The organism is Halomonas sp. SCS19 (genome assembly GCF_040147015.1).
GTDB lineage: Bacteria > Pseudomonadota > Gammaproteobacteria > Pseudomonadales > Halomonadaceae > Halomonas > Halomonas litopenaei.
Genome location: NZ_JAMSHN010000001.1, coordinates 230687 through 344824 on the forward strand (window position 1 = coordinate 230687; position 114138 = coordinate 344824).

General features: G+C 64.1%; 105 protein-coding genes and 1 other RNA gene (2 of these 106 only partly in view). 35 read left to right on the top strand and 71 right to left on the bottom strand.

Annotation, left to right across the window (positions count from 1 at the left end; genetic code table 11):
- The 7 genes from murA to NFH97_RS00990 form a co-directional block, all read right to left on the bottom strand.
- Positions 1-795, bottom strand: partial view of a UDP-N-acetylglucosamine 1-carboxyvinyltransferase gene (gene murA / locus NFH97_RS00960; protein ID WP_108132653.1) — the 5' portion only. It extends 468 nt beyond the left edge of the window; the window shows 795 of its 1263 coding nt (coding positions 1-795); the start codon lies at positions 793-795; its stop codon lies beyond the left edge, outside the window.
- Positions 796-808: 13 nt separating this feature from the next.
- Positions 809-1063 carry a BolA family protein gene (locus NFH97_RS00965; protein ID WP_045993263.1) on the bottom strand — a complete coding sequence of 85 codons (255 nt, stop codon included), beginning with the start codon at positions 1061-1063 and terminating at the stop codon, positions 809-811.
- A gap of 283 nt (positions 1064-1346) precedes the next feature.
- Positions 1347-1682, bottom strand: coding sequence for an STAS domain-containing protein (locus NFH97_RS00970; RefSeq protein WP_045993262.1), 336 nt, complete (start codon positions 1680-1682; stop codon positions 1347-1349).
- Positions 1679-2329: an MlaC/ttg2D family ABC transporter substrate-binding protein gene (locus tag NFH97_RS00975; protein WP_045993261.1), complete on the bottom strand. Its 651-nt coding sequence runs from the start codon at positions 2327-2329 to the stop codon at positions 1679-1681. The genes NFH97_RS00970 and NFH97_RS00975 overlap by 4 nt, the downstream gene beginning before the upstream one ends.
- A gap of 34 nt (positions 2330-2363) precedes the next feature.
- Complete coding sequence (gene mlaD, locus NFH97_RS00980) at positions 2364-2828, bottom strand: outer membrane lipid asymmetry maintenance protein MlaD (RefSeq protein WP_045993260.1); 465 nt, start codon at positions 2826-2828, stop codon at positions 2364-2366.
- 17 nt (positions 2829-2845) lie between these two features.
- On the bottom strand, positions 2846-3628 hold the full coding sequence (mlaE, locus tag NFH97_RS00985) for a lipid asymmetry maintenance ABC transporter permease subunit MlaE (protein ID WP_045993259.1): 783 nt from the start codon (positions 3626-3628) through the stop codon (positions 2846-2848).
- Positions 3625-4437 carry an ATP-binding cassette domain-containing protein gene (locus NFH97_RS00990; RefSeq protein WP_045993258.1) on the bottom strand — a complete coding sequence of 271 codons (813 nt, stop codon included), beginning with the start codon at positions 4435-4437 and terminating at the stop codon, positions 3625-3627. Before NFH97_RS00990 ends, mlaE begins: the two co-directional genes overlap by 4 nt.
- 249 nt (positions 4438-4686) lie before the next feature.
- Here NFH97_RS00990 and NFH97_RS00995 point away from each other — a divergent pair, with 249 nt between their 5' ends.
- From NFH97_RS00995 to bioA, 13 genes are all read left to right on the top strand, one after another.
- Positions 4687-5637, top strand: a complete 951-nt coding sequence (locus tag NFH97_RS00995) for a calcium/sodium antiporter (protein ID WP_222516954.1) — start codon at positions 4687-4689, stop codon at positions 5635-5637.
- A 30-nt stretch (positions 5638-5667) separates the two neighbouring features.
- Entirely contained in the window at positions 5668-6666 is a 999-nt protein-coding gene (locus NFH97_RS01000) for a KpsF/GutQ family sugar-phosphate isomerase (RefSeq protein WP_108447960.1), read from the top strand.
- A 32-nt stretch (positions 6667-6698) separates the two neighbouring features.
- Positions 6699-7265: a KdsC family phosphatase gene (locus NFH97_RS01005; RefSeq protein ID WP_108132652.1), complete on the top strand. Its 567-nt coding sequence runs from the start codon at positions 6699-6701 to the stop codon at positions 7263-7265.
- Positions 7262-7837, top strand: coding sequence for an LPS export ABC transporter periplasmic protein LptC (gene lptC / locus NFH97_RS01010; RefSeq protein ID WP_108132651.1), 576 nt, complete (start codon positions 7262-7264; stop codon positions 7835-7837). Before NFH97_RS01005 ends, lptC begins: the two co-directional genes overlap by 4 nt.
- A 12-nt stretch (positions 7838-7849) precedes the next feature.
- Positions 7850-8380: a lipopolysaccharide transport periplasmic protein LptA gene (gene lptA / locus NFH97_RS01015; protein ID WP_083970449.1), complete on the top strand. Its 531-nt coding sequence runs from the start codon at positions 7850-7852 to the stop codon at positions 8378-8380.
- Positions 8380-9105 carry an LPS export ABC transporter ATP-binding protein gene (gene lptB, locus NFH97_RS01020; protein ID WP_045993254.1) on the top strand — a complete coding sequence of 242 codons (726 nt, stop codon included), beginning with the start codon at positions 8380-8382 and terminating at the stop codon, positions 9103-9105. The genes lptA and lptB overlap by 1 nt, the downstream gene beginning before the upstream one ends.
- A gap of 270 nt (positions 9106-9375) precedes the next feature.
- On the top strand, positions 9376-10788 hold the full coding sequence (locus NFH97_RS01025; RefSeq protein WP_213228699.1) for an RNA polymerase factor sigma-54: 1413 nt from the start codon (positions 9376-9378) through the stop codon (positions 10786-10788).
- A gap of 159 nt (positions 10789-10947) precedes the next feature.
- The gene (gene hpf / locus NFH97_RS01030) at positions 10948-11256 is read left to right on the top strand and encodes a ribosome hibernation-promoting factor, HPF/YfiA family (RefSeq protein ID WP_045993252.1); all 309 of its coding nucleotides are present in this window, start codon (positions 10948-10950) and stop codon (positions 11254-11256) included.
- Positions 11257-11261: 5 nt separating this feature from the next.
- Positions 11262-11747, top strand: coding sequence for a PTS IIA-like nitrogen regulatory protein PtsN (gene ptsN, locus NFH97_RS01035; protein WP_045993251.1), 486 nt, complete (start codon positions 11262-11264; stop codon positions 11745-11747).
- A gap of 53 nt (positions 11748-11800) precedes the next feature.
- A complete protein-coding gene (gene rapZ, locus NFH97_RS01040; protein WP_045993250.1) occupies positions 11801-12682 on the top strand; it encodes an RNase adapter RapZ in 882 nt (293 codons plus the stop codon).
- 2 nt (positions 12683-12684) lie between these two features.
- Positions 12685-12954, top strand: coding sequence for an HPr family phosphocarrier protein (locus tag NFH97_RS01045; protein ID WP_045993249.1), 270 nt, complete (start codon positions 12685-12687; stop codon positions 12952-12954).
- A gap of 51 nt (positions 12955-13005) precedes the next feature.
- Positions 13006-13530, top strand: a complete 525-nt coding sequence (locus NFH97_RS01050; protein ID WP_348827887.1) for a BUD32 family EKC/KEOPS complex subunit — start codon at positions 13006-13008, stop codon at positions 13528-13530.
- Between the two features lie 194 nt (positions 13531-13724).
- A complete protein-coding gene (bioA, locus tag NFH97_RS01055; RefSeq protein ID WP_349624239.1) occupies positions 13725-14999 on the top strand; it encodes an adenosylmethionine--8-amino-7-oxononanoate transaminase in 1275 nt (424 codons plus the stop codon).
- A gap of 192 nt (positions 15000-15191) precedes the next feature.
- On the opposite strand, the gene NFH97_RS01060 is transcribed toward bioA, so the two are convergent.
- From NFH97_RS01060 to NFH97_RS01075, 4 genes are all read right to left on the bottom strand, one after another.
- Positions 15192-16607 carry a 4Fe-4S binding protein gene (locus NFH97_RS01060; protein ID WP_348827885.1) on the bottom strand — a complete coding sequence of 472 codons (1416 nt, stop codon included), beginning with the start codon at positions 16605-16607 and terminating at the stop codon, positions 15192-15194.
- 107 nt (positions 16608-16714) lie between these two features.
- Positions 16715-17557, bottom strand: a complete 843-nt coding sequence (locus tag NFH97_RS01065) for an FTR1 family iron permease (RefSeq protein ID WP_287164835.1) — start codon at positions 17555-17557, stop codon at positions 16715-16717.
- A complete protein-coding gene (locus NFH97_RS01070; RefSeq protein ID WP_231498632.1) occupies positions 17554-17952 on the bottom strand; it encodes a cupredoxin domain-containing protein in 399 nt (132 codons plus the stop codon). The genes NFH97_RS01065 and NFH97_RS01070 overlap by 4 nt, the downstream gene beginning before the upstream one ends.
- 12 nt (positions 17953-17964) lie before the next feature.
- Entirely contained in the window at positions 17965-18510 is a 546-nt protein-coding gene (locus tag NFH97_RS01075; RefSeq protein ID WP_108447658.1) for an iron transporter, read from the bottom strand.
- Positions 18511-18733: 223 nt separating this feature from the next.
- Between NFH97_RS01075 and NFH97_RS01080 the strand changes: the two genes are divergently transcribed.
- Positions 18734-19051 carry a winged helix-turn-helix domain-containing protein gene (locus NFH97_RS01080; RefSeq protein ID WP_045993245.1) on the top strand — a complete coding sequence of 106 codons (318 nt, stop codon included), beginning with the start codon at positions 18734-18736 and terminating at the stop codon, positions 19049-19051.
- 50 nt (positions 19052-19101) lie between these two features.
- On the opposite strand, the gene NFH97_RS01085 is transcribed toward NFH97_RS01080, so the two are convergent.
- Positions 19102-19452, bottom strand: coding sequence for a hypothetical protein (locus NFH97_RS01085; protein WP_348827883.1), 351 nt, complete (start codon positions 19450-19452; stop codon positions 19102-19104).
- Between the two features lie 110 nt (positions 19453-19562).
- On the opposite strand from NFH97_RS01085, the gene NFH97_RS01090 reads away from it, so the two are divergent.
- A complete protein-coding gene (locus tag NFH97_RS01090) occupies positions 19563-20468 on the top strand; it encodes a cation diffusion facilitator family transporter (RefSeq protein ID WP_349624241.1) in 906 nt (301 codons plus the stop codon).
- Between the two features lie 11 nt (positions 20469-20479).
- On the opposite strand, the gene NFH97_RS01095 is transcribed toward NFH97_RS01090, so the two are convergent.
- The 9 genes from NFH97_RS01095 to NFH97_RS01135 all read right to left on the bottom strand — a co-directional run bounded on the left by NFH97_RS01095 (position 20480) and on the right by NFH97_RS01135 (position 30536).
- Complete coding sequence (locus NFH97_RS01095) at positions 20480-21019, bottom strand: GNAT family N-acetyltransferase (protein WP_348827882.1); 540 nt, start codon at positions 21017-21019, stop codon at positions 20480-20482.
- 85 nt (positions 21020-21104) lie between these two features.
- The gene (locus tag NFH97_RS01100; RefSeq protein ID WP_045993241.1) at positions 21105-21890 is read right to left on the bottom strand and encodes a diguanylate cyclase; all 786 of its coding nucleotides are present in this window, start codon (positions 21888-21890) and stop codon (positions 21105-21107) included.
- Positions 21887-22279 (bottom strand): biofilm regulation phosphoprotein SiaC, encoded by a 393-nt coding sequence (gene siaC / locus NFH97_RS01105; protein ID WP_275041601.1) that lies wholly within the window; start codon positions 22277-22279, stop codon positions 21887-21889. Before siaC ends, NFH97_RS01100 begins: the two co-directional genes overlap by 4 nt.
- A 15-nt stretch (positions 22280-22294) precedes the next feature.
- A complete protein-coding gene (gene siaB / locus NFH97_RS01110; protein ID WP_045993240.1) occupies positions 22295-22825 on the bottom strand; it encodes a biofilm regulation protein kinase SiaB in 531 nt (176 codons plus the stop codon).
- Positions 22813-24882, bottom strand: coding sequence for a biofilm regulation protein phosphatase SiaA (gene siaA / locus NFH97_RS01115; RefSeq protein WP_185696416.1), 2070 nt, complete (start codon positions 24880-24882; stop codon positions 22813-22815). The genes siaB and siaA overlap by 13 nt, the downstream gene beginning before the upstream one ends.
- Before the next feature lie 260 nt (positions 24883-25142).
- Positions 25143-26954, bottom strand: a complete 1812-nt coding sequence (locus NFH97_RS01120) for an acyl-CoA dehydrogenase C-terminal domain-containing protein (protein WP_108447654.1) — start codon at positions 26952-26954, stop codon at positions 25143-25145.
- A gap of 121 nt (positions 26955-27075) precedes the next feature.
- Positions 27076-27837 carry an SDR family NAD(P)-dependent oxidoreductase gene (locus NFH97_RS01125; RefSeq protein WP_045993237.1) on the bottom strand — a complete coding sequence of 254 codons (762 nt, stop codon included), beginning with the start codon at positions 27835-27837 and terminating at the stop codon, positions 27076-27078.
- Between the two features lie 106 nt (positions 27838-27943).
- Positions 27944-29596, bottom strand: coding sequence for an AMP-binding protein (locus NFH97_RS01130; RefSeq protein ID WP_348827878.1), 1653 nt, complete (start codon positions 29594-29596; stop codon positions 27944-27946).
- 373 nt (positions 29597-29969) lie between these two features.
- Positions 29970-30536 carry a TetR/AcrR family transcriptional regulator gene (locus NFH97_RS01135; RefSeq protein WP_045993235.1) on the bottom strand — a complete coding sequence of 189 codons (567 nt, stop codon included), beginning with the start codon at positions 30534-30536 and terminating at the stop codon, positions 29970-29972.
- A 231-nt stretch (positions 30537-30767) separates the two neighbouring features.
- On the opposite strand from NFH97_RS01135, the gene NFH97_RS01140 reads away from it, so the two are divergent.
- Positions 30768-31952, top strand: a complete 1185-nt coding sequence (locus NFH97_RS01140; RefSeq protein WP_348827877.1) for an acetyl-CoA C-acyltransferase — start codon at positions 30768-30770, stop codon at positions 31950-31952.
- Positions 31953-32146: 194 nt separating this feature from the next.
- Positions 32147-33337 carry an MFS transporter gene (locus NFH97_RS01145; protein ID WP_287164824.1) on the top strand — a complete coding sequence of 397 codons (1191 nt, stop codon included), beginning with the start codon at positions 32147-32149 and terminating at the stop codon, positions 33335-33337.
- A 182-nt stretch (positions 33338-33519) separates the two neighbouring features.
- On the opposite strand, the gene pstB is transcribed toward NFH97_RS01145, so the two are convergent.
- The 6 genes from pstB to NFH97_RS01175 form a co-directional block, all read right to left on the bottom strand.
- Positions 33520-34329 (bottom strand): phosphate ABC transporter ATP-binding protein PstB, encoded by an 810-nt coding sequence (gene pstB, locus NFH97_RS01150; protein ID WP_045993272.1) that lies wholly within the window; start codon positions 34327-34329, stop codon positions 33520-33522.
- Positions 34330-34392: 63 nt separating this feature from the next.
- Positions 34393-35559, bottom strand: coding sequence for a phosphate ABC transporter permease PstA (gene pstA, locus NFH97_RS01155; RefSeq protein ID WP_045993232.1), 1167 nt, complete (start codon positions 35557-35559; stop codon positions 34393-34395).
- An 18-nt stretch (positions 35560-35577) separates the two neighbouring features.
- The gene (gene pstC, locus NFH97_RS01160; protein WP_213228718.1) at positions 35578-36834 is read right to left on the bottom strand and encodes a phosphate ABC transporter permease subunit PstC; all 1257 of its coding nucleotides are present in this window, start codon (positions 36832-36834) and stop codon (positions 35578-35580) included.
- Positions 36835-36940: 106 nt separating this feature from the next.
- Positions 36941-37954, bottom strand: a complete 1014-nt coding sequence (locus NFH97_RS01165) for a substrate-binding domain-containing protein (RefSeq protein WP_108132630.1) — start codon at positions 37952-37954, stop codon at positions 36941-36943.
- Positions 37955-38272: 318 nt separating this feature from the next.
- On the bottom strand, positions 38273-39043 hold the full coding sequence (locus tag NFH97_RS01170; protein ID WP_308812435.1) for a TSUP family transporter: 771 nt from the start codon (positions 39041-39043) through the stop codon (positions 38273-38275).
- Entirely contained in the window at positions 39040-40239 is a 1200-nt protein-coding gene (locus NFH97_RS01175) for a Bcr/CflA family multidrug efflux MFS transporter (protein ID WP_349624242.1), read from the bottom strand. Before NFH97_RS01175 ends, NFH97_RS01170 begins: the two co-directional genes overlap by 4 nt.
- 132 nt (positions 40240-40371) lie before the next feature.
- On the opposite strand from NFH97_RS01175, the gene tal reads away from it, so the two are divergent.
- Positions 40372-41310: a transaldolase gene (gene tal, locus NFH97_RS01180; RefSeq protein WP_108447650.1), complete on the top strand. Its 939-nt coding sequence runs from the start codon at positions 40372-40374 to the stop codon at positions 41308-41310.
- A gap of 203 nt (positions 41311-41513) precedes the next feature.
- Here tal and NFH97_RS01185 read toward each other — a convergent pair whose 3' ends face one another.
- The 9 genes from NFH97_RS01185 to NFH97_RS01225 all read right to left on the bottom strand — a co-directional run bounded on the left by NFH97_RS01185 (position 41514) and on the right by NFH97_RS01225 (position 54585).
- Positions 41514-42023 carry an STAS domain-containing protein gene (locus tag NFH97_RS01185; protein WP_045993227.1) on the bottom strand — a complete coding sequence of 170 codons (510 nt, stop codon included), beginning with the start codon at positions 42021-42023 and terminating at the stop codon, positions 41514-41516.
- Positions 42010-43203 (bottom strand): PP2C family protein-serine/threonine phosphatase, encoded by a 1194-nt coding sequence (locus NFH97_RS01190; RefSeq protein ID WP_045993226.1) that lies wholly within the window; start codon positions 43201-43203, stop codon positions 42010-42012. Before NFH97_RS01190 ends, NFH97_RS01185 begins: the two co-directional genes overlap by 14 nt.
- A 12-nt stretch (positions 43204-43215) precedes the next feature.
- Positions 43216-43986: an MlaA family lipoprotein gene (locus tag NFH97_RS01195; protein WP_240184119.1), complete on the bottom strand. Its 771-nt coding sequence runs from the start codon at positions 43984-43986 to the stop codon at positions 43216-43218.
- 160 nt (positions 43987-44146) lie between these two features.
- Positions 44147-45274 carry a beta-ketoacyl-ACP synthase III gene (locus NFH97_RS01200; RefSeq protein ID WP_349624243.1) on the bottom strand — a complete coding sequence of 376 codons (1128 nt, stop codon included), beginning with the start codon at positions 45272-45274 and terminating at the stop codon, positions 44147-44149.
- A gap of 92 nt (positions 45275-45366) precedes the next feature.
- Positions 45367-49305 carry an ATP-dependent RNA helicase HrpA gene (gene hrpA, locus NFH97_RS01205; RefSeq protein ID WP_249742858.1) on the bottom strand — a complete coding sequence of 1313 codons (3939 nt, stop codon included), beginning with the start codon at positions 49303-49305 and terminating at the stop codon, positions 45367-45369.
- 240 nt (positions 49306-49545) lie between these two features.
- On the bottom strand, positions 49546-51234 hold the full coding sequence (locus NFH97_RS01210; RefSeq protein ID WP_108132629.1) for an AMP-binding protein: 1689 nt from the start codon (positions 51232-51234) through the stop codon (positions 49546-49548).
- A 125-nt stretch (positions 51235-51359) separates the two neighbouring features.
- Positions 51360-52145: a class II glutamine amidotransferase gene (locus NFH97_RS01215; protein WP_349624244.1), complete on the bottom strand. Its 786-nt coding sequence runs from the start codon at positions 52143-52145 to the stop codon at positions 51360-51362.
- Positions 52138-53952: a vWA domain-containing protein gene (locus NFH97_RS01220; protein ID WP_222516939.1), complete on the bottom strand. Its 1815-nt coding sequence runs from the start codon at positions 53950-53952 to the stop codon at positions 52138-52140. The genes NFH97_RS01215 and NFH97_RS01220 overlap by 8 nt, the downstream gene beginning before the upstream one ends.
- Positions 53953-54132: 180 nt before the next feature.
- Complete coding sequence (locus tag NFH97_RS01225; RefSeq protein ID WP_045993220.1) at positions 54133-54585, bottom strand: hypothetical protein; 453 nt, start codon at positions 54583-54585, stop codon at positions 54133-54135.
- Between the two features lie 70 nt (positions 54586-54655).
- On the opposite strand from NFH97_RS01225, the gene NFH97_RS01230 reads away from it, so the two are divergent.
- Complete coding sequence (locus NFH97_RS01230; RefSeq protein WP_348827874.1) at positions 54656-56839, top strand: S9 family peptidase; 2184 nt, start codon at positions 54656-54658, stop codon at positions 56837-56839.
- 57 nt (positions 56840-56896) lie between these two features.
- Positions 56897-57775, top strand: a complete 879-nt coding sequence (locus NFH97_RS01235) for a COG3650 family protein (protein WP_349624245.1) — start codon at positions 56897-56899, stop codon at positions 57773-57775.
- A gap of 97 nt (positions 57776-57872) precedes the next feature.
- On the opposite strand, the gene NFH97_RS01240 is transcribed toward NFH97_RS01235, so the two are convergent.
- The 6 genes from NFH97_RS01240 to NFH97_RS01265 all read right to left on the bottom strand — a co-directional run bounded on the left by NFH97_RS01240 (position 57873) and on the right by NFH97_RS01265 (position 63801).
- The gene (locus NFH97_RS01240) at positions 57873-59207 is read right to left on the bottom strand and encodes a purine-cytosine permease family protein (RefSeq protein WP_349624246.1); all 1335 of its coding nucleotides are present in this window, start codon (positions 59205-59207) and stop codon (positions 57873-57875) included.
- A 209-nt stretch (positions 59208-59416) separates the two neighbouring features.
- Complete coding sequence (locus NFH97_RS01245) at positions 59417-60421, bottom strand: 5-oxoprolinase subunit C family protein (RefSeq protein ID WP_349624248.1); 1005 nt, start codon at positions 60419-60421, stop codon at positions 59417-59419.
- Positions 60411-61325, bottom strand: a complete 915-nt coding sequence (locus NFH97_RS01250; RefSeq protein ID WP_349624250.1) for a 5-oxoprolinase subunit B family protein — start codon at positions 61323-61325, stop codon at positions 60411-60413. The genes NFH97_RS01245 and NFH97_RS01250 overlap by 11 nt, the downstream gene beginning before the upstream one ends.
- Positions 61322-62710: an acetyl-CoA carboxylase biotin carboxylase subunit gene (locus tag NFH97_RS01255; RefSeq protein ID WP_349624251.1), complete on the bottom strand. Its 1389-nt coding sequence runs from the start codon at positions 62708-62710 to the stop codon at positions 61322-61324. The genes NFH97_RS01250 and NFH97_RS01255 overlap by 4 nt, the downstream gene beginning before the upstream one ends.
- Positions 62707-62964 (bottom strand): acetyl-CoA carboxylase, encoded by a 258-nt coding sequence (locus tag NFH97_RS01260; RefSeq protein WP_222516932.1) that lies wholly within the window; start codon positions 62962-62964, stop codon positions 62707-62709. Before NFH97_RS01260 ends, NFH97_RS01255 begins: the two co-directional genes overlap by 4 nt.
- Before the next feature lie 81 nt (positions 62965-63045).
- Positions 63046-63801, bottom strand: a complete 756-nt coding sequence (locus tag NFH97_RS01265; protein WP_222516931.1) for a 5-oxoprolinase subunit PxpA — start codon at positions 63799-63801, stop codon at positions 63046-63048.
- A gap of 132 nt (positions 63802-63933) precedes the next feature.
- Between NFH97_RS01265 and NFH97_RS01270 the strand changes: the two genes are divergently transcribed.
- Entirely contained in the window at positions 63934-64842 is a 909-nt protein-coding gene (locus NFH97_RS01270; protein ID WP_045993213.1) for a LysR substrate-binding domain-containing protein, read from the top strand.
- Positions 64843-64937: 95 nt separating this feature from the next.
- Here the strand turns inward: NFH97_RS01270 and NFH97_RS01275 are convergent, their stop codons facing one another.
- The 6 genes from NFH97_RS01275 to dnaX all read right to left on the bottom strand — a co-directional run bounded on the left by NFH97_RS01275 (position 64938) and on the right by dnaX (position 70457).
- A complete protein-coding gene (locus tag NFH97_RS01275; protein ID WP_045993212.1) occupies positions 64938-65396 on the bottom strand; it encodes a YcgN family cysteine cluster protein in 459 nt (152 codons plus the stop codon).
- Between the two features lie 4 nt (positions 65397-65400).
- Entirely contained in the window at positions 65401-65703 is a 303-nt protein-coding gene (locus NFH97_RS01280; RefSeq protein WP_083970450.1) for a YcgL domain-containing protein, read from the bottom strand.
- Positions 65704-65820: 117 nt separating this feature from the next.
- Positions 65821-66954, bottom strand: coding sequence for a ribonuclease D (gene rnd, locus NFH97_RS01285; protein WP_045993211.1), 1134 nt, complete (start codon positions 66952-66954; stop codon positions 65821-65823).
- A 36-nt stretch (positions 66955-66990) separates the two neighbouring features.
- On the bottom strand, positions 66991-67596 hold the full coding sequence (gene recR, locus NFH97_RS01290; RefSeq protein ID WP_045993210.1) for a recombination mediator RecR: 606 nt from the start codon (positions 67594-67596) through the stop codon (positions 66991-66993).
- Positions 67597-67688: 92 nt separating this feature from the next.
- The gene (locus NFH97_RS01295; RefSeq protein ID WP_045993209.1) at positions 67689-68015 is read right to left on the bottom strand and encodes a YbaB/EbfC family nucleoid-associated protein; all 327 of its coding nucleotides are present in this window, start codon (positions 68013-68015) and stop codon (positions 67689-67691) included.
- A gap of 39 nt (positions 68016-68054) precedes the next feature.
- The gene (dnaX, locus tag NFH97_RS01300) at positions 68055-70457 is read right to left on the bottom strand and encodes a DNA polymerase III subunit gamma/tau (RefSeq protein WP_349624252.1); all 2403 of its coding nucleotides are present in this window, start codon (positions 70455-70457) and stop codon (positions 68055-68057) included.
- A gap of 281 nt (positions 70458-70738) precedes the next feature.
- Between dnaX and NFH97_RS01305 the strand changes: the two genes are divergently transcribed.
- A complete protein-coding gene (locus tag NFH97_RS01305; RefSeq protein ID WP_349624253.1) occupies positions 70739-72016 on the top strand; it encodes a hypothetical protein in 1278 nt (425 codons plus the stop codon).
- An 18-nt stretch (positions 72017-72034) separates the two neighbouring features.
- Here NFH97_RS01305 and NFH97_RS01310 read toward each other — a convergent pair whose 3' ends face one another.
- The 4 genes from NFH97_RS01310 to NFH97_RS01325 all read right to left on the bottom strand — a co-directional run bounded on the left by NFH97_RS01310 (position 72035) and on the right by NFH97_RS01325 (position 76817).
- Positions 72035-73066, bottom strand: a complete 1032-nt coding sequence (locus NFH97_RS01310) for a histone deacetylase family protein (RefSeq protein ID WP_045993206.1) — start codon at positions 73064-73066, stop codon at positions 72035-72037.
- Between the two features lie 205 nt (positions 73067-73271).
- Positions 73272-74000, bottom strand: coding sequence for a tellurite resistance TerB family protein (locus tag NFH97_RS01315; RefSeq protein ID WP_349624254.1), 729 nt, complete (start codon positions 73998-74000; stop codon positions 73272-73274).
- Between the two features lie 249 nt (positions 74001-74249).
- Complete coding sequence (locus NFH97_RS01320; RefSeq protein WP_222516928.1) at positions 74250-75620, bottom strand: NAD-dependent succinate-semialdehyde dehydrogenase; 1371 nt, start codon at positions 75618-75620, stop codon at positions 74250-74252.
- A 171-nt stretch (positions 75621-75791) separates the two neighbouring features.
- On the bottom strand, positions 75792-76817 hold the full coding sequence (locus tag NFH97_RS01325; RefSeq protein WP_349624255.1) for an aldo/keto reductase: 1026 nt from the start codon (positions 76815-76817) through the stop codon (positions 75792-75794).
- On the opposite strand from NFH97_RS01325, the gene NFH97_RS01330 reads away from it, so the two are divergent.
- Together NFH97_RS01330 and NFH97_RS01335 are read left to right on the top strand one after the other, a co-directional pair.
- Positions 76816-77007 (top strand): hypothetical protein, encoded by a 192-nt coding sequence (locus NFH97_RS01330; protein ID WP_124804320.1) that lies wholly within the window; start codon positions 76816-76818, stop codon positions 77005-77007. The genes NFH97_RS01325 and NFH97_RS01330 overlap by 2 nt on opposite strands.
- A 30-nt stretch (positions 77008-77037) precedes the next feature.
- The gene (locus NFH97_RS01335) at positions 77038-78000 is read left to right on the top strand and encodes a hypothetical protein (protein WP_045993201.1); all 963 of its coding nucleotides are present in this window, start codon (positions 77038-77040) and stop codon (positions 77998-78000) included.
- A 305-nt stretch (positions 78001-78305) separates the two neighbouring features.
- Here the strand turns inward: NFH97_RS01335 and ffs are convergent.
- Positions 78306-78402, bottom strand: an RNA gene (ffs, locus tag NFH97_RS01340) — signal recognition particle sRNA small type.
- A gap of 324 nt (positions 78403-78726) precedes the next feature.
- Here ffs and NFH97_RS01345 point away from each other — a divergent pair.
- Together NFH97_RS01345 and NFH97_RS01350 are read left to right on the top strand one after the other, a co-directional pair.
- A complete protein-coding gene (locus NFH97_RS01345; protein ID WP_045993197.1) occupies positions 78727-79950 on the top strand; it encodes an ATP-grasp domain-containing protein in 1224 nt (407 codons plus the stop codon).
- Positions 79951-80124: 174 nt separating this feature from the next.
- Positions 80125-82146, top strand: a complete 2022-nt coding sequence (locus NFH97_RS01350; protein ID WP_349624256.1) for a hypothetical protein — start codon at positions 80125-80127, stop codon at positions 82144-82146.
- A 253-nt stretch (positions 82147-82399) separates the two neighbouring features.
- Here NFH97_RS01350 and NFH97_RS01355 read toward each other — a convergent pair whose 3' ends face one another.
- The 7 genes from NFH97_RS01355 to NFH97_RS01385 all read right to left on the bottom strand — a co-directional run bounded on the left by NFH97_RS01355 (position 82400) and on the right by NFH97_RS01385 (position 87543).
- A complete protein-coding gene (locus tag NFH97_RS01355; RefSeq protein ID WP_349624257.1) occupies positions 82400-82963 on the bottom strand; it encodes a GNAT family N-acetyltransferase in 564 nt (187 codons plus the stop codon).
- A gap of 82 nt (positions 82964-83045) precedes the next feature.
- Entirely contained in the window at positions 83046-83429 is a 384-nt protein-coding gene (locus tag NFH97_RS01360; RefSeq protein WP_315900852.1) for a VOC family protein, read from the bottom strand.
- 641 nt (positions 83430-84070) lie between these two features.
- Positions 84071-84481 carry a VOC family protein gene (locus NFH97_RS01365; protein ID WP_348815770.1) on the bottom strand — a complete coding sequence of 137 codons (411 nt, stop codon included), beginning with the start codon at positions 84479-84481 and terminating at the stop codon, positions 84071-84073.
- Between the two features lie 166 nt (positions 84482-84647).
- Positions 84648-85040, bottom strand: a complete 393-nt coding sequence (locus tag NFH97_RS01370) for a GFA family protein (protein WP_349624258.1) — start codon at positions 85038-85040, stop codon at positions 84648-84650.
- 100 nt (positions 85041-85140) lie between these two features.
- Positions 85141-85929, bottom strand: coding sequence for an LEM-3-like GIY-YIG domain-containing protein (locus NFH97_RS01375; RefSeq protein ID WP_052704539.1), 789 nt, complete (start codon positions 85927-85929; stop codon positions 85141-85143).
- Positions 85930-86039: 110 nt separating this feature from the next.
- Entirely contained in the window at positions 86040-86984 is a 945-nt protein-coding gene (locus NFH97_RS01380; RefSeq protein WP_213227148.1) for a DUF4365 domain-containing protein, read from the bottom strand.
- A 46-nt stretch (positions 86985-87030) separates the two neighbouring features.
- Positions 87031-87543 carry a GNAT family N-acetyltransferase gene (locus NFH97_RS01385; protein ID WP_349624260.1) on the bottom strand — a complete coding sequence of 171 codons (513 nt, stop codon included), beginning with the start codon at positions 87541-87543 and terminating at the stop codon, positions 87031-87033.
- Between the two features lie 984 nt (positions 87544-88527).
- Here NFH97_RS01385 and NFH97_RS01390 point away from each other — a divergent pair.
- Positions 88528-89286 (top strand): TlyA family RNA methyltransferase, encoded by a 759-nt coding sequence (locus NFH97_RS01390; protein WP_349624261.1) that lies wholly within the window; start codon positions 88528-88530, stop codon positions 89284-89286.
- Positions 89287-89391: 105 nt separating this feature from the next.
- Here the strand turns inward: NFH97_RS01390 and mscK are convergent, their stop codons facing one another.
- Positions 89392-92826, bottom strand: a complete 3435-nt coding sequence (gene mscK / locus NFH97_RS01395; RefSeq protein ID WP_349624262.1) for a mechanosensitive channel MscK — start codon at positions 92824-92826, stop codon at positions 89392-89394.
- Positions 92827-92977: 151 nt separating this feature from the next.
- Here mscK and NFH97_RS01400 point away from each other — a divergent pair, with 151 nt between their 5' ends.
- The 5 genes from NFH97_RS01400 (at position 92978) to NFH97_RS01420 (ending at position 96337) form a co-directional block, all read left to right on the top strand.
- Positions 92978-94102, top strand: a complete 1125-nt coding sequence (locus NFH97_RS01400) for a phospholipase A (RefSeq protein ID WP_108132605.1) — start codon at positions 92978-92980, stop codon at positions 94100-94102.
- A 136-nt stretch (positions 94103-94238) separates the two neighbouring features.
- Complete coding sequence (locus NFH97_RS01405) at positions 94239-94628, top strand: ElaB/YgaM/YqjD family protein (protein WP_045993309.1); 390 nt, start codon at positions 94239-94241, stop codon at positions 94626-94628.
- Positions 94628-95044, top strand: coding sequence for a phage holin family protein (locus NFH97_RS01410; protein ID WP_045993310.1), 417 nt, complete (start codon positions 94628-94630; stop codon positions 95042-95044). Before NFH97_RS01405 ends, NFH97_RS01410 begins: the two co-directional genes overlap by 1 nt.
- A 38-nt stretch (positions 95045-95082) precedes the next feature.
- Positions 95083-95382 (top strand): YqjK-like family protein, encoded by a 300-nt coding sequence (locus tag NFH97_RS01415; protein WP_045993311.1) that lies wholly within the window; start codon positions 95083-95085, stop codon positions 95380-95382.
- A gap of 220 nt (positions 95383-95602) precedes the next feature.
- The gene (locus tag NFH97_RS01420) at positions 95603-96337 is read left to right on the top strand and encodes a ParA family protein (protein ID WP_124804312.1); all 735 of its coding nucleotides are present in this window, start codon (positions 95603-95605) and stop codon (positions 96335-96337) included.
- A 62-nt stretch (positions 96338-96399) separates the two neighbouring features.
- Here NFH97_RS01420 and NFH97_RS01425 read toward each other — a convergent pair whose 3' ends face one another.
- The 6 genes from NFH97_RS01425 to NFH97_RS01450 form a co-directional block, all read right to left on the bottom strand.
- Positions 96400-97434 (bottom strand): CHAD domain-containing protein, encoded by a 1035-nt coding sequence (locus tag NFH97_RS01425; RefSeq protein WP_124804310.1) that lies wholly within the window; start codon positions 97432-97434, stop codon positions 96400-96402.
- A gap of 53 nt (positions 97435-97487) precedes the next feature.
- Positions 97488-99644, bottom strand: coding sequence for a vWA domain-containing protein (locus tag NFH97_RS01430; protein WP_349624263.1), 2157 nt, complete (start codon positions 99642-99644; stop codon positions 97488-97490).
- On the bottom strand, positions 99641-100204 hold the full coding sequence (locus tag NFH97_RS01435; RefSeq protein WP_197037111.1) for an RNA polymerase sigma factor: 564 nt from the start codon (positions 100202-100204) through the stop codon (positions 99641-99643). The genes NFH97_RS01430 and NFH97_RS01435 overlap by 4 nt, the downstream gene beginning before the upstream one ends.
- A 277-nt stretch (positions 100205-100481) precedes the next feature.
- Positions 100482-102668: a TRAP transporter permease gene (locus NFH97_RS01440; RefSeq protein ID WP_045993314.1), complete on the bottom strand. Its 2187-nt coding sequence runs from the start codon at positions 102666-102668 to the stop codon at positions 100482-100484.
- Positions 102669-102765: 97 nt separating this feature from the next.
- Entirely contained in the window at positions 102766-103743 is a 978-nt protein-coding gene (locus NFH97_RS01445; protein WP_287164769.1) for a TAXI family TRAP transporter solute-binding subunit, read from the bottom strand.
- A 188-nt stretch (positions 103744-103931) separates the two neighbouring features.
- A complete protein-coding gene (locus NFH97_RS01450) occupies positions 103932-104996 on the bottom strand; it encodes a tartrate dehydrogenase (protein ID WP_045993316.1) in 1065 nt (354 codons plus the stop codon).
- 124 nt (positions 104997-105120) lie between these two features.
- Between NFH97_RS01450 and NFH97_RS01455 the strand changes: the two genes are divergently transcribed.
- Positions 105121-106023: a LysR family transcriptional regulator gene (locus NFH97_RS01455; RefSeq protein WP_349624264.1), complete on the top strand. Its 903-nt coding sequence runs from the start codon at positions 105121-105123 to the stop codon at positions 106021-106023.
- A 19-nt stretch (positions 106024-106042) separates the two neighbouring features.
- Here the strand turns inward: NFH97_RS01455 and NFH97_RS01460 are convergent, their stop codons facing one another.
- The gene (locus NFH97_RS01460) at positions 106043-107218 is read right to left on the bottom strand and encodes a BaiN/RdsA family NAD(P)/FAD-dependent oxidoreductase (protein ID WP_222516917.1); all 1176 of its coding nucleotides are present in this window, start codon (positions 107216-107218) and stop codon (positions 106043-106045) included.
- A 435-nt stretch (positions 107219-107653) separates the two neighbouring features.
- On the opposite strand from NFH97_RS01460, the gene NFH97_RS01465 reads away from it, so the two are divergent.
- Positions 107654-108778 carry an efflux RND transporter periplasmic adaptor subunit gene (locus NFH97_RS01465; protein WP_045993319.1) on the top strand — a complete coding sequence of 375 codons (1125 nt, stop codon included), beginning with the start codon at positions 107654-107656 and terminating at the stop codon, positions 108776-108778.
- Positions 108778-111891, top strand: a complete 3114-nt coding sequence (locus NFH97_RS01470) for an efflux RND transporter permease subunit (protein ID WP_348827859.1) — start codon at positions 108778-108780, stop codon at positions 111889-111891. Before NFH97_RS01465 ends, NFH97_RS01470 begins: the two co-directional genes overlap by 1 nt.
- A gap of 24 nt (positions 111892-111915) precedes the next feature.
- Here NFH97_RS01470 and NFH97_RS01475 read toward each other — a convergent pair whose 3' ends face one another.
- From NFH97_RS01475 to NFH97_RS01485, 3 genes are all read right to left on the bottom strand, one after another.
- A complete protein-coding gene (locus NFH97_RS01475) occupies positions 111916-112923 on the bottom strand; it encodes an ArsA family ATPase (protein WP_349624265.1) in 1008 nt (335 codons plus the stop codon).
- A gap of 135 nt (positions 112924-113058) precedes the next feature.
- Entirely contained in the window at positions 113059-113325 is a 267-nt protein-coding gene (locus tag NFH97_RS01480) for a cory-CC-star protein (RefSeq protein ID WP_045993347.1), read from the bottom strand.
- 17 nt (positions 113326-113342) lie between these two features.
- Positions 113343-114138, bottom strand: the 3' end of a protein-coding gene (locus NFH97_RS01485; RefSeq protein ID WP_349624266.1) for a carbon starvation CstA family protein. 878 nt of this gene lie beyond the right edge of the window; only the last 796 of its 1674 coding nucleotides appear in the window; the start codon falls outside the window, past its right edge; its stop codon occupies positions 113343-113345.

Genomic DNA, 114138 nt, shown 5'->3' on the forward strand with positions numbered 1-114138 from the left:
CAGCACCGCCTCGAGAATGTCGGCACGGGTACGACGCACCCGAACGCGGCCACGGCTGAGCGCCGCTGCGACCAGGAAGGTGCCGGTCTCGATACGGTCCGGCATGACGTCATGGCGAGCCCCGTGGAGCCGCTCCACCCCTTCGATGGTGATGGTGTCGGTACCGTGACCACGGATATCGGCACCCATCTTGATCAGGCACTCGGCCAGATCCACGATTTCGGGTTCCTTGGCGGCGTTCTCGAGCACCGTGGTGCCGTCGGCCAGGGTCGCGGCCATCAGCAGGTTCTCGGTACCGGTCACGGTCACGGTATCGAAGAAGATGGTCGCCCCCTTGAGGCGGCCCGGCGTGGTAGCACGGATGTAGCCACCCTCGACCCGGATATCGGCACCCATGGCCTCGAGGCCACGAATATGCAGGTCCACCGGACGCGAGCCGATGGCGCACCCGCCCGGCAGCGACACGTCGGCCTTGCCGAAGTGGGCGAGCAGCGGTCCCAGCACCAGGATCGAGGCGCGCATCTTCTTGACCAGCTCATAGGGCGCGTGGCAATCGCTGACCTGGGCTCCGTTGAGCTGAATGCACATCTTTTCGCCCATCACCGCCTGCACGCCCATGTGGCCGAGCAGTTCCAGGGTGGTGGTGATGTCCTGCAGATGGGGAAGATTGCCGATGGTGACCGGCTCTTCGGACAGCAGGGTGGCGCACAGGATGGGCAGCGCTGCATTCTTGGCGCCACTGGCCCAGACGTCGCCCTCGGCGGGTCCGTTGCCGGTAATGATCAATTTGTCCATGAAGGCGGTACCATCAGGCTCCGGTGTTTTCGGCGGCAGCCTGCCACTGTGCGGGGGTATAGGTCTTGATGCTGACCGCATGAAGGGCGCCGGAGGCGATTTCCTCGGACAGCGCACCATAGATGACCTGCTGACGCTTGACCGGTGACAGCTCGGCGAAGCGTTCGCCCACCGCAATCACCTGAAAGTTGCAGCCTTCACCCTGGATATGAAATTCACAGCCGTCGACACGGCTCTCGAGCAGCGCTTTGACGTCGCTGGGTTGCATGCACCTGCTCCTTGACCAGACCAATGACGGGAGACGCCCACGGCCTCGCCGTGACGTCCCGAAAAAACTCAAAGGGCATATGGTAAAGAAAAGCGGCGCGCTTGGCGATGACGCAGCGAGGTTTCCATCTATACGTCCGTCACAAAAAAGACACCCCCGGCCACCTTGCGGTGGTCGGGGGTGCCGGAAGGGCTAGCGGCGAGGGCGAGCAGCCCGGATCAAGGCGCTGGCTTCAGACGTCGAACCGGGCGCATCGCGGACACCAGCAGCCAGACAACCGCCGCTAGGCGGTAACGGTGCTGGAAGGCAACAGATCATCCAGACCGGCCAGCTCGGTCAACTGCCTGAGCTGCGCCGACAACTTGATGCTGTTGAGCGACAGCCCGATCCGGCGAATGGTACGCGCCCACTCGAGCATCATGGTCAGCGCCGCGCTGGAGACGTGCTCCACCTCGCTCAGGTCGAGGCACACCGAGGTGCCCGATGCCCGACTCTGGAGCCACTCACGACCTGCCTCGGCCATGTCCGCGGCCCCGTCGAAGTCGACCTTGCCACACACCCGGAGTGTACTTCCGTCCTCGAGCAGGCGGGCCGACGCCACTTCCATCAACACGCTCACGCACCGCGCTCCAGTTCGTCGACGCCGACATCCGGCGACCAGTTGTTGATCACGGCGTCGTAGTCACGATTGTGGTCACGCATGGCCTGATCGAACTGGTTGCGGAAGGTCAGACCGAGATTGATGCCATTGACGATGACATTGACCACCCGCCACTGGCCGTTGGACTTGCGCAGGGTGTAGTTGACCGGGTAGATGGTGCCGTCGGTGGCCACCACTTCCATCTCGACGCTGTCCTGATCGTCATAGCGTGAGGCGGACTGGTTATCGAGCACGCGAACTTCCTTGTACTCGAAGGTCACCAGGCCCTTGGCATAGGTGTCGAGCAGGGTCTGCTTGAACACCTCGACGAAGCGCGAACGCTGCTCCGGCGTGGCATTGTTGAAGTAGCGGCCCATCACACTGGCGCCGATGTAGCGAAAGTCGGCGACGCCACGCAGACTCTCGTCGACCATCTGCTTGAGCTCGTCGGGACGGTCCATGAAGTAGGCCTCTCGGCCGCCGATCATCCCCATCAGATCATTGACGCTGTCGCGAATCAGTTGCTCGGGGGATTGTTGGGCCATGGCCGGCAGACTGGCCAGCACCATCATCAGCGCCATCAACCAGCGGCGCAGGTGAACCATTGCGGGCAAAGAACGGGTCATGGGTTGCCTCCTTGTATCTCCGGAAACTGCCGGATCAGTCTTTCGTCAGATTGGACACGAACTGCTGGATCAGTTCCTCGAGCACCAGCGCGGACTGGGTATCACGAATCGCCTCACCCTCGGCGATCATCTCCGGTGACCCCCCGACCGACAGCCCGATGTACTGCTCGCCAAGCAGGCCCGAGGTAAGGATCGCCGCGGTGCTGTCATCCGGCAGCTTGCCGGCCAGGGAGCTGTCCAGCGACATCACCACCACGGCATCGTAGAACTCGGTATCCAGCTCGATGCTCTCTACCCGTCCCACGGTCACCCCGGCCATCGTCACTCGTGCCCGCGGCTTGAGCCCACCGATATTCGCGAAGTTGGCCCGGAGCTCGTAGGTGTCGTCGGCACGTTGCAGGTCCAGGCCGCTGACCTTGAGCCCCAAGAATACCAGCCCCAGGATACCGGCCAGCATGAACAGGCCCACACCAAACTCCATCGTCTTGCTGCGCTTCATGGACAGTCTCCGCAGAATCAGGAAAGCCCGCCGAACATCACGGCGGTAAGAACGAAATCCAAGCCCAGCACGGCCAGGGAGGAATACACCACGGTACGGGTGGTGGCCCGCGAAATACCTTCCGAGGTCGGCACCAGATCATACCCCTGGAACACGGCAATCCAGGTGACCACTATGGCGAACACGATGCTCTTGACCACGCCGTTGCCGATATCAGTAAAGAAGCCGACGCTGGCCTGCATGTTGCCCCAGTACGAGCCTTCGAACACCCCGAGCCACTCGACCCCGACCAGGTAGCCGCCGTACACGCCGACCACGCTGAAGCCGATGGTCAGCAGCGGCAGCGAGACGAACCCCGCCCACAGGCGTGGCGCCACGATACGACGCAGCGGATCGACACCGATCATCTCCATGCTGGTCAGCTGCTCGGTGGCCTTCATCAGGCCAATCTCGGCGGTCAATGCCGAGCCCGCGCGCCCGGCGAACAACAGCGCCGCCACCACCGGCGCCAGTTCACGCAACAGGGCCAACGACACCATCTGGCCGAGCGCGTCCTCGGCACCGAACCCGACCAGGATGGTGTAACCCTGAAGCGCCAGCACCATGCCGATGAACAGCCCCGACACCAGCACGATGGCCAACGACAGCACACCGACCGCATAGACCTGGGCCACCCACAGGCTGAACCCTTCTGCCGAGGGGCGCCCCAGCATGGACTGGCCGAGAAAGATGCTGGCCCGGCCGACGGCCTCCAGCAGGTCGCAGCCGCGCCGTCCCATATGGGTGATTCGTTCGATCATGGACGGCTCCCCTGGCCCAGAATGTCATCGTGGAAATCGTTGGCCGGGTAGTGAAACGGCACAGGGCCGTCCGGCTCACCATGCACGAACTGACTGACTCGGGCGTCCTGTTCCACGTCCAGCGATGCCGGCGTGCCGTGGGCCATGACCCGCCCGTCGGCGACCACGTAGACGTAGTCGGCGATGGACAGGGTCTCCTTGATATCGTGGGAGACCACCACCGCCGTCAAGCCCAGCGCCTGATTCAGCCGCCGAATCAACTGGACCAGCACACCCATGGAGATCGGATCCTGGCCGACGAAGGGCTCGTCGTAGAGAATCAATTCAGGATCCAGCGCCACCGCCCGCGCCAGCGCCACACGCCGTGTCATGCCGCCGGACAGCTCTGCTGGCATCAAGTCTCTGGCCCCACGCAGCCCCACCGCCTCGAGCTTCATCAGCACCACGTCACGCACCATGCTTTCCGGCAGATCGGTGTGCACCCGCAGCGGAAATGCCACGTTCTCGTAGACACTGAGATCGGAAAACAGCGCGCCACTCTGGAACAGCATGCCCATGCGCCGACGCATCTGGAACAGATCCTTGCGCGACAGGCGATGGACGTCCTGACCATCGATCAGGACGCGTCCGCCACTGGGGTTGAGCTGCCCCCCGATCAGTTTCAGCAGGGTAGTCTTCCCGGTGCCACTTGGCCCCATGATGGCCGTGATCTTGCCGCGGGGTATGGAGAGATCCACGCCGCGAAAGATATCCCTGTCGCCGCGCGTGAAATGCAGATTCTCCACCTCCACCAAGGAGGAAGCCGTCATCGCAGTCCCTATAGAGTCAGTATCACCGTGAACCGGCGGTTCAGACCGGACGCCCGCCCCGAATCCTCGGATTCGACGCCTGGCCAGACCTGAGCCCGAACCTTGAGAATAGAGCGCCTTGAGCCGCGCTCGGTTTTCGAACATCGTATCTTAACTCAAATGCAGCATGCCAGTGCCCCGGTTGCGCGCTTGCGCGCAGGTTTATCTAAGGGTTCAATGGGCGCCCTTTCTGCAACCAAGTCGTTCTCCATGCTGTTACCGTCTGTCGTCGTCGCCCTGGGCCTGGTGGGCCTGCTCTGGAGCGCGGATCGCTTTGTCGGCGCCGCCGCCGCCACCGCCTACCGCGCCGGCATGAGCATCATGCTGGTCGGCATGACCATCGTCTCCATCGGCACCTCTGCCCCGGAAATCGTGGTCTCGGTGATGGCCTCGCTGGATGGCGCCCCCGACCTGGCCACCGGCAATGCGCTGGGCTCCAATATCGCCAACATCGCGCTGGTACTGGGCGTGACTGCACTGGTGGTGCCGATCCCGGTGCGCTTCACCATCGTGCGCCGCGAGCTGCCACTGCTGTTGGGCGCCACCGGCCTCGCCGGCTACGCCCTGGCAGATGGCAGCCTCGAACGCCTCGACGCGGCCCTGCTGATCGCGCTGCTGGTATTCAGTCTGTGGTGGCTGTTTCGCGCCGACGAGGCCGAACAGGAGATGGCCGACGACATTCCCGGCATGGCACTGGGCAAGGCCATCGGCTGGCTGGTGCTGACCCTGGCGGTGATGATCGCCAGCTCCCGCGCCCTGGTCTGGGGCGCCACTGAGCTGGCACGCACCTTTGGCGTAAGCGAGCTGGTGATCGGTCTGACCGTCGTCGCCATCGGCACCAGCCTGCCGGAACTCGCCGCCTGCGTGGCCAGCGCGCTGAAGCGCCACCACGATCTGGCCATCGGCAACGTCATCGGCTCCAACCTGTTCAATATGCTGGCGGTACTGCCGGTACCGGCGCTGCTGGCGCCGGGAGCCACCGATCCCGCAGCCGCCGGCCGCGACTTTCCGGTAATGCTTGGCCTGACGCTGCTGCTGGCGGCGCTGCTGCTGTGGCAACGCCGAGGGCGCCTGGGGCGCTGGATCGGCGCGCTGCTGGCCTGCACCTATGCGCTTTATCTGACCTGGCTCGGCCTTTCGGTCGCGGCAGGCCCCTTGTGACAACGGCAGTAAACGGCAACAATCATGGCCATGAGCAAACACCCCTCCTCGGCGCAGACGCCGACCCTGAGCGTCCGCGATATCGCACGACGCACCCTGGAGCTGGAACGTGACGCCATCGACGCCCTGATCGGGCGTCTCGACGGCGACTTCGACCGTGCCTGCCAACTGCTGCTGGCCTGCCGCGGCCGGGTTGTCGTCACCGGCATGGGCAAGTCGGGACATGTCGGCGGCAAGATCGCCGCCACCCTGGCAAGCACCGGCACGCCGGCCTTTTTTGTCCATCCCGGTGAAGCCAGTCATGGTGACCTGGGCATGATCACGCCCGGCGACGTCGTCCTGGCACTGTCCAACTCCGGCGAAACCGCCGAGGTCACCGCCCTGCTGCCGCTGCTAAAGCGCATGGGCATTCCACTGATCAGCATGACCGGCCGAGCACAGTCGACACTGGCCCGCCACGCTGAGGCCCATCTATACGCCGGGGTCGAGCGCGAGGCCTGCCCGCTGGACCTGGCCCCGACCTCTTCGACCACTGCAGCGCTGGCGCTGGGCGACGCCCTGGCGGTGGCGCTGCTCGAGACCCGCGGCTTCACCGCCGAGGATTTCGCCCTGTCCCACCCGGGCGGCAGCCTGGGCAAGCGACTGCTGTTGACCGTGGCCGACCTGATGCATACCGGCGACCGGCTGCCCTCGGTGCCGTCGGGCTCGCCGCTGCGCGATGCCCTGCTCGAGATCACCCGTCAAGGACTCGGCTTTACCTGCGTGGTATCCCCCGACGGCACCCTGGCCGGGGTCTATACCGACGGCGACCTGCGCCGCACCCTGGATCGTCATCAGGACTTCAGCTCGCTTACCGTGGATGACGTGATGACCACCCCCGGGCGACGCATCGGCCCCGCCACCCTGGCGGCGGAGGCGGTCAAGCTGATGGAGGAAGGCCGGATCACCGCCCTGGCGGTGGTCGATGACGAGCAGCGCCCAGTCGGTGCACTGCATATGCACGACCTGCTGGCCGCCGGTGTCATCTGAGCCTCATTTATCCCTTTACAAGGAACGCCGTCATGTCTCACGAGCTTCTCGCCTCCCTCGCGCCGGAACTGGTGGAGCGCCTGCGCCACATCAAGCTACTGGCGCTGGACGTGGACGGCGTACTGACCGATGGTCGACTGTACTTCCACGCCGACGGCTCCGAGTTGAAGGCGTTCAACACCCTGGATGGCCACGGCCTCAAGCTGGCCAAGCGCGCCGGCATCCAGGTAGCCCTGATCACCGGGCGCAGCTCCCCCATGGTCACCCAGAGAGCCAGAGCACTCGGCATCGAGCACGTACAGCAAGGGGTCGAGCGCAAGCTGCCCGCCCTTGAATCGCTGTGCGATTCGCTGGGCCTGACCCTCGACCAGGTCGCCTACTGCGGCGATGACCTGCCGGATCTGCCCTGCATCCATCGCAGTGCGGTCGGCATCACCGTGCCAGGCGCCCCCTGCTACCTTCGTCAGCACGCCGACTGGGTCACCCAGGTTGCCGGCGGACATGGCGCGGTGCGCGAGATCACCGACACCCTGCTGATGGCCCAGGGCCGCCTCGACGATATCATCGACAGCTACCTGAGCAACGGACCGCTGACATGAAACTGAGCGCACTGCGTCCGGGCTTTCGCTTCTGGCTGGTCATCCTGCTGCTGGTACTCGGTGGCGGCCTGACGTTGCTCGACCCCCGCGAGAGCAACGTCCCCGACCTGGTACCCAATGACAAGGCCGGCGAGCCCGACTACTACCTGGTGGATGCCCGCCTGACCCGCTTCGATGCCCAGGGCACCCCCCATCAGCGCATCGATACGCCACGCCTTGTGCACACACCGCTCGACGACGTCACCCGGGTGGACCAGCCGGACCTTGCGCTGATCGACGACAGCGGCCGAGAGTGGATCGCCGACGCCGACAACGGTGAACTGGGTCCGGACGGCAACCCCCTGACCCTGTCGGGCGACGCCCATCTCGAGGCCCCCGCAGAGCGTTGGCAGCTTGATACAGAGGTATTGGTCTACGACAGCGACAGTGGCCATGTCTGGAGCGAAACGCCAGCCGTCCTACGCCAACCCCCTCAACAGATGCAAGGGGAGCGCTTCGACGCCTGGATCCATGACAATACCGCTCGCCTGACCGACAATGTCACCGGTCATCATCCGCCAGAGCCTCAATAAGGAGCCCCTTCCATGATGCGTCCAAGTCCCGCCCTCCTGCTTGCCCTGGCCCTTGGCCTGGCCGCCGGCGCCACCGGCAGCAGTGTCCTGGCGCTGGAAAGTGATCGCAGCGCACCGATTCAGGTGGAGGCCGACCAGCTGGATCTCGATGATCGCGCCGGTACCGCGGTCTATACCGGCGACGTGCGCATTGTGCAAGGCAGCATGATCCTCACCGGCGAACGCGTCGAGATCCAGCGCAACGACCAAGGACAACTGTCACTGGCGACCGCGACCGGCTCACGTGCCTACCTCGAGCAGAAGCCATCCCCGGAAGAACCGGTGGTCAAGGGCTGGGGCCGCAAGGTGATCTACCACGTGGCCGAACGCCGCATGGAGCTGATCGACCAGGCTGAGCTGCACAAGGCCAATGACACCTTCGACGGTGCCTATCTGGAGTACTTCCTCGATCGCCGCGTGGTCCAGGCCCGCTCCAGCGCCCAGGGCGTCCAGGGCGAGCAGCGCATTCGCATGACCCTCGAGCCGGAAAGCCAAGGAAACTGATGAAGACTCTCCACGCTCGCCATCTGGCCAAGAGCTACAAGAAGCGTCGCGTCGTCCAGGACATCAGCCTGTCGATCGAGCAGGGCAGCATCGTCGGTCTGCTGGGCCCCAACGGGGCCGGCAAGACCACCTCCTTCTACATGATCGTCGGCCTGGTCAGAGCCGACGCCGGCAGCATCAGCATCGATGATCGGGACCTGAGCCGCGCGGCCATGCATCAGCGCGCGCTGGCCGGTATCGGCTACCTGCCTCAGGAGGCTTCGATCTTTCGCAAGCTGTCGGTGGCCGACAACATCATGGCGATCCTCGAGACCCGCAAGGACCTCGACCGCGAGGGCCGAGAAGCACGTCTCGAGCAACTCCTCGAGGACTTCCACGTCAGCCATATTCGCGACAACCCCGGCATGAGCCTGTCCGGCGGGGAGCGGCGCCGGGTCGAGATCGCCCGCGCCCTGGCCACCGAGCCGGCCTTTATCCTGCTCGATGAACCCTTCGCCGGGGTCGACCCGATCTCGGTGGGCGAGATCAAGTCCATCATTCGTCAACTCAAGGCCCGCGATATCGGCGTCCTGATCACCGATCACAACGTGCGCGAGACCCTCGATATCTGCGATCGTGCCTACATCGTCGGCGACGGCCAGATCATCGCCGAGGGCAGCGCCGAGTCCATCCTCGCCAACCAGCGCGTCAAGGAGGTCTACCTGGGCGAGAACTTCCGCCTTTAGACCGCAGGGCCGCCCGACAGCCGCAGTCGCATCAAGCGGCCGCAACACTTGCCAGCATCAGCATCCAACCGCCGGCCCCGAAAGGGTCGGCCTCACCTTGCACACAGGGCCTCCCTCGAAAGAAGCACCTCCCCCCCTACCAAGTTGTTCCACATCGACCTTTTCACTCCCTCCCACAGGTCAAAAAACACCAACTTGGCAAGATGCTTGCATGTCTGATGACTCGTCGTTAGGGTAAAGCCTTTCGACAACACTGGTGGATCCCGACCCATGGCCCTCAAGGCGTCACTGCAGCTGCGCATCGGTACCCAGCTGACCATGACCCCGCAACTGCAACAGGCGATCGGCCTGCTGCAGCTTTCGACCCTGGACCTGCGCCAGGAGGTCCAGCAGGCGCTGGAGGCCAACCCCATGCTCGAACTCGAGGACGAGTTCGGCGAACAGCAGACCAGGGAAGCCGTGGAAGATGACTGGGCGGATCAGATCCCCTCGGAGCTCAGTGTGGACAGCGACTGGTCCGACACCTACCAGGACCTGGGCACCACCCCCGCCGGTAGTGGCGAGGCGCCGGATTTCGAGCGCCAGGCAAGCTCCCAGTCACTGCACAGCCACCTGAGCTGGCAACTGGCGATGCTCGACGTCAGCGACCAGGAGCGCCTGATCGCCGAGAGCCTGCTCGACGCGGTCAACGCCGACGGCTATCTCGAGCAGACACTGGATGACATCGCCCAGGGGCTCGAGCAAGACGGTCGTCGCCCCCCTCCCCTCGCCGAGGTGGAGGCGGTGCTGGTTCGGCTGCAACAGTTCGAACCGACCGGAGTGTTCGCCCGCGACCTGCGCGAGTGTTTGATGCTGCAACTGGATAGTCTGCCTCGCGATACCGTCCTGCTGCCCCAGGCCGGACGACTGGTAAGACAGTTTCTCGAGGCGCTGGCCAGCGGCGACCGACGTCTGCTGAAGCGCCGGCTAGGACTCGATGACGACCAACTCGACAGCGTCATCGAGCTGATCCGAAGCCTCGACCCACGTCCCGGCAGCCAGTTCGGTGACAGCGATAACGACTACGTCATTCCCGACCTGGTGGTACGCCACACCGAAGAGGGCTGGCGCGTTGAACTCAATCCGGATGCAATGCCCCGACTGCGCATCCAGCCCGACTACGCTGCGCTGATTCGGCGCGCGGACAAGAGCCAGGACAACCAGTTCCTCAAGGACCACCTGCAGGAGGCGCGCTGGCTGATCAAGAGTCTGTCCAGCCGCAACGACACCTTGCTGAAGGTCGGCCGGGAAATCATGGTGCGTCAGATCGACTTCCTCGAGCAGGGAGAAGCGGCCATGAAACCGTTGGTGCTGGCCGATATCGCAGACAAGGTGGAGATGCACGAGTCCACCATCTCCCGCGTGACCACCCAGAAGTTCGTGCACACGCCTCGCGGCGTGTTCGAGTTGAAGTATTTTTTCTCGAGCCAGGTCGGCCAGGATGGCGACGCCCATTCCAGTACCGCCATTCGCGCCATGATCAAATCGTTGATTCAAAAGGAACCTGCCCGCAAACCTCTGTCGGACAGCAAACTGGTGGAATTGCTGGCGGAAGACGGCGTCAATGTCGCCAGACGCACCGTGGCAAAGTACCGGGAAGCCATGAATATTCCGTCTTCCAGCGAGCGCAAGCGACTGCGCTGAGGCCTTGCGCTGCGGCGTCGCTAGCCTAGTTATCGGGAAAGCGCAAGCACTTGAAATTTCGCATGACATCTGCGTCTTTCTGCGTAGCGTCGAGGGGGTTTGCAGGATCGGAAAAAGGGTTACAATCAAGCCACCACCCGAAAGAGCAAGGAGCCTGTCATGCAAGTCAACATCACCGGCCACCACGTCGAATTGACCGATCCCCTGCGTGACTACGTACAAGAGAAGCTCGCCCGTGTGGAGCGCCACTACGACAACATCACCAACGTCCAGGTGACCCTCTCGGTGGAAAAGGAACGCCAGCTGGCCGCCTGCACCCTTCACGCCGCCGGTGCCGACCTGCATGCCGAAGCGCAGGACGGCGACATGTATGCTGCTATCGACGCCCTTGCCGACAAGCTGGACCGCCAGCTGGTCAAGCACAAGGAAAAATCCCAAGCCCGCGCCCAAGGCGCCGGAATTCGCTGACTCTCATGACATTGGAAGCCATTCTCCCTCCCGAGCGCACATTGTTCGATGTCCCGGGAGGCAGCAAGAAGAGGGTGCTGGAGTTTTTCAGCACCTTCATTGCGCAGAACACCCCGAGCCTGGACAGCCAGGAGGTCTTCAGTCGGCTGATCGGACGTGAGCGCCTGGGCAGTACCGGCATCGGCAATGGCGTCGCCATTCCCCATGCCCGCAACCCCCACTGCAAGGCGCCCATCTCCGGCTTCCTCAAACTCGCGGAACCTGTCGACTTCGATGCCATCGATGGTGAGCCCGTCGATCTGGTGTTCGTGCTGCTGGTGCCGGAAGAGGCCGACGACGCCCATCTTGCCCTGCTCGGCCAGGTCGCTGGCGTCATGAACGACGCCGACACACGTCACCGTCTGCGCCACGCCAGCTCCCAGCGCGAGCTTCACGAGCGCCTGCAGGAAGCCATCCGCCAACAGGCGCCAGGGGACGACACTCCCTCCTGATCGCGGCCTTGCCTAGGCCATCAGCAATGGACGCCTGCCCAAGGAGACAGGACATGCAGCTCGTGATCATCAGTGGTCGCTCCGGCTCGGGAAAGTCCGTGGCCCTTCAGGCCCTGGAGGACCTGGGGTTCTACGCCATCGACAACCTTCCCGCGACCTTGCTGGGCGCCTTGGTGGACGAGCTGGAAAACGGTCATTCCCGCCGTATCGCCGTCAGCGTCGACGCCCGCAACCTGCCTGAGGCGCTGGAACGCTTCCCCGCCCAGCTGGCGTCCCTCAAGCAGAGTCCGATCGACTGCCAGGTGGTCTACCTGACCAGTGATGCGCGAATTCTGCTCGAGCGTTATTCCCACACGCGGCGCCGTCACCCGCTGACCCGTGATAGCGACATGACCCTGGCGGAAGCCATCGAGTCCGAACAGAAGGCCCTTTCGGGCATTCGAGACCTGGCCGATCTGGTCATCGACAGCTCTCGCCTGTCGGTACACGAACTGCGTTCGCGCATCGCCGAACAGGTCGCCGACCACCGCAGCGGCCAGTTGAGCCTGACCGTGGAGTCCTTCGGCTTCAAGCGTGGCGTGCCGCCGGATGCAGACATCGTGTTCGATGCCCGCTGTCTGCCCAACCCCTACTGGGAACCATCGCTGCGTGATGCCAATGGCTGCGATCCCAGCGTCATCGACTTCCTCGAACGCTATCAGGACGTCGCCGACATGAAACGCGACATTCTCGCCTGGGTGCGCACCTGGCTACCGCGCTATCAGCAAAGCCAGCGCAGCTACCTCACCGTGGCGGTGGGCTGCACCGGAGGACAGCATCGTTCGGTCTACCTGGCCGAGGGAATCGCCTCGGCCCTGGCCGACCAGCATCCCCGCGTCCGTCTACGCCACCGCGAACTCGGCCAGCAACGCCGACTGGACAGCGGAGGACTCTAGGCGTGGCCCGACGCACCCTGACCCTGACCAATCGTCGCGGCCTGCATGCACGCGCCGCGACTCGCCTGGTCACCTGCTGCCAACCCTTTGACGCCACCGTCACCGTCCACCATGGCAGCCGCTCGGGTGACGCCGCCAACATCATGTCGCTGCTGATGCTGGCCGCCCCCTGCGGTACGGAGCTGACCCTGGAGGCCGAAGGCAAGGACGCGGACGCGGTGCTGGACGCTCTGGAGGCACTGTTCGACGCACGCTTCGACGAAGACGCCTGACGTCTTACCTCTCCTTGTTTTGACCGCCACCCCCTGCCTGCCAAGGACGCCATGCAACTAATCCAGACCGGCAAGTACACCGAGGTCCACTACGACGCGGACCAGGACGCCTTCATCAAGACCTTCACGCCCAAGACCAGCGATCGCTGGCGCTACCGCCTGGGCATCCGGCGCTACCCCGGCCACAATTTTCGCTATGTCGCCGGCCGACTGGAGCGACTGGGTATCGCCACACCGAAAATCCTGTCGGCAGAGCGCTATCGTCTGGTCACCGCCAACGTGCACGGCATCGCGCTTAAAAAGCTGGTCCTCGACTCTCCGGAACTGCAGAACCGCTACCTGGACATTCTCGAAGCCTTGTACCGTGACCGTATCCACTGTCGTGGCCTGCACACAGAGAACTTCCTGGTCGTCGACGGAGAGGTGATCGCCATCGATCTGGATGCCTACAAGGCGCCGCGGGTCTTCACCTATCCGCGCCGAGAGTTCATCGACTGCCTGAGTCGCTCGCTGAAAAACGACGAGGCGTTTCTGTTCGAGCGCTTTCTCGAACGTGTCGACGCCCAGCATCCCTGAGCCCAGCATCCCTGAGCCCAGCATCCCAGAGCCCAGCATCCCTTAGAAAGCACCGCTCCGCCTTGTACCCTCGCCTGCCCCGCTCTACCCCGGTTTTCCGGGTACGAGCGCTGGCATTGGCGACGGCAGCAGCAGCGGTGGTAAACTTTTAGCTCGTCACTCAGTTTACCACCAAGCGTCCCTCAGGAGCCGACATGACCTCTCCGGTGTGGCATCCCTACGCCCATCTCAAGACCCAGGCCCCTACCCCCCGGGTAGTCGGCGGCCAGGGCACCCGCTTTACCCTGGACAGCGGCGAATCATTGCTCGACGCGACCTGCTCCTGGTGGTGCATGATCCACGGCTACGGACATCCACGGCTGGTCAAGGCGATTCAGGAGCAGGCTGCCACGCTGTGTCACGTGATGCTTGGAGGACTGACCCACGATCCCGCCGACCAGCTCGCGCGGGAACTGGTTCGCGTCACGCCAGAGGGCCTCAACCACGTGTTCTTCTCAGACAGCGGCTCGGTGGGCATGGAGGTGGCGATGAAGATGGCGGTGCAGTACCACCATCTGCGCGGCCGCCCCAACAAGCACCGCATGCTGTCGTTGATGAAGGCCTACCACGGTGATACCGCCGGCTGCATGGCGGTGTGTGACCCCGAAGAGGGCATGCATTCGCTGTTTTCCGGCTTTCTTCCGAAACACCATTTCGCCCCGGCGCCGACGGCCCCCTATGCGGCCACGCCGGAGCAGGTCGCCGCCGACCTCGACGCCCTGCGAGCGGTGCTGGAAGCCCACCACCACGAGATCGCCGCGCTGCTGATGGAACCCCTGCTGCAGGCCGCCGGAGGTCTCAACATGACCTCACCGGACTATCTGAAGGGTGCTCGCGCCTTGTGCGACGAGTTCGACGTGCTGTTAGTGTTCGACGAAGTGGCCACCGGCTTTGGACGCACCGGGCGCATGTTCGCCGCCGACCATGCCGGTGTCAGTCCGGACATCATGGTGCTGTCCAAGGGGCTGACCGGTGGCTACCTTGGCCACGCGGCGACCCTGGCCAACGACCGTGTCCATGACACCTTTATCGGCGACAGCGAGCTTCACGCCTTTATGCACGGCCCGACCTTCATGGGCAATCCGCTGGCTTGTCGCGTGGCACTGGAAAGCCTCAGGGTCTTCGAGGAGGACGACTATCTGGGCCGTATCGCTCGGCTCAACGCCATCCTTGTGCAGGAACTCGCCGGCGACAGTGACCTGCGCGCCCACCCTGCGGTGGCCGACATCCGTGTGCTCGGTGCCACCGGCGTGATCGAGGTGCACGACAGTAAAGCGCTGAAAGGTGCCGCCGCCATCGCCCGTGAACAGGGCGTGTGGCTGAGGTCCTTCGGCAGATGGCTTTACACCATGCCGGCCTATATCACCTCGGATGACGAAATGCGCCAGATCATCAAGGCCATGAAGGCTCCTTTCACAGCAAACGCATAACTTTCACAGCAAACGCATAATTAGTGGGCAGGGTCGGCGCTGGCTGGCTCTCTACCAGCCCGCCGGCCTATATCACCTAGGATGAGGAAATGCGCCAGATCATTGCGGCCCCGCTTTACCAGAGACAGGCCCCTTTCACCGCAAACGCATAATTAGTGCGGTGGCTGGCTCTCTACCAGGCGATACCACGCTCTACCAGCCCCAGAACAGCAGCCACCAGGCGCCGATCACCGGCGCCTGGGCGGCGAGCATGGGCAGCATGGCCAGAAGTCGACGCGGGCCACTGGCGTAGCGTCCGAGGATGCCCCATCCAAGCCCCGCGCTTGCCAGTACGCCAAGCCCCAGCAACAGCGCCCTGGCGTCATTGGCCCAGTGGATCAGCAGGCCATCGCCTCGCAGCAGGGTCAGGGTGGTCATCGACAGGCCCAGGAAGACGCCGACCGCGGCCAGGGGTATCAGGGCGTAGGACAGGTGCCACAGGCGCTGCCAGCGCCAGCGGCCAAGCAGACGGTTGGTCAGCGACAGCGACAGCGAGACAAGCCCCCCCAGCACCAGGGTAGTCACGCCGATATAGCCCAGCAGCAGGGCTCCATCGAGCAGGGTGAAGACGTCGTTGTGTTCGGGATAGTGGGTCAGCAGCCACCAGGGTGCGCTGGTTTCCAGCGGCCATCCCCAACCGTGCTGATAGAGCCAGACGGCCGCCTGCTGCTTGGCGGCCACGAACCAGGGGCTCGCCGACCAGTGGAATGCCCCCACCGCGATGCCCAGCAGGCCGAATACCACCAGCACGAACTCCCACAGGGTCGCGGGTCGCTGAGGCGGTGGCGACACCACCTCGATGCCGGGCGCCCTGAGCTCGAGATGGATAGCATCCTTGTAGCCTGAGCAACGCGAGCACAGATGGCAGTCACTGGCGCTGTCCAGCTGCTTCAGCGGGATCAGCACCGGGCAGTCCGGAGCCCGGCTTCTTGACACCTCACGCCGGCGCTGGCGCCGTCCGTGTTCGGTCCATACCTCGGGGTCGGCGCGGTAGTGCAACGGCGCCAGCTTGGCCAACAGCGCAAAGACGCCGCTGACCGGACACAGATGGCGACACCAGACGCGCTTGCCCTTGCCGTAGACCAGACCGATCACGGCCGCCGCCAGGGTCGAGCCCCCCAGCACCAGCAGTGCGGCCTTGGGATACTGGTAGACGCTGACCAGCTGCCCATAGATCGTGGTCATGGCGAAGCCCACGAACGGCCAGCCACCCCAACGCATCCAGCGCGGTATCGCCCGACCCAGGCCGACACGGCTGGCGGCTTCCGTGATGGCACCCTCCGGACACATCATCCCGCACCATAGCCGCCCCGCCACCACCATGCTGACCATGACAAAGGGCCACCAGATACCCCAGAACACGAACTCGGCGAACACCGTGAGGTGATCGAGGATGCGTGCCTCATGGTTCGGCAGGGGCAACAAGGGCGGCACCAGCAGCAGCACGGCGTAGAACGCCACCACGGCCCACTGCAGTGTCAGAATCCAGCGCCGATGATGCTTCAGCCAGGCTCCCAGACGTGCCCAGCGTCGGGTCTTGCGGGCGCCTGGATGCCGATTCTCAGCCACGGTTGGCCGAGTCTCCTTGCCAGGCCCGCAGCGACGATCGCTGGCTTCTGGCATCACTGCTGGCGTCACTGTTGCCGTCCCTGTTGCCGTCACTGCCGCCGCCTCGTTCACGACACCGCTCCCTCGACGACGTTGTGCGACGGGCGCTGCCCGCCCACCCACCAGTAGACGAGGCCCCAATAGCACAGGTAGCCGAGCACCAGCGTCGAGGAAGGCCAGGCACGGTAACCGGCGATACTGGCCAATAGTCCGCCGACTCCCTGGCCATCATCCAGCCAGGCACTGGTGTCCCACAGCGGATCGATCCCGACCGGCAACCAGCCCAGATTCATCAGCCGCTCGAGCGCCGCTACCCACAGGCCCGCCGCCACCAGCAGCAGCAGGATCTCGCTGGCCCGGAAGAACCCGCGCCAGGCCAGTCGTCGCGAGGACCACTGCAGCATCACGAAGCAGGCAGCCGCCGTGACAAAGCCGAGACCTGCGGCCAGGGCGAAGGAGGTCAGTTGTCCGCCTCGCCACTGGGCCAGACCCAGACCGTACAGAAACACCAGGGTCTCGGCGCCTTCCCGAGCCACCGCCAGGGCAACCAGGGTAGCAATGCCCCACAGCCGTGAGCGCGACAGACACAGCATGGCGTCACACTCCATGGAGCGTTTGAAGGAGGCGCCGCGACGGCGCATCCACGCCACCATCTGCACGATCAACGCGGCGGCCAGCGCCGACATGGCGGTCTGAAACAGGGTCTGGGCGTCACCGGTCAACCAGCGCCCTACTCCCATCAGCACAGCACCCAGCACCACCGCCAGGGCGATACCCGCCGCGACACCGCCCCACAGCCAATTCAAGGCATCGCGACGCCCCTCTCGGGCGAGCCAGGCGTAGACAAGGCCGACCACCAGGATGGCCTCCAGGCTCTCGCGCAGGACCACGATAAAGGCCGCTTCGTTCATGGGTGAGCCTCCTCGGAGGCTTCCCGAGCGATGATCACGCCCTGGGCATCGGGCAGGTGAAACTCGTCGAAGTAGTCGTAGCGCCCCGGCTTCAGCGGGTGGACCACGACGAAGGAGTGAACGCCGGGGCCCATCACCTTTTCCTGGCGAAGCCGGCGACTCTCGAATTCCACCGGCGTACTTCCGGCATTATGCAGTTCGATCTTGAACCGCTGCCCGGCGACGACCTCGAGTTCGACGGGATCAAGCCTGCCGTCAACAAGGGTCAACCGGTAGGTAGGCAGCGCTCCGGCCTCTGCCTGACCAGAGGTGGCGCACAGTGTCATCAGCGACAGCGCGACCAACGGCGCCGTGATCAGCGCGCCCGAGAGACGGGAACGACGTAGCAGCAACATGACCGCCTCCTCTCAGTAGCCGCCCTTCTTGCCCACGCCGGCGTAGACAAAGTCATACTCGACGTCGAAGGGCGCATACCAGGGTGCCACGCCGGTTTCCTTGTCGATATGACGCATCAGGTGCGGCGCTTCGATGTGGAAGCTCAGGTGATAGCGCCCCATGCCTTCGAGCGCCACATTGACACCATAGTGGGTGCCGTCGCTGGCGATCATCGGCATCAGGCTACCTTCGATCACACTGTCGCTGCCTTCCTTCTGCAACCGATAGTCAATGTGCAGAAAAGGAATCCAGGCGCCGGGAGGAAAACCGTTGTCGTTGTCCTCGAGGGCGTGAATATCCGCCTCGAGATGAATATCGGCCTCGGCAGCGGCCAGCTCACCGGCAGGCTCCATGACCACCGGCTGCAGGTAGACCGCGGCGACTTCCATGCCGTTGACCAGTTCGGGCTCGCCGATCGGATACTCCAGCGCCGAGGCACTGCTGGAAAAGACACCAAGACAGAGGGTGGTGGCCAGGGCGGCCAGGGCGGAGCGGTCAAAGATCGGCGATGCAGACATGCGAGAACCTCGGGATAGAAAATGGCGAGAACCGTTCGCGCTTCAAGAATCATTTCCATGACGAAGTTCATGAAGCACCGCCCGGTGTCGCCACACTCTAGCCTGTGCCGGCAGGCACGCCTGTGACGTGCATCAAAGTCTCGAACCTCTGTTGCACTGGCCGCGCTTTTACGTGACGCTGAACCATCGGTACCAAAGGCCCCTGACGAGATAGCGAAAGCCCATGACCAGCCTCAGCAAGACCCGCACCAGCTTCTATCGACGCCTCTACCTGGCCCATCTGGTGGCCACCGGCATCGATAGCGTGCCGGCCATCACCGCCGCCACCGGCATGCCGAGACGTACCGCTCAGGACACCCTCGCCGCCCTCGAGGAATTGGATATCCGCTGCCGCTTCGAGCATCAGCCAGGCAAGCCTCACAATATCGGTCACTATCGCATCGATGACTGGGGGCCGATCGACCCCGACTGGCTGTCGCTTCACGCCGAGCGCCTGGGGCAGTTGCTGGGCTACCCCTCCCTCGCCAACGCGCACCCTTGATCCCTTCACCGCGCAGGCAGCGAGCGCCCATGGGCGGATATCACGACGACTCAGTCAACGGGGCGTGCATGCCCGAAGCTCTCTCGAAGTGCATCACTGGCACTGAGCGTCGATACCTCCAGCCCCAGCCTCTCCACCCATTCAAGCGTCGTCTCGACCCAGCCCTCCCGTGAGACCATGAGCCGGTCACCACAGCGGCGGCAACTCTCCACCAGCAAGCGATGCTCTCCGCGCCGTTCATCCGTGAGCTCGAGCCAGTCCGCCCCTTGCGTCAACTGCAGCGCTGTCTCCGGCCACCAGGCCAGCCTCAGGCGAGGATCGACGGCCTCGGGTTCACCGGCGACCAGCAGCGCAATGGCGCCGCAGCCACACTCTGCCCTGGCGTAGAGATTGTTGCTCATGGTGTTCTCCCTGTTGATCCACGCCCTGTGATAGCCGACGCGAACGCCCCGGCTGGTGCCAAACGACGCCAGCCCCTATAGTCGAGCTTTCCTCGACACTGCATCGGATCATGGATTCACGACTCGAACAACGGGCCCTGTCGCTCTCGATCATCACCACCCTGGGCGTCGCCCTGCTCGGGGTCAGTTTCGGCCTGCTGGCCGGCTCCCAGTCGATCCTCTTCGATGGCGTCTTTTCCACCATTGACGCCGCCATGTCGGGGCTTGCGCTGGCGGTATCGCGGCTGCTCGTGCGCGAGGCGACCTCACGCTTCCAGCATGGCTTCTGGCACTTCGAGCCGATGGTGGCGGCGCTCAACGGTGGCATTCTGCTGCTCTTGTGCTTCTACGCCTTTCTCAACGCGCTGCGGGAATTGCTGGGCGGCGGCCACGCCCTCGCCTTCGGCGCGGCCACCCTCTACGCCGCCGTGGTGCTGGTGATCTGCAGCACCATGGCGGTGTATCTCAAGAAGATCAATCGCAGGGCCAACTCCGAGTTTCTGCGAATCGATCAGAAGAACTGGCTGATGGCGGCGCTGATCACCGGCGCGCTGCTGGTGGCCTTCGTGATCGCCCTTATGCTGGAAGGTACCGCGCTCGACCACTGGACACCCTACGTCGATTCGGCGCTGCTGGTGGTGCTGACCCTGGTGTTCATGCCGGTGCCCATCAACATCATTCGGCGAGCCGCCAAGGACATCCTGCTGATGGCACCCAGCGCCATCGATCGTGAGGTGCACGCGGCGATGAAGGAGATCATGCAAAGAGAGGGTCTCAGCCACTACTACAGTCATGTGGCCAAGAGTGGCCGGGGCCACTTTATCGAGATTCATATCGTCACCGCGCCGAACTTCGCCGCCGGGCGCGGCATGGTAGAGATGGACGAGATCCGCGAGGAGATATCCTCACGACTGAGCATTCCCCCCGAGCGCCGCTGGTTTACCGTCGCTTTTACCGCCGAGGAACGCTGGGCCTGAAGGCGAGGCCGTCAGCCCGGCGCGGGGTCACCGGCAAGACGCGAATAGACCACATGGGACAGCGCCCGTCCGCCGACCCATTCGCACTCGCGCAGCACGCCTTCCTGCTGAAAGCCGAGTCGCTCGGGGATAGCGCGACTACGGCTATTGCCTTCGGCACAACGAATCTCGAGTCGATGAAGCTCGAGTTCGTCGAAACCCCATTCCACCAGGCTTGCCACGGACTGCGTCATCCGGCCCCCACCCTGGAAGTCGCTGCGCAGCCAATAGCCCAGCGACGCCCAGCGGTGACGCTCGACGATGCGGTTGAAGCCGACGACGCCGATCAGCTCGTCGTCCTCGAGCAAGACAAAGTGTCGAGCGCTGCCCAGACGCCGCTCAGCCATGGCAGCGGTGACGAAGACCTCGCAATCTCCCGGCTCGCGGGTGGCATCGACCCACGGCAGCCAGGGCCTCAACGACTCCCGGCTCGCATCGATGGCGTGCCACAGAGCGTCACAGTGTTCCTTGCCGATCGACGCAAGCCACAGCCGCTCGGACACCCTCAGCATGCTGCCGGCACCTCCTGCCTGCCAGGTCCGGACCCGCGCAACCTCCAACGCCGACACACCATCTGATACTGAGTCAGAACGCCCGTCACTCGGCGGCCTCCCAGCGATCTCGCCCATTGCGCTTGGCCTGATACAACGCCTGGTCGGCGCGATTCATGGTCTGCTCGTAGGTCTCGTCATGACGGTGCTCCGCCGCGCCGATGCTGACGGTCAGCGTCAGGGAGTCGTCGCTCACCACCTGGGTGGTACGCAGCTTGGCCTGGAGCCGCTCGAACAGGGGTTCAGCCGCCCACAGCGAAGCGCCGGGCAAGGCGATCAGAAACTCTTCGCCCCCCCAGCGACCGACGATATCGCCACCACGCAGGGTGTCGTCGAGGACCTTGGCCACTACCAGCAGCGCCTGATCGCCGACATCATGCCCATGCTCGTCGTTGAAGCGCTTGAAGTGGTCGATGTCCACCATCGCCAGGGTAAAAGGGCGTTGCTGTCGGCTGGAGGCGGCCATCAGTCGACGCAGCTCGGTGTGCAGGCCACGACGATTGGGGATCTTGGTCAATGGATCGAGCATGACCTCGCTTTCCAGCGTCTGCTTGCGCTCGAACAGCAGCTCCTGATAACCATCGGCGATGCGTGACAGCTTGTGCTGGCGACGCTGCTGTCGCTCCAGCCGGCGTTCGGCGGTGGACAGGTCGCTCTTGACGTTGCGCTGAAAGCCATCGGAAATGGCAGCCATGCGCTCTAGCCGCTCAAGCTGCTCGGTATGCCGCCGGTAGAGCGCTTCGAGCGGTGCCTTCAGTGGATTGTCCTGATGCTCGGACGAGGCCAGCAGCGCCTCGATGTCCCGCAGCAGCTGACGATCCCTTTCGGTCATGAACTGGGATCCTCGACGGGGGTGATCGCAAACGGAAAACTGCAGTCTTCCTTGAACTCCTCGGCCAGCTCGGCGATGCGTTCGTTTCTGACATCGTAGCGCCAATCCACGCTGCAGGCCTTGCCTTCCAGGTGAGCCTCCTCCATCAGGTCGAAGATGTCCATCATCGCCTTGACCGAGCTGGTGTTGAGGTAGACCAGTTCCAGGCACACTTCGAGGGGGCTCTCGCCGTCTCGCAGGTAGTGATCTACCCAGTTCAGCACGCCACTGTAGAGCTCGAAGGTGTTTTCGGGATAGGAATCGCCACGCATGGTCAGCGTTCCGGCGTCCCAGTCAGAACGAATGTCAGGGGTCGACTGGGTCCCGTCAATCGCAATGTCGTTGATCATTTTCTCGACTTTCCGTCAGATAGTGGCGGTGATGCAGAAAAAGCTCTGTTGATCGGAGAGCGGCGTCAGGTTCGACTGAAGCGGCTGGCAGGACTTGCGCGCCATGTCGATCAACCCCAGCCCTGCTCCCCGGGAGCCGTCTTCACGCGGCTTTCTGAGTTGCTGCTTGTAGCATCGCTTGAGCTCGACCGCGTCCATCTCACCGAGTTCCTCGACGGTCGCCATCAGACGCTGGCCATCGGCATGCTCGACCACGTTGCCCGCCGACACCAGATAGTGCCCCTGCTCGCCCCGCGCCACCGCAACGGTGGCGGTGGCCCGCTGTTCGTCATAGCCCATGGCGGTGGCGTAATGGCTGATGTTCTGGGTCATTTCGATGTAGGTCGAGAACACGTCCATCGCCGCCGATGGTGCCGCAGATTCGTTGTTGAGGTAGTTGCGAATGGCCTTGCCGATCTCTTCGATCAGGCTATGGGAAATCGGGCCATTGAAGCTTAGCAGCACGCGCTGTTTGTCGAATTGGTCGCGCAGCGTCAAGAGGTCCATGGAATTCCCTCATCGTGACCGTGGTGAATGTTGGACGTCGCGGACGCGGTGCCGTCCTGCTCGTCCTCGACCGCCGGCTGGAAGCACAGCAGAGTGATATCGTCACGCTGGTGCGCCTCGCCCTGGAATCGCGCCAGCGCATCCAGGAAGGCCGCGACCTGTGCCCTGGGATCGAGCCCGGCGTGCTCCAGCAGCATGGCCTCGAAACGCCGCCTGCCGAAGCCGAACCCGTGCTCGCCGCCTGCCTGATCCAGGAAGCCGTCACTGCACAGCGTACAGGACCAGCCAGGTACCAGTGCCAACGTTTGATTGGTGAACTCCCCACGACGCTTGAACGCCAGGGCGCGTCGGCCACCGGCCAGTACCTCCAGGCGCTGGCCATCGGTGGCATAGAGATCCAGCTTGGCGCCGGAGAAGGTCAATTGCTGCTGGTCGGCGCCGACCCACACCAGCCCCGCATCCATGTGCGGCGTCACGCCGTGAGCCTCGCTGTCGGCCTCGAGCGTGCGGCGAATGCGCCGGTCCATCTCCTCGAGGATACCCGCCGGATTCTCGGGCCCCACCTGGTTGACCGAGTTGTCGAAGGCCGCACGGGCGAGCATGGTCATCAGGGCGCCGGGCACGCCGTGTCCCGCGCAGTCGATGACCCCCAGCAGATAGCCGCGGTCATGACCGAAATCCCGGAACACGAAGATGTCGCCGCCGACCGTATCCTTGGGACTCCACAGCACGCCGTGCCTTAGCCCGGCGCAGCGTTGCATGTCGCGGCTGGGCAGGATCGCCTGCTGCAATACCCGAGCGCAGTCGAGGGAATCATCGATCTGACGCTTGGCCTCGCTCATCTGCCGATTGGCCAGGGTGAGATCCATGGTGCGCTGACGGATGCGTTCCTCGAGCTCCTCGGTATGGGCCTGAACCTGATCGGCCATGCGCTGGAAATCCCGTGACAGATCGCCGATCTCATCACCGCGGTCACTGTCGAGCCTGGTGTCATAACGGCCCTGGGCCAGCGCCTGGGCGGATTGACTGAGGCGACGCATCGGGTTGACGATCAGCCGCCGCAGGGCGATCACCACCACCAGCAGCACCACCCCGAGGCTGGCCACCAGGGCGAACATCAGCGGCCACAACCAACGCTTTTCCAGCAAGGTGGCGGCGTAGGGATCGACCGCCGACACCAACCACCAGTCGAGCTCCGGCATGTAGCTGACCGCCACCACTCGCTCCTCACCGGACCACTCGAGGGTGCGGGTCACCACATCTCCGCCGCTCTCTCGGGCCGATGCCAGCATCTCGGCGAGGGCCTCGGGATCCTCGACCGCCGCATCAAGCACGCCGCCGCCTTCATCGACCTGGCTCAAGTCGGTCGCCTGGAGCTCTCCGTCCTCTGCCATCGCCAGCACCCGACCCTCGCGGCCGAGCAGGAAGGAAGCCACACCCAACGGTTGATCGTCGAAGCTGCTGGCCAGTAGGCGGTTGAAATTGAGGCCGCCACCGACCATGCCAAGGGGCCCGTTCTCGCCGTCGACGCGAACATTGATCCACACCCGGGTGATGTCCAGCGCCGGACTATAGGCGACCTGAACCCGGGTAGGCGCCCCACTGTCCATCATGCGGAAGTACCAGCTGTCTTCGCTGTCACTGCGTGACAGCTGGTTGCGGGGGGCACGGCTCGGACTCATCTTGCCGTCGTTGAAGTAGAACTGGCGGCTGTCGTGATGCACCACAAAGTAGTCGTCACCGTCGAACTGCTGGCGAAATCCCTCGGACTCGGCGAAGAAACGGGCCTTGAGTTCCTCGTTGTCGATATCCGAGAGCCAGTCGCGGGTGACCGTCAGATCGCCGAAGCGCCTGGCCAGGGCCAGCTCGGTGGAAAGCGGCGTCAGCATGCGCTGGGTATGCAGTTGGCTGTACTGCTCGGCGAAGCGTTGTCCGAAGTGGCGCTCGACGTCCTGAAGCGCGTGGCTGCCGATCCACAGCACCGGCACCAGTGCGACCAGAAAGGACAACAACGGGATAAGTAACGACTTGACCCCCAATCCCAGGTGGCGGCTCATGATGCCTCCTTGGCGAGAATCGACAGATGGAGAGAGTCTTGCATCACCTTCACTATAAGAATATGCGTATCGGCGCATCATGCCATGAAACCCGTATGGCGGCTAATGAAGTGTCTCAGTCTTCTGCTCCGACAGACGCATCCCCCGGGCTCGCTTCGCCTCGATAAAAAAAGGGCGGCGAGCCAGGCTCGCCGCCCATCAACGATCAGTCACCCGATCGAGAGAGCTCAGCAAAACATCGTGTCGACAGGCAGTCCCGTCTACACCTCGAAACCAAGGCCGAAACTTTCCGCGTCCATCGCCATCAGGCCCTCGGCCCCTGCCTGCATCTGGGCGGCGTGGGTACGGGTGCGCGGCAACAGCCGTTCGAAGTAGAAGCGCGCGGTGTGGATCTTGGCCTGGTAGAAGCTGGCGTCGCTGGGCGAGTCCGCCAGCGCTTCCCGGGCGCACTTGACCGACCGGGCGAACAGATAGGCCAGGGTCACGTAGCCCGAGTACATCAGGTAGTCCACCGAGGCTGCCCCCACTTCTTCACGATCGCTCATGGCCTTCATGCCGATGCCCATGGTCAGCTCGCCCCATTGACTGTTGAGCTTGGCCAGCGGGCCAACAAAGGGCGCCATGGCCTCGTCGTCGGCATTGGCCTGACAGAACTTGTGGATCTCCTTTGTGAAGACCTTCAGGCTCTCGCCCTGGTTCATCAGCACCTTGCGTCCCAGCAGGTCCAGCGCCTGGATCCCGGTGGTGCCTTCGTACAGCCGTGTGATGCGTGCATCACGCACCATCTGCTCCATGCCCCATTCCTGGATAAAGCCGTGGCCGCCGAACACCTGTACCCCTTCATTGGTGGCCTCGAAACCAAGCTCGGTCAGGAACGCCTTGACGACCGGGGTCAACAGGCCCAGCAGGGTCTCGGCCCGCTCGCGCTCCTCGCCGGCCGAACACTGCTCGACCACGTCCACCAACTGGGCGGTATACAGCACCAGCATCCGGCCGCCTTCGGCGATAGCCTTCTGGGTCAGCAGCATGCGCCGCACGTCCGGATGGACGATGATCGGATCCGCGGCTTTTTCGGGTGCCTTGGGGCCCGACAGCGCGCGCATCTGCAGTCGATCCCGGGCGTAGGCCAGGGCGTTCTGGAAGCTCGCCTCGGCGAGCCCCAGGCCCTGGATACCGACCCCGATACGCGCGGCGTTCATCATGGTGAACATGCACGCCAGACCCTTGTTCGGCGCACCGATCAGGTAGCCGGTGGCGCCGTCGAAGTTCATCACGCAGGTAGCGTTACCGTGGATGCCCATCTTGTGTTCGAGAGAGCCGCACACCACGCCGTTGCGCTCCCCCGCTTCGCCCTGGCCATCTGGCAGAAATTTCGGGACCAGAAACAGCGAGATGCCCTTGGATCCCTCGGGTGCATCCGGCAGCTTGGCGAGCACCAGGTGAAGGATGTTGTCGGCCAGATCATGCTCACCGGCGGAGATGAATATCTTGGTCCCGCTGATGCGGTAGCTGCCGTCATCCTGGGGCAGCGCGCGGGTCTTGATCAGCCCGAGGTCGGTACCGCAGTGGGGCTCCGTCAGGCACATGGTGCCGGTCCAGCTCCCCTCCACCAGCTTGGTCAGGTAGACACGCTGCTGCTCTTCGGTGCCGTGGTGTCGCAGCGCGTCTGCCGCCCCGTGGGACAGACCCGGATACATGCCCCAGGCCAGGTTCGAGCCACAGATCATCTCCGACAGCAGCATCGACAGTGACGGCGGCAGGCCCTGGCCACCGTGCTCGGGCTCTGCGGCAAGGCTTGGCCAGCCACCCTCCACGTACTGTCGATAGGCTTCGCGAAAACCGCTCGGCGCCTTGACCTCGCCACCTTCGAGACGACAGCCCTCGCGATCACCGCTCTGGTTGAGAGGCAGCAGCACCTCGCGGGCGAAGCGCGCGCCCTCCTCGAGGATCGCCGCCACCACGTCGGGCGAGACATCATCCCCCGCAGGAAGACGAGCATAATGGCTCGGGTAGTCGAACAGTTCGTCCATCACGAAGCGCATGTCGCGCAGCGGGGCCTGATAGTCGGGCATGGGGCACTCCTGGATTCGGTGGCTGCGCCTGCGATGGACCTCGCCAGGACGCACTTTCAAACATGTGTTTGAAAGTAGCGACGACCGCCCTCTAAGTCAAGCGTTCGTTTCAGGGCAGGATTCACTGCATGCGAATACCGCCATCCAGGCGAATGACTTCGCCATTGAGCATGCTGTTGGTGATGATCTGCTCCGCCAGGCGGGCAAATTCATCGGGCTTGCCCAGCCGCTTGGGGAAAGGCACCGCCTGGGACAGCGCGGCGACGGCATCCTCGGGGATGTCCGCCATCATCGGCGTCTCGAACACGCCTGGCGCGATCGCCATCACCCGGATGCCGTGACGCGACAGTTCCCTGGCGGCCGGCAGGCTCATGCCTACCACCCCCGCCTTGGAGGCGCTGTAGGCGCACTGCCCCACCTGGCCATCGAAGGCGGCGACCGAAGCGGTATTGATGATGACCCCACGCTCACCGTCGTCTCCCGGCGGGTTCTGGCTCATGGCCGCCGCCGCCAGGCGCATGACGTTGAAGGTCCCGACCAGGTTGATCTGCACGGTGCGTGCATAGGCGTCGAGGTCGGCTGGGTTGCCGTGGCGATCCACCAGCTTGGCCACACTGACCACACCGGCGCAGTGGATCACTCCGGCAAGGCCGTCACCGTGGGCCTGGGCCGCGTCGATCACCGCCTGGATGTCATCCGCCGAGGTGACATCGCCCTGCACCGCGATGGCAGCGTCGCCCAGACGTCTGGCCTGGTCCTGCACGCCCTCGCTCAAGTCGCACAGCACGACTCGACCACCGGCGGCCACCAGGCGTTCGGCACAGGCGGAGCCAAGGCCGGAGCCGGCACCGGTGATGACAAAGGTCGCGTTCTCGATACGCATGCGAATTCTCCTGATCAATCATGCAACAAGCCCCGAGCACTCGCTCGGGGCGTAAGGTAAAAACGTCTATCTGGATGCCTGGCCCGACACCATACCGACGGCTCGTTCAGGCCTTTTCGGCGGCATCGGCTCGCAGCTTGAAGCGCTGAATCTTGCCGCTCGGGGTCTTCGGCAACTCATCGACAAACTCGATCACCCGAGGGAAGGCGTGGGTCGACAGGCGCTCTCGCACCTGCTGACGAATTTCGTCGGCCAGGCCATCGCTGGCCTCGAAGCCGTCACGCAACACCACATAAGACTTGATGATCTCGCCGCGGATCTCGTCCGGCTGCCCCACAGCCGCAGATTCCGCCACCGCGGGGTGGGTCAGTACCGAGTTTTCGACGTCGGTGGGGCCGACCCGATAGCCGGCGGTGGTGATGATGTCGTCGTCGCGCCCGGCGAACTGGAAGCTGCCGTCTTCGTTGCGCACCACCACGTCTCCGGTCAGGTAGTAACCCTCGGCGAAGGGATGCTTCTCCTGCCAGGTATAGCCGGGGAAGAAGTGCGCCGGCGAGCGCTCGATATCCACCGCCAGCACGCCGGGCTCACCGGGGGGCAACTCCTGGTACTCGGCATCGAGGATCACCAGGCGGTAGCCGGGCATGGGTACGCCCATGCCGCCGATGTGCTTCGGGTGCTCGAGCCGATGGTGGTTGTTGCAGGTCATGCCGGTCTCGGTCTGGCCGTAGTGATCCATCACCGGACAGCCCAGCGCCGACTCCACCCAGCTCACCACTTCTGTATTGAGCGGCTCGCCCGCTGAACTTGCCGCGCGCAGCGACAGCGTCTCATGGGCATTGTCGAACAGACCCGAGGCCTTCATCAGTCGATAGGCGGTGGGCGCCGCAGCAAAGTTGGTGATGTCATGGCGCTGCATGAAGGCAAGCGCTCCCTCGGCGCTGAACCCCGCCTCGCAGAAGTGGGTGGTGACGCCCAGCAGCAGCGGCCCGGCGATGGCGTAGTAGAGGCCATAGGCCCAGCCTGGATCGGCCATGTTCCAGAAGCGATCTTCGGAGCGCAGGTCCACGGCCAGCTCCATATACAGCGCAAAGGCCGGCATGGCCGACAGCGGCACCGCCACCCCCTTGGGCTTGCCGACGGTGCCGGAGGTAAACATCTGCAGAAAGGGGGCGTCTGGCGACAGCCGCGGCGGCGAGTCCTGAAGCGCTTCGCTGGCCAGCGCCTCATCCCAGGACAGGTCCTGCGGGTGCGTCTCGCTGGCCCCACCCAGCGCCAGCACCGGGGGACAGCTTTCCAGGCCGTCGAACTTGTGACGATTGGCCGCGTCGGTGATGACCAGGCGGGTGTCGGCGCGTCCCAGACGATAGTCCACCGCATCCGGCCCGAAGGCGGTAAACAGCGGCTGGTACACCGCACCCAGACGCCAGGTCGCCACCACGGCGACCAGCAGTTGCGGCGAACGCGGCAGCATGCAGGCGATACGGTCACCGACACCCAGCCCCCGAGCCGCCATCCAGCCCGCCAGACGCGCGCTTTGCTGGTCGAGCTCACGATAGGTCAACCGGCTCACCTGACCGGCGGTGTCCTCATGCACCAGCGCCAGGACGTCGCCCCTGCCCTGCCCTAGATGTCGACCACAGCAGGCATGATAGGCGTTGAGATATCCATCCTGGTGGTCGTCCAGACGATCGATCACCTGCTGGATGTCGAAGGTCTCGCGATAGCTCTCGGCATCGACGGGCGTGACGTGGCTCATGACGGGCCTCTTGCGTTGTGATTGTTGATGAAGCTCTCCAGGGTGACCCCGGCAGCAATATTCCGTTGACGTAAGCGTCAACCTAGCAAGCGCTAGGGTTGAAGCTAGAGGCTTCAACGTCATGACACAAGCAAGAGTGCGCTAGACCATCGTCTAGGAATACCTCGAAGTACCGCACCGACCGAGCACGACGGACGTGCCCGCGCCCTCGGCGAAAGGATGAACCTCATCGAGGCAACGACAACGCGGGAATGGGAAGAGGAGAACAGCAGAAAAAGAGAAAGAGAAAAGACGAGCAGAACCGACTACCAGGCACACGGCGCGCCCCAGCTGTCCATCACAGGGGGCGGCCCGCTACTCTGCCCTTGGCAGATCAAGGACGGCGGGTGATCATCACGACCAGTTCGTGGGCCAGCTGTTCGGGGTCACGCGGCCCGTCCGGGTCGTACCAGCGCACCGTCCAGTTCAGGGCGCCCAGCACAAAGCGCGAAACCAGGGCGCGATCGCCGGTGACCAGATCCGCTGCGATGGCGTCATCCAGCACCTCGTTCCACAGCGCCTCGTAGGCGTCACGCAGGTGGGTCAGGTGGTCCCGAGCGCCATCGTCGAGGCGCCGCCACTCATACAGCGCTACCACGTGGGCGTTGCGGTCGGTCAACAGCGTATCCAGATGGGCCCGCGCCATGGCATGCAGCCTGGACAAGGGGTCGGGCGCACTGTCCTTGAGCGCGGCTCGAGCCAACGTCAAGGCGTTCTGGGTGCCCTCTTCGATGACCGCAGCAAGAATCTCCTGCTTGTCACGAAAGTGGTGAAAGAGGCTTCCTGACTTGATCCCCATTTCCTGTGCCAGCATGCGCACGGTGGTGCGATCGAAGCCTTCCTGGACAAACAGCTGAGCGGCGAGCCGGGTCAGCTCCTTGCGACGGGGCGAGTCATTCATTACATTCATCGACAGTTACACTAGCGCTTGCTTGGTTTCGTTGAGAAAAGCATAGCCCACCCTCGGGGTCAACGTCGTTTGCTGACCTTGTCGTACGCGATTCGCGTCGCGAGCGAAACCCCGGGGACTGAACCACACTGACATCACAGCGCCGTGTCCACGGCCCACACAAACACAACACCTTGCCGCTCGATCGCAGAATCGACATGCAACGGTTTCAGGAGTCACGCCATGAGTCAGTCCGATATCGTCTTTCTTGCCGCTGCCCGCACCCCCATGGGCGGCATGCTGGGCTCCCTGTCCAGTCAGACCGCCCCCGAGCTGGCCGCCTGCGCCATTCGCGCCGCCATCGAGCGTGCCAAGATTCCGGCAGACGCCATCGAAGAAGGGATCTTCGGCTGCGTGCTGCCGGCCGGGGTCAAGCAAGGGCCGGCCCGTCAGGCCATGCGCCAGGCCGGCATTCCCGACCACCGCGGCGCCACCACCATCAACAAGCTCTGTGGCTCGGGCATGAAGGCCACCATGCTGGCCCACGACCTGATCAGGGCCGGCACCGCCGAGGTCATGCTGGCCGGCGGCATGGAGTCCATGTCCAACGCCCCCCATGTGTTGACCAAGGCCCGTGGCGGCTACCGCCTGGGCCATGGCGAACTCAAGGACCATATGTTCCTCGATGGCCTGGAGGACGCCGAGACCGGCAAGCTGATGGGTGGCTTCGCCCAGGAAGTCGCCAGCGAGCGCGGCTACGAACGCGAGCGCATGGACGACTTCGCCATCGCTTCGCTGGAGCGGGCGATGCAGGCCACCGAGGCCGGCCACCTGGCCGCCGAGATGGCCCCCGTCACGGTCTCCAGCCGTCAGGGCGACACCCTTGTCGAGCATGACGAGCAACCCTTCCAGGCTCGTCTGGACAAGATTCGCACCCTGAGGCCGGCCTTTGCCAAGGACGGGACCATCACGGCGGCCAATGCCAGCTCCATCTCCGATGGCGCCTCTGCCCTGATCCTGTCCACCCAGGCAGCGGCGGATCGCCTCGGCGCCACCCCGCTGGCCCGCATGCTCGGCCACAGCACCCACTCGCGCCACCCCAGCGAGTTCACCATTGCCCCGGTGGGCGCCATCGAGTCACTGATGAAGAAGCTCGACTGGTCGGTGGATGATGTGGATCTGTTCGAGATCAACGAGGCCTTCGCCGTGGTCACCCTGATGGCCATGGACGATCTGGGACTGCCCCACGACAAGGTCAACGTCTTCGGCGGCGCCTGCGCCCAGGGTCACCCGGTCGGCTCCACTGGCTCACGGATCATCGCCACCCTGATCCACGCCCTGCGCACCAAGGGCGGAAAACGAGGGATCGCCAGTCTGTGCATCGGCGGCGGTGAAGCCACCGCCGTGGCGGTGGAACTGATCGACTGAGGCCGGCCATTGATCGAATGAGGCCGAGAGCTGATCGACTGACGTCGAGACCTGGTTAGCCAACGTCGTAGTCTGAAAGGCAGGCGCGACGCTTGCCTTCCACGCCGATAAGCGGTCAGCATGGCCGGGGGCGCTCACAGGCGCTCCCGGCCATTTTTTTGACCTCAGGTCTGGATCCACAACAGGACTCACGCATGGAGCGCTCTCGCCTGGCCCTGCCGCTGATCGTGCTGGCACAGTGGTGCGGTACATCGCTGTGGTTCAGCATCAACGGCGTTGCCGCCTCGCTGGGAAGCGACCTCGGCATTCGCGAGGCCGAAATCGGTCACCTGACCCTGGCAGTGCAACTCGGCTTTATCGTCGGCACCCTGACGATCGCCGCCAGCGGTCTCGCCGATCGCTACCGCGCCAGTCGCATCTTTCTGAGCGCTAGCCTGGCAGGCGCTCTGGTCAACCTCGCCTTTATCACCGTTGCCGAGCAGCACGCCCTCGCCCTGCTGCTGCGCTTCGCCACCGGGCTCTGCCTGGCCGGCATTTACCCGCTGGGCATGAAGCTGGTGATCGGCTGGACCCCGCGTCACACCGGGGCCGCCCTGGCCTGGCTGGTGGGCATGCTGACACTCGGCACGGCCATGCCCCATCTGCTGCGCGGCGCCACCCTGGACCTCCCCTGGGCCTGGACCCTGATCCTGTCCTCGGCCCTGGCGGTGGCCGGTGGCATCGCCGTGGCGCTATTGGGCGACGGCCCGCACCTGCCAGCAAACGCGTCTCGCGCCAGACTGAAGGATGGCCTTGCCGCCTTTCGTGATCGCCACTTTCTCAGCGTCGCCGGCGGCTACTTCGGCCACTGCTGGGAACTCTACGCCTTCTGGCTGCTGGTGCCCTTCCTGGTCGGCCGTGAGGTCACGCGCCTTCAGGCGCCAGCCGACTGGGCGCCCTGGCTGAGCTTTTCGGTCATCGCCGTGGGGGCACTGGGCTGCATCCTGGCCGGCGCCCTCAGCCGACGCCACGGCAGCGCCAGTGCGGCCAACCTGGCGCTCGCCACCTCCGGCGCCCTGTGCCTGATCTACCCCTGGCTTGGTCAGGCCAGCCCCCTGCTGCTGCTGGGCCTGCTGTACCTCTGGGGCTTCAGCGTCATCGCCGACTCGGCCCAGTTCTCGTCACTGGCCTCGGCCACCGCCCCCAGGGCACACATCGGCGCGACCCTGGCAGTGATGAACGCCATCGGCTTCACCCTTACCCTGCCCGGTATCTGGCTCGGTGCCAGCCTGTGGCAGGAGCACGAACTGAGCGTGCTGTGGCTACTGTTGCCCGGACCGGTGCTGGGACTGTGGTCGATGCGTGGTGTCGCCGCCTACGTCCGCCGCCAGCCCGCCAGTTCCTGATGCCAGCCCCCTGACACCAGACCCCTGCACCAGACCCTGACATCAGATGCAGACACCAATCCTGCCACCAGAGCGGGCCACCACGGCTACTGGCCCCGGTTCACAGGTAGTAAAAAGGGAGGCCCGAAGGCCTCCCTTTGCTACCGCGGTGAACGCTACCACGCTGACCGACGCTTTTCGGCCTAGCCGTAACGACCGGTGATGTAGTCCTCGGCCTTCTTGGTATGCGGGGTCGAGAACATGGTCTTGGTGTCGTTGTACTCGATGACCTCTCCCAGGTGGAAGAACGCCGTGTAGTCGGCGACACGAGCCGCCTGCTGCATATTGTGCGTCACCGTGATGATGGTGTACTGCTGCTTGAGCTTGTCCATCAGGTCTTCGATGGTGGCGGTGGAGATCGGGTCCAGCGCCGAGGTCGGCTCATCCATCAGGATCACGTCCGGCTGGACCGCGATGGCACGGGCGATGCATAGACGCTGCTGCTGGCCACCGGACAGCGAGGTGCCGGGCTGGTGCAGCTTGTCCTTGACCTCTTCCCACAGGCCGGCGTCACGCAGGGCGCGCTCGACCAGCTCGTCCTGGTCGGCCTTGCGGCTGACCAGGTCATGCATCTTCGGGGCATAGACGATGTTGTCGTAGATCGACTTGGGGAAGGGGTTCGGCTTCTGGAACACCATGCCGACCCGACGCCGCAGCGCGACCTCGTCCATCTTGGGCTCGTAGACGTCGCGGCCGTCCATCTCGATCAGGCCCTTGACGCGTACGCTCGGGATCAGATCGTTCATGCGATTCAGGCAACGCAGGAAGGTCGACTTGCCGCAACCGGACGGGCCGATCAGGGCGGTCACGTTCTTCTGGTACAGATCCATGTCGATCGACTTCAGCGCGTGGAAGTCTCCGTACCACAGATTCAGGTCGTTCACTCGAATGCTCAACTCGTGGTTGGCATCCTCGTTGCGAGTGACCGGCTGGCCGGGCTGGTCCTGCTTCATCACGCTATCTCCGCGCTGGGCAACTTTCATGTTCATGGCAACGTATCCTGTTTGGGGGCCGGTTTACCAGCGCCGCTCGAATTTCTTGCGCAGCACCACCGCGGTGGCGTTGAGCGTGATAAGGATCGACAGCAGCACCAGAATGCCGCCCGACGTCTTCTCGATGAAGGCCCGGTCAGGCTCGCCCGCCCAGGTGAATATCTGTGCCGGCAGCACGGTGGCCGCCTCGGTAAAGGAGTTGGTCACATCGGGGATGAAGGCCACCATGCCGACGATGATCAACGGAGCGGTCTCGCCCATGGCCTGAGCCAGGCCGATGATCGAACCGGTCATGATACCCGGCAGCGCCACCGGCAGGACGTGATCGCGCACCATCTGCCAGCGTGAGCAGCCGACGCCGAAGGCGGCATGACGGATGGAGTCCGGCACGCTGCGAAGCGCGGTCCGGGTGGCGATGATGATCACCGGCAGGGTCATCAGCGCCAGGGTCAGGCCACCGACCACCGGGGAAGAGCGCGGCACGCCGAAGAAGTTGATGAAGATCGCCAGGCCCAGCAGACCGAACAGGATCGAGGGAATCGCCGCCAGGTTGTTGATGTTGATCTCGATCAACTGGGTAAAGCGGTTGTCCGGCGCGAACTCCTCCAGGTAGACCGCCGTCATCACGCCGATGGGAAAGGCCACCGCCAGGGTCACCAGCAGGGTCAGCACGGTGCCCATGGCCGCCGAAGCAATACCGGCGAGCTCGGGCATCTTGGAGTCACCGCTGGAGAAGAAGGTCGAGTTGAAACGCAACTCGGCCCGCCCATCCTCTTTCAGCCGATCGACCACCGCCATTTCCTTGTTGCTGAGCTTGGCGTGGTGGCCCTTGAGGTACTGGTCCACCTGGCCGTCGGCCAGCACCCACTCCATGCGGGTGGTGCCGAGCAGGTCCGGGTTGTCTTCCATGCGGCCGGGGATCAGGCGCAGATAGCCGCGACTGACCAGCGGGCGGACGTCTTCCTGAACCGCCGCCAGGGGAATCTGGCTGGCCTGCTCGGAGTAGTCCACCTCGACCTGGATCTGGGCCTGCTGGAAGGCCGGCAGCCCCTTGACCAGCATGTCGGCAAAGAACAGCACCAGGAACAGGCCGGCAAGGCCGAGCGCTCCCATGGACGCCCACTTCAGTCGGGCCGACCTGCGGTGGCGAGCGCGGAGCTGGGCGCTGATGTCATCGAAGGATTGTCTCATTGGCTTTGGCTCCACGGCTTACAGGTTGTTGACGCGATACTTTTCGCGGAAGCGACGGATCATGATCACCGACACCAGATTCAGGCTCAGGGTCACCACGAACAGCATCAGTCCGAGTGCGAACGCCGACAGCGTCTCGGCACTGGCGAATTCCTGGTCACCGGTCAGCGCGGCGACGATGCGCACGGTCACGGTGGTCATGTCTTCCAGCGGATTGAAGGTCAGGTTGGGGCGCATGCCTGCCGCCATCACAACGATCATGGTCTCGCCCAGCGCCCGGGATACCGCCAGCAGCGAGGCCGAGATGATGCCCGGCAGGGCTGCCGGCACCACGATGTCGCGAATCATCTCGCCCTTGGTCAGGCCCAGCGCCAGCGAGCCTTCGCGCATGCTGTTGGGCACCGAGTTGATGACGTCATCGGACAGCGAGGAGATGAACGGAATGATCATGATGCCCATGACGATGCCCGGGGCCAGGGCGTTGTTGAACGAGGCCTCGAGACCGAAGAACCCGGCCACGGCAACGATGATCGGCGCCACCGTGATGGCGGCGAAGAAGCCGTAGACCACGGTCGGAATGCCGGCCAGCACCTCGAGTACCGGCTTGGCGATGGTGCGCACCTTGGGCGGCGCGAACTCGGCCATGTAGATGGCCGCCAGCAGACCGATCGGAATCGCCACCAGCATGGCGATGAAGGTGATCATGAAGGTACCGGCGAACAGCGGCACCGAACCGAACTTGGCGGCACTGGCCCCTTCCTCGGCGCGACCGGCGGCCTCGAGGAAGCTGGCACCAGGGTTCCAGGTGGTGCCGGTGATAAAGTCCCAGAAGCTCTGCATCTGGAAGAAACGGATCGCCTCGAAGACGATGGACAGCAGGATCCCCAGGGTGGTGAAGATGGAGATCAGAGCCGCGCCGGCAAGAATGAAGCGGATGACCCGCTCGATCGCCTGACGCGCGTGGAAGTCGGGGCGCACCATCGCCACGCCCAGCACCAGGCCGATGCAGGCGATGACCAGGCAACTGGCCAGCAGCAGCAGCGGCGGAATCTCGGCACCCACGAGCAGCATGATGAAGCCACCCACGGCACCGACCACCAGTGCCGGACCCGCCGTTGACATGACGGTGAACCAGCCGTACTGATCGGGTTGGGCGTACATGGAGGTGCCGGAGGCTCGGACTCTGGCGGCCTTGCCGCGGGCCAGGAAGAAGGCGATCAGACCGAGCAGAAGCAGCGAGCCGCTGAACATCGCCAGGAGTTGATTGGTCTGCATGGGTGTCTCTCGGGGTTCTGTGCTCAAGCAAGCATGGGCTTGCCGGAACGTGTACCGGCCGACACCCGTTGCAGGATGCCGGCCGGCGTGATCAGGACCGTGTCCCTTACTTCAGGTCGGCCAGCTCGAGGGTCTCGTGGTTCTCGACGGCACTACGAGCCTCGGCGCGCTCGTCTTCCGGCGCCGGGATCAGGCCGATGCCCTTGAGGTAGCCGAGGTCACCGACCATCTGCTCGCTCATAAACATGTTGGCGTACTCGTACATGGCCGGCACGTCTTCGGCGTGCTGGTTCTTCACGTAGAAGAACATGGAGCGAGACACCGGGTACTCACCGCTGCCGATGGCGTCCGGAGTCGGCTCGACGCCGTCGATGCTGGAGCCGATCAGGGTGTCGGAGTTCTCTTCCAGGAAGGAGTAGCCGAAGATGCCGAAGGCATCGGTGTTCTCGGCCAGGCGCTGAACGATCAGGTTGTCGTTCTCGCCGGCGTCGATGAAGGCACCGTCGGCGCGCACGTCGGTGTAACCTTCACCGCCGTAGGCCTCCATGTCCTCGGAAACGGCTTCCATCACGAGCTCAGCGAAGGCATCACGGGTACCGGAGGTGGTGGGCGGCCCATAGACGGCGATCTCGCGATCCGGCAGCGAGGAATCGATGTCGCTCCACTTGGTGTAGGGGTTGTCGACCAGCTCACCATCGACCGGCACCTTGGCGGCCAGCGCCAGGAAGATCTGCTCGCGGGTGACGTCCATCGCCTCGTTGTCGCCGGACTGGGCGAAGGCGATGCCGTCATAGCCGATGAAGGCTTCGGTGATGTCGGTCACACCGTTGGCTTCACAAGTCTCGAACTCGGAAGTCTTCATGCGACGCGAGGCGTTGGTGATGTCCGGGGTATCGTCACCCAGACCGGAGCAGAACAGCTTCATGCCGCCACCGGAACCGGTGGACTCGATGACCGGCGTCGGGAAGTCGGTGGTGGCACCGAACTCTTCGGCCACGTAGCTCGAGAACGGGTAGACGGTGCTGGAACCAACGATACGGACTTGATCGCGGGCTTGAGCGACACCCACCACGCCCATGACGGCGGCGGCGATAGCGGTGGTCTTGAGGATGCGGTTCATGGAGAAAGCTCCTGATGATGAGATGGTCAACCTTCGCGAAACACACAATGCCGCAGAAAAATGACAGCTTCATGACAGCACACTCCGGTTGACGCCTTCCCGATACCTCTTACGCTTCCCCCCTTCCCCTCCTCCTGCCCGGCCATGTCATGACGGCGTCACGGCCCTGTCACCGCGACCCCGGTCATTGCCACGCTTTTACAGCCGACGGCAACCTGAGCGGACACAAAAGAAGGTGCCGCAAAAAAAGGCCGCCCGGCTTTGCGCCGGACGGCCAATCTGGTGTCGCTTCGATAGCGACAACATGAAACAACCGGGTCAGCTGATCAATAGCCCCAACGCCGCCGCGGCGCACAGGGTCAAGGACGCCGCCTGCAACAGTCGCCGAGGCAACTTCGGCGCCAGCACCGCCCCCAGGGCGTGGCCCGCCACCACCATGGGCATGAAACTGAGGCTCACGCCCAACAGCCACAGCGGCACCCTGCCCACGGCCGCCAGGCTCGCCAGGGTCATCAACGACGAGATAAGAAAGAACGCCGCCAGGTTGCCCCGCAGGCGGTCCATCGGCATGCCGTGCATCAGCAGCACGATGGGCGGTCCGCCGATCGCCGCCACGGCACCGAACACTCCCGACAGAAAACCAGCACCAAACAGTGACGAGCGGTTGACCGGCAGGCGCAGCTTGAACAGCGTCACCACCACCGCAAACAGCACGATGCTGGCGATCATCACCTCCAGCGTCGCCATGGGTGCCACCAGCAACAGCCAGACCCCGAGCAGGGTTCCCGGCACCTTGCCCACCAACGCCATGGAGATATCGGTCATGGCGACTTCCCGGCGATAGCGGCGCACCACCAGACAGGACACCAGAAAGCCGTAGACCACCAGCACCACCGGCACCAGGGACGGCGCCTTCAACAGAATCAGTGGCGCCCCCACCACCGCCATGCCGAAGCCGGTGGTACGCTGGACGAAGGTCCCCAGCGCCAGTACCGCCCCCACCCACAGCCACGAGCCGAGGGTCAGCTCGCTGAGCACCCACCACTCCCTTGCGCAGTCCTGCACTGCGGCCAGCAACGACGCCATCATGACGCCGCCTCCTCGACCCGAGGCGGACGTCCGGCGAGCACGCGCAGGCCGACGTTGCCGATCAACGCCACCGTGACCATGGCGATCACCATGGGCCAGGCAGAGTCGATTTCAAAGGCGGTGACCAGGGCACCGGACAGTGCTGCACTGCTGAACTGAATACTGCCGAGCAGCGCCGTGGCGGTAGCGCTCATATGACTGAACCGCTCCAGCAGCGATGAAATGGCGTTGGGCGAGATCAGCCCCACCACGCCCAGAAACGCTATCACCAGAGGCACCACCGTGAACAGCGAGTCCGTCCCTGTGGCGACTACCACCAGCAGGCCACTGGCGGCGACCAGCTGAATGGCGAGACCAAGGCGCAGGTTCTGCTGGGGTGTACGCCGACGCAGCAGGCGAATATTGACCCGGTTGGACAGCGCCATCACCACCACATTGGCACCAAAGACGAAGGGATAGGCTGCCGGCGACAGCCCGTAGTGCTGCATGTAGAGAAACGGCGACGAGGTGACGAAGGCAAAAATGCCGGCGAAGGAAGCCGCCACCGCCAGGATGTAGCCCATGGCCTGACGGTCGGTCAGCACACTTGCGTAGTTGCGCAGCACCTGACGGGGCGAGGCCACCGGTGCCCCTGCAGGCCGGGTCTCCGGCAGAAAGGCCCCGAGCAGCCACATCAGGAAGGCGGCATAGACCGCCAGGAAGACGAAGATCAGCCACCAGTCGGCCAGGTACAGCAGCAGGCTGCCGACCATCGGCGCCACCAGCGGCGCCAGCATCAGGATCATCGCCATGGTCGACATGACCTTGGCCGCCTCGCGGCCACTGAAACAGTCGCGCACGATCGCGGCGGAATTGACCACGCAGGCGCCGCCGCCGAGCGCCTGGACAAAGCGCCAGACCAGAAGCTCCGTCAACGAATCGACGCTGACGATCACCAGACTGGCGATCAGAAACAGGATCTGTCCGGCCAGCAGCACCGGCTTGCGTCCGATGCGGTCGGAAAGCGGCCCGCAAGTGAGCTGGCCCACGGCAAAGCCGACCATGAACACGCTGAGTGAAAGCTCGGTGTGATGAACACTGGCCCCCACCGACTCGGCCAGCGCCGGCATGGCCGGCAGATAGGCGTCGATGGCGAAGGGGGCAAGGGCGGTATTGGCGGCCACCAGCAGGGCGACACGCCGGGCATTCAGGGACACAGGCGCTCCATGAAGAACAAGGTTTGAAAAATTGTCATCGGGTTGATCGTGACGCCGCTGCGGCTGTTGTCCACATCGACGCCTTGGTACAGTAGGTCCAGCTCACCACCGCCCAACTACGGAGATTGCCACATGGCAGACGATCTGCTGACCCAACTGAAGGCGATGACCACGGTGGTCGCCGACACCGGCGACCTGGACGCCATTCGTCGCTTCCAGCCCACCGACGCCACCACCAACCCGTCGCTGATCCTGCAGGCCGCCAGCCACGCCGATCGTCGCGCCCGCCTGGCCGCCATCGCCAAGGAGGCCAACGACATCGATGACGCTCTCGACGCCGTGGCGGTGGACATCGGCAGCGAGATCAGCGAGCTGGTGCCTGGCTATGTGTCGACCGAGGTCAGCGCACGGCTATCGTTCGATACCGAAGGTACCCTGGCCCGCGCCCATTCACTGATCGAGCGCTATGCCCGCAAAGGCGTCGGCGCCGAGCGCATCCTGATCAAGGTGGCGTCCACCTGGGAAGGCATTCGTGCCGCCAAGACGCTGGAGCGAGAAGGCATCCGCACCAATCTGACGCTGCTGTTCAGCTTCGCCCAGGCCCAGGCCTGCGCCGACGCCGGGGTCACGCTGATCTCGCCCTTCGTCGGCCGCATCCTCGACTGGCACAAGGCCCAGCAGCCGGAGGCCGACTTCAGCGGCGACAACGATCCCGGCGTGCAATCGGTCAAGCGCATCTACGACCACTACAAGGGCCACGGCTACTCGACCATCGTGATGGGCGCGAGCTTCCGTAACACCGACGAGGTCAAGGCGCTGGCCGGCTGCGATCGTCTGACCATCTCGCCGGCACTGCTCGAGGAATTGCACGGTCAGCAAGGCGCTCTCGAACGCCGCCTCGTCCGCAGCGACGCCGAGACCAGCGCACCGGAGCCCCAGACCGAAGACGACTTCCGCTGGGCGATGAACGAAGACGCCATGGCCACCGAAAAACTGGCCGAGGGCATCCGCAAGTTCATGGCCGATCAGCGCAAGCTGGAAAGCCTGCTGACCGAACTGCGCCAGGGATGATCACGGGCGCACCACCGGCAAGCCTGGCTGGGCCTGGCTGCAGATGATCAAGAGGGCGATCCATGGATCGCCCTCTTGCATTATGCGGTTGCCAGCTTGCGGCGATCTGACACCGCTTTCGGAGTTCGCCATTTTCTACGCCTTCGGCGCCTTCTGCTGGACACGCCTTCGGCGCGTCGACGTCAGGCCCGGCACGGGCTGGATCAGGCCTTGTGCGAAGCGTCGTTCTGGGCCTCGAGCATCTCGACCAGAGGCTGGAACTGTTCGTGGTTATGCTCGTTCATGCGCATCAGGATACGATGCGCTTCGAGGATGCGCTCCCGCAGCCCCTCTTCATCGGCGGGCACTTCGGGGAGCTCCTCGAAGTCGTCGACCTCGGCGATGGGACGCTCCAGCAAGGTAAAGAAAGCGCCAAAGCCCATCACCTCGAGCATCCGCTTGACGTCGGGATTGTCGGCCACGATGGTCGGCGCCTGCTCGAGCTTGCCGCGCAGCGCCATGGCCACCTTGGCCAGGAAGCCAAGCGCCGTGGAATCGACGTTGCTGGCCTCGCGCAGGTCGATCATCACCGCCTTGAGTCCCGGCGTGTCGGCCAGTTGCTGGGCCTGGAGATCCAGGGTGGCACACAGGGTCAGGCGCACGTCGCCACATAGCTTCAGGACGAACACACCGGCCTCGAATGCCGCCTTCAGTCGACCTTCATGCACTTTCATCGCCAAACCCGCTCACCAACATGATCGTCAAGTCGTCGGGCAGCTCTTCGCGCCCCGAGGTGGGGTCCTCCAGCGCTTCTTCATCGCTGGAGAGCGCCCCCAGGGCCAGCCCCCGACGCATCGTATCCAGGGAATCGCTGTCTTCGACCCGCTGCCTGAGATCGTCAAGGCGCGCCTCGAGACTGTCCCCCGGCAAGCACTCCAGCACTCCATCGGAGCAAAGCCAGAGCGAAAAGTCATCGGGCAAGTCACATCCCAGTGCCGGATAACTGACCTCCGGAAACAACCCGACCGGCATGCCCTCTCCCGCCAGCGTGGTGACGCCCTCGTCGGACTTCAACAGTGGCATCGGCAGCTGCGCGCCGAGAGAATAGTGCAGATAGCGCTTCTGCTGGTCGATCACGCCGACGAACAGGGTGGCGTGCTTGCCGATCCCCGTGTCCAGCAGCTCCCGATTCAACTGGGACAGCCAGCGCGGCGGCAATGCCTCGGGTGCCTCACCGTCCCACTCGCCTTGCCAGCGATTGAACAGATACTTGAGCAGCACCGTCACGAAGGCGGACGAGGCTCCGTGGCCCGACACATCAGCGAAATAGAATAATGTATAGCGCTCATTGTACGCCTGGATATCGAGAAAGTCGCCTGACAGATACAACGAGGGCGCAAGCCAGTAGTCACAGCCGATCGCCCCCAGCTGCTGCGGCCTCGGCGGCAGCATGCGACGCTGGATCTGGCCGCCGGCCTGCTGGTCGAGCCGGAGCATCGCCAGGTGGGTCTCCAGGCTCTCGTTGAGCTCTTCCAGTCGCGCTCGATCCTCTTCGCGCTCCCGGGCCAGACGATTGACGTCCACCACACGCCGGATCATCCGCCTGAGCAGATGGGCATGGCGCAAGGGGTCGATCACGTAGTCGACAAGGCCCGCGTCAACGGCCTTGAGCAGATCGTCGTCTCGCCGGTCCTCGCTGACCACCAGGGTGGGCCAGCGCTCGGCCAGCACCATCCACTCGCGACTCGGTACCGCCAGCGAATGTGCTACCACCAGCGCCGTGGAGCCGGGAAGCTCATCGGCGCTGGCGGCGGCAAAGACCGCAAGTCCGTCGCGAGCAATCGCGTCCACCAGGGCGTCGCGGTGCTCGCCCGGGTGGTCGATTACCCCGATCAGAGGTTTGGCTGCTTGCATGCAGATGCCACCTTACTCGGCGAAGGCATCTTCGTCGTAGTCAAAGCCATCGTCGATAAAGCTGTCGTCACCAAGCTCACCATCGGTGACCTCGAAACGACGACGCTGTAGCCAGGCGTCACGAATGAAGCTGTAGCGATCACCGCGAATCAGATCCTCCTGATCGAGAAGGCTGGCACGCGCGTCGAGCAGCTCGAGACCGCGTAGCGAGTAGCGCACGGTGTCGTCCTCGACGTAGGTCAGCGGGTAGGTGTACCAGTCGACCGGCAAGGCGCTGGTGTCACGCACTGTGCTGGGGCCGAGGAACGGCAGCACCACGAAGGGCCCCTCGCCCACGCCCCAGGCAGCCAGAGTCTGGCCGAAGTCTTCCTCGTCGGCGATAAAGCCGGCGTGGGTCGCCGGATCCAGAAGACCACCCAGACCGAAGGTGGTGTTCATCAGAAAGCGCATGCTCGAGTTGCCGGCATTGGCACCCTTGCCCTGCAGCAGGCTGTTGAGCACCGTGCGCACTTCGCCGAGGTTGTCGAAGAAGTTGCTGACACCGCGCTCGAGCGGGTCCGGGGTCACGTAGCGATAACCCTGGGCGGCAGGCTTGAGTGCATAGCGATCCAGCACATCGTTGAAGGCGAAGACCCTGCGATTGAAGCCCTCCCAGGGGTCCGCTGGATTGGGCTCGCTGGATACGCCGCTGCTGGCGCAGCCACTTGCCGCCAGGGCGACGGCCATGACCAGGACACCCCTCTGCATGCCCTTGCCCAGGGCACCGCTGTAGTTCGCGTTCATCGTTCGACTGCCTCCCTTGCCTGTCCTTGTCACGATCGTCAATCTATCGGCGCTGTTGTCCGGGGTTGGACTCCGGGTAGCGTCAGCGACGACGCCTCTGCGTACGGCAGTCGTCTGGTTCCGCCGACGAGTCAGCTGTCGGTTCCACGGAGGGTCGGCCTCAGTCCCTGCGAATCACCACGCAGCCCGCACTGTAGCCCGCGCCGAAGGAACACACCACCCCGGTAGCGCCCGGTTCCAGGTCTTGATGATGCAGATGGAACGCGATGATCGAACCGGCAGAACTTGTATTAGCGTAACGGTCAAGAATAATCGGCGCTTGATCCGGAGCAGGCTCCTGGCCCAGCACCCGTCGTGCGATAAGATCGTTCATGTGTCGATTGGCCTGATGCAGCCATAACCGCGACAGCGTACCAGGCGCGATATCCAGGCTCTCCAGGTGGTCAAGGATCAACTGTGCCACCATCGGGCAGACTTCCTTGAAGACCCTGCGGCCTTCCTGCACGAACAGCTTGTCGGCTGCCTGGGGGTCGGCGTCGGTGACGCGGTTGAGAAAGCCCGCATTATTGCGAATGGCGTTGGAAAACTGCGTCACCAGTCGGGTCCCGAGCACCTCGAACCGTGTCTCGGCTGTCGCCACCTGGTCGCTTTCCAGCACCAGGGCGGTACAGGCGTCGCCAAAGATGAAGTGGCTGTCACGGTCGCGGAAGTTCAGGTGTGCCGAACACACCTCGGGGTTGACCACCAGGGCGCGGCGCACGCCGCCGGAGCGGATGGCATTGGCGGCGTTGTCGATGGCGAAGGTGGCCGAGGAACAGGCCACGTTCATGTCGAAGGCGTAGCCCCCGGTGCCCAGCGCACGCTGCAACTCCACCGCCACCGCCGGATAGGGGCGCTCCAGGTTCGAGCAGGCCACGATCACCAGGTCGATGTCGGCGGCCTCGACCCCCGCTGCGGCCAGCGCCTCGTGCGAGGCGGCCAGCGCCATCTCGCACTGGATGCCGGGGCTGTCGTTGTCGCGCTCGTCGAGCTTCGGGCGCATGCGCTCAGGATCAAGGATACCCTCTGCGTCCAGCACGTAGCGGCTGTGGATACCCGAGGCCTTGACGATGAATTCACTGCTGGAATGGGCCAGGGCGTCACGTTCCCCGGCCTCGATCGCCTCGCGGTGGCGGGCATTCTCGGCATCCACCCAGGCGTTGTACGACGCCACCAGGGCGTCGTTGTCGATGGCGTTGGCCGGGGTATACAGGCCGCTGCCGGTAATAAGCACCTTCGCTGGGGTCATGCCCTTCTCCTTCATGCGGCACCTCGGTGCCGCCGGTCGATCGCGACCGCCCGGGGCGGTCACTCACTTTCGTCATCTTTGGCGCGGGGGCCTTACCCCCGCCCGGTCAATTCCGCCCAGCGTTTCTCCAGGCGCTTCTCCGATACCGGCATGGCGGTACCCAGCTGCTGCGCAAACAGCGATACCCGCAACTCCTCGATCCACCAGCGAAACTCCACCAGCGATGGATCTTCGACGCCGCCTCGGTGCTCGGCCTGTCGACGCGTCTCGAGGCGCGTCTCGAAGTCCTGCACCGTCTGCATCAGCATCTGGTCGCGCATGCGCTCGCGCGGGGCCTTCTCCAGGCGCACCTGGGCGGCCTCCATGTAGCGCGGATAAGCCTCGAGCCAGGCACCGGCGTCGGTCACGAACCCCGGGTACACCAGCCGCTGCATCTGTGCCTTGAGATCACTGTATACCAGCGCCAGCGACAGGCTCAGGTTACCCTTCAACGCCTTTGTCACCGCCAGATGTCCCTCCAGTGCCGGCTTGAGCACCGCCACCAGCTTGTCGGCATGGGGAACGATATCCTGGCGAACCGCCTGAATGCGTTGTTCCAGGGCCTCGGCACTGCGCGGCAGCGGGTCCACCGCCACGACCTGCCGGAAGACGGCTGTCACCACATCTTCGGTCAGTGCACGCTTGCTGCCTACCTTGGCGAACAATAGAGCACAGGTCGACAGTCCCTGGGTACGCTCGATAGCCTTCACTTGATCTGGCAGCCGTTCCATCGCCGCCTTGACCACCCCGCGGCGATGCGCTTCATGGGCCTTGGCCGGATGATCGAACAGCTCGAGGCTGAGCCCGCTCGACGAAGGCACCAGCGCCGGGAATGCCTCGACACGAATCCCGGCCTGGGAGGTCACCCGCGATTCCGGCAATGCCTGCTCGGGGAAGCCCGACAGCTCGGACTGGCTCTCCACGCTCTTGGCCAGCGCCCGGGCACCCTGACTGGCGGCAGCCTCGAAACGCCGCTCCAGCGCCCGCAGGTCGCGGCCCTGGCCCAGCACCTTGCCGCTGTGGTCGACCACCTTGAGGTTCATCACCAGGTGGGGCTCGAGCTGATCGAGGCGCCAGTCGTCCGGCGATAGGCGCAGCCCGGTCTTGACCCGCAGAAATTCACCGAGCGCCTCGGTCAGGCTGCCGTCCCCGGGTACCAGTGCCTCCAGCGCCGCGTCGACCCAGTCGGGTATCGGCACCACCTGTCGGCGTATCGACTTGGGCAGCGACTTCAACAGGGCGATGCACTTGTCCCGGAGCAATCCCGGCACCAGCCACTCGAGGCGAGACGACGACAGCTGAGACAGCATCGCCGCCGGCACCGTCATGGTCACACCGTCATCCTCGGCCCCCGGCGCGAAGTGATAGGCCAGCGGATAGCGCACACCGTCGATCGAAAGCTCGTCAGGATAGGCGTCACCGGTGACGTCATCCGCCTCCCGTGCCAGCAGCGCCTGACGGTCGAACTTGAGAAGCTCAGGGTCACTGCGCTCGGCCTTGCGGCGCCAGGCCTCGAAGCCCTTGCCGTTGACGATATCCTCAGGCAGGCGAGCGTCGTAGAAGTCGAATAGCTGCTCCTCGTCCACCAGAATGTCGCGCCGCCGTGCGCGATCCTCGAGGTCCTCGACCTCGTCGATCAGTGCCCGGTTGTGGGCGAAGAACTCGCCCTTGGTGCGAAACTCGCCTTCCACCAGCGCCCGGCGGATAAACAGCTCACGGCTTTCGACCGGGGCGATGGGGCCATAGTGGACCTTGCGCCGGGCCACGATCGGCAGCCCGAACAGGGTGACCTGCTCGAAGGCCACCACCTGGGCCCGCTTCATCTCCCAATGGGGCTCGCTGTAGCTGCGCTTGACCAGATGGCCCGCCAGAGGCTCGATCCACTGTGGCTCGACCTTGGCCACGCTGCGCGCGAACAGCTTCGAGGTCTCGACCAGCTCCATCGCCATCACCCACTTCGGAGACTTCTTCGAAAGCCCCGATGCCGGATGAATCATGAACTTGCGATTGCGCGCCCCAAGATACTCGCGGTTCTCGGTCAGGGTGCCCAGATGGCTCAGCAGACCCGTCAACAGCGCCTTGTGCATGGCCACCGTCTGCTGACGCTTTCGCTCCTTGGCCTGACCATCGTCATCTTCACCTTCGGCGGCGATGGCGGGCCTGGCCGACGGCACCTGGATATCCATGTCCTTGAGCAGCTGACGCAACTGGCGGAAGGTATCGTGCCACTCGCGCAGGCGCAGGTAATTCAGGAAATTATCGCGACACCAGCGACGCAGCCGGTTGCCCGAGAGTTCCTCTCGGGCGGCTTCGAAGCCGTGCCACAGATTGAGCAGGGCCACGAAGTCGGAATCCGGATCCTGCCAGCGGCGGTGGGCCTGATCGGCAGCTTCGCGCTTGTCGGAGGGTCGATCACGCGGGTCCTGCACCGCCAGCGCCGAGACCACGATCAGCACCTCGCGTAGGCTCTGCTGCTCGACCCCGGCCAGCACCATGCGGGCCAGGCGCGGATCGATGGGTAGTCGCGCCAGCCGTCGCCCCAATGTCGTCAGGCGGCTGTTGTCGTCGACCGCACCCAGCTCATAGAGCAACTTGAAGCCATCGGTGACGAAGCGCGAGTCAGGTGGATCGACGAAGGGAAAGTCCTGGATGTCGCCCAGTTTCAGCGACAGCATCGACAGGATCACCGAGGCCAGGTTGGTGCGCCGGATCTCCGGATCGGTAAACTCAGGGCGCGCCAGGAAGTCGTCTTCGTCATACAGACGGATGCACACGCCTTCCGCCACCCGGCCGCAGCGGCCCTTGCGCTGATTGGCGCTGGCCTGGCTGACCGCCTCCACCGGCAGGCGCTGAATCTTGGCGCGATAGCTGTAGCGACTGATGCGCACCAGCCCCGGGTCGATCACGTAGCGGATACCCGGCACCGTCAGCGAGGTCTCGGCCACGTTGGTGGCGAGCACGATGCGCCGCCCGCTGTGGGGAGCAAACACGCGGTTCTGCTCGGCGTTAGAAAGCCTGGCGTAGAGCGGCAGTATCTCGGTACTCTTGAGATCGGCGCGCCGGAGCACGTCGGCGGTCTCGCGGATCTCACGCTCACCGGGCAAAAACACCAGGATATCGCGGGGACCATGGAACCAGCGCTTTTCGCGCTCGATGGTCTCGATTTCCTCCACCGCGTGAAGGATACCCTCGCTGAGGGTGCGGTCTTCCTCGTCATCTTCGTCGCGAATCAGCGGACGATAACGCACCTCCACCGGGTAGGTACGACCCGAGACCTCCACCACCGGAGCAGGGCGCACGCCGCCGTCCTGGTCTCGGCTGGCAAAGTGCTGACTGAAGCGCTCCACATCGATGGTGGCGGAGGTGATGATGACCTTGAGATCCGGGCGGCGATCGAGCAGGCGCTTGAGGTAGCCGAGCAGGAAGTCGATATTGAGGCTGCGTTCGTGGGCCTCGTCGATGATCAGGGTGTCATAGCGGCGCAGGTCCGGATCCTGGCGGGTTTCCGCCAGCAGGATGCCGTCGGTCATCAGCTTGACCAGGGTGTCGTCGTTGGTCTGGTCGGTGAAGCGGACCTGATAACCCACCTGCTCGCCCAGCGGCACCTGCAGTTCTTCTGCCAGACGGGTCGCCACCGAGCGCGCCGCCAGGCGCCGCGGCTGGGTGTGGCCGATCAGCCCGCGACGGCCAAGCCCCAGTTCCAGACACAGCTTGGGCAGCTGGGTGGTCTTGCCGGAGCCGGTTTCGCCGGCCACAACCACCACCTGATGGGACTCCAGTGCCTTGAGGATATCGGCACGCCGCGCCGCCACCGGGAGCTGCTCGGGATAGTCGAGCGTGACCGGGCGCGCCTGGCGCGAGGCCAGGGTCTGACGGGAGCGCTGCCAGTGGTGCTCGACCTCCTTGAGTCCCCGGTCGATGGGCTTGCCGTCGCGTCGACGACGCTCGAGACCGGCCAGACGCTTGGCCAGCGTCGGGCGATCGCGAAGCATCACCTGTTCCAGTCCTTCGGTCAGAAACTTCAGGCGAGAGGCGTCGTCGGCGTTTTGCTGGGCGGTGGGCGTAGAACTACTCACGTTGGGGTCGAAGGCTCCGGGTGGATCATGGGCGCCGCGTCGCACGGACGCGGGGCGGGAAGGCTCCCGCAACGCAAAGGGCGCTATTGTAACGCCGCAGCCAAGGCAAGGGCCAATCGCCGGCCCCTGCCCTTCCCCGGACCTTGTCGGCGGGCGTCAGCCGTCGGTGCCGGTCCCGGTTTCGGTGCTGCCTTCGTCACGCAACTGGCGCCGGAGCACCTTGCCGACGTTGGTCTTGGGCAGTTCGTCACGAAACTCCACCAGCTTGGGCACCTTGTAGCCGGCCAACTCCTGCTTGCACCAGGCGCGCAGCTCGTCACTGGTCAAGGAGCTGTCCTTGGCCACCACGAACAGCTTGATGACTTCGCCGCTGGTATCGTCGGGCACCCCGACGGCGCAGGACTCGACCACCTTGGGGTGGGCCGCGACCACGTCCTCGATCTCGTTGGGATAGACGTTGAAGCCGGACACCAGAATCATGTCCTTCTTGCGATCGACGATACGCACGTAGCCATCGTCCTGGATGACCGCGATGTCACCGGTGTGGAAGAAGCCATCGGCATCGATGACCTTGGCCGTCTCGTCATCGCGGTTCCAGTATCCCTTCATCACCTGGGGGCCGCGCACGCACAGCTCGCCCGGCTCGCCCGGCTCGGGGTCGCCACCGTCAGGGTTGCACAGCTTGAGCTCGGTGCCGGCGACGGGGCGGCCGATGGTGCCCAGCTGTATCGCCTCCACCGGGTTGAAGCTGACGATCGGCGAGGTCTCGGTCAGGCCGTAACCCTCGGCGATGGGGCAGCCTGTCACCTCTTCCCAACGCTTGGCCGCGGCCTTGGTCAGCGCCATGCCACCGGAGATGGTCAGGTGCAGGTGGGAGAAGTCCAGCGCCTTGAAGTCGTCACGATTGCATAGCGCATTGAACAGCGTATTGAGCCCGACGAAGCCGGTGAAACGCGTCTTCGAGAGCTCCTTGATAAAGGTATCGAGGTCCCGCGGATTGGTGATCAGCAGCGAATGGTTGCCGCCTTCCAGCATGAACAGGCAGTTCACCGTAAAGGTATAGATGTGATAGACCGGCAGCGGCGCGACCACCACCTCACTACCCTCGCTCAAGCCACCCCCGATGATCTGCTTGGCCTGAAGCATGTTGGCCACCAGATTGCGGTGGGTCAGCATGGTGCCCTTGGCAAGCCCGGTGGTCCCCCCGGTGTACTGCAGCGCGGCGATATCGTCGAGTTCGCGTTCTACCTCACGGTGCTCGAGGGAGGCGCCTTGCTTGAGCACCTGACGCAACCCGACCGCCTTGGGGATCGAGTAGCGCGGCACCATCTTCTTGACGTACTTGACCACAAAGTTGATCAGCGGTCGTTTGGGGAAGTCGTGCAGATCACCGATCTCGGTGATCACCACATGCTCGATGTCGGTCTTGTCCAGCACCCGCTCGAGCTTGTCTGCCATGTTGGCCAGGATCAGGATCGCCTTGGCGCCGGAATCCTTGAACTGGTGGGTCATCTCGCGCTCGGTGTACAGCGGATTGGTGTTGACCACCACCATGCCGGCGCGAATGGCACCGAACACCGCTACCGGGAACTGCAGCAGATTCGGCAACTGGATCGCCACCCGATCACCGGGCTCAAGGTTGGTCTCGTGCTGCAGCCAGGCGGCGAAATCACCGGACAGCCGGTCAAGCTCGGCGTAGGTCAGGGACTTGCCCATGCACGAGAAGGCCACCTTTTCGTCGTAGCGCTTGACGGAGCGGTGGAAGATATCCATCACCGAATGATAGTCATCGAGCCCTTCCAGGGCCTCCCCCCGAACGATCGATGCAGCGGCGTTCTCACTCATGGGCGTTCTCCATTCGGGGGACCAGGTCCCCTCTTATTATCAAATTGTGGTGTCGACACTGGCTACCATAGCCCAGTCCCGCAGCGACTGTAATACGCCTGATTCAAACTTTCGTTTAAAACCCGCTATTCATCGCTTAGATAACGGGCTACGATCTCGCCTTCCCGCCACACCAGCAGCTCACCCGGCTGCATGCGCACCCACTCTTCGTTGTCGGTGAGCGGTTCGGTGGCCAGCACCGAGACCACATCGTCGGGGGTGGTGTGCTCGACAAAGTTGACCACCATCTCGGCGTCCGACAGGTTGGCCTCGCCAAAGGGCGCGCGGCGGGTGATATGGGCGAGCTTGGTGGAACAATAGGTGTACAGGTACTCGCCGTCGGCCAGCAGCAGGTTGAAGACCCCCAGACCTCTGAGCTTCTCGCACAGCTCGTGCAGCGACGACCACAGACCGCGACGATCCTCCGGCGGGTCTGGATAGCGCCGCCTGAGCTCACCCAGCAGGTGGCAGAAGGCGTGCTCGCTGTCGGTGGACCCCACCGGTCGATAGCTGTCGAGGTCCAGCGTCTCCCAGCCGGACAACTGGCCGTTGTGGGCATAGCACCAGGGCTGCCCCCACATCTCGCGCACGAACGGATGGGTATTGGCCAGCTTCACTCCGCCCACATTGGCCTGGCGGATGTGGCTGATGACGATATTCGACTTGATCGGGTATTCGCAGATCAGCCGGGCGATTCGCGAGTGCACCGAAGGATGAGGGTCGCGAAATTCGCGATAGCCCCCCTCTTCGTAAAAAGCGATGCCCCAGCCGTCACGGTGGGGGCCGGTGCCGCCGCCACGATGCAGAAAGCCGGTAAAGCTGAAACAGATATCCGTGGGCACATTGGCACTCATGCCCAGAAGCTCACACATGGGGTTCCTCTCTTGTTGACCCGGCCGCAGCCAGGCGAGTGCGCCGGCGACGCCACAACAGCCAGGCGATCACCACCACCGCCAGGATAGCGGCCACCAGCCAGCTGCGCGGATCATGTCGAGCACGCTCGAGGGCGGGTTCAAGACCGGGCCTTCCCTCGCGCCACCACTGCACCAACCGCTCGGGGCCTTCATTCACCAACGCCACAAACTGGTCGGCCAGCGCCTCGCCAGCCTCCTCCTCGGCCTGTCGCTCACTGGCTTCGGCGAAGCGTTCACCAGAGAGGGTAGGGCCGGCCAACGCCCGATCCAGGGCCACCTCACCATCGCGATTGATCCACAGCGGCGGCAGGTTCCAGCGGGTCTCGCTGCCGTCGATCGTCGCCACCGCCGAGATCCGCAGCGGACGGCTGACCTCATCCTCCTGGGGCGGAATTTCCAGGCTCCAGCGCCTGGCGTCTGCCGGGGCCACCTCCAGCGACTGGCCCAGCAGATCGGCCTCGAAGCGGGTGTTGTCGTGGCCAAGGCGCGGATGTTCGGCCACCAGCGTCACCCGACGCCCGGATTCGTCCAGTGCCGCGCCGACGGCCGGCAGCACATTGACCGCCTGCACCCGTCGGCGATGGAAGTCCTCGCCCTCGGCGGTGATCACCAGCTCAGCCGCGCCGGTGCCCGACGGCGACGGCAGCCGCCCGCGAAACACGCCATCATCGTTGCCAAGCGCCAGGATCTGCAGGCCGTCCACCGCCTCGCCGGACAGCTCCGCCGTCACCTTGAGCCCCTCGGGCACCGTCACCTCGCCGTCACTTTCGACACGCACCGCCAACGGCACCTCGAAGCCGGAATACAGCGTCGCGGGCAGCGCCTCCGTCACCAGGTGGCGATCGCTGTTGACGGTAATCCGCGAGTCCGCCGCCAGAGGACCTTCGATCCGCCACTCCCCCTGCGCAGGGTCGGGTACGCGGATCAGGTCGAAGCGCGGTTCCCGCTGCCAGCGAACCTCTGCGGGTGCGGTGTCGCGGGTGTAACGGGTGCCGTCCGGCGCCACCAGGGTCACCTCTCCCTGGCCGGGGTCGTGGAAGATCAACGCGGAAAAATCGTCGACGCCGGCATCGACGGTGAAACGGCGGTCCTCAAGCGGCACCTGATCCACCGGGAAGATGCGCTCGACGATATCGAGAAAGGCGCCCAACAGGGCGTCCGGTGTCTCGACCACCGCCGCCAGTCCCCCGGTGCGCTGCGCCAGTCGCTCGACCAGGGCAACGTCGGCGCCTGGCGAAAAGGCGATGGCGTGGATGGCCACCCCCTGGTTGGCCAGGTCCGGCACCATCGCCTCGACCAGGCGTTGGCGAGAGGCAAGGTCCACGTCGGGCTTGGCACCCCGGCCCGGCGACAAGTCGATCACCCCGTCGGTCAGCAACACCAGGTGGCGCCAGCCGTCACCCTCGGCTGCAGCCGCGGTGCGCAGCGCCGCCTCGATATCGGTATGCTGCTGATACTGTTCCAGCGCCGGCGGCAGCGCCAAGGCCCGCTCGCGCCACTGGGCGTCGACCTGCCCCAGAGGCAACGGATTGTCGATCGACTCGCCGAAGGTCCAGATGCCGGCGCTGACACCACTCGGCAACAGCGCCACCAGCATGTCCAGCGCACTGCCTGCCAGGCGATTGGGGTCATTGGTCTTCATGCTGCCGGACACGTCCACCACGACGCGAACGTCCGGTGGCTCATCCGAGCCCGCTTGCCCAGTCGCCGACTGGGCAAGCGCCGTCAGCGGCGACAGGCACAACGCCACGATTGTCGCCATCATTACCCCTTTCCCGCAGCGTTGCTGGCCCCGCTTGGCCATGTGTCCTCCTTGGAACTCGCCCGGAATCTCCAGGCCGTGGGCGGTGGACGTCTTTTACATCCCCCTTCGACGTGTTCATCGATGGTCCACCGTTCACGGTGACCAGAGCGACGTCGCCGGCAGTTTCTAGCCGAACAGTTTCTAGCCGAGCACCGGCTCCTGACGCTCCCGCCCTTCTTCACGCGACGTCCCATGAGCCTCTGCGTCCTGGTCACGCGCCGCTGCAGCGGCCTCGGCCTTGCGCAGACGGCGACGACGGCCACTCCACCACAGTGCCAGTCCGAACAGCGCACCGATCGCCGCGCCGACGATGACGCGCGTGGCCGCCGGCACCAGCACGCCATTGTTGCCGTCCATGAAGGCGACCGCTGCCACCATGATGGCCGGCGCCTGACCGCTGTAGACCTGGCCTTCCTCGATCAACGGCAGTTCGAACATCGACGGCATCCACATCACGCCGGCCACTGCCCAGGTCAGCACCAGGCGTGGCAGGCGCGGTAAAAAAGCCAGTCCAAGGTAGCCAGCCAACAGTACGACCAGCGACAATGCGCCATAGATCAACCACAGCGTGGACATGGAATCCGAAATCAACATTGCATGCTCCAACCTGACGTGCGCGCCGCGCACAGATGAAATTTCTCTTGAGTATGGTACATCTCGCACCATGAAAGCACAGCCGCCAAATGCACCGGCCGCAGCAACTCGGGGCCCCGCCCTGGACTTCACGCGTCAGGACGATAACGCCTGGCACTGGCTCGAGAATCGCGACGATCCCGCCGTGAGTGACTTTCTCGAGGCCGCCAACCGCCAGGCCGACACCTGGTTTGCCCCTCTGGAATCCTTGATCGAGCGACTCTACCAGGGCCACCTGGCGCGGCGAGAGCTGGCCGTCAAGGGGCTGCCCAGTCGCCTGGACCACTTCACCCTGTGGAGCGAGACCGCCGCCGACGCCGACTATCCGGTCTGGTGGCGCCATCCCAACGATGCCCCGCAGTCGCGCGAGGTGTTCTTCGACCTCGAGGCCAGAGCGCAGGAGCACACCTTCCTCGAACTCGGTGACATGGCGCTGTCCCCGGACGAGCAGTGGCTGGCCTGGACCGAGGACACCCAGGGTGACGAGACCTATCGCCTGTTCATCAAGCGCCTGCCCGATGGCGCCGAGCATCGACTGCTGGACGACATCGGCCCTGAGCTGTGCTGGGCCGAGGACGGCCAGACCCTGCTGTTCACCCGCTACGACGCCACCCAGCGACCCGACAGCGCCTGGCGGCTCAGCCTGTCGCTGGATGCGGCCAGCGCAGACGCCAGGGTCGAGACCGACGAGCTGGTCCTGCGCGAGGACGACGCCGAGTTCTGGATCGGTCTGGGCAAGACCCGATCGCGGGCCTGGCTGACCATCGAGTCGGCCTCCAAGGACACCAGCGAGACCCATCTGGTTCCGGCCCACGCGCCAGCGACTCCCCCGCACTGCTTTCAGCCCCGTCGCCCGGGTGTCGAGTACGCCCTGGATCATCGTCCCGGTCACTTCTATGTGTTGCACAACGAAGGGCTGGTGCACTTTCAGCTGGAAGTGGAGAACGAAGACCGCTCCGGTCAGCGGCAAGTACTGGTGCCCCATCGCCAGGAGACCACCCTGGAGGGTGTCGATGCCTACGCCTGGGGCCTGGTGATCGCCGAACGCGACCACCTCGAGGCCCAGGTGCGCCTGCGTCGCCTCGAGTTCGACAGCAACCACAGCGTCACCCTCGACGCCCCCCTGCCCTGCTCGCCCGCACCGCTTAGCCTGGGGCTCGGCGACAGCCCACACTTCGACGACCGGATACTGCGCCTACGCGAGGAATCCTTCTGCACCCCGCCAAGCTGGTGGTCGCTGGATCTTGATAGCGGCGAGCGCCGACTGCTCAAGCGGCAGCCTCTGCACGGCGATCTGGCACCGGAAGACCTGCACTGCCAACGGTTGTGGGCCGAGTCCCACGACGGCGAGCGGGTGCCGGTGTCAGTGGTATGCCGCAAGGACCTGGCGAACCAGCCGCTGCCGACGCTGCTGTATGGCTACGGAGCCTACGGCGAGGCGCTGGATCCCTGGTTCTCGGTGTCTCGACTGGAACTGCTCCAGCGTGGAGTGGCCTTCGCGGTGGCCCACGTGCGAGGCGGCGGTGAGCGCGGCGAACCCTGGTACCTGGCCGGCAAGCTCGAGCACAAGCCCAACAGCTTCGAGGACTTCCTGGCCGCACGTGACGCCCTGGTCGACGCGGGTGTATCGAATCCCCAGCGTATCGTCGCCTACGGCGCCAGCGCCGGCGGTCTGCTGGTGGGCGCCAGCCTCAATCGCGCGCCACAGGCATTCTGCGCGGCGGTACTCGACGTGCCCTTTGTGGACGTCCTGCGTACCATGGAAAACCCGGACCTGCCGCTGACCACGGCGGAGTACACCGAATGGGGCAATCCCAGCCACGCTGCCGACGCCCGACGCATCGGCAGCTATTCACCGCTGGACAACCTCGATGCCGAGGCCTGGCCGCCGGTATTCCTGCAGGGTGGCTGGCACGATAGCCGTGTGCCCTACTGGGAGCCGGCCAAGCTCTACGCACGCCTGAGCCTGGCGAACGCCGAGCAGGCGGCACTGTCCAACCGGACAACCCTATTGAAGACCGACATGACGTCCGGTCACGGCGGCGCCTCGGGTCGTTTCAAGGCCTGGCGCGAAGGGGCACGCCAGGATGCCTTCGTGCTCTGGGCCCTGGACTTGCTGGATGCAGACCTGGTGAATGCGGACCTGATGGACAACTCTCCGGTCGAATCACCAAGGCCCCATCCCTGCTCCACCGACGAGAGCCCGCAGGCCTGACCGCACCTTTGGACGCCCTTGGCCGCTTTAGCGGCCACTTTCAGAATAAGGAATTTCATGAACGCCAAACCGATGCTCGCCCTCACCGCTGCGCTATGGCTCGGCACCTCCCTCGTCGGCTGCTCCGACGACAGCGATTCCGAGACGTCCGAGGGCGCGTCACAGCAGAGCGAAAACGTCACCTCCGGTAACGGTGGCGGCAGCAACGAGAGCGCGGACTCAGCCAGTGAAGACGACACCAGCGGCGAACAAGGCGACGACATCTCGGAGATGAGCCAGGCGGATCGCCGCGAGGCACTGGAGCAGTCCCTGCGCGCCAACTTTGATCCCCAGCTCGGCGAGATTCGCTACCTGGTCGGCTGGAGTGACCTGAACGACGATGGTCAGGACGAGGCCGTGGTCCACGTGGTCGGCCCGATGGTCTGCGGCACCGGGGGTTGCGATACCCTGATCCTCGAAGCCCAGGACGACGCCTACCGCGTCATCAGCGCCCAGCCCACCACCCAGCCTCCGATCCAGCTTGGCGAAGCATCTCACGAGGGCTGGCGAGACCTGGTGGTCAAGCGCCACCTGGCCGCCGATCAGCCGGCTCAGGCCCTGCACCTGCGCTTCGACGGCAGCAGCTACGTCGAAGCAGAGGGCAACGAAGGCGAGGCCGAGAACGCCACCGTCCTGATCGAAGACTTCAACAGCCTCGATGACGCCCGTCCGCTGTTCACCGGTGAGGGGGCCATGTCGGGGTCTCTCGAAGGTGACATGGAAGGCGAGATGGAAGAAGCGATGGAAAGCGAGCGTTCAGAGCCAGCGGTCGACCCCGACGCCGCCGCTACAGCCGCCGCACCGCAAGGTAGCGATGACGATCAGGCTGACCACGAAGGAGAAAGCACAGAAGAAGGCGACGACCGGCAAACGGACGCTAGCCACAGCGGCAATTGATCGCCAACACTCGGCGAAGCCTTCTTTGCCGACAAGGCGCCGGGCCTCTTCACGAGGCCCGGCGCTGTCGTTTCCCTATCTAGCCGGTCATAGCCGGTCAGGCGGCGGTGGCTCCATGCCTGGCCAGACCACGCCCCAGGACATGGATCCCCCAGGCCACCACAAAGGTCAGCGGTGCCGAGGCTCCGGCCAGACTCGGCGACAGCATCAGCGCGATGCCGACAATCGCCGCCAGGGCCCAGGCCGCCAGCCCCACAGGGTTGAAGGCGCTGATGTCAGCATCCAGATCGACCTCGAGACGCCCCTCCGGCGACAGGATATGGGCCAGTGCCACCCCCACCCAGGCCACCACGAACACGCCTTGATAGGCCAGGGCCGCCAGCAGGTAGCTGAACACGTCCGCCCGCATCAGCAGGTAGGCAAGCCCGCCCACCAGACAGCCGGCCAGGATCTTGTTGAGCTTGAGGCCCGTGAGCTTGCCGACGAAGGCCTCGAGATTGACCGTCGCCAGATAGAAGTTGGCGGTATTGATGCGGCTCTGGGTCACCCACACCAGCGCCAGCCCGCCGAGCCCCATCAACTCGAGCAGCCCCAGCACGATGGACGCCTCCGACAGGCCGTCGGTAGGTAGGCAGGCGTCGAGCAGGATCCCCACCACTCCGCTGAACACAAAGGTCATCAGATAAAAGGGAATGCCGAAGGTGACGCGGGCATGGAAGCGGCTATCCTCGACGCGACCGAAGCGGGCGTAGTCGAAGGTAAACATCATCAGCACCCAGACCCCCATGTAGTAGGCAAAGGTGGACAGCCAGCCGAAGGGACTGGCGCCTCCTTCGGGCACCCGGGAGAGCCAGCCGGAGGGATAGCCGAACTCGGCCATCGCCATGCCCACGGCGATCAGCATGCCGACGATGTACACCGGCAGCAGCACGCCATTGAACTTGTCGAGCCAGTGCTGGACGCTGCCGAAGATCAGCGAGACCCCGACCACCACCACGATCAGGGTAGCGCTGGCCATGCCGAGCGAGGGCGACCACTCGGACAGCACCAGCGCCATCACATAGCCTTCGAACACCGCGTAGTAGAGCGCGGTGGCAAAAAAGATCAGGGTCGCGATCATCGCTCCCAGATGACCGAACAGGACCCGGGAAAACAGCGCCACGGTCAGCCCGGTACGTATCGCATAGCGGCTGATCACCGCATTGATGACGCCGTAGCAGACCACCGTCAGGGCGATCCCGATCAGCGCGTTGGTGGTGCCGTAACTGCGGGCCATGGCGGCGGCCACCACCATGTAGAAGATGGCGCTGCATACCGCCCACCAGGCCATCATCAGATTGCCCCTGGGCATGCGTTGGTCCAGGGGCATGGGGCGGTCGGCGAAGTCGCCGGCGCCTTGCCCAGCCTTCTCGTGGGATGTCGTGTCGTTCATGGTTGTTGCCTCGTGCTGTTGTTGTGGTTGGACGAAGCCCCTTGGACCAAAAAGCCAGCCCATACCTCGGTGACAGGGCTCGAGTGACGTTCCGGGGAAGGGGAGCCCGGGCGGAGTCGACTGACTCCGCCGGGCAAAGTGGCAATTGCGGGAGTAAGTGAGACGGGATCGAAGCACTCAGGCTCTTGCCTTCGATCCTTTTCAGCCGGCTAGTCGAGCGCCTGACCCTGGGCCTGGCCCAGGGCGATGCGCAGCGCCTCCAGGCGCCCGGCGTAGGCCTTGCGTGCCTCCAGCGCCTGTTCGAGGGACACCTGTACGAAGCGCACCTTCTGGTGGGGCTGGATCTGGCCCACCAGATCCATGTCGGCGCTGATCACCGTGCCAACCATGGCGTAGCCACCGCCGGACACGGCGTCTCGGTGGAGAATGATCGGCTCGCTGCCGGCGGGCACCTGGATCGAACCGATGGGATAGCAGGCATCGACGATGTTGGACGGGTCGTCACCGGCCCCGAAGGGCGGCTCTCGCTCGATGAACCGAAGCGGTGTACCGCCCTTGAAGCGATAACCGATGCGATCGGCCTCCGAGGCCACGCTCCAGTCCTCCTGATAGAAGCGTTCCCTCGCCTCTTCCTCTAGCAGGTGGTCGTAAAGTCCGGGTACAACGCGCAACTCATAGTGCTTGGCAAAGCGCGGCACAAAGGCCTCGGGAAGACGCCGACCGACTGCCGCGCGGGTTGCGGCGTTCGATTGACCGACGGGCAGCACATCGCCCGCCTTGAGCGGACGCCCCTCGTAGCCACCGAGGGCGCCGAGCGCGTAGGTGCTGCGGCTACCCAGACGCTCGGGCACATCGATGCCGCCCTCCACCGCCAGGTAGAGCCGCGCCCCGGCGCGCACAAAGTCGAAACTCAGCACGCTGCCGGCGGGCACCTCAAGCACCTCGAAGTTGGGATGGGGCTGGCCATCGATCTTCGGCACCATTTCCGCGCCGCCGGTGGCGATACGGCAGGCCTGGGTAAAGCGCAGCTCCGGTCCCATCAGGGCGCACTCGAGCACCGCGGCGTCCTCGGCGTTGCCCAGCAGCAGGTTGGCCGAGCGCATGGCGAACTGGTCCATGGCGCCAGAGGGCGGAATGCCCAGGTGGTAATGACCGGCGCGTCCGGCATCCTGGACCGAGGTCGCAAGCCCCGGCTTGATCACTTCAATGCTCATTGAGCACCTCCTCGACGCGACGGGCCACGGCTTCGGGTGCATCGCGATATTCATCCAGGTCGAACACGAATGGCGCGGTTTTCGGGCGGAAGCGCCCGGCCTCGGCAGCGGCCACCATGGCGTCGTACTCGCTGCGATCGACGGGCCGATGCTTGACGATGTCCCCGGGGCGGAAATAGATCATCGAGTCGTCGATGTGGGGCTGGCTGCCGCTGGGATCGTAGATCGGCATGGGGGTCACCCCGAACATCTGATAGCCCCCGGCGCCGCGCACCGAGTAGATGCAGCTGAAGCAGCCGCCATAGCCGACGGTCTGCTTGGGCGTATCGGTACGAGGCCGCACGTACTTGGGCACCTCGATCTGGCGCTCTCGGGGCACCATCTGGTACATGAACGGCAGGCCGGCGACGAACCCCACCATGGACACGAACCAGGGACTGGCGCTGTGGGCCTCGATAAAGCCATCGACGCTGGCAAAGCCGTTGATCCTGGCGGCGTACTCCAGGTCGGTGCCTGACGGGTCCTGGTGGCGATCGCGAAAGCGCATCAGCGTCTCGTGGGTCCAGGGGTCGTTGTAGAGCACCGGCACCTCCACCACCCGGGTCTCCAGGCGCTGAACCTGCTGGCCGAGCACCTCGGCATCGATCTGCTCCAGAGTCTCGATCAAGCGTGACAGCGGCAGCCGGTCAGGATCGTAGCGAACCTGATAGGAGGCGTTGGCGGGACAGATCTCGGTCACCCCGGGGATCTCGCGCTCGGCAAGCCGACTGGTGATCGACACCCCGCGAAAGAAGGCTTCCAGGTTCATCGCCTCGGACAGTTCGACGAACAGAAACTCGTCACCGGCGGCGCTGTAGCGTGCGGGCTTGGCCTGCCCGGGGTCACGCTGGGAGGATGGTTTCATGACGCTTGCTCCTGTACTGATGGCGCTGACGCCGCCGATGCTGTGTCTAGCCAGAGCTCCAGGGTGCCGGTATGGAAGTCGCCGCGACGTACCGCTTCGTCCGAAACCAGCCGACGATGCAGCCCCGCCGTGGTGGTGAAGCCCTCCAGCGTGAACTCGTCGAGGGCACGGCCGGCACGGACCAGCACCGAGGCGCGATCCTCGTCCCAGACGACCAGCTTGGCCACCAACGAGTCATAGAACGGCGGCATCCTGTAGCCCTCGTACAGGGCGCTGTCGACGCGTACTCCCGGGCCGGTGGGCCAGATCAGTCGCTCGACCTGCCCCAGCGACGGAAAGAAGCCATTGTCCGGGTCTTCCGCGTTGATACGCATCTCCACGGCCCAGCCACGTATCGCGATATCGTCCTGGACTACCCCCAGCGGCTCACCCAGGCATACCCTGAGCATCGCCCGCACCAGATCGACCCCGGTGATCATCTCGGTGACCGGATGCTCCACCTGGATGCGGGTATTCATCTCGATAAAGAAGAACTCGCCGCTGTCATCGTCGTACAGGTACTCAAGCGTCCCGGCGGCCTTGTAGCCGACGTGCTCGGCGAGCGCCACCGCGGAGGCGCAGAGGCGCTCGCGGGCGGCATCACCCAGCGCCGGCGACGGGCTTTCCTCGAACACCTTCTGACGCCGTCGCTGCAACGAGCACTCCCGCTCGTACAGATGCACGGCACGCTCGCCGTCGGCCAGGATCTGCACCTCGATATGCCGCGCATGCTCGATAAAGCGCTCGAGATAGACGCTGTCATCGCCGAAGGCGGCTCGCGCCTCGCTCTGGGCCAGAGGCAGCTGGGCGCGGAGTTCCGCCTCGTCGGCGGCGGTACGAATACCGCGCCCGCCGCCACCGGCGGCGGCCTTGATCAGCAGTGGATAGCCGACCTCGAGTGCAACCTTCACCGCCTCCTCCACGTCGGCTACCGCCGACGGCGACCCCGGCACCACCGGAACACCTGCGGCCAGTGCGGTGCGCCTGGCCTCGGCCTTGTTGCCCATACGCTCGATCAGTTCGGCGTCGGGGCCGACGAAGATCATGCCAGCCTCGACCACACGGCGCGCGAAGTCGGCGCTCTCCGACAGGAAGCCGTAGCCGGGATGGACCGCCTCGGCACCGACTTCCCGGGCTGCCGCCAGGATCGCCTCGATGTTCAGATAGCTCTTGGCGGCCTGGGCCGGGCCGATACATACCGCCTCATCGGCCAGTTTGACCGCCAAGCTGTCGGCGTCGGCCTCACTGTGGGTGACGATGCTGGTCAGGCCGAGTTCGCGGGCGGCGCGCACCACCCGCACGGCGATCTCACCGCGATTGACGATCAACAGACGGGTCGCGTTCATGCCTCGCCCTCCGACACGTCGATGACCAGGATGTCCTGACCGGCTTCCAGCACATCGCCGTCATCCACCTCGATGGACACGATCTGGCCTGTCACCTCGGCCTTGAGTTCGCAGAATTGCTTCATCACTTCGAGCAGGCCGATGGTGTCGCCGGCCTGGACGCTATCACCCGGGGACACGAAGGCCTCGGCCTCGGGCGAGGGACGGCGATAGAAGACGCCGGGAAAGGGGGCTTGCTGTGTTTGCTGGGACATGAGGTCTCTCGCTTGTCATTGGAATTAATTTGCGCTGAACACGATCAAGGTGAAGATGGCTGTGGCCAGGCGGCCGCAGGCTCAGGGAGCCTTGAGCTCGATGCCGGCATCGGCCAGCCGGCGGCGGATGGCGTCGAGCATCTCCAGCGCCCCGGGGGAATCGCTGTGCAGACACACCGACTGAAAGCTGACCGGTACACGCTTGCCGCTGGCGGTCTCGACCACGCCCTCGCGGGCCGCCAGCAGCACCTTCTCGGCCACCGTTTCGGGGTCGAGGCGCTGCACCTGCCGGACAAAGACGATGGAACCCTGATCGTCGTAGTCACGATCGGCGTAGAACTCGTGGACGCGCTGGATGCCTTCGGCCTCGGCGACGCGATCGATCACCGACCCTGCCAGGCAGTAGATCGGCAGATTGGCGTCGATGGTCATCAGTGCGCGGCATAGCGCCGTGGCGAAGCCCTCGTCCCTGGCCGCGTGCATGAACAGGGCCCCGTGAAGCTTCAGGTGATGAAGGCCTAGGCCCTCCCGGGCGGCCAGTTCGCGCAGGGCGCCGAGCTGATAGATGACGTCATTGACCAGTTCATCGGCGGCGGCGTGAATATGCCGGCGACCAAAGCCGACCAGATCGCGAAATCCTGGGTGGGCCCCCACCGCGACCCCGTGCTTCGCCGCCTGACGCAGGCTATGGGACATGATGGTGGGATCGCCGGCGTGAAAGCCGGTGGCGATATTGGCGGAACTGATGCCGGCCATGATGCGATCGTCGATGTCTCCGCCGATGCGCCAGGCGCCGAATCCCTCCCCCATGTCGGCATTGAGGTCCAGTGTTGTCATTGTGGGTCTCCTCGCGGGTGTTCCATCGTTGTATATGAGAGACGCCACTGATTGGAAATACCAATTCTTGTTTGGCATTATCAAAAAATCCGAATAACAGGTTCGAACAACAGAACTTGAGGGAGATCTCACATGGCGCGCAGTCCTTCCCTTCGCAAGCTGCGCTACTTCGTGGCGGTGGCGGAAAGCGGCAAGGTGACCCAGGCCGCGGTGGACCTGAACGTGTCCCAGTCGTCGATCACCACCGGGGTGCGGGAAATCGAGGACGAGCTGGGCGTCAAGCTGTTCGACCGACAGGCCCAGGGCATGGTGCTGACCCGCGAAGGCACGCGTTTTCTCGACCGGGTCAGACACGTCTTCCAGGCGGTGGACGAGGCCTTCGACTCGACCCGGGTGCACTCGCCGACGCTGGAGGGACGCCTCGATCTGGCCATGAGCTATACCGTGGCGGGTTACTTTCTTCCGCCGCTGCTGGCACAGTTTCAACGTCGCTATCCCGGTGTGACGGTACGCCTGCACGAGGCCTCGAGGCCGACGATCCAGGCCGGCCTGCTCGGCGGGCGCTTCGATCTGGCCATCATGTTGATCTCCAACCTTGAACCGGGTGCCCCGCTGGCCCAGCACCTGCTGATCCGATCGCCCCGCCGCCTGTGGGTCGCCAGCCACCACCCTCTTCACGGCAGGCGCGACGTTGGCCTGGCCGACGTCGCCCGCGAGCCCTATATCATGCTCAACGTCGACGAGGCCGAGCAGACCGCACTGCGCTACTGGGCACCATCGGGACTCGGTCCACAGACGCTGTTCAGCACATCCTCGGTGGAAGCGGTGCGCTCCCTTGTCGCCAGCGGCTCGGGCGTCAGCATCCTGTCGGATATGGTCTATCGGCCCTGGTCGCTGGAGGGCCGACGCATCGAGCACATCGACCTGGCCGACCCCATCCCGACCATGGACGTGGGCTTCGCCTGGGACCGCAAGAGAGCACTGTCGCCGCCGGCCCAAGCGTTTCGCGACGCCCTGATCGAGGCCATGGCGGCGGGCTGACGGCACGCCAGGTACCAGGGGCATGCCACAACGCAAGCGACCTCCCGAAGGAGGTCGCTATCAGAGATTGCAGGTGGCGTTGCCACAAGAGGCGTTCAGCCCTCGACCGGGATCACTGCGATGATGTGGTCCTCGAGGTCGGCCTCGTCCACCTCGGTCTCGGGGATGGCGAAGCTGCGCACGCTGATACCCTTGCGGTGGACCCGCTCGGGATCACCGCAGATCAGATGGTGCCAGCCGGCGAGCTTTCGTCCCTCGGCCAGCCGTCGGTAGGCGCAGGAGTGCGGCAACCACTTGAACTGGTGGGCGAGCTCGGGCGTCAGTTGGGTGCAGTCCGGCACCTTGGCGAGGCGATTGTCATAGTCGCTGCAGCGGCAGCTGTGGGTATCGAGCAGCCGGCAGGACAGGCCCAGCACCGCCAGATCGCCGGTGTCCTCGTCCTCGAGCTTGCGCAGGCAGCACTGGCCGCAGCCATCGCACAGCGCCTCCCATTCCTGCTGGGTCAGCTCATCGAGCGCGTAGCGCTCCCAGAAACGTTCTCTCAGCTCGGCCATGACGTCAGTAGCGGGCTTCGGTGGGGGTGCGATACAGGTCCAGCAGATACTCGTCCTTGGCCGGCGGCATCTGAAAATAGAACCCCTTTTCCTCGATCGCCGCCATCACCTCGGCGCCGCTGGCGCGCGCCAGCGCCTTGTCGGCGGTGAGGATCATGGTCATCACCGATACCGGCGTGCCGAAGCGCTCCATCAGCGCTTCGGGGACCCGCTTGAGCCCCTCGCGCTTGTCCACGTAGAGATACATCTCGTCCTTGCGCGAGCTCTTGAATATCTCGCACAGCATCTTGCCCTGCATCGTCGTCATGTCGGTCTCATCGGGCGCCACCTGGGCTGCCCTGTCGGTCTGGTGGGCGTCCTTTCGATTCATCGAACGCCTCGTCGTTGCTGTTAGTGTTTCGTCAGCCTGGTCGAGTCCTTCTTTCTAGCCGGCTTGGGCCAACTCCCCCAGGGCTCCTTCAAGGCGCTCATTAAGTCGTTCGCCACGCCAGCCACTGGGCAGCGGCAGCGGCTGGTTGCGCAGGCTGGCGGTGACCAGGGCTTCCAGCTCACGCCGGCGCAGCAGCACCTCGGGGGCGACGCCCAGCGACTCGGCGTCGAGATTGACCACCTTCTTGAGCGCCTTCATGCGCGCCTTGAACGGCGGCAAGGTTGGTGCCAGTGGCGCAGGTGCGAGCTCCGAGACCTCTCGGTGGGCGGCCTGCTTGACCATCGCCAAGAGGGTGTCGCCCTCTCGCTTGATCAGGGTCGGCTTGACGCCCTCCACCGCCGCCAGGTCATGACGGTTGGCCGGCATCTTCTCGGCGATGGCGTAGAGCACACGATCCTGAATCACCCAGTTGCGCGGCAGGTCCCTGGCCCGGGCCTCGCCCTCGCGCCAGGTGGTCATCAGGCGGTAGGCCTCGACCTGACGCGGGGCCAGCCGCCATAGCTGACGCTGGCGCAGGTACCACTGGCCGTCGCTTTCGCTGGAGCGCTGCGACTGGGCCACCAGGTCGGTACAGTCCTCCAGCACCCACTCGAGTCGACCGTGGCGCTCCAGCGACTCACGCTGGTGCTGCCACACCATCAGCAGGTAGACCACGTCCAGCGCCGCGTAGCTCAGCTGGGAATCGCTCAGGGGGCGCTCCAGCCAGTTCGAACGGGTCTCTTCCTTGGGCAGCGTCTCGCCCACCCAGAACTCCACCAGCCGCTGGTAGCCCATGGCGGCGTCTTCGCCCAAGAGCCCCTGGGCCACCTGGGTGTCGACCAGCGGCGTCGGCGCGACCCCGGCCCAGTGGCCGAATACCTCGAGGTCCTCGCTGCTGGCGTGCAGGAGCTTCAAGGCGTCATTGGTCAGCAGTTGCCGGCAACGCTCGGTGCAGGCGACCTCCAGCGGGTCGATCAGATAGGTGGCGTCGCCACCGTAGATCTGGATCAGTGCGGGAACCGGGTGAAAGGTCTTCTCGCGAAAGAACTCCGTGTCCAGCGCCAGTACCGGTGCCTGGGACAGCGCCTGGCAGGCGTCGTCGAGAGCGTCGGCGCTATCGATCCATCGAATATCAGGGATTACAGGCATTCAAGCATCCATTTGAGGCAACAACGTTCGCCCGACTTATTCACTGTCGAAGGGCAGGCGACCGGAAAAGGCGCGGCTCAAGGTCCCGCCGTCGACGTACTCGAGCTCACCCCCCATGGGAACACCATAGGCCAGACGCGACAGACGTGCACCGTGGCGCTGGATCTGGGTGGCGATATAGTGGGCGGTGGCTTCGCCTTCCACGGTGGGATTGGTCGCCAGCACCACCTCCTCGATCAGACCTTCTTCCATCAGGGTCTCGAGCTGATCGAGACCGATGTCCTCGGGCCCGATACCGTCCAGCGGCGACAGGTGGCCGTGCAACACGAAGTAACGTCCCTGAAAGCCGCCGGCCTCCTCGATGGCCAGCATATCCGCCGGCGACTCGACCACACACAGCAGGCTGTCGTCCCGACGCGCGCTCTGACAAAGCCCGCACAGCGGCTCTTCGGTCAGGGTCCGGCAGCGCTGGCAGTAGCCTACCCTTTCGACCGCCTCACGCATCACCTCGGCCAGACGCTGGCCGCCTTCACGCTGGCGCTCCAGCAGGTGCATGGCCATGCGCTGGGCGGTCTTGGGCCCGACGCCCGGCAGCACGCGGAGTGCGTCCATCAATTGCTCGACCAGGGGAGAAAAACTCATGGGCAAACTCGTCCAGCGCCGGGCAAACACTGCGTCCGGCGGATACACTCTCGCCCAGGCCAGTCGCTGGCCCGGGTCGCGTCAGGGTCGGCTTAGAACGGCATCTTGAAGCCGGGCGGCAGGTTGAGGCCCGAGGTCACCTCTTCCATCTTGGCCTTGGAGCTGGTCTCGACCTTGCGCACGGCGTCGTTGACCGCAGCGGCCAGCAAGTCCTCGAGCAGTTCCTTGTCCTCTTCCATCACCGACGGGTCGATCTCGACCTTGCTGACGTCATGGCGGCCGTTCATGGTCACCTTGACCATGCCGGCGCCGGCTTCACCCAGCACCTCGGCCTTGGCGATTTCTTCCTGGACCCGCTGCATCTTGTCCTGCATTTCCTGGGCCTGTTTCATCAGGTTACCCATTCCACCTTTCATCATGGTCCGATCCTCTCGTTTTAAACTGTCAGGCGCAGACGCTCAGCGTCTGGCCTTGCGGGTCTCGCCGGCGGGGGTCACGGTGGACTCCACCAGCCTGGCGCCGAATGTCTGCTGCAATTGTTGAATATGGGGATCACGCTTCAAGGCCTCAACCGCTTCGGCGTGGCGTTCCGCTGCCAGGCGTTCGGCCATCTGCCGCGGAGTCTCGACGCTGGTGTCGAGCTGACGCACCTCGATCTCGAGTCGACGGGGATACCCCAGGGCCTCGAGGGCATCGCGAATCCGGTTCTGGTGAACCTCGGCGTTCATCGCCGATTGCGACGGGTCCAGATGCAGATGTAGCCGTTCACCGTCGTCGGCGGCCACCACGCAGTGGGCGGCAAGGTTACGGGTCAGGCCCGACACGCCAAGATCATCGAAGTGGGCCAGCCAGGCGCTGTGAGTCAGCGCCCCTGTCGGCATCGCGGTAGTCTCGCCAGCGGCGGGCTCTGCGGCGTGCTGCTGGTGCTGCGAGGCCTCGTCGACCATCGCCTCGGCCGCCATCGCCTCTGCAGCCATCTCCTCGACCTCGGCGTCGGGCTCAAGGCTTGGCTCGGGGCTGGGCTCTGCGCTTGGCTCTAAGCTTGGCTCTAAGCTTGGCCCAAAGCTTGGCTCAGGGCTGGGCTCTTCGCTACTCGCTTCGCTCCCGGCGACCGCAGGCGTTTCGGCCAGGTGCGGTTCAACCGGGTGCGGTTCGGTCGGGAGCGGTTGGTCCTGAGTGGACGCCATCGCTTGCCCGGCCTGGGCCTCGGCGGACGGCGTCTCGGCCAGGCCGACCGGCTCATTCGAGGCGGTCGGTGCCGGCTCGCTGGCGACGGCGGTGGGCGCCTCAGCGCCCGGCGTAGGGTCCTCGGGAGCACCGCCCTCCCAGGGCGGCGGCACGTCACTGGCGTGGTTGTTCGCACGATAGTCGGCTTCGCCGCCACTATCATCGCGACTGTCTGGCGCCTCACCCGGCATGGGCGCAGGCCCATCGACGGGCGCCGGCGCGGCATCGACACTGGCCTCGACCGGCGCCGCCGTGTGCGCCTGGGTCTCGGACGGGGATGGCGCACCAGGCTCGGGCTGTGATTCAGGCTGCGGTGCGGGCTGAACGTGAGGTTGAGCCTCGGGCTGAGTCTGAGCCTGGCCGTGAGGCTGAGCTTGGTTCTGGGCTTGGCTCTGAACTTGGGTCTGAATTTGGCTCTGAACTTGGGGCTGCGGTTCGCTCCGAGAGTCAGGCTGCGCGGCAGACGGTGAACCCGCCTGCGGCGCTGCCTCGCCGCGCATCGGCAGCGGCGTCCGGGCGGGCCTGGGCACGCCCTGGGGACGAAACGCCAGCATCCGCAGCAGGGTCATTTCCAGGGCGGTACGCAGGTCTGGGGCGTGGGCCATGTCGGCACGTCCCTGTACCCCGATCTGATAGTAGAGCTGCACGTCCTCGGCGGCGAAGCGCCCGGCCAGTTCAAGCAGCGCCTGACGGTCGCCGTGACCGTTGTCCAGCGCCAACGGCACCATCTGACCGATCGCCAGGCGGTGCAGCACCGCCGTCAGATCGTCGAGCACCGCACCGAAGTCCGGACCCTGCTCGGCCAGGCTCGCCACCTCCTGGAGCAGCCGCGCGGCGTCCACCTCGGCCAGCGCCTCGATCAGCGCCAGCACGTGGCGATGGTCGAGGGTACCGAGCATGGCGGCGACGTCGGCGTGGCGGACCTCACCCTGGCCGAAGGCGATCGACTGGTCGGTCAGACTCATGGCATCGCGCATGGAGCCGGCGGCGGCCTTGCCCAGCAGCCACAGTGCAGACTCCTCGAAGGGTACCTGCTCGGCTTCCAGCACCTTGGACAGGTGGCCGACGATACGCTCCGGCGGCATATGCTTGAGGGTAAACTGCAGGCAGCGCGACAGCACCGTGGGCGGCAGCTTCTGCGGATCGGTGGTCGCCAGCAGGAACTTCACATGGGGCGGCGGCTCTTCCAGGGTCTTCAGCAGCGCATTGAAACTGCTGGTGGAGAGCATGTGCACCTCATCGATGAGGTACACCTTGTAGCGCCCCTGGGTCGGCGCGTACTGAACATTGTCGAGCAGCTCGCGGGTGTCCTCGACCTTGGTCCGGGAGGCGGCGTCGACCTCGATCAGGTCGACGAAGCGGCCCTGGTCGATGGACTGACAGCTATCGCAACGGCCACAGGGGGTCGAGGTCACGCCGTCGTCACCTTCCCCCTTGTCGGTGCAATTGAGGCACTTGGCCAGGATACGCGCCAGGGTCGTCTTGCCGACACCTCGGGTCCCGGTGAACAGGTAGGCATGGTGCAGGCGGCCCTGGTCCAGGGCATTGACCAACGCCCGCTGGACATGCTCCTGCCCCACCAGTTCATGGAAGGTGCGAGGCCGCCATTTGCGGGCCAGTACCTGATAGCTCATTGAACGTTCTTTCCTGCGGCTGGGCTTTGGGCCAGGCGACCCGCTGAGACAACGCGGCGGGAGCGAGGCGGCGTGGCGGTCACGCGACGGTGTTTCCCGCCCGATGGTCGTGGCATTCTACCGGGTGGGGCCTTGGGCGCAAAGGCCAAGGGGGTTCACGCCGTTGAAGCGGCACCTCACGCCTGTTCGCCCGCCTGGCATTACTCGCATCCGCCACTGGTGAGAGGTACCCGCAGCCAACCGACGGTCGCGTCCCGCCCTCTCTTGTCACAGGACCCTTCATGCCTGACTCCGTGCTCACCTCCTCTGAGACGCCCCCCACCGCGAAGCGGCGGCTATCGCCCTCACGGCGACTGAAGGTGCTGCTGACGCTGGCCATCGTCGCGGTGATGGCGCTGTCCTGGCTCGATGTGCTCGACCGTGCGACCCAGCGCCAGGTCGAGGGCGCCACTACCCAGGCGCTGCTCGCCTTCGCTGCCGCCCGCGGGCTCAATGCGGGCATCTCGGTGCTGCAGTCCACCGAGATGGGCGTTGGCGTGTCGACCCATCCCTTCGAGGCGCTGGACCCCTTCAACGACCTGGTGGAGGACTATGCCAGCGTGATGAAGCTGGCCATCGGCTCACTGATCGGCCAGATCCTGCTGCTGGAAATCACCGGCTCGCTGATGTTCAAGATTGCCTTGAGCCTGGCCGGGGCATTGCTGATCCTGTGCCTGTGGCGAGATTGGCGGCTGACGCCACTGGCGTGGAAGGCCTTCGCACTGATCGGACTTGGCCGGTTTCTGCTGCTGTTGACACTGGTGGCCAGCACCCTGGTGGACCAGGCCTTTCTCGATGAGCGCACCAGCGCCAGCATGGCCGAGGTCCAGGGCCTGTCCGAAGAGGTCCAGGCCACCGGCCTGGCAGAGGCCGGCGATGCCCTGACGCCACAGCAGCGCGAGCGGCTTGAGGCCGAGATGGCCGATACCGACCAGCGGCGCCAGCAACTGCGCGAATCGCTGATCGAGACCAATCGACAGATCGGCAAGGCCGAGGACGCGGTGGACCAGAGTCGCGGTCGGCTGTCGCTGTTGACCGCCCGGCTGAGTCTGACCGAGCGCCTCAACCCCTTCCACGACAACCCCGAGATCGAGCGCCTCGAACAGCAGCTTGGCCAACGGCGACAGCGCCTGGCCGAGCTCACCGACGAGCGCGAGAATCAGCTCGCCGAGCTCGCCGCCGTGGACCGCGAACGCGATACCCTGCGCCGTCGCCTTGCGGGCGAGGACCCGGACGAAGGTCTGTTCGACGGCCTGGCCGAGCGCATCGGAGCCCTCACCGACGGCCTCAGCATCAGCGCCATTCAGAGCCGGATCGAATCCGGCACCAACGCCATCCTCCAGTTGATGGCGCTGTTTGTGATGCGCACCCTGGTGATTCCGCTGCTGTTTCTATGGCTTGGGCTGAAGCTGTTCAAGGGGCTGTATTCGCGGCCCGGGGCATCCCTTCGCCTGCCGCCACCCAGGCAGGAGCGGGTGATCCATCCGCCGCCCCAGGCAGACGTCGAGTCGCGAGACTGAACGCCGCCCCCTGGAAGCCTAGGCGCCCTGGAAGCCCTGGAGCACCTTGGCCACATTAATACCGATCTCCTCCACCGCGTAGCCGCCCTCCATCAGGATGACGGTGGGCAGGCCCAGGCTCGCCAGCCGACGCCCCATGTCGAGGAAGTCATCGCTCTTGAGGCGGAAGCTCGAGATGGGGTCGCCTTCGAAGGTATCGACACCCAGCGACACCACCAGAAGGCTTGCCTGCTTGTCGCTGATCTCGGCCAGGGCAAGCTCCAGGCGCTCGCGCCAGGTGGCATAGTCGGTACCCGGCGGCAGCGGATAGTTGACGTTGTAGCCAAGCCCCGGCCCCTCGCCCTTCTCGTCGGCGTGGCCGAGATAGTAGGGAAAGCACTGGTCCGGGTCGCCGTGGATCGACTGGGTCAGGACATCGTCACGGCCATAGAAGATCTGCTGGGTGCCGTTGCCGTGGTGGAAGTCGACGTCGAGGATCGCCACCCGAGCGTGACCATCGTCGAGCGCACGCTGGGCCACGATGGCCGCATTGTTGAAAAAGCAGTAGCCGCCGAACTGATCACTGGCGGCGTGATGACCCGGCGGGCGGCACAGGCCAAAGCTGGGCTGGCCGCTGGAAGCGGTGTGCTCGTAGGCCGACAGCGCCACGTCCTTGCTGGCCATCGCCGCCTCGAAGGTACCGGGGGAGATCGAGGTGTCGCCACCGAGGGCATAGTAGCCGAGCTTGCCGCCGACATGGCCGGGAATACGATCTTCGCGCATGGTACGCGTCGGCCAGATGGTAGGGATGGCCTCGCCGCCGTGACCGGCGGCCTGCCATTCGTCCCAGCAGGTCGAGAGAAACTCGACGTAGGCTGCATCATGCACCGCCAGCACCGGCGCCAGGCCGTGCTCCCTCGGCGCGGCGACCGGTCCGACACCGCTGTCACGGAGCTGTGCGAGCACCAGGTCGACCCGCTCGGGGCACTCGAAGGGGGTCATCAGCTGGCCATCGTGGAGTTCGGTCCTGGCACGACGCAGCTTGGTCGCTTCACTGTGGTACACCTGCATGCTTGCATTATTCCTTTTGTTGACCGGCGACGGGTTGACCGACAACGCCTTCAGCGCAAATCGGCCGAACGTATTGTGCCGCCGGGCCCGTCAACAAGGGAAGCCCGGCGACCGGCGCCGGGCTTCATCATCAAAAGGCTTTTCTGTCAGGCCTCTTGTCAGAGCTTGTCCGAGGGCTTCTCAAGTGGTCGTGCGTGACGGTGGCTCAGCCCTGCCCCTCGAGCTGACGTTCCAGTTCGCGACGCACGTTCTCGTCCAGCGACAGCGCGGTGCCCAGCTCGTCCAGCCAGGCACGCTCCATGGCATTCTGGTCGTCGATCACCGCGGCGCTGGCCAGGTACATCTCCCGCGCCGCCTGGGGCGAGTCGGCCTGACTGGCCAGGGCCTGGGCGTCCAGCGGTGCCTGGAGCTGACGCTCGACCCAGGCATGCAGCTCATCATCGGCCCCGAGCTGCTGAATCTGCTCGCTGATCAGGGCGCGCTCCTGGGCGTCGATGTGGCCGTCGGCCCGGGCCGCCATGATCACCGCCTGCAATACCTCCAGGCTACGCCGTTCCTGGGCCTCGCCGCCGAGCTCCTCCAGCGGAGCCCCTTCACCGGATTGAGCCCCCTGAGACGCGGGGGTGGCCTCGTCACCGCCACGGGACTTCTGCCAGGCCTTCCAGGCCAGCATGCCGACGCCGGCGATGGCACCGTACTTGATCGCCTTGCCGCCCATGCTGCGGCCGCGCTTGGACCCCATCAGCATGCCTAGCGCACCGCCGCCGAGCAGGCTCTTCATGTCCATGCCGCCGCCACCGCTGGACGACGACGATCCCCCGGACAGCTGGGACGAGACGCTGTTGATCAGCCCCTGCACGTCGAAGCCGCCCTTTCCGGAAGACGAACCGCCGGCCTGTTTCATCAGTTGGTCGAGCAGGTACTTGGCATTCATATCGCACTCCTCCTTGGTCGATGGTCATTGGAAAGCTCGACGACGGCGAGGTTCCCTGGATACGAGCCGCCATCTCGATTCAACCGCGGACAAGGGCCCATGGCGTCACCATAGACACTGGCACCAGCCTTGGCCTCCTGTTTTGTCCTCGCGGATCGAGTCCTCCTGAACGCAAGAACCCGCCAAGCGAACTTGACGGGTCCTTGTCCAGCGGCGCATCGCGCTGTCGGCTCAGATGTCGGCCCGGGATCAGCGTGCCATCTTCACCATCTGGCGGTTGACGAACTCATCCATGCCATCCTTGCCAAGCTCGCGGCCGAAGCCGGAGCGCTTGACGCCACCGAAGGGCAGCTCGGCTTCACTGCCGGGCGGCTCGTTGATGTGGACCATGCCCACCTCGAGACGATTGGCCAGCTCGAGCGCTCCCTCCGGGTTGGAGGTCTGGATCACCGCGCCCAGGCCATAGGGCGTGTCGTTGGCCAGGTCGATCGCATCCTCCAGATCGGCGGCGCGGTAGACCACGGCCACCGGTCCGAACAGCTCCTCCTGGAAGATGCGCATGTCGCGGGTCACGCCGGTCAGCAGGGTCGGGGCGTACCAGGCGCCCGCGCGATCCAGGCGCTTGCCGCCGGTGACCAGGGTCGCGCCCTGGCGGATCGCATCCTGGACCTGAGCATCCAGGTTGGTAAGCGCCTGCTCCGAGGACATCGGCCCCATCACGGTATCGTCCGCCATGGGATCGCCGACCTTGATCTGCTCCACCGCCTCGTGGAAGGCCGCCAGGAAGTCGTCGTAGACGGCGTCGTCGACGATGATCCGCTTGGCCGCGTTGCAGGCCTGACCGCAGTTGCCGAAACGTCCCTGCACCGCCTGCTTGACGGCCTGCTCCAGATCGGCGTCGGGCAGCACCAGGAAGGGATCGGAGCCACCCAGCTCCAGCACCACCTTCTTGAGCTGGCGACCGGCCTGCTCGGCCACCGCCGCGCCGGCACGCTCTGAACCGGTCAGCGACACGCCCTGCACCCGCGGGTCGGCGATCAGCTCACCCACCTGCTCGTTGCTGGCGTAGAGGTTGGTGTAAAGCCCCTTGGGCGCCCCCGCCTCGGTGAAGATGTCCTCGATGGCCTTGGCCGACTCCGGACACTGGGGAGCGTGCTTGAGCAGGATGGTGTTGCCGTTGAGCACGTTGGGACCGGCAAAGCGCGCCACCTGATAGTAGGGGAAGTTCCAGGGCATGATGCCCAGCAGCACCCCGAGCCCCTGCTTGCGCACCTCGGCCTTGGCGCCGCCGGTGACGATGGGCTCCGGCTCCAGCCAGGCCGGGCCGTTGTCGGCGTAGTAGCGGTATATGTCCACCACCACCGACATTTCGCCCAGGGCCTGGGACTTCGGCTTGCCCATCTCGCGCACGATGATATCGGCGAGCTGGTCACGGCGCTGTTCGTGCAGGTCGGCGACCCGGTGCAGCAGCGCCGCACGCTCGGCGGGGGTGACGTCACGCCAGGCCAGATACGCCTGATGCGCCGACTCCACGGCCTTCAGAATCTCGCCGTCGCTGGCGTCGGGGTAGGTGGCTTCGACCTCTCCGGTCGCCGGGTTGGTAACCTTGTAATGGCTCATGGCTGTCTCTCCTTGCGGCATGGCTGTGCGACCAGCCTTCGCATGGCGAAGGCTCTCGGCAGATTCAGGGGGCTAAACAGCATAGCGCCGGCCCGCCACGGTGGACAGGAGGATTCGACCAGAGTTCGGCGTGGCTGCCGAACAAATTTCTCCCCGAGGCCTGTCGACGCTTCAGTGATCCCCGTCGCCACGCGCCGTTGCAAACTCCTCGGTGTCGATATCCGCCTGCTGGGCCTCGCTGTAACGCGCACCGACCACCTGGTCCGCCGTCATCATGGCGTTGATCAGCGCAAGCGTGCCGGCATCCAGCGTCAGCGCCTCGGCAGCCAGGTTCTCTTCCTGGTGGGTGGCTGTACGTGATCCGGGGATCGGTATCACGTCCGCCCCCTGCCCTCTCAGCCAGGCCAGCGCCAACTGGGCGGGGGTGCACTCGCGCTGGCGCGCCAGCGCCTCGAACTCGGCCAGCAGGGCAAGATTGCGCGGGTAGTTGTCGGCACTAAAGCGCGGCATGCCTCGGCGCATGTCGGCCTCCTCGAGCCTGGCGGGGTCACGCAGGGTACCGGTCAGAAAGGCGCGGCCCAGCGGGCTGAACGCCACCAGCACGGTATTCGACTCACGGCAGGCGTCGAGTAACGCGATCTCGGGGTTGCGCGTCCACACCGAGTACTCCGACTGCACCGCCGCGATGGGATGCTCCTGCCGGGCCTGCCTGAGCGTCGCCGCCGACACCTCGGACAGCCCGACCCCACAGATCTTGCCTTCCTGCTCGAGTCGTCCCAGTTCTCCCACGCTCTCCTCGATCGGCACCTGACGATCCCGTCGATGCAGGTAGTAGAGATCCAGATGATCGGTCTTCAGTCGCGACAGGCTCTGCTCGCATTGGCGGCGCAGCGTCTCAGGCCGCCCGTCGATGCGCTTGGCACCGATCTCCGGGTCGAAGGCCATGCCACACTTGCTGGCCAGGAAGACCTCTTCACGGCGACCGGCAAGCGCTTGCCCCACGACTCGCTCATTGGCCGTCTTGCCGTAGAGGGTGGCGGTATCGAAGTGGCGGTAGCCCACCTCGAAAGCGTGCTGCAACACCCTGACCGCCTCGGCTTCCGGCAACGGACTGCCATAGGCGTGGGACACGTTCATGCAGCCAAGGCCGATGGCTGGCGCCCGCAACCGCTCGAGCCGACGAAGGACGTCTGACATGCAATCTCCCGATCATGTTGATAAAAAACTGACAACCCACATCGAAACGACGGGATTTCCGCTTCTAAGCGTCATCGACAACCACTACTATCGTATTAGCCCGATTCAGCATACCTGTTTAAGGCTACACCAGTATGCCCGCGAGACGGCCATCGTTTCTGGTAACCCGGAAGCGATTCCCAGCACATAACGATAACCCCTAAAAAGGATAGACAACGCAGTGGACAACCTATCGATTGGCGTGGACATCGCCACCAGCCTGGCGATCCTCGGTGCCTTCGTGTCCTGGACGCTGGACAATCACCGTCAGCGGCGCATGGCTCGCGAGGTCGGCATCAATGACCAGGCCCGCGCCATCGCCGTGACCAAGGTCCAGGAAACCACCATCCAGCTGTCAAAAGACTTCAACAGCATGATCACCAACGCCGGCAAGATCGAACGACGCCTCAACCGACTGTGGAAACAGGATGGTGTGGATGCGGTCCAGCGGCATATCGAGCAGAACGACGACTACCTGGAAGAGGTCGGCGAATACCTGCAGGCGTTCAAGGACGAGGTCTCGCGCTACTACGAGAGCTGCCACGTCCACAAGTACCTGCTGTTCCCTGTCCTCGGCAGCCTGCCCGAAGGCGACGGCATGGTCGCCAGCATCAAGAGCGACTTCGACGATATCGCCCGCTGCCATGACGAGATCAACTCAGGCTACGCCCACCTGCTGCGTGAACTGGAAGGCGCGGTCAAGATTGCCGACCGGCTCGCCAAGGTCGACGAGCAGGATCCCGAGCACGCCGCCCTGAAAAAGAAGCTGGTCAACGCCGTCAGCAGCATCGCCTACGACCCCGACTACAAGGAGTTCATCCACTACTTCATCCCCGACGGCCAGGAAGAAGCCTTCTACCGTGAGTACGACAATCGAGAGATCCAGGACCAGGAGCTGAGTGGCGTGGTCATCGGTAACCTTTACGGCACCCTGATCAAGCGCCCTGCCCGCGCTCAGGCCATGTGCCTGCTGCTGGCGCGCCAGTCGATCCAGCGCACCCGCACCGAATGCAAGGAGGTGCTGTGCTCACTGAGCGCCGTCGCCAGCGTGCTGCTGTCGCGCAACGAAGAATCCACTCTCTCGGCGGAGATCGCCAAACTCAAGTCCGATGACTACTTTGCCCTGGATCGCGAGATCCGCTAGGCAAGGCAGTATCCGCCTGGGCGAGGAAGAGCCGAGACGAGAAAGACAGGTAGGGGCGCCGAGCAAGGCGCTCCGCTGTGTAAACAGGAAGTTCCTGGTATCGCAGCGCGGGCGGCGCATCAGACCGGCGAATGCCACATCGAAGGGGCACCTCAATACCGACCCACAAATGCGGGAATAAGGAATACTCAGCGCAAGATAGCAGACACGGTTGTACCACCTCTTTGTACCACTGTTGTGCAACAGCGGGATCAATGAGGCAGAAGGTCCTGCAGGATCAAAGGCATGGCCTGAAATGGAGGCGGCCCCGACAGCCACATCCCGGCACACGCGTCCACCACTACCGTTGCTCCCTTCCGGGCCTGGCGGGGTTTGCGGTCTAGCGTTGCGGGAGGACCGACAGGGCCACCACTGCAAGGCGAGCTCGACAACAAGGAAATGTCGACTGCCTGAAAACGTCACCGGGCAAGGCCTGAAAAATCAGCCTCTTGCTCAGGACGCGGGCACTATACCAAGGTCATGCCCGGGCCACAAGGGCAAACCCAGTAGACTTTGCCTCAACAGTCATGCAGCGCTCGAAATGTGAGACTTCTACACTGAAGCTGTATGGTGGAAGCACCTTAACGCCTGGGAGCTCATACTCACCAGGCGTCACTTTTTGAGGATGACGACCACGAACAACCAGCACCATTACGCCCACCAACGCCCATTCCAAGGAGGCGCTGCATGAACAAGGATCCCAACAAAGGCTACATCGCACTACTCGGCTGGAGCCTGAACGCCATCGAGGCCGCCGAGAATTTCGACCGTCGCTACGTTGTCGTGGCCCCGGACTGGGCCGAGGACTACTGCAAGCAGCACGATATCCCCTACGTCTCCTGGAACTTCGAACGGCTCAACGACCGCTCACTGGAAATCGCCGAGACCCTGCGCGACATGGGCGTGGACGTGTCCATTCCGCTGTTCGAGGAAACCGTGGAGTGGGCCGGTGCGATCAACTCAGTGCTACTCGACAACCCGCGCCTCTACGGCCAGTCGCTGCTGCTGCGTGACAAGGCCCTGATGAAGCGGCGTGCGCAGCTCGGCGGTATTCGCGTCGGCATCTTCGAGGAAGCCCACGACCACCAGGACGTCATCCGCTTCCTCAAGCGGGTCAACCAGACCCTGCTCAAGCTCGACGGTGACCCCAACGACCCGATCCACCTCAAGGCCTTCGACAAGGCTGGCTGCCTTGGCCACCGGGTGATCCGTACACCCGACGAGGTCGACACCATCCCGGAAGAGGAATTTCCGGTGCTGATGGAATCCCACCTGGACGGCTGGGAGTTCGCGGTGGAGGCCTGGATCCATGACGGCAAGATCGCCTTTCTCAACATCTCCGAGTACGTGACCCTGGGTTATTCGGTGTTCGTGCCGGCCTCGCCGGAGCTTGAGCGCTACCGCGAGCAGATCCGCGTGCAGATCGAGAAGCTGATCAAGGCCTTCGACATCGATTTCGGCCTGATCCACCCCGAGTACTTCGTCACCAGCGATGGCGAGATGTACTTCGGCGAAGTGGCCTATCGTCCGCCCGGCTTCAAGGTGTTCGAGCTGCTCGAGCGGGTCTATGGCTTCAACGCCTACCAGGCCAGCATGCTGGTGTTCGACCCCAAGACCACGCCCGAGGAAGTCGCTGAGTTCTTCCCGCGCGAAGTGGTCGACGCCAACGGCTTCGCCGGCTGTTTCGGGGTCTATCCGCGCCGCCGTGTGGTCAGCCGCCTGGAAATCCCGGAGTCGGTGGAAGACCACCCCTACTTCGAGTCACACGAGCTGACCGCGCCGCTGGAAGAGACCGTCACCAAGCGTACCGCCTTCGGTACCCACTGGGGCCTGGTCTACTTCAAGGGCGACGACGCCCATACCTTGCGCGACCTGTTGAAGGCACAGGAAGACGAGGACTACTACATCTAGGCCTGCCTGTTAAGCGCTGCCCCGTCGGGGCAGCGCCGCCGGATTGGCGACGCCGCCGCCCGAGCATGCGTATACTGGCGTCGTCCGCTCGACGTGACACGACTCGACCCCCTGATGTAGGGACTGCTGCCGGAACTCCTCCGGGAGCCAACTTCAGGACGACAAGGAGCCGGTGTGACCAACCCAGACACTCCATCCCCCGCGGATAACGACAAGCTTCGGGGCCTGCTGACCAAGCTGGACGACGCGATCGCCAGCCTTGGCGAGTCCCGGGAGTTCGCCAAGCCGGCCAAGCTGCCTCGGGTCATCGATACCTGCCGCCGTGTGCTGATGCAGCCAGGAGGCTGCGCGGAAATCGAGCAGCGCGCCGAAACCCTCGAACAGGCTGGCGCCTTTCTGGGATCGGACTGGGCCAGCCCGCATATTCTGATCCCCTCCCTGACCACCCAGTCGCTCAAGAGCGCCGACAGTTCGCTGGTGGTTATCGAAGCCTTGAGCGAGTTGCGTATGCTGGCAGTCGCCAAGGGACGCTATCGCCACCACCTCATTTCCGATGAGGGGGCCCACCACTACCTCACCCAGGTCATGGCGATCAATCTGCCGCTGCTGTTTTCCGCCCCGTCGGAAGCCGAGCGTGAGACCCAGGGCCGTCTGGCCGAGATTCCCCGTCAGCTGTTTCAGTACCTGGCCGAGCGCATCGGCTATGAACACGTCATCGACGAGCTGATCAGCGAGATCTGGCGGATCCTGCAGCAGCGCCCGATCCAGGTCGATCCGGTCAAGCAGATGATCACCCAGATCGCCTTGTGTCAGGCCAACCCCGAGATCGACCTGGGCGCCAGTGGCCAGGGCGCGGACCGCCTGGTCAGCTCGCTGTTTGGCCCGACCCAGGGCTGCCGTGAGGACCCCGGCATCGAAGTCTACCGCGAACGGCTAGCCAGCATGGACGCGAGAGGCCTGCAGTACGAAGCCAGCGGTTTTGCCAGGGCGATGCACGACACCGGCCTGGTGTCGCCCTATCACCCGGTGCTGCTGCGCCACCTGCTCGACTTTGGCGACAACCTGCTGTCCGAGGCGCTGGGGCTTTCGTCCACCGGCCGCGATTGCCTGCTGTGCTACTGCGATCTGGTCCACACCATGGTGCGCACCGCCATCTATCCAGAGACCGCCCAGGCCGTCTATGGACTGGCGCTGACCCTGGAACGTGGCATCCTTTACCAGCCACCGGTGGCGCCGGCACTGTGGCGCCAGCTTGGCCTGAAGCTATCCGACTGGTCCGAGGCGCGCCTCCACGCCGCCTTCGGTGATGGCGTGTCCTATCGGGCCCGCCTGATGGAAGGTGTGCTGTGCATGCTGGGCCTTCCATTGGGGGTCGGCCAGGGCAACAACCCGACCTGCCAGTCGGCGCGGGCGCTGTCCATGTGGGCCTACAACGACCCGGACTATCTGCTGCAGATGGTAGCCTGGGCCGCCCGCGACGATGAGATCCTGATGCACTTCGAAGGCCAGCCGATCTCGTCTCAGGAGAGCCTCTCCGGCGTCGCACAGACCCTGCCGCTGGACCTTGATCCAGTGTCGCTGCTGGTGGTGCCGCATCTGGACCGTATCTACGCCGAGATGGGGCGTCGCTGCCTGGGCCGTGAGGGAGACCCCCACCGCTGGGTCAACCCGGAGTTCCATGGCTGGTGGGCAGGACGCGGGTTTCGTATCAATGTCGACGTGGCCACCGGCCAGCTCACCGACCTGGACACCTTCCTGCGCCATTTCTATGCGAGCTACCACCCCTACTACAACGGTAACCAGCCGCTGATTCACCCCCAGCCCGCCGGCATCGCCGTCACCGACAGCGCCGGGCGCTTCATCGGCTGGCATGCCATCACCGTGTTGCGGGCCTCGCTGGACCCGTCGGGACAGATGCGCATCTACTTCTTCAACCCCAACAACGATAGCGGCCAGGACTGGGGCATGGGCGTGAAGGTCAGCACCTCCAGCCACGGCGAGCGCTTTGGCGAGGCCTCTCTGCCCTTCGAGCAGTTCGCCTCGCGTCTGTACATCTACCACTACGACCCGCTGGAGCACGGCGAACTGGCCCAGGTCGACCAGCAGGAACTCGACCGCGTCGTCGCCATGATTCAGGAAAGCTGGGGCGCCGACCGCATCCCGGCAGGTGGCCTACAGGCCAACGAGGGCGTCTAAAACGCCACTGGCCCGGACTTGGCGGAAGAGTGCTTCCTTCCGCCAAGTCCGGGCCAGTGCCCTTCCCTCTACCTGTGTAAACCTTTTTGAATCGTCGTCCAGACACAACAGACACCGACCACACGGTGTCAGAGGACCTGCTACCCTCGCCGCCACCCGACTCGGCTTGCCGGGACTGCCGGTGCATGAATGTCTGGATTCAAGGTCGTCTAGCGCATTAACGTCGCCATCATGCGCTTACCACGTGCAATTCTCAGCTAGCCATTGCTGAAGGGTCGCTTGCCAGTCGACAATACATCGCCGAGTCAGAGACAATGCCGTTGACTTCCCAACGCTGCCTCAACAAGCCTTCTCGGGAAAACCCGAGTCTCTCAAGCGCTTTTGCAGAGGACTGGTTGTCCGGGTCAATCTCTGCCTCAATTCGACGAAGCCCCAGTGAATTGAAACCATACTGAATTAATGCCTCTCCTGCCTCACCAATGTAACCCCTTCCCCAAGCAGAGCGACCCAACCCAAATCCGATCTCGGCACGCCTGGATTCCTTGTCATAGCTGAACAACATACATTTACCAGCCAGATCACCCGTAGACTTCAGATATACGCCAAGTACGAGCGATGTTTGACGTCGTATCGCATCATTACTCGCATTAATGAAGTCAATGGCGTCCTGAAGGGTTTCCCAAGGCGCAGTATTCCAATACCGCATAACCTCAGGATCAGAGAAAATTCCCAGCAGGCTTTCCGCGTCCTCAATCACTATAGGCCTAAGTACCAATCGTTCAGTTTCCACAACTGGAAAAAATAACTCTTTCGACATTCACCCCTCCACTTTTGCGTATAACGCTGAGCACAGCGACGCCACTTCAGTGGCAGCCAACGGCCCCGTACTGATGCGATTCTTATGCAGTGATCTGTTGCACAAAGCCGGACTCATCCCGAACTCCAACTCGGTTGCCATCAGGATCACTGATATTGATGGTTCTTCCCCATGCACTCTCGGTAATAGAAGCTTCGATGCCCCATGACCTAATTTCCCTCAGCGCATCTTCCAGGTCATCAACGTTGAACCGCAACTTGAAACTGCACTCTTTTGGCGACTTGATTCCCTTCTTCGCCTTGCCCCCCTGTTCAACCATCAGGTATCCGCTTCCATACTCGAAACAGGATAGTTTAAAGTCATCCTCATTTTTTTCGAACAGTAGAGGAAGACCAAATAGGTCGCGATAAAAAGCAACGCAATCCGAATAGTTTTCGGAGTTCAGGATAATTCCGTAACGGGACACATTCGCGTACACAATTCCCCCTACTGCTTGACGTTTAGCGTACCGGCGAAATATGGAGCGCAGCGACAAAGCTTGCCCGCGTTCACGCAGTGGTTAGGCGAGTTTACTCCATATCGAAAAGATAACCGACATATCGACCACAACATGGAAGGAATGGGAAGTGTTCAACCTTCTTGCGGCTTCAGCCACTTGTCACACCGCAACTAAGCCTCATTAAATGCGTGCTCGCAGCTCAAACACTTAAAATTATCAAGAATATTCTCGTCTACTGCCCTACCCGTCATCGCTCCAGCCGTGGCACCTACTGTACCTCCTGCCAAGGCACCCGCGATAGCTCCCGCCACTGTTCCAATCGAGGCTCCCGCTGCCGCACCAAGAGGGCCAGCAATCACGCCAACTGCCGCACCTGCCTTTCCTCCTGCAGCAGCGCCAGCAACGGCGGTTGCCGCCCCACCGGCTGCTCCACCCATCCCCCCGATGGTAGCCCCGGCTCGCTTTCCATAATTCCGCTTGTCAATCTTTAAAGATCCACACTTTGGACACTGCATTGTCACTCTCCTTCTGCATAACGCCCAGCGTAACCGGTTGGCTTTTCAGCGTCACCGGAAAAGCCAGTCCGCGTTGATGCTATGGTTAGGCTCTTATTCATGAAGCCATGGCGCATAACTCAGACCTACCAACACTCCCTCGGGGCTCATAAACCTTGCAACTGTCTGCCCCCAGGGTTCAGTCCGGGATTCATGAACGAACTCCTGCCCCCTTTCCTTCAATTCTTTCACTGCCGCTTCCACTGCAGCTGCGTCCGCCAACTCAAATTCAATTGTAGCTGTCGGCTCAAGAACATGGTCAGGCCATTCCTCCTGCCCAAAACAAGATTGGGCCGCCATAGCGAGGGGCCATACCCCGAAATGATTCGCTCCTGGGAATTTATCCATGAAACGATAATCGTCCATCTTTTCTAGCGGCAGACCTAGCGCATCCTCATACAAGGACGTACTTGCCGCAGGGTCTTTGGTAATTGATGCAAAGCCTGCAATACACTTGATTTCCACTCAATTCCTCCGTGGCTCATGGAGCCTAACACCTAAACTCAGGGGCATTTGCGCTTTGCGATAGCAAAGCGGGTGACGGGTCAAATGTCCCCTACAGCAACTGGTTAGGCCACACTGGCTCAACCTTTGATGATTGTGAAAAGAAGCGCGACGATTCATCGGCGGCCTATTCTTCAACACGGCTCGTGGGGTCACGATCTTGGGTGTAGCGCCGGACAGATGGAAACGCCGGCAACCAAGACTCTCGACGGCTCGTCCAGAGTTCGTAGGTCGGGGTTAGTTGATCAGGAAAGTCCAGCGAACCTAGATTGACCTCGATTTCATCTCCGCTGCACGAATAGACCGATGAGCCGCATTGTGGGCAGAAATGACGCTCCTCATAGTTTCTGGTCTCGCCATCGATCATGACTGCGTCTCTGGGAAAAACGGCGGAAGCGTGAAAGAGGGCACCATGGTGCTTGCGGCAGTCAAGACAATGGCACAGGCCGACCCGATAGGGCGGGCCTGATGCCGTAATTCGAATGGCACCACATAGACAACCACCGTTGTATGTGGTCATTCATTGCCTCCAGCGAGCAGTACGCATCCGTGCGGCCTAACGCCGCGCTCTGCGGCAAATTTTGAGCGCAGCGGAAAAATTGTCCGGCAGCAGCGCTTTGTTATGCATCACCGTGTTCCAACAGCTGAATTCCTTTTCTAGCTTCCCTGATAATCACGTCAATCTCACGAGTGCCACTATAGTCCGGATACCTGGCTAGATTCTTAGCATTGGTGATGTATAGCTCAGCGCCGACTGCGAATCTCAGAAATCTATCCTTTTCCTCTGCCGATTTTCCAGTCGGCTCAAACGCCAACCACATGGTTGGATTCTTAGTGTGAGTGATACCAATTCGAAGCCTCGCAGCATCGAAGTATGAGTAGATCTTTGTCTTATTGCTCTCACCGAGATCCGGCTCAGTAAAACCCACATCGAGTTCTTCCTCCAGCGCTCGCTTAATCTCCAATGCGAACGATACAGTGTCATTTTGTTCGCGAGCGCGAATCATGGCGCTAGAATATTCTCCCGATTGGCGGTAAGCCCGCCTCGGGATATCTATGCCTGGAATCTCGTCCATAGCTCCGTTCGGGCGAATCGTAGAGCCACCATGCCCTCCCTGAACATTCGTTAAACTGTAAAAGCCGTACACCCAATGTATAAGTGTGGCTTCGACAGCATACGCCTGTTCCTCGGTTTCATACCTACCGATGACTATTGCTAGCTCTTTCTCTCCGGCCGCCCGTATCTCGCGGATTCTGGCTAGCTTTTCGTTGTGATCAGTTGATGTTCCAGCTTCAGCGCCGTGGGCCAAAGCCCGCTGCCCCTTCCCCTTGCCGACGTAAAAGGTAGTTCCGCAACGTGGATCGACGAGTTCGTAAACATAGTAGGGCTTTAGCAGCGGTTCACTCATTCTATGGTCACTATCAGTCAGCTATCGGGATGCATAACGCTGGCGTAACGGGTCGGTTTGGAGCGCCAGCGGAAAACCGATCCCGTTGACGCATTGGTTATAAGAAAGTCTCAACGGATCTGGTCAATCGAGAAGGTCTGCCCTAAAAAACGATCATCTTCTTCAAGATATCCATCAAGCTCCATAAAGGCCTGACCTATATTATTCAGTGATAATCGTAAACTGTAGGTGGCAATTTCTCCGTCCTCGTAACAAGGAACAATCTCCTCAGGCGTACCGTACCATTCCTCGAAAGATTGGGAATAAATAGCCCTACCCTCTTCCTTGTCATACATCATGTAACACTCAGCATCCCATTGAGACTCACTGCCTTCCCTATGGGACTCAACATCCATTTCGAAATCTGCCCAAGGTAAAAAATGGGCCAACGCTTCCTCGATGCCCATGCCTGGTGCATAAACCATTGGCCAAACTTCAGAGTCAGATTCACAGAAAAGCCTAATTTCGTAGCGTTTTAAGGACTTATTTATCCAGTCATCAAAAGAAACGTAGACTTCCTCACGTTCATAAAGTTTTTGAATCCAATACTTATCTATACGCAGCTTGCTTAGCTTCTGAATATACTTCTCAGGCTGCACAATTTCCGCTAACTCTCTACAGCTACTCGCTTCCAGAAGATTTGATTTAGGTACTTCAACCTTCCATCCTTTACCTGTTTGGGTTGCCGATTCATCAGAGATAGCGACCCAATAAAGCTCATCTTTTTCCGGGTTATATAGCACCAAGATTACAGGCAAGGCATGGCTTTTCCAGTAATTTATGTGCTTCTCATCTGTGCGAAATATAAAGGCATCTCCGATTTCTTCATTAAAGAAGCTTTCACCAGATTTAACCTGTATCGCTATTAGTGCACCAGTAGGGTAACCCCCGTTGACTATTTCAACGTGTGCATCAACACCATAATCATGAATAGTTTGTTCACGAAATAGCCATCCGACTGATGAAAAGAAAAAATCAGCCTTGGCGACTCCTAATCTCTCTGTCTGGACCTTCATTTCTTGCTACCAATATTCTTATAACGCAAAAACGAAGCGGCGCGTCTCACGCGTCCGCCTTCCGTGTCTTGTTAGTCACTGCACGCATGAACAACAGGTCGCCCGTAGATTCTGATTCCACAATCAAGAACCCAAGGCTCTCGTATAGAGAACGCGCAGCATTGTTATCCCGATATACACGAAGAGTAACGTATGCGGCACCAGTTGACCGAATCGCCTTTTCGATCAATTTCTCGCACAGCAGACGACCTGCACCTATTCCCCGAGCTTCGGGTGAAATAATTATTCTGCCCATGTGCACCGCACCTTGCTCCGCCACCCAAAACTGACCAAAACCAATACACTTGCGGTTGCTAGTGGACAAGCAGTAGCTAAAGCATTCCTCCGTCTTGAGTAGTTCAGCTAATCTCTCCGGCGCAAACGGAAACGGCACCAATGGACCAGCCCAGCGAGCACAAGCCTTTTCATCGACTACCCAGGAAGCAATAGCCTCATAATCGGTTTTCTGTGGGATTCGCAGAGTTGCTTCCATATGACTAACATTTTTAATCGTATGCATGCTCGAGTTTGCCGCGACGGATACGGCAAAGTCTTCGTTTATCCAATTGAAACCTCACGGGTCGTTTCAGATCTGCGGCAATTCGCGAAATCTGAAAACGTGCATGCTCATTTGTCCCGGTAACCATGCTGCATATCGCTTCGACGCTTTTCTCTAACATCTTGTTTTTCTGTCCAACACCTTGATGCTGTGCGGAATAAGTGAGCACTCACTTTCGGCGTTCCGTGCACGCTCTCGACGAGCGGCCAGATACACTGTGTATAAAACCATTTCTGGTGCGAGCGCTGCGGCCCCATCAGGAGGCCCTTGTTGACGTCCCTCCAACGGGCAATCAGTCATTGTTGATCAGGTGGCGGAGAGATAGCGGTGGAAAGCGGCGAGACAAACCGTTCGGGCACCCTACCGGGGGGACATGCCATCCGTGCAAGTCCCTTCCCTGAACATCACGGTGGCGACGTCATCACTCTCTGTCGGGGAGATATCACAAGTTTCGTAGGCTGGAACTGGGTGCTGCGCGTGGTGTGACATGACGTATTAGCAGCCAAGGTTGTGGCTTTGTCTTGTCACCCGTTGATGCCGTTCGAACAGCATTCCCTCGCCGTACTGCTTGTCTCGCCGCCACTTGTCGCAACTCCGCACAGAACCTGACGCCTTATGCAATCCTAAGTAATCTTGTTGGTTTTTAGCATAGCCTGCGATCCTGGCCATTTCGACCGGGAGGTGGCGCTAAAACTGGATAGTTTTCCTACGGTGTGAGAGCCCAGGCGGTGTCGAAAGGCGACGATAGCTAGCCAGAGGCGAACAACAGGTTAGCGAGTAGAAACTGACAGAATATGATGGAAAGCTGTGGTGGACGACTGTGGTGGGCGGCTCAAAGCGCTTGAGACTGGTGTGCGCCCCCACGGGGGCCTCGCCGTGGCATAATGCGCCGGCATTTTCTGCTTGAACTCCAGACGGCCCGACCAAGGCGCCACAGGACACCCCATGCCACGTCTCGACCAACTCCTCGTCAGCCAAGGCCTGGTTCGCTCTCGCACCCGCGCCCAGCGGTTGATCCGCCACGGCCGTGTCTCCCGCCGGGATGACGGCAAGGTTTTGACACGCCCCGGGGAGAAGTGCCCCGACGACCTCGCTCTGGTAGTCGCCGAGGACCCGGAGGAGCGCTACGTTTCCCGCGCCGGACTCAAGCTGGAGGCGGTGCTCTCGGCGTTGGAACTGTCACTGGATGGTCGCCTGGTGCTGGACGTGGGCCAATCCACCGGGGGCTTTACCGACTGTGCCCTGGCCGCCGGCGCGCGCCACGTCATCGGCGTCGAGGTGGGCCACGGCCAGCTCGACGACAGCCTGCGTGGCGACGCCCGCGTCAGTTGCCTGGAGGGGCTCAACGCCCGCCACCTGAGTGAAAGCCGCGAACTGGCGACGCTGATGGAGCGGATAGGTCAGCCGGAGGTGGCGGTGATGGACGTGTCCTTTATCTCGCAGACGCTGATCCTGCCGGAACTGGCGACGCTGCTGGCACGGGACGCCCTGCTGCTGTCGCTGGTGAAGCCCCAGTTTGAGCTGGGGCCGGGTGCGGTGGATCAGCGAGGCGTGGTAAGCGACCCCCGCCGCTACGCGGAGGTCGAGCAGCGCATCCGCGACTGCTGCGCCTCGGTCGGTTTCGAGATCCTGCACTGGCAGGAAAGTCCGATCCTCGGCGGCGATGGCAACCGCGAGTTTCTGCTACAGGCCCGCCGGCGCTAGCGATAGGCTGTGCGACGTGTCATGCGACGGGCTGTGCGACATGCCATGCAGCAGGCCTTACAGCAGACCCTGTAGCCTTTCGCCAGCGACCGCGGTCGGTCGCCCTCAGCGCCCGCCGGCGTCTCCGCCCCCATCGCTGCCGCCGCCATCCCCGATACTGACGTCACCCGGGTCACCCTTGGCCCCGGGGGGCGGATGGCCTTCCTGAGGGTCGCTCTTGACCCGATGCACGCCCTTCCACACGTCGCGCTGCCCCGAGCGGCGGATGTGCACATCGAGCTGGTCGAAGGCGATACGGATGCCATGCTCGGAGAACATGTCGCCGATGCGGCCATTGAGCTCGTCGGTGGCCAGTAGTCGATCCCCCAGGGCATTCACGTAGATGCGCAGTTCGTACTCCATGGTGCTGGCGGTGTAGGCCATGAAGTAGATCTCCGGGGGCGGATCGGACAGTACCCGCTCGTTCTCCTCGGCGGCCTGCTCTAGCAGGCGATGCACCAGGCTGCGATCGGCGTCGTGGCTGACCCCGTACTTCAACGTCACCCGCGTCACGCTGTCCGACAGTGACCAGTTGATCAGCTGGTCGGTGACGAAGGTCTTGTTGGGGATGATGATCTCCTTGCGATCGAAGTCGGTGACCGTGGTCGCGCGGATACGAATCCGGCTCACCGTGCCGGTGAGGTTGCCCAGGGTAATGGTGTCGCCGATGCGTACAGGCCGCTCGAACAGGATGATCAGACCCGAGATGAAGTTGGCAAAGATCTCCTGAAGACCGAAACCGAGACCCACACCAAGAGCCGCTACCAGCCACTGCAACTTGGCCCATGACACCCCGAGTGCGCCCAGGGTCATCACCGTACCGGTGCCGACGATGGTGTAGGACAACAGCGAACTGATGGCGTAGGCGCTGCCCTGCTTGAGCTCCAGGCGCGACAGCACCATCACCTCGAGCAGACCCGGCAGGTTGCGCGCCAGCATCATGGTCACCCCGGCGATGAACAAGGCCACCAGCACGTCGCCGACACTCAGGTTGTCCTCAAGCGCCTCGCCACCCTCTCCGGTGGCGCCTTCCACCAGGGTGACGTTGTCGAGGTAGCCGATGACCCCGAGGAAATCGGTCCAGACCAGATACAGCAAGGCGGCGAAGCCGATGGTCAGCAGCAGCTTGGACAGCCTCAGCGACTGCTGGTTGACCTGCTCCATATCCAGCGGCGGCTCTTCGACGATATCGAGGCCACGGTCGTTGTCGTCCTGGGCCAGGGCTCGCCGGCGAGCCAGCGCACGACGATAGGCCAGGCGTCGGGCAGCCACCGCCAATCCGCGGACCACCGCTGCCTCGACCAGGATCCACACGCCCAGCAGGTACAACGAGATCACGAAGCGGCTGACCAGACTCAACGCCGAGTAGACGTAGCCATAAAGCACGGCACCACCCAGCACCACCGGCACCATCGCCAGCGCCAGCCCCAGCACCAGACGAAAGAGCTTCACCCCGAAGAAGGGGGTGTGGGCCATGATCAGCTTGCTGAGCGCCACGCTCATCCCAATCAGCCCCAGCAGCAACAGTCCGAGCCCCAGCGGGCGCTGGTTGAAGGTCACCGCAGCGTCCCTGGCAAGCGGCGCGATCAGCAGCACCGGCGCCATGCTGACGCCAAGCCACAAAAGCCACCAGCGTAGCTTGCCCACGTACTTGACCGGCCAGTGGAAATGACGTGTCGCCACGCCGTCGCTGACCAGCAGGCGACGCGACCAGGCGACCACGCCCCAGGCCAGCGAAAGCTGCAGTACCGAGTAGCCGACATCCGCTGCCACCTCGGAGCCACCGAGGGTCAACAGCAGGCCGAAGGCCACCAGGCACAGCGGTCCCGGTGCGGCCACCAGGGCGTTCAATGCCACCGCCTTGGGCGTATGCAGCTGAGAATCGTAGCGAAGTCGACCGATCTGGTCGTGCAGGGTGACCAGGCGACGCATGATCGCGCGCCTGAGCGCCAGCAGCAGCAACACCACCAGCAGTACCGGGACCGCTACCCAGGCACCAGGCCCCGGCCAGCGCCAGTTGTGAGGCAGGATCTGGCGCCACTCGCCTTCCCGCCACTCCATCATCAGGTTCTGGGGGATCTTCATCAGCCAGCCGAGATCGATGGGCCTGGCGTTAGCCACCCAGAACAGCTGTTCGTCGATGCTGGTGCGCAACTGCGCACTGATGTCGAGCAACTGCTGCTGGTTGAGCTGCATATCGATGGCAGCCGTGAGGATCTGACCGTAGGTGGGCTCTAGCTGGCTGATCAGCTCACGCCGAGAATTGAACAGCTGCACCAGCGGCTCCACCAGGGGCTCGGGCTCGTCCACCTCGGCCTGCGCCAACACCTCCCTTGCCAGTGCCTCCGGGGAGCGCAAGGCGTCGCGTTCGCTGTCGAGTTCGAACTGCGCCAGGCGTACATCGGCGATCTCGTCACGCAGGCCCGGCCGTGGCTGCACTTCGGGCAGCGATCCTCGCTGCTCACGCAGGATGCGCGACAACAGTACACTGCCGCGCACCGCCTCGATGTTCTGGGTCAGCCCCTGCTGCAGGCGACGCACCCGTTCGAGCTGGCGACGCACTTCGAGTCCGTCACGCACCAGATCGTTGGCTCGCGAGGTGGCGTTGAGCAAGTCCTTGGAGAGCTGACGGTTGGTGGTCTGGGCCGCCTGAATCACCGGATGCCGTGAGATGGCCTCTGGCTCATCGCGTACTGCCTCGGCGATGGCCCGCTCGGTCTGCTCGCGGCGCAGTCGATCGAGCCGACCCTGCAGCGCGGAGACCCAGGCCTCCTCGCTTGCCGCCTCCAGTTTCAACAGCGCGAGGCGCTGCTGCAGCACCTCACGCATACGTGTATTGGTATTGAGCTGACGCTGGTGCAGCTCGAGCTGAGCCTCGGCCAGAGCCTGGCGCGCCCGCGCCGCCACCCGCAAGGGGGCATCTTCCGGCACGTCACGACGATTGAGGTCTTCGAGCTTGACCCTCGCCTCATCCATCTCCCGATTGGCCTCGGTGATGGCCTGTTGCGCCCGCTCCGGCAGCGTCTGGGCCCCCAGCAACTGGCTCTGCACACTGGTCAGGGTATCCTGAGTCGACTGCAGCACTCGGGTGGCGTCGCTCAGGCGCTGCTCGACGGCCGGCATCTTCAGCCCCTCGAGCTCAGCTAGATTGTGCGACTCGCCTTCTTCACTCTGGCGCAGCGCTTCCTCAAGCGCCGCCAGCCGTTCGGGTGCCTCCTCGATACGCCGCTCTAGACTCTCCAGGTCACGCTCGACCTCGGCCAATTTCTCCACCGCATCGATCGCCTCGGACAGCGCATCGATCTCTTCCTGCGCCGTGGCGCTTGGCGGATCGCTGGCATTGGCGACGCGCTCGTCAAGGCGCGACTGCAGCTCTTGCTTGTCCGGCAGCCTCTTCTCGGGCGCTTCCTGGGCCACCACCGCAGATACCGACAGCAGAGACAGCAGCAACACCAGCAAGAGGGGGAGTATTCGGAACAACGAAGAAGGCGAGCTGGGCATCTTAAGAGAACTTCCTGTCGCAGCGTGGAGGAGGCGAGATTCTCAACCCAGTGTGTCAGTATGGCAATCCAGTGCAAGATTCTTCCACGAAGTTGACTCGCTGCGCCGCCATGGTAGAACAACGCCTCCACCTGTCGAATGGATTCACCCTATGACCCGCCCCGCCGTCCGTTCCTCCCTGTTCCCTTCCCTGCTGGCGCTTGCCATCAGTGGACAGGCCGTCGCCGACGGCGGCCTGACCGACGCCGAGCGCGCGGCCAAGGAGGCGCGTATCGAGGCCCTGAAGGCTGAGCTCGCCAAGCTGGAAAATGAACTCGACGATGACGAGGCCCAGCGCGAGGGTGCACAGGCCGTGGCCGTCAGTAGCGCCGGCACTTCATCGACGGTCAACGCCGAAGCCCCCGACACCACCGGTCTGCCCGCCTCCGAGGAGATCGTTGCACGTGCCTCGGGCAAGCCCATCGAGGAGACCGTCGAGGAGCGTCGTCAGCTAGAGCAGGAGTCCGAGAGCAACCCGTTCTCGATCACCACCCACCGGCGCAACTACATCCTGCCGATCAGCTACAACACCAACCCGAATTCCGGCGCCTTTCGTGCCGGTGAAGACGATGCTGACATGGACAACACCGAACTCAAGTTTCAGTTCAGTGCCAAGTTCAACATCGCCGAGGACGTGCTGTTCGACAACGCCGACCTCTACTTCGCCTACACCCAGAAGAGCTGGTGGCAGGCCTACAACAGCGACGAGTCCTCGCCGTTTCGCGAGACCAACTACGAGCCTGAGTTCTTCATCGACTTCCAGAACGACACCACCCTGTGGGGCTGGACCAACGTCAACAACCGCATCTCGCTCAATCACCAGTCCAATGGCCGCTCGGACCCGCTGTCTCGCAGCTGGAACCGGGTCATCGGCACCACTTCCTGGATCAACGACGAGTGGGCGCTGGCAGTCTCGCCGTTCTGGCGCATCCCGGAAGACGATAGTGATGACGACAACCCCGACATCGAGGACTACGTGGGTTATGCCGACGTCACCGTGGCCCGGCAGATGTTCGATACCCACGAAGCCAGCCTGCTGATGCGCGGCAACCCCGACGAAGGCAACTACGGCACCCAGCTCGACTACTCCTGGCCGCTGTTCGGCAAGGTGCGTGGCCACGTGCAGTACTACTATGGCTACGGCGAGAGCCTTATCGACTACGACGAGCGCGTCAATCGCCTGGGTATCGGCTTCAGCATGAACCCGCTGTTCTCGGCGGGCGGCTTCAATCCGTGATGCCGGCGGCGGCCAATTGTGCTTCTTTGCACGGTCGGCCGCCGGCCATTGCCGTGACTGCTATTCTGATGCGAGCATGAACGGGTAAAGATTCATCTTTGGTACCGTTAATCCACCTGCGTCAAAGGAAGACACGATGGCTACACGAAGCTCCAGCACCACCGCCAGCAAGTCCAACGCCAAGAGCGCTGCAAGCGACGCGGACACCAGCAGCTCCAGCGCCTCCACCGAGCAACTCAGGGACGACCTCAAGCAGCTGTCGAGCACCCTCGAAGACCTGCTGAGCGCCACCGCCGACGACTCCAGCGAGACCGTCAAGGAATGGCGCAGCAAGGCAGAGGCACGACTGAAGGATACCCGTGCTCGCCTCGAAGCCACTGGAGAGCGCGTCTACCGTCAGACCCGCGACAGCGTCACCGACCAGGTCGATGCCTGTGATCGCTACGTCCACGACAACCCCTGGAAGAGCATCGGCATCGGTGCTGCCGTCGGCTGCATCGTCGGTATGCTGATCGGGCGGCGCTGATGGCAGACAGCCAAGGACCGGCACAACGGCTATTCGGGGCGGGCAAGCGGGTCCTCTCGACCTTGATCGCCACCGGCGAGACGCGCCTGCGTCTCGCCGTTCTGGAACTCGAGGAAGAACGCGCTCGACTGGTAACCCTGGCCCTTTTGCTGGGGCTGAGCATGGTGCTGTTGATGCTCGGCATCGCCACCCTGACGGCCTTCGTCGTGGTCCTGTTCTGGAACTCCTTCCGGCTTACCGCCATCGCCGTATGCGCGGCGGTGCTTCTGGCAGGAGGCGTCGGGCTGGCCCTGGCGGCGATGCGCCTGGCACGTCGTCGCACGCTGCTGGTCAGCACCTTGAAGCACCTGGCCCTGGATCGAGAGCTTGCCGAAGAATCGATGCGGCCCGACGTCGATGAGCCACATCGTCGATGAGCCGCCATCTTTCTGCCGACACGTCAGGGAGCAATGCCATGAGCCGCGATGACCGCCGTGCGAGCCCCTCTCGCGCCGAGCGCAAGGCCGAACTCGAGGCCACCATCGAACAGCAGCGGCTGGACATCCTGCTGGCCTCGCGCCGTTTCCATCTTGCCGGAGAGCGCATCGACGCCGGCTGGCAGGCGCTTAGTCGCTATCGCACGCCGGCCCTGCTTGCCGCCGGCACGGCGCTGATTCCCGTGCTGCGCCACCCCGGCCGACTGGCTCGCTGGGGTCGCAAGCTGGTGGTGACCGGTCTCGCCATCCAGCGCGTCAGGCGCCTGGTCAAGCGCTGACAGGACACCGCCCCCTCACTGTCCGGCCCCTCTGCGCCCAGCCCCTCTGCGCCCAGACCTTCAGCGCCCAGAACTTCAATCAAGAAAGGTTGTTGTTGCAGCGACTACCAAGACCGTATACAAAACAACGTCAATATCCCCTGGCGAACAACGCCATTCACTGCACAAAGCTGTGCTAAAGTCGTTGTTCTAGTTCATCAAATTCACGGGGCGAATTGCGATGCGGATGTTGTCGCTTTACAGCATCAAGGGGGGCGTGGGCAAGACGGCGTCGGCGGTCAATCTAGCCTGCGAAGCCGCCGCCTGTGGCCACAGGGTGCTGCTGTGGGACCTGGATCCCCAGGCGGCAACGACGTTCTATCTGAAGATCAAGCCCAAGATCCGCGGTGGCGTCGAGAAGCTGGTCAAAGGCAAGGCGGCCTTCAACAAGGTCATCCGCTCGACCAACGTGGATGGCCTCGATGTGCTGCCGGCCTCGCTGGACTCCCGCGAGATGGACCAGCTGCTCGAGCATCATGGCTCCAGTCATCTGCGTCAGATCCTCGGCAAGGTACGCGACGAGTACGATCTGGTCATCCTCGACTGCCCACCGACGCTATCCCACATGTCCGAGAACATGTTCACCAGCGTCGACGCCCTGCTGGTGCCGGTGGTGCCTTCCACCCTTTCGCTACGCACCCTGGAGCAACTCGAGACCTTCCTCGACGACCAGGATCTGGTCTGCCCGCTGTGGCCCTTCATCACCCTGGCCGATCGTCGCCGCACCATGCATCGCGAGGTGATGGAAAGCTTCGGCAAGCGCTGGCCGCTGCGGCTGTCCAGCGTCATCCCGGCGGCCAGTGCGGTGGAGCGCATGGGGCTTGAGCGCGCCCCAGTACGCCACTTTGCCCCCTATACCCCAGCGTGCCGCGCCTACGCCAGCCTGTGGAAGGAGATCGAACAGCGCCTGGCCTGACTGAACGGCCCGAGGCTTGTTCTCGGGCGCGCCCTCAGGGCCGCCCTGGGTCTTTTTCAGCGCTATTGCGGAGCCTTCATCAGTGTCACGGCCTCATTGATCCGGGCCTCGAGACGCTCCAGGCGCGGCTTGCGACATAGCGCCTGCACCCGCTTGAGGTTCTGCTCTGTCTGCGCCTCGTGGTGCGCGTGCAGCAGCATGAAGCCGCGAAGATGGCGAGGCGCGGTGGCCCTGGGTGAGGCCTGCTCGAGCGCTGCCTCCAGGCGATCCAGGGTTTCTTCCTCGGTATGCAAGAGCGCCGCCGTGGTCAGCACGTCGCCCCTCACCAGGTCGTCGTGGAGATCGCCAAAGGCATCCTGAAAGGTCTTCAGCTCTTCCTCGAGCTCGGCGAAGACCTCGCCCTGCTCCCGCCAGGGACGCAGCAGGTAGCGCAGCCGCTTGCCGGTGATACGCGGCCGGTGCAGCGTCTCTTCTTCCTCGCGCCCTTTTACCGCTGCGAGCTCCTCAAGCCAGCCCTCACCAAGCCGGGCCAGCACCTGGGCCGAGGCGTCACCAAACCGAGGCTCCTTGCCGGCCTTGTTGCTGCCTTTTTTCTTGTCCTTGTTCTTGTCCTTCTTCTTGCTGTCCTTGTCTTTGCCCTTGTCCTTGAGAGCGGCCTTGCCGGCAGCCTCGCGCAGGCGGGTGTCGAGCAGCGGAAACCCCGCCACACTGGCGTCGATGGAGGCGTACTCCTGTTCCACCTGCGCCGCCAGGCGCTCCCGCCACCAGCCGATGGCGCCACGCTCCGGCGCTCCCGTCGTCTCGGCCACACTATCGAGCCAGGCCAGCATCACCTCACCGTCACGAGCGTCGTTGGTGGCTCGCGCCAGCGCCGTCAACTGGCGCAACAGCGCCTTGTCGATCGCAAACCCCGGCTGATCGCCAAACTCCTTGATGGTGCTGCGCAGGCGCCTCAAGGCCACCCGAAAATCGTGCAGCCCTTCGCTGTCCTCGGGGTCCTGGATGCGCGGATAGGCCTGACGAGCCTCATCGAGCATCTCAAGGATGACGGCTTCAAGCACCGTCCCCAGCCGCCGTTGTCCCAGCGCCTTGGCCATACACTCTCTCCTGCACAAGAAATAGATGATGCATTCAAGCGTAGCGCAGAAACTCAGCGATCCGACAGTCCGCCGGCCAGGCGCATCAGGCGTACCGCCTCGGCGCGATAGCCGTAGCGATCCTTGCCCTTGCTGGCCTCGGCCAGCGCGATAGCCTCATCCCACCCCCAGTCGCCCAGGTAGCGATCGTCACCCAGCAGCTGGCCGAAGCCTGCGATGGCGGCGGCGAAGGACGCCTCGCTGTCGGCTGTCGTCAGGCCTGGCGAGATCGGCGTCTCGATCAGGCGGCTTTGCGACTCCCCTGGCACCTTGTAGCGCAGCGCCACATGCCCCAGCTCGTCATGCTGGCCCCCCGTCACTTGCTGTCCCTGCTGATAGCGGGATGGCCGGGTCAGGGCAGCGCTCGAGCCCACCGGGGCAATCTCGTAGAGCGCCGTCACCTGATGACCCGCGCCGATATCGCCGGCATCGACGCGGTCGTTGCGGAAGTCCTCTCGCCTGAGCGCTCGGGTCTCGTAGCCGATCAAGCGATACTCCTGCACCCGCGCCGGATTGAATTCGACCTGCACCTTGACGTCGTTGGCGATGGGCTCGAGCGACGCCGCCAGTTGGTCCACCAGCACCTTCTGCGCCTCGGCCAGGCTGTCGATATAGGCGGCCTGGCCGTTGCCATGCTGGGCCAGCGACTGCATCACGGCGTCGTCGAGATTACCTCGGCCAAAGCCCAGCACCGACAGATACACTCCGCCCTCACGCCAGTCGGCGATAAAGCGCTCGAGCGCCTCGGGATCACTCAGGCCAAGATTGAAATCGCCGTCGGTGGCCAGCAGCACCCGGGTCGTCTCGTCCTCGCCGTTCATCTGCCCCGCCAGCCGATAGGCCTGGCTCAGGCCGGCTTCGCCGGCGGTACCACCGCTGGGCGCCAGGCTCTCGAGCGCTTGCATGATCTCCTCTGAGTTCGATGCCGCCGTCGGTGCCAGTGCCACCCCGGCGCTGCCGGCGTAGGTGACGATGGCGACCTCGTCGTCGTCATTCAGCTCACCCAGCAACAGCGACATGGAGCGCTTGAGCAAGGGCAGCTTGTCTGGCGAGCGCATCGAGCCGGAGGTGTCGATCAGCAGCACCAGGTTGACCGGCGAGCGGGGCCCAGGCGTGGCCGCCCTGCCCTGCAGCGCCACCCGCACCAGCTGACGCTCGGGATTCCACGGCGAGGCAAAGACGTCGACCATCGGGCGAAACGCCTCGGCGTCCGGCTGGGGGTAGTCGTAGCCGAAGTAGTTGATCATCTCCTCGATGCGCACCGCCTGGGGCGGCGGCAACTGCCCCTGCATCAGCGAAGAACGCACCACCGCGTAGCTTGCCGTGTCCACGTCCACCGAGAAGGTCGACACCGGCGTCTCGGCGGTCACCCTGACACTCGAGGCGTCGAACTCGGGATAGGCTTCCGAGGAGGCGGTGGGCATCTGGACCGAAGGTTCCGGGCTCGGCAAGGGCGCTATCCGTGCGACCTCCTGACTCGGCATCAGGCCGCGCATCTCCATCGATGTCGAAGGAGAGAGCGACGTCGATGGTGAAGAAGAGAGCGCGGGAGATCGCGACCCAGAGAGCCAGGGAGCCTCGGCCAACTGAGTGACCTGCCCAGCAGACTTGCTTTCCGTCTCGATAGCCGTCTCGACAGCCGTCACGACGGCCGTATCAAGGGGCATGTCACCGGCCATCTGGTCCGCCACCGGTCCTGTCTTGCTCGCCACAATCGCCAGACGTTCGCCTTCGGTCGACTCAGGGGCAGACTCGGGCTTGCTGGCAGTTCGAGGTGGCGAGACGGCCATCTCGGCATCCTGGCTCGGCTCGGGCCCTGTCATGGCGTCGAAGTCCTGGGCCTGGGGCCACAGCAGGTAAAGCCCCAGTGACAACGCCGCCAGCGAGGCGGCGGCAGCCACTGATGGTCGACGATGCAATGGGCGACGGTGTGACGGGCTGTGGCTAAGCGATCGGTTCATGCTGGCATCCCTCCGGGGTGAACGCGGCCGCGACCTGATGTCATCGCGACCTTCCCCCGAGAGACGTGGCTCGGCGTTGGACTCTTGGTCGGCGGCCTGACGTTGATCGAACCGGTCAAGCGCCGCCTTTAGATGCCCGGACTTCACCTCCGCCTCCGGCGCGGGTGCCGATGACAAGGCCCGTTCGAGGCGCTTCAGCTCATCACTCATCTTTCCTCCTCCGCCTGGGCCAGCGCGCTCAATTGTCGTTTCACCTCGCTCATGCGCCAGGCCACGGTACCTTCTGAAACCTCCAGCACCTCGGCCACCTGCGCCTGGGTCATGCCTTCGCCCAGGGACAGCGCCACGGTGTCACGCAGGTCAGTCGATAGCGTCGCCATCGCCCTGGCGAGCCAGCGCTGTTCATCGTCGCGCTGTCGATTGCGCTGGTGTCGGCCACGCTCCCAGGCCTCCCAGCCCTCGGCAGCCTTGCGCCGCGTGGCTTGCTGCCGGCGACGATCGTGGGCGGCGTTGACCGCGACCCGATAGAGCCAGGTGGTAAAGGCGGCGCGCCCATCGAAGCGGATTAGCTTGTCGGGCAACGCAAGACAGATGTCCTGGGTCAGATCCTCGGCCTCGGCGCGGCTGCCGGTCAGCCGCCAGGCCAGCGCATAAAGCCGGTCGTAGTGGCGAGACAGCAGGCACGCAAAGGCCTCACGCTCGCCTCCGGCGGCGCCCTTCACCAGTTCTACATCCGTTGGCGCCCGGGTTTCGGGCTCTTGAATCGACAAGTGGCCGCTCCTCGCGGTCGGGCTCTCGGAAATACACATCAGCCCACAGGGGGGCATCTACATGTAAAGACGTCGCTGGTAGCCGATTCCTTGGGCGGCTGAGAAAAAAAGTGGCGGACAGGGATCGCTTGAACAGGAAGCCTCCACGTCTGCAAACGGTAGTAGCACAAAAAGAGGCGGCCCGTAGGCCGCCTCCCCCGCGATTTACCACCTGGGCTTGCGCTCAGGTCCAGGACGCCAGGTACCGCGGCGTCCTGGCTTTGCTGCCTTGCGCTCCTCAGGAGGGCAGCGTACCGGCGCTCTTGTGGCGCCAGCGTTGCACGCCCCAGATCGCCGCGCCCAGTCCCAGGCCGATCAAGTCGGTGACGAGGCCACCGGAGATCATCGCCAGGGCGGCTGCCCCAAGCACCACACGCTGGAGCAGATTCGCCGGAGCCGCCAGGAAATAGCCCTGAAGCGCCGCCGCCAGCAGATAGATGCCGATACCGGCGGTGATCGCCACCCTCAGGATCGCCCACCAGGTCCCCTGCATCAGAAGCTCGGGGCTGTAGAAGAACATGAAGGGCACGATGAACGCCGCCAGGCCGAACTTGAACGAAGTGGCCGCGGTCTTCAGCGCATTGGTGTTGGAGATCGCCGCCGCCGCGTAGCCGGCCAGCGCCACTGGTGGCGTGATCGCGGACAGAACCGCGTAGTAGAACACGAAGAAGTGTGACACCAGCGGCGAGATACCGATCTGCTGAAGCCCCGGCGCCACCACCGACGCCGCCACCGCGTAGGCCGCCGTGGTCGGCATGCCCATGCCAAGCAGAATCGAGATGCACATGGCGAAGAACAGCGCCAGGAAGTGGCTGGTGTCGGCCAGCCCCAGCAGCATGGAGGCAAAGCGCGCACCGACGCCGGTCAGCGAGATCACGCCGACGATGATGCCGGCACAGGCGCACACTGCGATCAAGGGCACCGACATTCGGGCCCCCAGTTCCAGCGCCCGCAGCAAGGCCTTGGGCCCCATCCAGTGCGGCGTCAGCCAGGACACCACGGCGGCGCTGGCCATCGCCAGGGTACCGGCACGGATCACCGAATAGCCCATGAACAGGGTGGTGATCAGGATGATGATCGGCAGGAACAGATAGACCCGCTTGAGCATCTCGGTGACCAGCGGCAACTGGTCCTTGGGCAGACCCTGCATGCCGTCGCGTCGGGCTTCCAGGTCCACCATCAGATAGATGGCGAGGAAGTACAGCGCCGCCGGAATCAGCGCGGCGAAGGCGATCTCGGTATAGGGGATGCCGGTGATCTCGGCCATGATAAAGGCGCCGGCGCCCATGATCGGTGGCACGATCTGGCCACCGGTGGAGGCTGCCGCTTCGATGCCGCCCGCGCTGAGCGGATGGTAGCCCACCCGCTTCATCAACGGGATGGTCAGCGAGCCGGTGGCCACCACATTTCCCGCCGAGGTGCCGTTGATCATGCCCATCAGCCCCGAGGCGAATACCGCCACCTTGGCCGGGCCACCGCGCGAACGCCCAGCCACGGCGAAGGCGAAGTTGACGAAGTAGTCCCCGACCTTGGAGGCCTGCAGAAAGGCGGCGAAGGTGATGAACAGGATGATGTAGGTGGACGACACCGCGGTGGTCGGCCCCAGCACCCCGCTGTCGGTGTACAGGTAGGTGAAGAAGCGCTTGGCCGTGTAGCCGTCATGTTCGAGGATGCCCGGCAGGTAGGGCCCGGCAAAGGCGTAGAGCAGGAAGACACTGGTGATGGCGATCAGCGCCAGACCGGCGATACGCCGGGTCAGCTCCATGATCAACAGCACCCCACTGGCCGAGACCAGCAGTTCAGGCGTGCCCACCAGCGGAGTGCCCGCCGCCATGCGCCAGCGTCCCAGTACGAAGATCAGAAAGGCCGCCACCACCAGCGCCGATACCATCAACGCCAGATCCGGCCAGTGAATGCGATCACCACGACTGGGAAAGCACCAGCTCGATACCACCCCCGCCACGCTTGCGATCGCCAGCGCCACCGCCAGATGCAGCGGCAGCCAGTTGGTCACCGCCACACCGGGGCCTTCACTCAGCCCCCACAGGGCCAGCGCGCAGGCACCCGCGTAGCCACTGGCGAGTGCCGTGATCAGCGCAGCGAGACGTTCGAGTCCTGCTGGCCTTGAGCCCTTGCCGGCCCCGCCTTCAGGGTCCACCGACATCGCTGCGGTGATGGCAAAGCCGACCATCAGTCCACCGGCGATGTGCAGAATGCGAAAGGTCCAGGTCTCGATCGGCGCGATATTCAGCGCGTAGAGGTGCATCGCGGTAAACAGCACGCAGCCGAGCATCACTGTCCTGCCGACCAGCCCGCCGAGGACGCGCTCGTTGTGGGCACGGGGCAGCTCGTCGGCGCCATCCGCCACCACCGTCTGAAGCGGAGCCACCTCGTCGGCGGGCTCCGGTTGTCTTGTCGTTGTCATCTCGCTGTACCTCAGGTCACGAGGGCCGAGGCCCTGGCGGACCCCGGCTCACGAGCTTCAAGGGCCGACCGTCTCAGACGGCCGGCGCCATAGCACTTCAGCCTTCCAGATCGTCCGGAATGTCGTAGCCGTTCTCCTCGAACCAGCGCACGGCGCCCGGATGCCAAGGCATGAAACTGTTCTGGGAGAAGTTTTCCGGCAGCGTTTCCTTCGCCGAGCCATGGACCTTGAGCATGCGCTCATGCTCTTCCATCACGGCCTTGGTCACCTCGTAGACCAGCCCCTCCGGCATGTCCTTGTGGGTGATGGCGAAGTTCCAGATCGACACCGCCGGTGTCGGCTCGTCCAGCGACTGATAGGCGCTGGCCGGGATCGACGAGGCGCTGAGTGCCGGGAAGTCCTCAAGGAACTGCTCACTCTCCTCCGGCGAGAACGAGAAGATGTTGACGTCGGCCTGGGCTTCCAGCTGACTGAACGCCGATACCGGAATCCCCGAGGCGAAGGCGAACGCATCGAGCAGGCCATCCTGGACCTGACCGGCCTGGTCGGCAGCGCCGCCGTTGCGGGTATCTGCCTCGATCCCGAGCTTGTCGAAGATCTGCGGGAAATACAGATCACCGGTACCACCGGCCGGCCCGATACCGACGGTCTTGCCGTCGAGGTCATCGATGGAATCGATGCCCGAGTCCTTGAGCGCGATCACCTGCAGCGCCGTCTGGTACATCGGGAAGACCGCGCGCACGTCGGTGTGCTCGACCCCCGGTGCCAGCTGGCTGTTACCCTGCCAGGCCTGATAGGCCGGTCCCATGGTGACCATGCCGAACTCGTGCTCGCCCATCTGCACCATGGTGACGTTCTGCACCGGGCCACCGGTGACCTCGGCGCCGAACGAGATGCCGGTGCGCTCACCTACCAGGTTGCCCCAGCCGCTGCCGTAGATGTAGTAGGTAGCGCCCTGGCTACCGGTGCCGATGGTGACACTCTGGGGCCAGTCACTCTGGTCGTCGGCGGCCATGCTCGGACTCGCCGCCACCGCGGCGATCACTGCACTGAAAAGAAGGGTTTGGGATTTCATGGCGTTGCTCCTTGGCGTTGTGATTGTTACTGCCAAGCCTCTCGATGGGCTCGTGGAGCGGGGAGTCTCTGCTCGGAAGCCGAGCCTCCCCGAATCCCGCGTCGGTGTTTCGGCATCGATGCCATCCGACGGGGACAAGGTCATCGCCTCCTGCCCGCAGGGGGCAGGAAACGACGGGGATCTCAGACTCAGCCCTGGGCCTCGATGTCGGCGCAGATGGCCGCCGTCACGTCGCGGGTCATGGCGTCGCCGCCCAGGTCCTTGGTCTGCATGCCGGACTCGGTCAGGCGCTCGATGGCCGCCATCAGGCGCTCGGCGGCGGTATTCTCGCCGAGGTATTCGAGCATCATCGCTGCGGTCCAGAACGAGCCCACCGGATTGGCGATCCCCTGGCCCGCGATATCGAAGGCAGAGCCATGGATCGGCTCGAACATGGAGGGGAAGCTGCGCTCGGGGTTGAGGTTGGCGGTAGGCGCAATACCCAGGCTGCCGGAAAGCGCTGCCGCAAGATCCGAGAGGATGTCGGCGTGCAGGTTGGTGGCGACCACCACATCCAGGGTCTCGGGCTTGAGAACCATGCGGGTGGTCACCGCATCTACCAGCTCACGATCGATCTCGACCTCGGGGAAGTCCTTGGCCACCTCGAAGAACACCTCGTCCCACAGCACCATGCCGTGACGCTGGGCGTTGGACTTGGTCACCAGAGTCAGCTTCTTGCGCGGGCGGCTCTGGGCCATCTCGAAGGCAAAGCGATGAATCCGCTCGATGCCCTTGCGCGAGAAGATGGAAAGCTCGGTGCCGATCTCGTCGGGCAGCCCCTGGTGAACGCGCCCGCCGTTGCCGGAGTACTCACCCTCGCTGTTCTCGCGGATGATCACCCAGTCGATCTTGTCGGCGCCCTCGAGACGACTCTTCACGCCCGGCAGCACCCGAGCGGGGCGCACATTGGCGTACTGATCGAAGCCCTGGCAGATGGCCAGGCGCAGATCCCACAGCGACACGTGGTCGGGCACGTCCTGGCTGCCCACGGCGCCAAAGTAGATGGCGTCGAACTTCGCGAGCTTCGCGAGGCCACCCTCGGGGATATACTCGCCCTGTTCCAGATAGCGCTTCGAGCTCCAGTCGAAGTCCTCGAATTCGAAGTTGAAGTCGCCGCTCTTCTTGGCCAGCGCCTCGATGACCTGCTTGCCTGCCTCGATGACCTCAAGGCCGATACCGTCACCGGGAATCACCGCCACCTTATGCGTTCTCATCTGCTGTCACCTCACTGAAGATTCTGTAAACCGGAGGTCTTGCCGGGTTCACGAAGGCTAGGTGACAGGGACAATTGGCGGCAATAGACTGGCGGTTGAAGCTACCATGACGCCTGGGTTAACCATGAAATCGCTTGCCGACCTCGAATTCTTTGTCATCCTGTGTGAAGCGGGCAGCCTGTCGCGCACCGCAAAGGATCTCGACATCACCCCGGCTGCTGCCAGCAAGCGCTTGGCAAATCTGGAAAAATGCCTGGACACCCAGCTTTTTTACCGCACCCCGAGAGCCATGAGTCTGACCCCGGACGGGGTCGTCATGTTGCGCTACGCGAAGCGCATGCTGGCCGACATGGAAGCGCTTCACCATGCACTAAAGGTGAACGCCGACGAAGCCTCGGGACAGATAAGAATCAACGCCCCCTTCGGATTCGGTCGACGTCATATTGCTCCTTTCGTCGCATCTTTCGTCGAACAATTCCCCGATATCGACTGTCAGCTTCACCTCTCGGATCACCCGCTTAATCTGGTGGCAAATGCCTTCGATATCGGTATCCGATTCGGCACCCTTCCCGACTCGGGACTGCATGCCAGAAAGATCGCCTCCCACCGACGTCTGCTTTGTGCATCACCCGAATATCTGAAGAACCACGGGCATCCCGACACCCCGGAAGCATTGAGCGAACACAACTGCATCGTGCTCAGACAGAACGAGGACACCTACGGCAACTGGCGCTTCACCCGGGGAGAGCGTCACCATCAGGTCAAGGTCCGTGGCAACCTGTCGGCCAACGACGGCGAGAGCGTGCTGACCTGGGCCATTCGCGGCCACGGCATCGCCGTGCGCGCCGAGTGGGACGTGCACGAACATCTGGAGCAGGGACGCCTGGTACGGGTGCTGCCGGACTACCAGCTACCCAACGCCGACATCTACGCGGTCTACCCCTACGCCGATCACCTGCCGATCCGCATCCGCCGCTTTATCGACCATCTGGTCAGCGAGATGGAGGCCTTGCCGTCGCACGAGTAGGCAGGGGGGGACGAAGCGTCTACACCGACTGGCCGCAGGCCACGGCCGACGCCCAGGCCCACTGGAAGTTGTAGCCGCCGAGTTCGCCGGTGACATCGAGCACCTCGCCGATAAAGCGAAGCTGGGGCAGGCCCTGGACTTCGAAGGTCTTCGACGAGATGGCGTCGACGCAGACGCCGCCCATGGTCACCTCGGCGGTGCGCCAGCCTTCGGTGCCGGAGGGCTTGATGCGAAAGCGGTTGAGGAAGTCCGCCCAGGCCGCAAGGCTTGCGTTGGAGCGCTCGGCGAGTACGCCGTCATCGCCCTGCCACTCCACCAGGGACTGCGCCAGGCGCTTGGGGTAGTGCTCGGACAGCCAGGTGGACAGGCGACGCTTGGGGGTATCGCGGCGGGCCTGACACAGCGCCTCGAAGGCGTCCTTGCCGGGCATCAGGTCGATCTCGAGGTCGTCGCCGGGCTGCCAGTAGCTGGAGATCTGCAGCATGGCGGGACCGGACAGCCCACGGTGGGTAAACAGCAAGGGTTCACGATACTCGCCCCCGCGACAGCGGGCGACGACGTCGGTGGACACCCCGGCAAGCGCCGCCGCCCGCTCCTTCCACTGCGAAGTGAGGGTAAAGGGCACTAGCGCCGCCCGGGTATCGGTGACCTCCAGGCCGAACTGACGGGCGATATCGTAGCCAAAGCCGGTGGCGCCCATGCTGGGGATCGACAGCCCACCGGTGGCGACGACCACTGCACCGGCATCGATGCGCCCGGCGGAGGTGGCCAGGCGCATGCCCTCGCCCTGGCGTTCGATGCGCTCGACACTGGTCTTCAGGCGTAGCTCGACGCCGGCCCAGTCGCATTCGGTCAGCAGCACCTGGAGCAGGTCCTTGGCGGAGTCGGCGCAGAACAACTGTCCCGGCGCCTTCTCGACGTACTCGAGGCCGTGGCGTTCGACCAGCTCGACGAAGTGCTCCGGGCGATAGCGCTTGAGCGCCGAGATGCAGAAGTGGGGATTGGCGGAGAAGAAGTTGGCCGGGGTCGTCGCCATATTGGTGAAGTTGCAGCGCCCGCCGCCGGACATCAGGATCTTCTTGCCCGGCTTGTTGGCGTGATCGATCACCAGCACCGAGCGTCCGGCGTAGCCCGCCGTCAGCGCACACATCAGACCGGCGGCTCCGGCACCAATCACTACCACGTCAACCTTCATGGATCATTCCCCTCACCGCCCGTTGTTCGCATCACGCCCTGGCGCCCTCGTCGGCAGCGCCTCACCCTGGGCTGGTCGCCATGTGCAAGCGCGCTGCCGAAACCCTTGGCGCAACAAAAGCCCGCCATACTAGCAGAGCCGTCCACTCGATTCGCCCTGAAACACCGTGGCATGCAACGGCCTGTTGTTACTCGGCGAACGACTTGCGAAAAGATTGTGCAACCCGCACCTTGCTCAAGCCAGCGAGGCCATGTCTCAGGCATGCTGTCGCTATCCTCGGACACTTGTGTACGACCATCGTATCCGATCGTTTACGCTGTGCGTCGGCCACGCCTCGAGCGCCGTCCACCGTAGAATGCCCAACGCAGGAAGCTTGCCATGCCGTCAGTTCGTTGCCCCAGGACCCTATCGCATCGCACGTCGAGACCAGGGAGGATGGGGGTTCGCCTGGCCCTGGCTCTGGTGTTGGCCCCGGTGCTGGCGGGTGTGGTGTCGCCCAGCCTGGCGCAGCAGCGCGGTGCCGGCACCCAGGGGCCTCCCCCCACCCCGGTGATCGCCGCCGAGGTGACCCAGGAGGCCTGGTCCGATCCGCTGGAGTCGCTGGGGACGCTATCGGCCAACGAGAGCGTGACCCTGTCGGCCACGGTGACCGACACCGTCTCGGCGCTCAACTTCGAGGGCGGCGAAGAGGTCAGCCAAGGCGATGTGCTGGTGGAGCTGTCCGATATCGAGGAACGCGCCGCCCTGCGCGAGGCCCAGGCACTGCGCACCGAGCGACAGAACGCGGTCAATCGCTTCGCTCAGCTCGAAAGCCGCAATCTGGCGCCCCGCGCCGACGTCGAGGACAGCCGTGCCCAGCTTCAGCAGGTGGACGCGACCATCGCCGGGCTCGAGGCGATGCTCGAGAACTACCGGGTCAAGGCGCCCTTCGACGGCGTGGTCGGGGTGCGTGACATCAGCGTCGGCACCCTGGTCACTCCGGGCACCGAGCTGACCACCCTGGACGACGTCTCCCACATGAAGCTGGACTTCGACGTGCCCGAGGTCCAGCTCGGCTCGCTGTCGCGGGGGCTTACGCTTACCGCCACCACCGCGGCCTATCCGGATCGGGTGTTCGAGGGCGAGATCGCCACCATCGACTCGCGCATCGACCCGATCAGCCGCAGCATCTCGGTGCGCGCCCTGCTCGACAATGAAGAAAGGCTGCTGCGTCCCGGCATGCTGATGCGGGTGACCATCGCCAGAAGCCCGCGTCAGGCGCTGGTGATTCCCGAGTCCGCGCTGGTCCCGGAAGGCCAGCGCCAGCGGGTCTGGGTACTGACCACGCGTGAGCCGACGTCGACCGAGGCCGGTGAGGTGGTCCGCCGGGATATCGAGGTGGGCTCGCGGCGCGAAGGCGACGTGGAAGTTGTCAAGGGGCTCGAGGCCGGCGAGCTGGTGGTCACCCACGGCAATGACCGCCTGCATGAAGCCTCCCGGATCACGCTGATCGGCATCGAGGACGAGACCACCAGCGTCAGCGACATCCTGCTCGAGCAGCGCCAGGGAGACGACACCTGATGCGCCTGTCCGACGTTTCCGTCCAGCGCCCGGTGCTGGCCACCGTCCTCGCCGCCCTGATCGTCGCCTTCGGCCTGCTGGCGCTGACCCGTCTGCCGCTGCAGGAATACCCGACCATCGATCCGCCCATCGTCAGCATCCGCACCGCTTACCCCGGGGCGTCCGCCGACGTGGTCGAGACCCGTATCACCCAGGTACTGGAAGAGCGCATCGCTGGCATCGCCGGCATCGAGGTGATCTCCTCCACCTCCACCGACGGCAGCTCCAATATCAACGTCGAGTTCAGCCTGTCCACCGACATCGATGCCGCCGCCAATGACATGCGCGACCGTATTTCCGGCGCCGCCGACAATCTGCCGGACGAAGCCGACCCGCCGGAGGTGCGCAAGGAGGACACCAGCTCCGAGGTGGTGATGTGGCTGATGCTGTCCGGCGAGGGCTATACCACGGCGGAGCTGACCGACTACGCCGAGCGCTACCTGGTGGACAGCTTCTCGGTGCAGGAAGGTGTTTCCGGGGTGTTCGTCGGCGGCGCCAAGGAATACGCCATGCGGGTGTGGCTCGACAACGACGCCCTGGCCGCCCGCGGGCTGACCGTCAGCGACGTGGAGTCCGCGCTCAGGGCTGAAAACGTCGAGCTGCCCGGCGGCGCGGTGGAGTCACAGGATCGCCAGTTCATGGTGCGCCTGCCACGAAGCTTCTCGACCCCGGAGGACTTCCGCGCCCTGGTGCTCGATCGCGGCGAAGGCGGCTATCTGGTCCGGCTGGCCGACGTGGCCCAGGTGGAACTCGGCACCGTGGAGGAGCGCTCGCTGTTTCGCGGCAACGGCCAGACGGTGGTGGGCCTTGGCATGGTCAAGCAGTCCACCGCCAACGTCATGGCGCTGTCCAAGGCGGTGCGCGCCGAAATGCAACGGCTGTCCCCTCGCCTGCCGGACGGCATGAGCCTGTCACTCAACTACGACGCCTCCACCTTCGTGTCCGGCGCCATTCGCGAGGTGGTCAGCACCCTGTTGATCGCCATCGGCCTGGTGGTGGTGGCAATCTTCGTGTTCCTCGGCAACCTGCGCACCACCCTGGTGCCGGCGGTCACCGTGCCGGTCACCCTGATCGGCACCTTCGCCGCCCTGGCGGCCATGGGCTTCACCATCAACCTGCTGACCCTGCTGGCGCTGGTGCTGGCCATCGGCCTGGTGGTGGATGACGCCATCGTGGTGCTGGAGAACATTCATCGACGCATGCATCTGTATGGCGAGACACCGCTGGTGGCGGCCTTCCGCGGCGCCCGCCAGCTGGCCTTTGCGGTCATCGCCACCAGCCTTGTGCTGATCGCGGTGTTCGTGCCCCTGAGCTTTATTCAGGGCGACGTCGGCAAGCTGTTCACCGAGTTTGCCCTGACCCTGTCGGCGGCGGTGGCCATCTCCACCCTGCTGGCGCTGACCCTGACCCCGATGATGGCCTCCAAGATCCTGTCGCCAAGCCTTCACGAGGGGCGCCTGGCCCACTGGGTCGACCAGGGGCTGAACTGGGCCCAGGGCGTCTACCGGGCTTGCCTGGAGGTCGTGCTCAAGGCGCGCTGGCTGGTGGTAGCCTGCTTTGTGGCGATGCTGGCCGGGATCGCCTGGCTGTATCCTCAACTGCCGGCCGAGTACACCCCGCGGGAAGACCGCGGCACCTTCTTCGTCATCATCAGCGGCCCGCCCGGCGCCACCTTCTCCTATATGGAGGACTACATGGACGAGGTCGAGGCGCGGCTGTTGCCCCTGCGCGAGACCGGCGAGGTCGAACGGGTGCTGATCATCGCTCCCCAGGGACGCGGCAACACCGAGAACTTCAACTCCGGTTTCGCCATCGTCGGCCTGTCGGACTGGGCCGAGCGCCGGCCCGCCTGGCCGATCATGAACGAGGTGCGCCAGTCACTGGCCGACCTGCCCGGCATCCGAGCCTTCCCGGTGATGCGCCAGGGCTTCGGCGGCGGCACCGAACAGGGCGTACAGTTCGTGCTTGGCGGGGGCAGCTACGAGCAGCTGGTGACCTGGCGCGACGCCCTGATGGACCATATTCGCCAGACCAATCCGAGACTGTTGAACCTCGAGAGCGACTACGAGGAAAACCAGCCCCAGCTCAACGTCAATATCGACTACACCCGCGCCGCGGATCTCGGCGTCACCGTCAGCGAGATCGGCCGCACCCTGGAGACACTGCTGGGTGGCCGCACCGTGACCCGCTTCACCGACCAGGGCGAAGAATACGACGTCATCCTCGAGGGCGAGCGTGGCTCCACCCCCACGCCGAGTTCCCTGGACAACGTGCGGGTGCGCTCGGACCGCACCGGTGAGCTGATCCCGCTGTCGAGCCTGGTCACCGTCGAGGCCTTCGCCGGGCCCAGCCAGCTCAACCGCTATAACCGCCTTCGGGCGATCACCCTGCAGGCCGATCTGGCCGACGGCTACTCCATGGGCGAGGCGCTGGACTACCTCGAGAACGCCGTCAGTGAGGTGTTACCGGCGGGCGTGCAGACCGACGTCAAGGGCGCGGCCCGGGACTATCGCGAGTCCACCGGCGCCACCACCTTCCTGCTGGTACTCGGCACCCTGGTGGTCTTCCTGGTGCTGGCGGCCCAGTTCGAGAGCTTCGTCCATCCGCTGGTGATCATGCTGACGGTGCCCCTGGCCATCGGCGGCGCCCTGCTCGGCCTGTGGCTGACCGGTCAGTCGCTGAATATCTATAGCCAGGTGGGCCTGGTCATGCTGGTGGGGCTCGCCGCCAAGAACGGCATTCTGATCGTCGAGTTCGCCAACCAGCTAAGAGACGAAGGCACCGAGTTCCGCGAGGCGCTGATGCGTGCGGCCATGACCCGCCTGCGTCCCATCGTGATGACCTCGGTCACCACCATCGCCGGCAGCGTGCCCTTGATCCTGTCCAGCGGCGCCGGCGCCGAGACGCGCATCGTCATCGGCACGGTGATCTTCACCGGCGTCGCCGCCGCCACCTTCTTTACGCTGTTCGTGGTACCGGTGGCCTACGATCTGATGGCCCGGCGCACCGGCTCGCCCGGCGACGTGGCGCGCAAGCTGGAGCGAGAGATGGAACAGTCGCCGGACGCCCACTGAACCGTAGCCCTGGAATCCAGCGTCTTAAAAACCTGCGTTCTCCAGGCAGTCGGCCAGGGTCTCCAGCGCCGGGAGACCCTGGACGTCGGTGGCGAGCCAGGGCACCCGCGGACGCGGCAGGTGGGCAAAGGTCGCATCGATACGCGCAAGGTAGGTCTCTTCCTGCACGCGACGGGCGGCAAGAAAGTCGCCGTCCGCCTCTACCGGCAGTACGCGGTTGACCAGGGTGGCGGCAACGGGAATCCCCGCCTCTTCCAGTGACGTCACGGCACGGGCGGTCTCGAGGATCGGCAGGCGCTCCGGCGTCAGCACGAACAGGAAGCCATTGTGACTTGCGTCCTGGATGCGCCGGCGGGCCTGGTGAAACAGCCGCCGTCGCGCCAGCAGGGTCTCGGCGATATCCCGGGTGCGCGGGTCCTGATCCCGGGACGCTGCCTCGTCTTCCGACTCGAACGGCGAGGTCACGTCGCGCCGAGAGCCAGGAGTCAGATGGGCCAGCACCTTGCCCAGATGCTCGGACTTGCGGCTGTGGGCGAGCAAGCCGTCGGTCCAGGCGGCCATGGCCTCGGGCAGGCTCAACAAGCGCAGCGTATGACCGGTGGGCGCGGTGTCGAACAGCACCAGATCGTAGGGCAGGCTGTCGTCGGTCATCAGTCGCGACAGCCGCTCCAGCAGCGCCGCCTCCTGGGTCCCCGGCGACTGCCGCGACAGGCGCATCTGACGTTCCAGCTCGTCCATCATGGCCGGCGCCGCATAGCGCCGCATCTGGGCGGTCACCCGCGCCAGATGCGCCTCGACCTCGCGATCAGGATCGATCTCCATGGCGTCCAGGCCGGGCAATAGCCGCCGCGGGGTATCCCCGAGTTCACTGGCAAAGACGTCGCCCAGGCTATGGGCGGGGTCGGTGGAGGCCACCAGCACGCGCTTGCCTCGGCGTGCCGCCAGCACGCCCAGCGCCGCCGACATCGAGGTCTTGCCGACGCCGCCCTTGCCGCCGACCCACAGTCGGCGACGATCCAGCAGTTCCTTCATGGTCTTCCCTTGTCCATTCTGGTCCCTTGTCAGCCCTGCCCTTGTCAGCCCGGTACAGCGTTACCCCCTGTCCAGCGCACGCTCGGTCCCGGCAATTGTTGCTAGAGGGTGTCGTGATCGTCCTCCGCCCCCGGTTCAACAGCAGCGGAAGTCGTCCAGCGGCGAGCGCTCCATGCCCATGCGCTGGTGCCAGTCATGGAACCGTTCCATCAACAGTGGCTGAAGCTCCAGAGTGTAGTAGCCCACCGGATTGGGCATGCCCATCAGCTCCGAGAACACCAGCAGCATGAACAGGTCGTCCTCGTCGCGCCGGGCGCGGGCGATGGCGCCGCGATACGGCGCCGAGTAAGACTCCTCGGCGAAGTGGCGCGCCGACGACAACCAGCGACGCCACTTGGCCAGACCCTCGTCGTGATCGCTCACGGCGCCTCCCCGCGCACTTCATGACGCAGCCGCTTGAGCGCCGAGGCGCACTCCATCGCCACCAGCACCGAGGCGATCAGCACCACGATATCGAGCGCCAGCAGGAAGTAGTTGCCTGCGACAAAGAAGCTCTTGAGCTGGGCCAGCAGCGCCAGCACCGTGACGATCAGCAGGAACACCAGGGGAATCAGGGTGTAATAGACCGGGCGATGGTTGCGCATCAGCATCACCGTGACCACCAGCAGGGTCAGGCCGGCCAGCAGCTGGTTGGTGGTGCCGAACAGCGGCCAGATGATCAGGCCACCGGAACCGTCTGCCCCGGCGCCGAAGGCCAGCACCAGGCACGACAGCACCGCCAGCAGGGTCGCCACCGCCGGCTTCTTCATCCACGGCTGGTCGTAGATCTCGCCCCACTCCTGGAAGATATAGCGCTGCAGGCGCAGGCCGGTGTCCATGGTGGTGCCGGCGAACAATGCCGCCATCACGGTGAGCAGGGTCGCGGCGGTGGCCTCGGGCAGGCCGATGCCGTTGTGGATGATAAAGGCACCGCCCTCGACGAAGGCGTTGACCCCACCCTTGCCGAAGGCGTCGTACATGGCCTGCCAGTCGCCGAGGGTGGCAAAGCCTGCGGTGGCCGCCAGGATCGACCCCAGCGCCAGCATGCCCTCGCCCACCGCGCCGAAGTAGCCGACAAAACGCACGTCGGTCTCGCGATCCAGCTGCTTGGAGGTGGTGCCGGACGACACCAGACCATGGAAGCCGGAAATCGCGCCGCAGGCGATGGTCACGAAC

What these genes read in the sequence shown, in the direction of transcription:
- recR (WP_045993210.1), bottom strand. Translation starts at nt 67,596, where the DNA reads ATGAGTTTTTCTCCCCTGGTCGAGCAATTGATGGACGCACTCCGCGTG.
- NFH97_RS01345 (WP_045993197.1), top strand. Translation starts at nt 78,727, where the DNA reads ATGAACAAGGATCCCAACAAAGGCTACATCGCACTACTCGGCTGGAGC.
- NFH97_RS01325 (WP_349624255.1), bottom strand. Translation starts at nt 76,817, where the DNA reads ATGTCAGACGTCCTTCGTCGGCTCGAGCGGTTGCGGGCGCCAGCCATC.
- NFH97_RS01170 (WP_308812435.1), bottom strand. Translation starts at nt 39,043, where the DNA reads ATGATGGCGTCGTTGCTGGCCGCAGTGCAGGACTGCGCAAGGGAGTGG.
- NFH97_RS01215 (WP_349624244.1), bottom strand. Translation starts at nt 52,145, where the DNA reads ATGTGTGAGCTTCTGGGCATGAGTGCCAATGTGCCCACGGATATCTGT.
- NFH97_RS01225 (WP_045993220.1), bottom strand. Translation starts at nt 54,585, where the DNA reads ATGTTGATTTCGGATTCCATGTCCACGCTGTGGTTGATCTATGGCGCA.
- NFH97_RS01085 (WP_348827883.1), bottom strand. Translation starts at nt 19,452, where the DNA reads ATGAGCAACAATCTCTACGCCAGGGCAGAGTGTGGCTGCGGCGCCATT.
- NFH97_RS01380 (WP_213227148.1), bottom strand. Translation starts at nt 86,984, where the DNA reads ATGAAGGTCCAGACAGAGAGATTAGGAGTCGCCAAGGCTGATTTTTTC.
- NFH97_RS01070 (WP_231498632.1), bottom strand. Translation starts at nt 17,952, where the DNA reads ATGTTGCTGCTACGTCGTTCCCGTCTCTCGGGCGCGCTGATCACGGCG.
- NFH97_RS01245 (WP_349624248.1), bottom strand. Translation starts at nt 60,421, where the DNA reads ATGAGCATTGAAGTGATCAAGCCGGGGCTTGCGACCTCGGTCCAGGAT.
- NFH97_RS01090 (WP_349624241.1), top strand. Translation starts at nt 19,563, where the DNA reads ATGGATTCACGACTCGAACAACGGGCCCTGTCGCTCTCGATCATCACC.
- NFH97_RS01405 (WP_045993309.1), top strand. Translation starts at nt 94,239, where the DNA reads ATGGCTACACGAAGCTCCAGCACCACCGCCAGCAAGTCCAACGCCAAG.
- NFH97_RS01320 (WP_222516928.1), bottom strand. Translation starts at nt 75,620, where the DNA reads ATGAGCCATTACAAGGTTACCAACCCGGCGACCGGAGAGGTCGAAGCC.
- NFH97_RS01415 (WP_045993311.1), top strand. Translation starts at nt 95,083, where the DNA reads ATGAGCCGCGATGACCGCCGTGCGAGCCCCTCTCGCGCCGAGCGCAAG.
- NFH97_RS01355 (WP_349624257.1), bottom strand. Translation starts at nt 82,963, where the DNA reads ATGTCGAAAGAGTTATTTTTTCCAGTTGTGGAAACTGAACGATTGGTA.
- NFH97_RS01220 (WP_222516939.1), bottom strand. Translation starts at nt 53,952, where the DNA reads ATGATGGCGACAATCGTGGCGTTGTGCCTGTCGCCGCTGACGGCGCTT.
- NFH97_RS01000 (WP_108447960.1), top strand. Translation starts at nt 5,668, where the DNA reads ATGAGCAAACACCCCTCCTCGGCGCAGACGCCGACCCTGAGCGTCCGC.
- NFH97_RS01390 (WP_349624261.1), top strand. Translation starts at nt 88,528, where the DNA reads ATGCCACGTCTCGACCAACTCCTCGTCAGCCAAGGCCTGGTTCGCTCT.
- NFH97_RS01120 (WP_108447654.1), bottom strand. Translation starts at nt 26,954, where the DNA reads ATGCCCGACTATCAGGCCCCGCTGCGCGACATGCGCTTCGTGATGGAC.
- NFH97_RS00990 (WP_045993258.1), bottom strand. Translation starts at nt 4,437, where the DNA reads ATGACGGCTTCCTCCTTGGTGGAGGTGGAGAATCTGCATTTCACGCGC.
- NFH97_RS01130 (WP_348827878.1), bottom strand. Translation starts at nt 29,596, where the DNA reads ATGAGCCACGTCACGCCCGTCGATGCCGAGAGCTATCGCGAGACCTTC.
- NFH97_RS01375 (WP_052704539.1), bottom strand. Translation starts at nt 85,929, where the DNA reads ATGAGTGAACCGCTGCTAAAGCCCTACTATGTTTACGAACTCGTCGAT.
- NFH97_RS01200 (WP_349624243.1), bottom strand. Translation starts at nt 45,274, where the DNA reads ATGACCCCAGCGAAGGTGCTTATTACCGGCAGCGGCCTGTATACCCCG.
- NFH97_RS01410 (WP_045993310.1), top strand. Translation starts at nt 94,628, where the DNA reads ATGGCAGACAGCCAAGGACCGGCACAACGGCTATTCGGGGCGGGCAAG.
- NFH97_RS01450 (WP_045993316.1), bottom strand. Translation starts at nt 104,996, where the DNA reads ATGAGAACGCATAAGGTGGCGGTGATTCCCGGTGACGGTATCGGCCTT.
- hpf (WP_045993252.1), top strand. Translation starts at nt 10,948, where the DNA reads ATGCAAGTCAACATCACCGGCCACCACGTCGAATTGACCGATCCCCTG.
- NFH97_RS01095 (WP_348827882.1), bottom strand. Translation starts at nt 21,019, where the DNA reads ATGCTGAGGGTGTCCGAGCGGCTGTGGCTTGCGTCGATCGGCAAGGAA.
- NFH97_RS01270 (WP_045993213.1), top strand. Translation starts at nt 63,934, where the DNA reads ATGGCGCGCAGTCCTTCCCTTCGCAAGCTGCGCTACTTCGTGGCGGTG.
- NFH97_RS01455 (WP_349624264.1), top strand. Translation starts at nt 105,121, where the DNA reads ATGAAATCGCTTGCCGACCTCGAATTCTTTGTCATCCTGTGTGAAGCG.
- NFH97_RS00975 (WP_045993261.1), bottom strand. Translation starts at nt 2,329, where the DNA reads ATGACCCGTTCTTTGCCCGCAATGGTTCACCTGCGCCGCTGGTTGATG.
- NFH97_RS01445 (WP_287164769.1), bottom strand. Translation starts at nt 103,743, where the DNA reads ATGAAATCCCAAACCCTTCTTTTCAGTGCAGTGATCGCCGCGGTGGCG.
- pstA (WP_045993232.1), bottom strand. Translation starts at nt 35,559, where the DNA reads ATGAGACAATCCTTCGATGACATCAGCGCCCAGCTCCGCGCTCGCCAC.
- siaC (WP_275041601.1), bottom strand. Translation starts at nt 22,279, where the DNA reads ATGATCAACGACATTGCGATTGACGGGACCCAGTCGACCCCTGACATT.
- NFH97_RS01005 (WP_108132652.1), top strand. Translation starts at nt 6,699, where the DNA reads ATGTCTCACGAGCTTCTCGCCTCCCTCGCGCCGGAACTGGTGGAGCGC.
- NFH97_RS01195 (WP_240184119.1), bottom strand. Translation starts at nt 43,986, where the DNA reads ATGAACGCGAACTACAGCGGTGCCCTGGGCAAGGGCATGCAGAGGGGT.
- lptA (WP_083970449.1), top strand. Translation starts at nt 7,850, where the DNA reads ATGATGCGTCCAAGTCCCGCCCTCCTGCTTGCCCTGGCCCTTGGCCTG.
- NFH97_RS00965 (WP_045993263.1), bottom strand. Translation starts at nt 1,063, where the DNA reads ATGCAACCCAGCGACGTCAAAGCGCTGCTCGAGAGCCGTGTCGACGGC.
- mlaD (WP_045993260.1), bottom strand. Translation starts at nt 2,828, where the DNA reads ATGAAGCGCAGCAAGACGATGGAGTTTGGTGTGGGCCTGTTCATGCTG.
- NFH97_RS01385 (WP_349624260.1), bottom strand. Translation starts at nt 87,543, where the DNA reads ATGCATACGATTAAAAATGTTAGTCATATGGAAGCAACTCTGCGAATC.
- NFH97_RS01165 (WP_108132630.1), bottom strand. Translation starts at nt 37,954, where the DNA reads ATGAACCGCATCCTCAAGACCACCGCTATCGCCGCCGCCGTCATGGGC.
- NFH97_RS01440 (WP_045993314.1), bottom strand. Translation starts at nt 102,668, where the DNA reads ATGACAACGACAAGACAACCGGAGCCCGCCGACGAGGTGGCTCCGCTT.
- NFH97_RS01280 (WP_083970450.1), bottom strand. Translation starts at nt 65,703, where the DNA reads ATGACGACGATGCAGGGCAAGATGCTGTGCGAGATATTCAAGAGCTCG.
- bioA (WP_349624239.1), top strand. Translation starts at nt 13,725, where the DNA reads ATGACCTCTCCGGTGTGGCATCCCTACGCCCATCTCAAGACCCAGGCC.
- NFH97_RS01400 (WP_108132605.1), top strand. Translation starts at nt 92,978, where the DNA reads ATGACCCGCCCCGCCGTCCGTTCCTCCCTGTTCCCTTCCCTGCTGGCG.
- NFH97_RS01135 (WP_045993235.1), bottom strand. Translation starts at nt 30,536, where the DNA reads ATGAATGACTCGCCCCGTCGCAAGGAGCTGACCCGGCTCGCCGCTCAG.
- NFH97_RS01475 (WP_349624265.1), bottom strand. Translation starts at nt 112,923, where the DNA reads ATGAAGGAACTGCTGGATCGTCGCCGACTGTGGGTCGGCGGCAAGGGC.
- NFH97_RS01370 (WP_349624258.1), bottom strand. Translation starts at nt 85,040, where the DNA reads ATGACCACATACAACGGTGGTTGTCTATGTGGTGCCATTCGAATTACG.
- NFH97_RS01080 (WP_045993245.1), top strand. Translation starts at nt 18,734, where the DNA reads ATGACCAGCCTCAGCAAGACCCGCACCAGCTTCTATCGACGCCTCTAC.
- ptsN (WP_045993251.1), top strand. Translation starts at nt 11,262, where the DNA reads ATGACATTGGAAGCCATTCTCCCTCCCGAGCGCACATTGTTCGATGTC.
- siaB (WP_045993240.1), bottom strand. Translation starts at nt 22,825, where the DNA reads ATGGACCTCTTGACGCTGCGCGACCAATTCGACAAACAGCGCGTGCTG.
- tal (WP_108447650.1), top strand. Translation starts at nt 40,372, where the DNA reads ATGGCAGACGATCTGCTGACCCAACTGAAGGCGATGACCACGGTGGTC.
- NFH97_RS01265 (WP_222516931.1), bottom strand. Translation starts at nt 63,801, where the DNA reads ATGACAACACTGGACCTCAATGCCGACATGGGGGAGGGATTCGGCGCC.
- rnd (WP_045993211.1), bottom strand. Translation starts at nt 66,954, where the DNA reads ATGCCTGTAATCCCTGATATTCGATGGATCGATAGCGCCGACGCTCTC.
- NFH97_RS01430 (WP_349624263.1), bottom strand. Translation starts at nt 99,644, where the DNA reads ATGAGTGATGAGCTGAAGCGCCTCGAACGGGCCTTGTCATCGGCACCC.
- NFH97_RS01295 (WP_045993209.1), bottom strand. Translation starts at nt 68,015, where the DNA reads ATGATGAAAGGTGGAATGGGTAACCTGATGAAACAGGCCCAGGAAATG.
- NFH97_RS01240 (WP_349624246.1), bottom strand. Translation starts at nt 59,207, where the DNA reads ATGAACGACACGACATCCCACGAGAAGGCTGGGCAAGGCGCCGGCGAC.
- NFH97_RS01125 (WP_045993237.1), bottom strand. Translation starts at nt 27,837, where the DNA reads ATGCGTATCGAGAACGCGACCTTTGTCATCACCGGTGCCGGCTCCGGC.
- NFH97_RS01075 (WP_108447658.1), bottom strand. Translation starts at nt 18,510, where the DNA reads ATGTCTGCATCGCCGATCTTTGACCGCTCCGCCCTGGCCGCCCTGGCC.
- mlaE (WP_045993259.1), bottom strand. Translation starts at nt 3,628, where the DNA reads ATGATCGAACGAATCACCCATATGGGACGGCGCGGCTGCGACCTGCTG.
- pstC (WP_213228718.1), bottom strand. Translation starts at nt 36,834, where the DNA reads ATGCAGACCAATCAACTCCTGGCGATGTTCAGCGGCTCGCTGCTTCTG.
- pstB (WP_045993272.1), bottom strand. Translation starts at nt 34,329, where the DNA reads ATGAAGCAGGACCAGCCCGGCCAGCCGGTCACTCGCAACGAGGATGCC.
- NFH97_RS01315 (WP_349624254.1), bottom strand. Translation starts at nt 74,000, where the DNA reads ATGAATGCCAAGTACCTGCTCGACCAACTGATGAAACAGGCCGGCGGT.
- NFH97_RS01230 (WP_348827874.1), top strand. Translation starts at nt 54,656, where the DNA reads ATGAAAGCACAGCCGCCAAATGCACCGGCCGCAGCAACTCGGGGCCCC.
- hrpA (WP_249742858.1), bottom strand. Translation starts at nt 49,305, where the DNA reads ATGCTTCGCGATCGCCCGACGCTGGCCAAGCGTCTGGCCGGTCTCGAG.
- NFH97_RS01100 (WP_045993241.1), bottom strand. Translation starts at nt 21,890, where the DNA reads ATGACCGAAAGGGATCGTCAGCTGCTGCGGGACATCGAGGCGCTGCTG.
- NFH97_RS01275 (WP_045993212.1), bottom strand. Translation starts at nt 65,396, where the DNA reads ATGGCCGAGCTGAGAGAACGTTTCTGGGAGCGCTACGCGCTCGATGAG.
- NFH97_RS01250 (WP_349624250.1), bottom strand. Translation starts at nt 61,325, where the DNA reads ATGAAACCATCCTCCCAGCGTGACCCCGGGCAGGCCAAGCCCGCACGC.
- NFH97_RS01425 (WP_124804310.1), bottom strand. Translation starts at nt 97,434, where the DNA reads ATGGCCAAGGCGCTGGGACAACGGCGGCTGGGGACGGTGCTTGAAGCC.
- NFH97_RS01050 (WP_348827887.1), top strand. Translation starts at nt 13,006, where the DNA reads ATGCAACTAATCCAGACCGGCAAGTACACCGAGGTCCACTACGACGCG.
- mscK (WP_349624262.1), bottom strand. Translation starts at nt 92,826, where the DNA reads ATGCCCAGCTCGCCTTCTTCGTTGTTCCGAATACTCCCCCTCTTGCTG.
- NFH97_RS01145 (WP_287164824.1), top strand. Translation starts at nt 32,147, where the DNA reads ATGGAGCGCTCTCGCCTGGCCCTGCCGCTGATCGTGCTGGCACAGTGG.
- NFH97_RS01260 (WP_222516932.1), bottom strand. Translation starts at nt 62,964, where the DNA reads ATGTCCCAGCAAACACAGCAAGCCCCCTTTCCCGGCGTCTTCTATCGC.
- NFH97_RS01310 (WP_045993206.1), bottom strand. Translation starts at nt 73,066, where the DNA reads ATGCAGGTGTACCACAGTGAAGCGACCAAGCTGCGTCGTGCCAGGACC.
- dnaX (WP_349624252.1), bottom strand. Translation starts at nt 70,457, where the DNA reads ATGAGCTATCAGGTACTGGCCCGCAAATGGCGGCCTCGCACCTTCCAT.
- NFH97_RS01465 (WP_045993319.1), top strand. Translation starts at nt 107,654, where the DNA reads ATGGGGGTTCGCCTGGCCCTGGCTCTGGTGTTGGCCCCGGTGCTGGCG.
- NFH97_RS01140 (WP_348827877.1), top strand. Translation starts at nt 30,768, where the DNA reads ATGAGTCAGTCCGATATCGTCTTTCTTGCCGCTGCCCGCACCCCCATG.
- rapZ (WP_045993250.1), top strand. Translation starts at nt 11,801, where the DNA reads ATGCAGCTCGTGATCATCAGTGGTCGCTCCGGCTCGGGAAAGTCCGTG.
- NFH97_RS01210 (WP_108132629.1), bottom strand. Translation starts at nt 51,234, where the DNA reads ATGAGTGAGAACGCCGCTGCATCGATCGTTCGGGGGGAGGCCCTGGAA.
- NFH97_RS01255 (WP_349624251.1), bottom strand. Translation starts at nt 62,710, where the DNA reads ATGAACGCGACCCGTCTGTTGATCGTCAATCGCGGTGAGATCGCCGTG.
- NFH97_RS01025 (WP_213228699.1), top strand. Translation starts at nt 9,376, where the DNA reads ATGGCCCTCAAGGCGTCACTGCAGCTGCGCATCGGTACCCAGCTGACC.
- NFH97_RS00995 (WP_222516954.1), top strand. Translation starts at nt 4,687, where the DNA reads ATGCTGTTACCGTCTGTCGTCGTCGCCCTGGGCCTGGTGGGCCTGCTC.
- NFH97_RS01185 (WP_045993227.1), bottom strand. Translation starts at nt 42,023, where the DNA reads ATGAAAGTGCATGAAGGTCGACTGAAGGCGGCATTCGAGGCCGGTGTG.
- NFH97_RS01235 (WP_349624245.1), top strand. Translation starts at nt 56,897, where the DNA reads ATGAACGCCAAACCGATGCTCGCCCTCACCGCTGCGCTATGGCTCGGC.
- NFH97_RS01470 (WP_348827859.1), top strand. Translation starts at nt 108,778, where the DNA reads ATGCGCCTGTCCGACGTTTCCGTCCAGCGCCCGGTGCTGGCCACCGTC.
- lptB (WP_045993254.1), top strand. Translation starts at nt 8,380, where the DNA reads ATGAAGACTCTCCACGCTCGCCATCTGGCCAAGAGCTACAAGAAGCGT.
- lptC (WP_108132651.1), top strand. Translation starts at nt 7,262, where the DNA reads ATGAAACTGAGCGCACTGCGTCCGGGCTTTCGCTTCTGGCTGGTCATC.
- NFH97_RS01065 (WP_287164835.1), bottom strand. Translation starts at nt 17,557, where the DNA reads ATGAACGAAGCGGCCTTTATCGTGGTCCTGCGCGAGAGCCTGGAGGCC.
- NFH97_RS01420 (WP_124804312.1), top strand. Translation starts at nt 95,603, where the DNA reads ATGCGGATGTTGTCGCTTTACAGCATCAAGGGGGGCGTGGGCAAGACG.
- NFH97_RS01330 (WP_124804320.1), top strand. Translation starts at nt 76,816, where the DNA reads ATGCAATCTCCCGATCATGTTGATAAAAAACTGACAACCCACATCGAA.
- NFH97_RS01305 (WP_349624253.1), top strand. Translation starts at nt 70,739, where the DNA reads ATGCCTGACTCCGTGCTCACCTCCTCTGAGACGCCCCCCACCGCGAAG.
- NFH97_RS01190 (WP_045993226.1), bottom strand. Translation starts at nt 43,203, where the DNA reads ATGCAAGCAGCCAAACCTCTGATCGGGGTAATCGACCACCCGGGCGAG.
- NFH97_RS01460 (WP_222516917.1), bottom strand. Translation starts at nt 107,218, where the DNA reads ATGAAGGTTGACGTGGTAGTGATTGGTGCCGGAGCCGCCGGTCTGATG.
- siaA (WP_185696416.1), bottom strand. Translation starts at nt 24,882, where the DNA reads ATGAGCCGCCACCTGGGATTGGGGGTCAAGTCGTTACTTATCCCGTTG.